Origin of the sequence: Virgibacillus halotolerans, from assembly GCF_016908515.1 — a bacterium.
Lineage (GTDB): Bacteria > Bacillota > Bacilli > Bacillales > Amphibacillaceae > Virgibacillus_M > Virgibacillus_M halotolerans.
Map to the genome: position 1 here is coordinate 1 of NZ_JAFBEA010000003.1, position 115343 is coordinate 115343.

The window sequence follows — 115343 nt, forward strand, 5'->3', positions numbered from 1 at the left end:
GTCACACCTGTTCCCATACCGAACACAGCAGTTAAGCTCTTCAGCGCCGATGGTAGTTGGGGCTTTGCCCCTGCAAGAGTAGGACGTCGCCAGGCTGTTTTTTTGTTTATGCTTTTTTATTAGGAATAAATGTGGTATGATACATGTTCATACTGTTTTTTATTTGTATATTCCACAGTAGCTCAGTGGTAGAGCAATCGGCTGTTAACCGATCGGTCGTAGGTTCGAATCCTACCTGTGGAGCCATTTTTTTGCTTCCATAGCTCAGTCGGTAGAGTGCTTCCATGGTAAGGAAGAGGTCATCGGTTCGAATCCGATTGGAAGCTTAACCTGTAACCCTTGTACATCAACGTGTACAGGGTTTTTTGTTTGAAGTAATAAATCAGGTTAAAAGAGCAACTTCTAACAGACTTCTAACATGCGTTATTTTTAAGAATGTGCGTTCTTGAATTTCTGCATACTTTCACTAAATGTTTTTACAGCTTCCACTTGCATGGATGGTAATAATGAGCATACGTGTTTAAAGTTAATTCTACTTTCGCATGGTCCTAATCTTTCGGATACAATTTTAACTGGCGTACCGATTGAGAGCATCAATGTGGCATGCGTATGTCTTAGATCGTGGAATCGAATACGTTTCATTTCAAGATTTTCAATCAGCTTATCCAGCCGTTTATTGACGTTCTTTACATCAATCGGTTCTCCGGTTGGTCTACAGATGACCATATCCTGATTATCATAATCCTTCCCCATCTTAAAACGATCCTCTTTTACCTTTAACTCACGTTTTTTCAGTTCAGCAACAGCATCATCATCAATATCAATTACACGTCTTGCTTTATTCGTCTTTCCTTTTGAAAATCCAGTCCTGCTGTAATACTGCTAAAAAGTGTTGGTATAGCTCATAGAAAGTATTCACCGATGCCTTCAGCTGCAATTATTTGAGAGAGAACAATCGTTAAAATGGTAACTACTAATAGTATGAAGACCCTGTGTCATTATTGATCTGATCTCCAACCAATTAGAAAACCAAGAGTTAGAATATAGCACTTTATATGATATTTGTTATAAAACATGCTGTAAATTTAGACAATAATTGACCTGGAATAGGGAAGTGTTAAAAGGTCTTTCGCTGTTTTGTTAATGTATTCTCTTCTAAATATCCAGCTTGTAATAAACCAAAAGATGAATTCCACCTACTGCAATCATTTGAGCATGTAAATCTAAAAATGGTATATGTTTGTGCGAATGTGAATTTAAGCTAATACCGCAATAAGGAGAACTCCATTATATGAGCTCTCCCTTGCTGTTAGCTGCTATTCTTTTTGTTCTAAGTCCTCAATCGAATCAATATCCATATAAGCTGGGACAGCTAATCCAACCTTGGCACCATCTAAGTTGGGACCTAGATCTTCAAAATGGCCTTCATATTGATCATACAGTGCAGCATGTGTAGATGGCATCCATACTGCTAGAGATGCATCAGCGTCTCCTGTTGCTATTGACTCAAACATAATAGCTGGATCAACTGGTGTAAGTGTGACATTAAAACCTTGTTGTTCCAGTACAATTTTAGCTACATTTGCTGTAAAAATTGCATCATCCCAAGGAAGTAAAACTAATTCGATTGAAGTCCCATCTACCGACTCTACTCCTTCCGTCCAATCTGCAACCGTCTCTTGGTTTTCATCTACCCAATCTTGGGCTACTACCTCAAAATCTTTTTCTAGGGTCTCTAATAAGGCTTCCTCTACGTCTTGTAGCTCCCATTGGAATCGATCAATAATTGTATAAGCTTCAGGCATTTCATCTTTTAAACCTTTTCTTGCAATTGTTGTGATGGCTTCTTCTTCTCCATAGATACCTTTAGGATCTTCTAAGTACTTTAAATCCCACTTGGCAAACTTATAGTGAGGAGACCATGCGCTAAAAACAATGGCTTCTTCATTATCAATCGCATCACTTAGTTGTGTTAACATTGCCCCCGCCGAAGACATTTCCTGTTCCCAACCATCAAGATTATCATAGGCATCTATAGCTTCTTCATTTTTCTCGGTTTGTCCAGCACCAGGTTCGGTACCAGTAATCGTATACTCTAATTCTTTACTAACATTATCTTTAGTCTGTAAATTTCCAGCAGTAGATCCACAACCTGCAGTTATAAGGCTTAAGGATAAACCTGCAATTATTCCTATCTTTTTCCATTTAAAGTTAAACACGCTGTATAATACTCCTTCATTTTCACATATTGCCATTTTCCCTTTTTCATGAGTGGTGCACACCAAATTCGTCATGAACAGCTTATTTAATGTTATATCTTTTATTTTTATTAATCAAACGTTGAATATAATTGAAACTGTACAAATTGTTTGTACATATCTAAGAAATGGTGATTTATATAAACAATGAGTCCATTTTGTCTGTTTTTCTCCATATTACACCATATTTTGTCTCTTCTATCTTCACAATCCCTTTACTAACCAGGGTATCAAGTTCATTTGTTACAGCACCAAAAAACCTTTCATCATCAACTAAATCCTGAAGCAACACCTTATTAGGATGCTCTTCATAAAGACGGACCAGTATACTGATTTCTAAAAGGTTAAGCTTGTGTCGTTTTTTGATTTCCTGTATATCCCTCATTTGATCACTTCACTTATAGGTAATTATGCTTATATTATCAAAATTGGGTGAAAATTACTAGTGGGTCACAATGAAGATCTAAAACTTTCCATAAAGGTGACGTAAAAAGGATTTTTATTTTTTATGTCGAATAAGTTTAAGGGAGAGGTTCATGGTTGGATAATTTTATTCTTGTTCAGCAATAGGGCCATATTGTTGAAAAGGGTAATCTATTTTAGGTTGCCCTTTTTATTTTTGACCTCATCATTGTTAACTGGTAAACTAAAATTATTAACTGGTTAACAAATATATGAGAAGGAGGGTCATTCTTGGGAAGTTTATCAAAAGAAAATACATTGAAAGCTATTGAAAATTTTATTTTACAGCGTGAAAAAAAGACAAAACAGCAAAATGATGTTGCTGAAAGCTTATTAATACGTCATGGATTTTCTGAAGATAAGTGGTCTTTAACACAATTGCATATTGTGGCTTTAATAAATGAAAAACCAAGTGAAGCAAATAACACATTTCTAGCAAATCAATTAGGGATTTCAAAACCTGCGGTTACCAAAGCTATTAATGCTTTAACCAAAAAAGATATGATTACTGCTCAGAAAAAGGAAAGTAATCAAAAGACCATTTTTTATGGCTTAACAAATTCAGGGGAAAAACTTGCTCTGATTCATGAACAAATGCACCAAAAAGCGAGAGAGCGATATGATCAACTGTTAAATCAATTTTCCGATGAGGAATTACAGCTTATTACTAAATTTTTAAATACCTGGTCAAAGCAATTGTAAAAAAATAAGGAGAGTGTATGTTATGAACAGAAAGCAAGCTTATGACTTTTTAACGGAAGTCTATCAAGAAATTTTAGTAGCTATGAGAATAGAAAAAATACCTTATTATTTTAGTAAAAATTATATTCAAACAACTGATGGGGTTAGTTCTAATATAACCGAGTTTACGAATCATATTTCAGCACTGAATGAGGTTGTAAATTCAATATCTATATCTCCATTTTATGATTTTCTATTTGATGAAAAAAAGCAAACTGTGACACTTAGATATACTGTAGCTGTAGATAAAATAGATGGAAATACTGGAGAGATAGAAGTTATAGCAATATTTGAATTAAGCGATAATCTAATTTTGCGTTGTAATGAGCAATCTTGCCCTTTAAACCAAGATGAAGAACTTAAGCAGTTAGCAAAAATTAATTACTGAATATAATTTTTGTGGCTCTCAGCAAACGGGCGCGTTAATTAAATAGATACAAAAAAAGGACCACACGTTTTGATATGTCTAATACGGGTGGTCTTTTAATGTCAGCCGTTTTTTAGGCTAAATCATGCGTGGTATCCACATCTTTCCAAACCCTATTCTGCAATTCAAAATCCACCATCTTATCTCCACAGAAATAACGTTGCGCTAACTTAATAGTCATTTTCTTCAATTCATCCGGAGTAAATTTGATTATCTCCCCATTTACGCTATACACACATTGATCAACGCACCTTATATCCAGGTGATGCTTAGATATAATATCTTTTTTAAGCGCATAGAAGTCCTTTTTCATTTGTTCGATTGTAGCATCCAGTTTATCCTCAAACAAGTTACCAAACTTTAACGCTCCAAACGTTTTCCGATCCTGCCTAAATATCGTTATGGCCATAGGTAAAGTTATATAATAATTGATTAATTCTTTATTCATGTGATCACCTCTAAAGAACGTTTGTTCTTATTATATGCAGTAATGATTTAATTATCAATGGAAATTAAATACATACGATAATTAAGCAATAAAAAAAGACCGCCGAAGCGATCTAATGATTCCTGTTTCATCTATTATATAGTGAACTTATTTTATGCCGGCACCTGCCGACATTTTGATGGCAGAAAATTTAATTCGTGTTAGTTCTACTTAGTTCATAACAAATGGTTAGTGATAACAGCCAACTATTTTACTTCATATAAATTCGCCCTAACGCATGCAATCACACCATGGTAAGGAAGAGGTCATCGGTTCGAATCCGATTGGAAGCTCTATATAAAAACGCTGTAAGCCTTATATAACAAGGTTTACAGCGTTTTTATATTAGTACCGTTTTACCTTTTTTGCTAATACAGTGGAAAATGAATTTAGCAAAAGAAAAAACATTATATTATTATAACGTGTTCGGTTTTGGAGGAGAAAAGTATAAAAAAGTACACCTAAGATTAACCGTTTTTTTAGACTCTCCTTAATTTCAATTCTTGTTGTAATAATGCAGTCAAGTACTGCTCTGTATTCTCAAAAGTTATTTTCTTATTCTAGCGGTTACACCACTCAGCTCTTTCTTTCATACATTAAGATAGGGAGGGATCTTGAACATGGTAGGAGACTTTTTACAGGAGATGTTAATGCTATATTGTATTGGAGCAATAGGTTTTATAGTAAGAAAAACAGGGGTTTTGAATGAACATACAAATGATGTGTTAACTCAACTGATCCTCTACATCACATTACCAGCACTTATTTTATTTTCATTAGATATTCCATTTTCTTTTACTATAATAAAGGATTTCCTTTGGCTTTTTTCCATGTCTGTTTATGTACTTCTATTATCCATCTTTCTGGCTGTTTGGATGAGGAGACGCGCTCAACTTCCAGAAAAACAACAAAGTGTATATGAAAGCCTTATTATCTTTGGAAACCAAGGATTTATTGGCTATGCTGTATGCTTTATCCTTTTTAATGAACAAGGAATTATTTATTTAACCATGTTTAATTTATTTTACTTACTACTCATATGGTCCTATGGTATTCATTTATTTATTAAAGGCAGAAATGCAATAAGCTGGAAAGTTATCCTCTTGAATCCGGGGATCCTGTCGACCTTTTTGGGATTAATAGTTTTATTCTCTCCTGTTCATTTTCCTGAAACTGTATCAAACGCATTAAGAAGTGTTGGAGAAATAACCATCCCACTTTCCATGATATTAATTGGAAGTTTGATGGCAAACACAAAGTATAAGGACATTCCTTTAATGTTGAAAAACCCCCATCTATGGAAAGCTGCAATGGCCAAGCTTCTTTTAATTCCTTCGTTACTACTTCCATTTGCACTGTTATCTGTCCCCTTTTCATTACTGGTAATTGCAATCTTGGTTTCCGGAATGCCCTCTGCGCCAACAACTTCATTATATGCGCAAAAATTTGATGCGGACACTAATTTTGCAACTTCAGGTGTATTATTAACTACTGCATTATGTATCATTAGCATCCCATTCATTTATACGATCTTGCATATACTTTGAACATAATTGAATAAATAGGCTGTTCTTTATATAAAAAATTATAACTTTTTATATAAAGAACAGCTATTCGATCATAGAAAAATTCCAACAAACAGCTACGTCATATAACGAATTATTTTTTCAAGGTTATGTTCAACAGTTGATAAATGGAGAGGAAAGCAATTTTCCAAAGATAAATGTTGATAATGGAGCAGTAAGGTTAACTGTATAAGGTCTATTTTCCTTCATCTGATGAAATTACAAGATTGCAACGTGTCCTATTTGTTTAAGGAAGTCAATAAAGTCGTAATTAGTTGTTACCTGTTATTCCATTTATGACCGTAAATATTTTATAATTAAATGCTTCAGAATGAATGTATATCTTTTCTCCTATTGAGTTAATACTACAATCAAAGGAGTGGGTAATATTGCTAAAGCTGCATACAGATATAGAAGGAAAACAAGCATATTTTGGTGACGTAAAAAAAATATTTAAGTCTAATGGATTTACCTTTTGTAGTAATTTTGAATATCATAAAGGAAAATTTGATATGGTATTATGCCGAGAAGGCGGAGAAACAATTTACATAAGAATCCCTTTTGATGTTTTGAAAGGTGAACTGGATCGTCCCAAAGCATTTATTCAATTTGGACAGCCATATGTCATCAAACATGTTGTAAATACAGGACTGGATTGGGATGGAAATTCCTTGTTGACGACAACAGGGTTTAATCAGTTTCAGGAGCCTCTTGATAAAGATGGTAACATATTGGATAAAAGTAGGTGGGAAGAAGCTGGTGAACAGCAGGTGCATCATGTTATGAGTGTGATGAAAAACTTGAAAATTTCCTGACATTGCTTTTATGAATTATGGACTACCTTTAGAGAAGTAGTAAGAAAAAATCGACCTTTCATCATCAGTTAGGTCGATTTACTTTTTACCTGCCGTTATTGCATAAGCTGGTTTAATTGTTCAATATGTGCCTTATCTTCATCTGAATTATTTTTAATGACTTGAATACTTTCGTGATCTAAGTCACCTTTGATGATTTCTGTTGCTTGGTTCATACCCATTTCTTGTCCTTTTAGGACTTCTTTAATAATTCCTTCATTGTTATCAGGGAAATTTTTCATGTTCATCATCGTTTCTGATATAGATAACTTCATCCCATTGTCATCAACTGCTTTACCACCAAGATTTTGAATACGTTCGGCCGTTTTTGCAGCATGCTGTTTATGTTCCTGCTGAATACGCTGAAGTTCACTCTTCAAATTTGGATCGTGGGTGTGTTTAATGTAATGCTCATAAGCATGGATGCCCATGTACTCGCCTTTTAAATAGGCATTTAACTCCTTTACAACATCCTCTTCATTCATTGAGGTAAGCCTCCTTTTAATTATTTGGGACCACTGAGCTAAAAAAGGTCATGTCTTATTTTAGGTTGATAAAGGATAAATATACACATGGAATAATCCATTGTGGGAGAATTATTATTATCGAGGAAAGTCATAATAGGAGGGGCTTTGTTTCTATCAACAGCAGATTGTGCGTGAAAGTACCATTGATAAAAAAACGCCAACTCTGATTGGAAAGAGACTGGCGATTTTTTTATCAAACAATAAAGCATTGCTCGATGAATTGCTCCGTATGAAAGGATAAAGCTTTTATTTTTTGGATAGACTTTTATTTCTAGTCCACTGTTCATACCAACTTTTGATAGGAGCACTCATCTCCAATCCCAATTCCTGAAGGGCATCATTTAGCCGGGCATATTGATGGTTGACGAGCAATCCATATCCCAATTCTGCATATAACTTCATTAAATAAAAGTGCGCATCCTCTTCCTCGGGTCTGAGGTCACTTATTTTCACATACCATGCTTCCATCATCTCCATATTTCTCTGTTTAAGATAGAAACCGGCCATTTTATAAGCAGTATTGATCCATAATTGCTCCAGGCGATACCGCTCTGTTTCCGCCCAAACATAATCATATACCTCTAAGTAAGGACCTGTGTACATAACCATCATGGTTTCATAGTATTCTATTGTTTCCGTATGGATAGGCGGGGCGGTCTTTACACTATTTTCCCATTCTAAAATATCAATGAAGACATTTTCAACAAATAACGTATAGCCATGCTGCACGTTTTTGAGCGTAAAATGATTTCCGAATTGATCCAACGCTTTTCGGATATGGTAAATCGCTGTATATAATTGCGAGTATGTCCTGTTTTGTTCGATCGGCCAAATCAATTCAATTAGTTCAGCTTTTCGAATGGTTTTACCGATGTTATGTAGTAAATATAAAAATACTTCCTGTGCTTTTGCCGTTCGCCATTGAATATTATAAAATTTCCCTTTTGCTAACTCAAAAGTTAATTCTCTGCATACATTTATCTGTAGATAATTATTTGTTGTTACCGGTTTGCTTTGCTGTTTAGTTGCGTTCATCTCAACCCGTTCCAATGTTCTCTGCAGTCTATCCAGTTGGATAGGCTTCAAAACGTAATCAACTACATTTAAGTCAAAAGCCTGGATGGCATATTCATTAAAGGCCGTAACAAAAACAATCGATAAACTTGAATCAAATTCAAGAAGTTGTTCCGCTAACTCTAGTCCATTTATTTCAGGCATCTCTATATCCAAAAATACAACATCTGCTTCCTCTAATAAGGGAGACCTATTTCTAATATCCAAGTTTACAAATTTACCTATGACATCAATGTTACCAAGTTTGTTTAGTTGATGTTCAAGAAAATCCAGTGCTAGTGGCTCATCATCAACGAGAATTGCTTTCATTTCAATCCCCCATTTAATTAGTAATGTCTGTATATCTAAGATGTAGGTTATATGTGCCAGTGTATATAGTCTATTTTACCCCTCTTTAATGATCCTGCAAGTTAGTTGATTAAATCATATTTATATTTAATAAATTGACATGGGGCACTGTTTTGACATTACTGTCACAATTTTTATATAGACTTATACGGATTTTTACTTAATAGGTATTTAGACTTATTAAAAGATCCGGTATTGTGCTTGTTTTCGTGGTTTGTTCAGTATTTGTAGAGCAAGGCTCATTATAGTAAGTAATTGGACTCATCAATACAAAAATATGTAGATAGGAAGCGCATAATTGGGAGGGATGAAATTGAGGAGAAGAGTAAGTGTATTATTTATCTTTATGTTGGTTTTCCAAATGATATCCAGCAGCTTTGTTCTACCTGCACAAATCAAGGCGGAGGGATCTGAGCAAAGTATCTTCACTGGTATATCGACAACAGATGAAGATGATAACAAAGTGAATGTAGAAGAACTGGATGGCGGGACAGCAATCAATGTAGGTGTGGACTGGTCTGTGGAAAATATAGAAGTTAAGGCAGAAAGTACAGATTCGCTTGTACTGCCTGAAGAATTGGATATTAAAAAAGAGCAGGATGGTACTTTAGTAGCCAACGAAACAGAAATTGGAACGTTTCAGGCTACAACGGACGGCGCTGTAGAGGTAACGTTTAATAAAGAAGTCGAAGAACACGCGGAAGCTGAAGGCAGATTTATACTAGAAGCGGTTGTTGCTCATACCGATCAGGAAGAAGAAAAGACTGAAGCAGAATCAAAAGAAGAAACAGAAAAAGAACTGGATAAAGAGCCTGTAGAGGACAATAATGAAACGGATTCATCAGCGATAGAAGAAGTTGAAGAAGATTCAGCAGAGGTAGAAAGTACAGATTCTGAAAAAAATCTAGGAACTGAGGTAGAAGAGGAAACAAATACGGAAGAAGCGTCTGAAGCTGAAGTAACTGAAGAAAATAGTGAAGATGCAACTGAGGAAAACACAGATTTAAACAAAGCAGATGTTGAAAGTGCAGTTTCGGAAGAAGATAAAAGAATAGCGGAAGAAAAGCATGGATTTAATTTGAATTTAGGCAGCGTTACTGATTTAGAAGATAAGCCATATGATGAAGAAAATCTACTGGATCCGGCAGAGGAATTCAAGCTGAAACTCGACTGGAGTCTAGAAGATGAGCATCATTATGTGGCAGGTGACATAGAAACATTTGATTTACCAAAAGGCATTAAAATAGCGGAAGAGATGTCTGGTGAATTAAAAGACGACTCTGGTGCAGTTGTCGCCACTTATATAATTTCGACAGATAGAAAAGTAGAATTGACATTTACAGATTTTGTTGAAACACATAGTAACGTAAAAGGCTGGTTAGAAATTATTTCAACATTGGATGAAACAAATGTTGAGGTTGAAGATGGGGAAGCGATTCTTGATCCAATTGGTGAAGAAGGCGAAATCAGAATCCCAATTGACCAAGGCAACAAAGAGAAAACAATCGAGAAAAAGGGAACACCAAATAAAGGTTACAATGCCGATGAAATTAATTGGGAAGTCATTATTAATAAAAATAAAGCATCTTTAACAGATGCAAAGGTCACAGATCTACTTCCTGAAGGTACGGAATATAAAGAAGGCAGTTTAATAGTTACAAAATTAAAAGTAGATCTGTACGGTAATATTTTAGGTGATGATGAAGTAATTGACGTAACTGATGAAGCCGTTGTTGACGGTGAATTAACCATCCCGCTCGGTGATATTAAGGATGCTTACCGCGTTGAATACGTCACTACGGTTACTGATGATGAGAAAACGCAATTTAAGAATAATGCTATACTTTTAGATGAAGATTTGGAAGATGTTTCAGCGGACGCAACGATAACGATTAATCGTGGTGAAGCAATCAAGAAAAAAGCTGCCAAAGGCTATGATCCTAAAACAGGGATTATTGAATGGGAAATTGAATTTAACTACAATGAAAAAGATTTAACAGATGTTACTTTAACAGATGCATGGACACCAGAGGGTAAAATGGATTTAGTTGAGGATAGTCTGGTATTCACTGAGGTGGAAATTGATGAAAATGGTCAGGCAAAGGAGACAGGTAATGTAGGTCTGCCTGACGGTGCGGAACTTGTAAAAGGTGACGATGGATTTGAAGTAACAGGTATTACTACAGATACGCCCTATAAAGTAACGTACCGAACAAAAGTGAAAGATCGTGTGCTGGATGGTTTTAAGGTTGCAAACACAGCCGGATTTGGTGCTGAGTCAGATGGTTCTGGATCTGGCGTCGGTACGTATTACGGATCGAAATCAGCTGGATCAATTGATTATGCAGCTAAAACAATCGATTGGAAAATCGAAGTTAACCATGATGAATATCCGATGGAAAGGATTAGCATTGAGGACACATTGGGTGAAGGATTAACTTTACTTGGTGAAACAATTGCAATTACAGTAGATGGTCAGCCTTACGACAAGGAAGAACATGGTGATTATACAGTTTCGGGTGATAATCCATTTACAATTACGTTTCCAGATGACTATACAACAGATAAAAAGATCGAAATTAGCTATAAAACTGAATTTGACGCAGACAATGTGCCAGATTATAAGCCGACAAATAAAGCGGCCATTACGTGGACACCAGGAGATGGTGGTGACCCGATTACAAAAGAAGTCGAAGCAGGAACAGAATTAAACAAGGAGACAAAAGATAGTTCGTGGAAAAATGGATCGTATAATCCAGAAACAAAAGAAATCACATGGACGATCATTACAAACTATCGGCAAAATTCAATTGACGACTTAAAAATTGTAGATGCGCCTCAAGGTAACCAGCAAATTGTACCGAAATCTGTTAAAATTCATGAACTTACAATAGATAGTAATGGTAATCACAGACCAGGTGACGATGTAACAGGTAACGTAGATGTTTCTTATAATGAAGATAATACTATTTCGGTAGGAATTGGAAAAACAACCAAAGCGTATAAAATCGAATACAAAACATCACTCGCTGATTTAAGTGATATTCAAAACGAATATGTGAACGAAGCAGAAGTGTTAAATGGAATAGAAAAATTGTCTGACTTAGAAGCTAAAGTGGGCATTGCTAAATCAGATACGTATGGAGAGAAATCAGGCTATCAAGAAGGTAAACAAGTTCATTGGTCAGTCAAAGTGAACCTCGGACAGCAAAAGGTCAGTAATTTAAAACTTGAAGATACAATTTCTGATAATCAAGAGTTTTTAGTGGATACATTTAAAGTGTATCATGCAACAGTTGATGGAAACGGAAATGCAACCAAAGGCGAAGAAGTTTCTGAAGACCAATATGAGTTAACACATACGCTAGGAGAACCAGTCTTCACTGTTGAGTGGAAAGAGGATGTTGATCGGGCGTTTATCGTTGAGTATTCAACATTGTTCTTTGAGAAACATAATGGTGAAGTAACAAATACGTATAACGTGACTGGCGATAACATCATCAAGGATGGTACGACTGGTGGTGATGGTACAGTAACCATCAAACAATTATCATCAGGTGGCGGTTCGGGTGAAGCAGGCTATCTTGTTATTGACAAAGTTGGTAAAAAAGATGGAGTGGAAGCCCCATTAGCCGGCGCCGAGTTTGACTTAATTGATTCAGATACAGGTAACGTATTAAAATCAGGTACGACTGACGAAAATGGTCAAATCGATTTCGGTCGTTTACTGTTTGGAGAGTATGAATTATACGAACGCGTTGTTCCGGAGGGTTATGTCACAAAAGACGAAAGACAAACGATTGTAATTGATAAGAAATATGAAAAAGGCGATGATAAAGAGACTTTTTCATATAAAGCTCTAAACTACGAACCTGTCTTTGCAATTGAACTATCAAAAACGGGTGAAGAAGGAAAAGCATTAGAAGGTGCTGAATTCACACTGTTTGATTCAAACGATAAAGAAATTGCAAAAGATACAACAGATAAAGACGGCAAGATATTATTTGAAAATCTAAAGAATGCTGGAACATATTATGTGCAAGAAACGAAAGCACCAGCAGGGTATGTACTTGATGAAACTAAACATCAAGTGATTATCGGAGATAAAGAGCAAGAGCCAGTAAAATTGTCAGTTGATAACACCCCACGTGGTGCGGTTAGATTAACAAAATTAGACACGGATACAAATGAACCTCTTCAAGGTGTTGAATTTGAATTACAAAAGTTAAACGAAGAAACAAAGGAGTTTGAAAAAGTTGAAACGGATGAGCCACTTATTACAGATGAAAATGGGAACATCAAAACTTCAAACACGCTTGAAGCAGGAACCTACCAATTCGTTGAAGTAAAAGCTTTAGACGGCTACCGTACAAACGAAGAGCCGAAACAGTTTGAAGTTAATGTAAATGATGTCGCTCTGCAGACATTATCAATGACGAACGAGAAGTATAAAGGTTCTGTCAAACTAATTAAATTAGACGCTGCAACCAAAGATCTACTTTCAGGAGCAGCATTTAAATTAGTAGATTCAGAAGGTGAAGTTGTTAAAGAAGAATTAGTCACAAATGACCAAGGTGAAATTGTTGTCGATAATTTACTTTTAGGTAACTATCAATTAATGGAAACAAAAGCGCCGACTGGTTACGAATTAGATGAAACACCGATTGATATAGAAATTACGGAAGACGAACAAGTCGTTGAAAAAACAATGACGAACATTAAAATTACAAATATATCAGTTGAGAAGAAGTGGAATAACGCGGATGGCGACACAACACCGGTCACGGTGAGACTTCTACCAACAGATCAAACAGTTGAATTAAACGAGGAAAATAATTGGAAAGCAACATTTAAAGACTTACATGTTTATGATGAGTCAGGAGAAAAAATCGATTATCAAGTTGAAGAAGCAGAGATTGATGGCTATAAGTCAACAGTAACAGGCGATTCAGCAGACGGCTTTATCGTGACGAACACAGAATTGACCAGCGTTTCGGGTACGAAAACGTGGCTAGATGATAAAGCAGCGGACCGTCCAGACTCCATTACAGTTGAACTTTCAGGAAATGGCGAGAAAATTGACGAGATTGAAGTCAACGCAGCATCTGATTGGAAATACGAATTCGGAGAGCTTGTGAAGTATGATGCTAAAGGTAAAGAAATCGTCTATACAGTTGATGAAGTAAAACTGAGTGGTTATGAGACATCAATTGAAGGTTTCAATATTACGAATCTACGTGTTGGTGAGACTGACGTAAAAGGAACGAAGACATGGTTAGATGATGACTCAGAAAATCGTCCAGACTCCATTACAGTCCAGTTACTGGCAAACGGTGAGAAAACGGATCAAACAGTTGAAGTCAACGCGGAATCAGACTGGTCATACGAATTTAAGAACCTTGATGAATATGATGACCAAGGTAAGAAAATCAGCTATACAGTTGATGAAGAAGCTGTCGAAGGCTATGAGAAATTAATTGAAGGTAACGATATTACGAATTTACGTGTCGGTACAACAGAAGTAGAAGTATCTAAGTTGTGGAAGGATGAAGATGAAACAGATCGTCCGGATACAATCAAGATGAACCTCCTTCAAAATGGTACGGTTTATAAAGAATATAAAGTGGCAAAAGAAAATGATTGGAAACTAACAATCACGGACCTGCCAAAGTATGATGAAGTTGGTAAAGCTTATAAGTACACTGTCACAGAACATGATGTGCCAGGTTATGCATCAGCTGTTGATGGATTTGAGATCACCAACACACGTGCAGACGTGAAAACAATTGAAATCAGCAAAAATTGGTTAGATGACGATTCCAAAGATCGTCCAGATTCAATTGAAGTTGAGTTATTTAGATCGGTAACAGATGGTGATAATGAGTTGGTTGATACCATCACATTAACCGAAGAAGATGTTTGGTCACTTGAAGTAAAAGACCTACCATCATTCGATACGGATGGAAAAGCTTACACGTACGAAATTAGGGAAAAAGAAGTTGCAGGCTATGAAACAAGCGTCAATGGATTTGAATTAACCAATTTACGTGTTGGCGACACTGAAGTATCAGGAACAAAGACATGGTTAGATGATGACTCAAAAGATCGACCAGAATCCATCACAGTCCAGTTACTGGCGAACGGTGAGGAAACTGATAAGACAATTGAAGTCGATGCATCGTCAGACTGGACATATGAATTTATGAACCTTGACAAGTATGATGAACAAGGAAAAGTAATTGCCTATACAGTTGATGAAGAAGCTGTTGACGGCTATGAGAAATCAATTGAAGGTAACGATATTACAAACGTACGTGTAGGTAAAAAGGAAGTTTCTGGAGAGAAGACGTGGGTTGAAGTCGATGACCAATATCGTCCAGACTCCATTACAGTAAACTTACTTGCAAACGGTGAGGAAGAAGATACAGTTGAAGTTTCTGTAGCGACAGATTGGTCATATGAATTCACCGGATTAGCCAAGTATGATGCAAAAGGAAAAGAAATAAACTATACAATTGAAGAAATTGAAGTTCCGGGTTATGAGTCGGAAGTAGAAGACTATAACATTACAAACACCCAAGCAACAACAAAAGTATCAGGAACGAAGACGTGGAAAGATAATGGTAAAGGTCATCCAGATTCCATTACTGTTCAAGTAATGAATGGAACTGACGTTGTTCAAGAACAAGAAGTAACAGCGGAAGATGAATGGGCTTATACATTCACAGACTTAGTGAAATATGATAAAGAAGGTAACGAGATAGGGTACACGATCAACGAACTACCTGTTCCAGGATATGCAACGGAAATAGATGGTTTTGATATTACAAATACAAGATCTGAAAAAGTTGATGTAGAAGGAACCAAAACATGGAAAGACGATAACGCAAAAGATCGTCCGGACATGATTAAAGTAAACCTCTTACAAAATGGTGTTGTGAAAGATACGAAAAAAGTTACGGCAGAAGTTGATTGGTCGTATAGCTTTGATGATTTAGATAAATATGATGAAAATGGTGTCGCGTATGTGTATACCGTGAAAGAGCAAGGTGTTCCAGGATATGAATCAGAAGTTGATGGATTTAATCTAACCAATACTAAATCTGACCAAATATCAGTATTAGTTACAAAAGGTTGGAAAGACGACGATTCCAAAGATCGTCCTAAATCAATCAAAGTAAACCTTTTACAAAATGGGAATCTGTTTAAAGATGTGGAAGTAACATCTGAAAATGATTGGAAACATGAGTTTAAAGATCTAGAAGCATATGATGAAAATGGTGTCGCATATGAATATACCATCGAAGAGGAAAAAGTAGAAGGCTATGAGACAACAATTGATGGTTTTGACATCACCAACGTTCGTGTAGGGGAAACATCCGTAGAAGGAACCAAAACATGGAAGGGCGATAACGCAAAAGATCGTCCAGAGATGATTAAGGTAAACCTCTTACAAGACGGTGTTATAGTCAAGACAGCCGAAGTAACGTCTGAAACGGATTGGACATATAACTTCACAGATCTGCCAGCGTTTGATGAGAACGGTGTTGCTTACATTTACACGGTTGAAGAAGAAGCGGTAGATGGTTACACATCCACTGTGAAAGGTTATGATATTACAAATACATTCATACCTTTTGAAAAGGATGAAGATTATAAAGAAGAAGTAACAGCGGGAGCGAACCAGGATTCTCCGAATAAGCCGAATAAACCAGGGGAACCAGACAGATCAGATAAATCAGATAAACTGGATAGCCCAGGTAAATCAGATAAAATTGGTGAAGAGAAGGAAGGATCACCAGACAACGAGCTTCCAAAAACAGCAACTAACATATTCAATTTGGTCTTACTTGGTTTTGGTTTGATACTCGTTGGGTTAATCACATGGTTTGTTAGAAGAAGAAAAACAGCATAATTACTATATTAAAAAGCTTTCACTTACTAACTATAGTAGGTGAAAGCTTTTTATTTAATCTTGACACGCTTCATGGGCGGATGACCTTTATGAAAGTTAATTTATTTAGCGGCTTGAACCATATTAATGTTTTGGAACCCCGAAAGCTCACTGTTGTTCCACAGTTCCCATTTGTTTTTTTACCCACCAATAATATGAAAACCCGAATCTACGTGCAATACTTCACCAGTTACGCCCCTGGAAAGCTCGCTCATGAAGAATAATGTTGCATCTCCAACTTGGTCCTGATCCACATTTCGGCGTAAAGGAGCAATTTCCTCAATAACGGAAGCTTTCTCGTTAAAGCCAGATACGCCCTTAGCGGATAACGTGCGTATTGGGCCTGCAGACACTGCATTTACCCGAATACCGTACTTACCGACATCTTCTGCTAGGTATCTCACACTTGCTTCTAATGAGGCTTTGGCAACCCCCATAACATTGTAGTTTTTAATAACACGTTCTGCACCTAGGTATGTTTGTGTTACAATGCTACCGCCCTCAGTCATCACTTCTTTAGCAGCTTTTGTAATGGCTACAAGTGAATAAGCACTGATCTCCTGGGCTAATAAAAATCCATCACGGGACGTATCCGCATATTCGCCTTTTAGTTCCTCTTTGTTTGCGAAAGCCACTGAATGAATTAAGCCATGAACAACGCCAACCTTTTCTTTGATCTCGCCAAATGCTTTCGCAATACTATCATCACTGGCAACATCACAAGAGACGATTAATTTTGGTTCTATCTCATTTGCTGCTAAGAGCTTTGTTAATTTATTGTAAGACCTTTCCTGTCTGTTTGTGAAAATTAAATTTGCTCCTGCATTATGTAATGACTTCGTTATTCCCCATGCAATACTACGTTCGTTTGCCACACCCATAATAATGATGTTTTTTCCTTGTAGTAGACCTGACATACGTGCACCTCCAAAATGATTTCTCTTATATTATAACCTATTATTACTGTTTAAAGAAATCAAATTAAAACACAAACGGTTCGTTGAAAGGGCGTGAAAATAATTTTCTATTACAAAAGTTTACTTTACCCTTTACAAAGGATCAAGAAGTAGATATAATGAAAATCGTCAGTTTGAGATAAATTGTCACTTCATGTAAAACAATGTCGTTTATACATAATAAAATTTAATAATTAAGGCCCGTTGGTCAAGCGGTTAAGACACCGCCCTTTCACGGCGGTATCACGGGTTCGAATCCCGTACGGGTCACTTTTTAATTTAACGGATAGCAATTAAAGCATGTTGAATTCGCGATGTTCTGGGACTGCGATTACGCTTCCCACCGAAACATTTGACGCAATACATGCACTAGCGCATCCTGTGCGATGGAGGATTAGCTCAGCTGGGAGAGCACCTGCCTTACAAGCAGGGGGTCGCAGGTTCGAGCCCTGCATCCTCCACCATTATTTTATGTTCAATTAAATTTGTAATAAGCCGGCCTAGCTCAATTGGCAGAGCAACTGACTTGTAATCAGTAGGTTGGGGGTTCGATTCCTCTGGCCGGCACCATGTACATTTAAATGTATAATTTTTGGATACGTGTTAACAATACTTTCGGAGGGGTAGCGAAGTGGCTAAACGCGGCGGACTGTAAATCCGCTCCCTCAGGGTTCGGCAGTTCGAATCTGCCCCCCTCCACCATTTACTCTATTGGGCTGTAGCCAAGCGGTAAGGCATCGGGTTTTGATCCCGTGTATCCTAGGTTCGAATCCTAGCAGCCCAGCTTTTTCTATTTGTGTATGAGGTACAGGTTTTCTAAAGATATGTAAATTCACTTGCCAAACGATGCGTATGTTTTTATGAGCCCATAGATCTACCGAACGATTTATTCAAGAGGAAATTAACATAGCATGAGCCATTAGCTCAGTCGGTAGAGCATCTGACTTTTAATCAGAGGGTCGGAGGTTCGAATCCTCCATGGCTCACCATTTTATTCAATTGAACATATAGGGTTATACATCATAAATATAGTAATTTTTAGTAAACAAGGTCGTTATGATTGTAGACAACCTTGTTTATTTGCATTTTAAGCTAACTTTTAACATAATAGATACAGTAATTTTATTATCATTAAGCAAATGCATGATGTATAAACATGTTATAATTATAGTGTGTAAGTAAAAAAACAAAATAAAAAAACAAAATAAATTTTACACTGATAGGGCGTTATCACTTTTATAGGAAACCAGTATAAGTGCAACCAAAGCGCATGGCTGAGGGTGGGCGATAGTCCAGGTTTTCTAATATAATTATGATATACAAAAGGATGAGATGGTATGAAGACTTCTAGGATCCCTGGTTTCTATAATAAAACAGTTGAAGAACGAAGAGCGCTATTAAATGAGGTACTTGACTTCTCAAATGGAGAAATAGCTGACTTGGCTGTAGAAGGGCCGTTATCCAACGATACTGCAGATAAAATGATTGAGAATGTAATCGGAACTTTTTCGCTTCCATTAGGGTTAGGATTGAATTTCCTTGTCAACGGGAAGGAATATGTAGTACCTATGGCTATTGAGGAGCCTTCCGTAGTTGCTTCAGCAAGTTATATTGCGAAAATCGTTAGAAGCGCCGGAGGATTTACTACAGAAGCGACGGATAGAGTGATGATCGGTCAAATACAGGTAGTCGGAAGTCCGGATATTCACGCTGCAAAAGATGCGCTATTAAATCAAAAGGAATCCTTGCTGAGAGCTGCCAATGATGCGTATCCCAGTTTAGTGAAAAGGGGCGGCGGTGCAGAAGATCTGGAAGTCAGGATCCTTAACGAAGCAGCTGATTCTAAATATGGTCAAATGCTCGTCCTTCATGTGTATGTAAATACGTGTGATGCAATGGGAGCGAATATCATTAACACAATGGTTGAATCATTAGCTCCTGTTGTGGAAGAACTAACAAAAGGGAAAGTGTATTTAAGAATATTGTCGAATTATGCAGATAAATGCTTAGCACGGGCACGTTGTGTGATACCACCGCATCTATTGGAATCAGATGGGTTTACTGGCGAAGCGGTTCGGGATGGCGTTATCCATGCATTTGAATTTGCAGCTTCTGATCCATATAGAGCTGTTACGCATAATAAAGGGATTATGAATGGGATCGATCCAATTGTCATTGCAACCGGCAATGACTGGAGAGCGGTCGAAGCTGGGGCGCATGCATATGCTGCACGTCATGGGAGTTACAGCTCGATGACAACGTGGTCCAAAGATAATGAAGGAAACCTTGTCGGTGAATTGGAATTACCGATGTCAGTAGGCACTGTCGGAGGTTCGATTCGTGTCCACCCAACAGCAAAGACTGTTCATCGTATTCTAGATGTAGAATCAGCGCAGGAATTGGCACAAGTTATTGTTGCGGTAGGCTTAGCTCAAAATCTTGGCGCATTAAAAGCATTGGTAACAGACGGTATTCAAAAAGGTCATATGGCCTTACATTCTCGCTCTGTTGCAATTGCAGCAGGGGCTACAGGGGAGATGGTTGATATCATAGCTCAACAATTAGTAGATAAAAAGGAAATCCGTGTCGGAAAAGCTAAAGAATTGGTGGAAGAGTATACAAAATGAGTGCAGAAAAAGTAACAACTTCAGAACAGACAGCTATTGGTATAGCTCATAGTAAATTAATTTTAATTGGAGAGCATGCAGTTGTACACGGACAGCCTGCAATTGCTATCCCATTTTCATTAGTCGGTGTTGAATCGGTCGTTGAATATGTTCCAGGATCGGTTAAACTAGATAGTACCTTTTACCATGGACCATTGGATCTCGCACCAGAATCATTGCACGGTATTGTAAACTGTATTGAAGAGACATTAAAATATCTTCAGATACCATGTCAAGATTTATTAATTCGAATTAAATCATCTATACCGCCTGGTAAGGGATTGGGATCCAGTGCATCAGTGGCTATTTCTGTGATCAGATCTTTATTTGCTTATTCGGATGAGGATTATACAGAAGAAGAATTATTAATGCTGGCAAATGTTGCGGAAACATTTGCACATGGGGCACCAAGTGGCATCGACACATTGACGATTACGTCACAGTGTCCTGTATGGTATGAAAAAAACCAATCGACAGATTTCATCAAATTAAATGATGACTTTCATTTCATTGTTGCAGACTCAGGTAGAGTTGGTGATACACGTTTGGCGGTTGAATCTGTTGCTAACTTGTTAAAAGCGGCTCCAGGGAAAATCCAAAGAAAACTAGATCGAATTGGGGAGCTCACCCACCAGGCAAAGCATGCACTGGAAAAGGCTGGCAAACATTTCCTTGGTCAAATGTTAAATGAAGCACAAAAGGAATTAGAAGCACTTGGCGTAAGCGATGCAGGTTTAAATAAACTCATTTATTTTGCTCGTCAGGAAGGTGCATTAGGTGCCAAATTAACAGGTGCTGGAAATGGTGGTTGCATTATCGCCCTTGCGCAAAACGAAGTTCACTCCAGACAACTTGCTGAAAAGCTACGAAAGTTTGGCGCACAAGCAGTATGGCCATTTGTTTTAAAAAAGCATGAGTAAACAAAAGTTCCATTCATTACTAGTGGTAGAATAGGGGAATTACGATGAGGGCTACAGCGAAAGCACATACAAACATTGCCTTAATTAAATATTGGGGAAAGCGTGATGAATCGTTAATCCTTCCAACAAACAATAGCCTATCTGTAACGTTGGATGGTTTTTATACAGAAACAACGGTAGCATTTAATGAAGCACTGAAACAGGATCAATTTACTTTAGATGGACAATCTATTTCAGGTGTGCAATATGATCGCGTAACAACATTTCTTGACTTGGTTCGCGATGTTGCAGGAAAAAAGAACTTATATGCAGCCGTCGATTCGGTTAATAAGGTCCCGACTGCTGCAGGGTTTGCATCTTCCGCCTCAGGGTTTGCCGCACTAGCAGCTGCATCGGCCCGGGCAATTGGCTTATCCCTTACAGATCAAGAGCTATCGCGTATTACACGTCAAGGGTCAGGATCTGCCTGCCGTTCGATTTATGGCGGCTTTGCTGAATGGGAAATGGGAAAGCGAGCAGATGGATCTGATTCTTATGCTGTTCCAATCGCGCCTGTTGATCACTGGGATATTCGCGTAGCTGCTGTTGTGTTAAATGCAACAAAGAAAAAGGTTTCGAGCCGTGAAGGCATGAAGCGGACAGTCGATACATCTCCATTCTTCGCTAGCTGGGTAGAAAGCAATCCTGTTGACCTAAACGGGATCAAGGCTGGTATTAAGCATCGCGATTTTGAAAAGGTTGGCGAAATTGCTGAAGCCAATTGTCTAAAAATGCATGCGACGACATTAGGTGCAAATCCTCCGTTTACGTATTTACAGGATACGACACTTACTGTCATGCAAGCTGTTCAAGCAATGAGAGCAAACGGTATTCCCGCATTTTTTACAATAGATGCAGGTCCGAATGTAAAGGTGCTTTATTTGCCGGAAAATGAAAGAACTGTCGAAAAAACACTCCGCGGGATACCTGGTGTAACAGATGTCATCTTAAGTAAATCAGGTCAGGGAGTAACCTATTTATAAAGGATGAAATGTTTTGCCTTATACATCAATGACCATAAAAGTACCAGGTAAATTAATGGTGGCTGGAGAATTTGCTGTACTAGTACCTTATCAGAATCTAGTTGTAATGGCGGTTGACCGGTTTGTTTACACAACTTGGCAGCCAAGTGATCAAAATCGGATAACATTTCAGGACTTTGACCTAAATGACCTTATATGGGATTATAAACGTGATAAAGTGAACATTCATTCAACTGATAAACGGGTGCATTTTGTTGAAAATGCAATGACAATCGCATTTCGTTATTTACAGGAAAATGGAATAACACCAAATCCGTTTGAACTATCCATAAAAAGTGAGCTTGATGATACATCAGGTATTAAGTATGGGTTAGGCTCGAGTGCTGCAGTCGTAACCTCTGTGATCACAGCTATTTTAAAAGGTCATTTGTCCGAAGCACCAACTGCGACTTTGATTTTTAAACTGGCAGCTATTACGCATGTAAATACACAAGGAAACGGATCAGGTGCTGATGTAGCAGCGTCTTCGTATGGCGGTATACTCCATTACTCCTCATTTCAAGCGGAATGGTTGAAGACTGCATTTGAAGAAGCAGAGACATTAACAGCACTATTGAAAGCGGATTGGACATATTTATCCATTAACCCCATTCAAATACCGGAAAATGTATACATATGTGTTGGATGGACGGGGAATCCGGCATCCACGGGTAAATTAGTTGATAGAATTTTGCACTTGAACAAAACAAATAGCATGCTTTTTGAGGAATTCCTCACGTCAAGTGAAGAAGCGGTCAAAAACATTTTAATGGGAATGGAATCAGAGAATATTCCCCTTCTTCTAGAAGGCGTCAAGCAAAATAGGCAGGCTTTAGCCAAAGTAGGTCGTCATGCAGATACACCAGTTGAAACACCCTTGTTAAGTACATTATGCGATCTTGCAGAGCAGTATGGTGGCGCAGGAAAACCATCAGGTGCTGGTGGAGGGGATTGTGGTATTGCATTCATGCCATCGAAGGAAAAAGCAGATGCCTTAATGGAAGCTTGGTCTAAGGCAGGAATCAAACCGTTAGACATTCAGCCCAATCCATTTGGAGCAAGTGCAAAAGAAGCGTAAAAAAAGTGGTGTATCTAAAGATACATCACTTTTTTTATGTATATATATGCATCTGGATGTCGAGTTGAGTCATTGTTTTCTTTTGGATAGAATAAAGCCAAGGGGGAATATTACAATGAAAAAGAACATTTCAATTATTGGCGTCCCAATGGATTTAGGGCAAAGCCGCCGCGGCGTGGACATGGGACCTAGCGCCATCCGATATGCTGGAGTTACTGAAACGCTTGAGCAATTAAAATTTACGATCAATGACTTAGGCGATATACCAATTACAAGACCAAATGAAACCGTTATCGATAAAGCAAGTAACTTAAAAAACCTGGATCAAATAACAGAAACTAATCAGCAACTAGCAAAAATGGTTGATCAGGAAATAGAGAAGGGTAATTTTCCTTTAATCCTAGGTGGTGATCACAGTATCGCGATTGGTAGCTTGGCTGGTATCTCCAAGTATTATGAGAATTTAGGTGTTATTTGGTATGATGCACATAGTGATATGAATTCAGGTGAGACGTCCCCTTCCGGAAATATTCACGGTATGCCGTTGGCGGTCAGTATGGGAATTGGCCATGAAAAGTTAACAAATATTTCGGATTATATGCCAAAAGTGAAACCGGAAAATATTGTATTGGTCGGTGCCCGCTCACTGGATCCGGGTGAAAAGGAGTTAATCCGTGAAAAGGGGATTAAAGTATTTACCATGCATGAGATCGATCGTTTAGGTATGCCAAAGGTGATGGAAGAAACAATTGCTTACTTAAACGAACGAACGGATGGTGTGCATCTTAGTCTAGATCTAGATGGGTTAGACCCATCAGAAGCACCTGGCGTTGGTACACCTGTACTTGGCGGAATGACCTATCGTGAAAGTCATTTAGCGATGGAGATGCTATTTGAATCCAGTCTGATTACATCCGCTGAGTTTGTTGAAGTCAACCCGATCCTTGATGATAAAAACAAAACAGCCACCGTAGCAGTCGCGTTAATGGGGTCGTTGTTTGGCGAGAAACTGAAATAGTATGGCATTAAAAAGACATAAAGCGTAACGCTTCATGTCTTTTTCGTTTGCAGTAAGAAAGTATAACTACTTTCTTACTGCCTTAGTTTTCTAATATCTATGGTTTAAGCATTTTTAGCGAGATGTTGATATTCGTTGATCAGTTTATCCAGCTTGGTGCTAGTGGAGACGACAATTTCAGAAGTTAATGGATGTGCATTACTTAAAGAAATCATTTCCTCACGACAAGCCTCGATTTTTTCTAATAATATTAATTTACCCACAAAATCGCCCTCCTATCTAGTATACTATAGTAAGAAATTACCCAAAAAATTGCAAAACTAAACCATGAATAAATTTGTTTAGTACATAATATGTGAACATTTAATGTATATTGTATTTTTTAAAATGAATAATGAAACCTTTTGCATTGGTATTCGTAATAAGAATACCCCGGGCGTTAGCGGAGGTACGTGTATGGATGAAATGATTCGAGAGAAAATAAAACAAGTAAAAAAGGGTGACCAATCTTCTTTCGAGGATATCGTCATCTACTTTCAGAATAGAATTTACCAGCATTGTTACCGCATGCTTGGTAATGCACATGAAGCTGAGGATGTTGCACAGGAAGCATTTATCCGTGCGTATACGAACATTGATTCATTTGACAACCGCAGAAAGTTTTCAACGTGGTTATATCGGATCGCGACGAATTTGACAATTGATCGGATCCGGAAACGTAAGCCGGATTATTTTCTGGATGCCGAAATGAAAGGAACAGATGGACTGGATATGTATACGCGTCTACCGAGTCAAGATCGTTCTCCTGGAGAAGAAGTGGAAGGTCTGGAGTTACAACGCTTTATACATCAGGAAATTGCTGAATTACCACCTAAGTACCGCAGTATTATCATGTTACGGTACTTGGAAGAATTTTCTTTAAAGGAAATTAGCGATATTTTGAATATCCCATTAGGAACGGTAAAAACGCGAATCCATCGCGGCAGAGAAGCATTAAGGAAGAAGCTTCGCCATGTGTAAAGGAGTGTGAGCGGCATGGATTGTAATAGGGAATATGCTCAATTGATGCACCAATATTTAGACGGAGACTTAAACCAGCGGGAAGAAGCAATACTTCGTTTACACTTGGAAGGGTGTGAAGTGTGTCAAAAACATTTCCATGAGTTGAAACGAACACTGACGTTTATCCAAAGTACCGAGCATATTTCGGTACCGGAAAGTCTTTCATCGAAGGTCATGCAAAATTTACCTACTGAAAAAAAACAGGTTAAGTATAAACGTTGGTTCAAAGCGCATCCTGTTTTGACCGCAGCAGCTATATTTTTTGTTCTTATGATTGGTAGTGTATTTTCATCATGGAGTCAGGACTCCCAGCTTGTTGTATCGAAGCAAGAGAACTTAGTCATTGAGGGCGATACTGTGATTGTGCCAGAGGGGATTACTGTGCCAGGTGATTTGCTTGTTAAAAATGGCGATTTAATGGTGAAAGGCACCATCGAGGGCGACGTAACGATTGTAAACGGAGAATTGCTGGAGGATGGTAATATGCTGGACGAGGAATCGTTCACGGCTTCTGTTGGTGAAGTAAACGGGGAATTCAATCATGTCGACCAATTTTTTGAATGGATATGGTACACATTTAAAAATTTATTCAAAGGAATCTTTACTTTTTAACAAGGAAAGAGCGTATAGAAATTTTTGCTAAAAAATGTTAACTATGGGGTTAGCCACGTCCAGCTCCAGCGCCTATCATCTCGAGATCTTAAGCAAGAACTCCCTGTGGCAAAGAAACGCCACTGTAATTTCTTGCTTAAGCTTGTCGGGGATGATCAAGGCGCTTGCGCTTTTGTTCCTGGAATAAAAGAAAACTCGAATATCAGTTGTACTGAATTCGGGTTTTCTTATGCCGATTTAAAAAACGCGGATATATAAACATATGTTTCTTGGCATAATATGTTATAATATATAGCACTACGGATATAAAGTAGACTTGGTTCAGATGGCGTTTTGACGCTATTTGTACTTAGTCGCACTTATTTCGAAGCATAGCGGTACTTATCACCGTTGCGAAGATAAAATTTATGCGCTAAAGGAAGTGTAATCATGCTTGATGGGGGAATTGATCTTTTACAAGTGCTAAGAATAGGCGTAGATATAGCTCTCGTCTGGTATGTATTATATAAATTAATTATGTTGATTAAGGGTACAAAGGCAATTCAGTTATTGAAAGGTATTGCCGTTGTCCTTGCCGTATGGGCATTTAGTATTTTATTTAATTTACAAACGGTTCAATGGTTAACCAACCAGGCTATTTCCTGGGGGGTCATTGTAATCATTATTTTATTCCAGCCGGAACTCAGAAGAGCACTGGAACAGATTGGACGGGGAAATATCTTCTCCAGAAGTGCAAGATCGGAAGAGGAAATAATCGAGAGTAGTATTGAAGCAATTATAGAATCATGTAAGTACATGGCAAAACGGCGTATCGGTGCACTTATATCCATTGAACGTGAAACTGGGATTGGTGAATACGCGGAAACAGGTATCCCAATTGGGGGTAACTTAACACACCAATTATTAACAAATATTTTCACGCCAAATACACCGCTTCATGACGGTGCTGTCATCATTAAGAATGAGGAAATTCTTGCCGCTGCGTGTTATCTGCCTTTGTCGGAAAGTCCTTTTATTTCAAAGGAGTTGGGAACAAGGCATAGAGCTGCAATGGGAATTAGTGAAGTAACAGATGCACTTACCATTGTTGTTTCAGAGGAAACGGGCAATATCTCCTGTGCAAAGAATGGAGAGCTACATAGAGAATTAGACGAGGGAAGCCTCCGGACCATTCTTCGGGAAAATTTATCAACTAATCTTAAGACCCCAGATAAGAAATCATGGAAATGGAGGGGGAAAAAGAATGGATAAATTATTTCGCAGTAAATGGTTTGTTCTCACTGTATCACTGGCTTTCGCCATAGCACTGTTTGTGTTTGTAAACGTAGAATCAGATAAAACTGATACTGAACCTTCTATCTTCCCGGGGAAGTCAGAGGAAATGCAAACATTGAGTGATGTTCCTGTAGGCATTCGCATTGATAACGAAAAGTACGTAGTGAGTGGTGTACCAGAGTTCGTTACAGTCTCATTTAAAGGTTCAACAGGCGTGCTGACTCCTACCATCAGACAGCGGAATTTCGATGTATTTGTTGACCTGGAAGGACTTGGCGAAGGAGAACATGAAGTGGAAGTGGAGTATGCCAATGTTCCAAAGGATCTATCTGCATTTATTGAACCAAAGACGGTTGAAGTAACGATTGAGGAAAAGGCAACAAAAGAATTCCCGGTCAATGTTGACTTTATTAATACAGAGAACATGGCCGCGGGTTATGAACTTGGTGATCATGAAGTCAACCCTGGAACAATAACGGTTACGAGTTCCAAGAGTGTGATTGAGCAAATCGGCGTCGTAAAAGTGTTTGTTGACGTAACGGACGTAAACGAAGCCATCAATAAGCGCGAGGTTCCAGTCAATGTTTATGATACGCAGGGAAATGAATTAAATGTAAACATAGAACCGGAGAATGTGTTAGTTTCGGCTGATGTGGACAATCCTAGTAAAACTGTATCTGTAAATGTGCCGACAAAAGGTGAGCTACCGGAAGGATATGAATTAACATCTATATCTGCTGACGTAGATGAAGTAGAAATTTTTGCGAAAAACAGCATCCTTGACGAGTTGAATGAAATATCCACCGAGGAAATTGATTTGTCAGAGATAAATAAATCAGGTGAAGTAGAAGCGAAATTGGATCTCCCTGAAGGAGTGAGCGTGCCAGACGGTGAAGAAGTAGGCGTTTCGTTTAAAGTAAAAAAAATTGAAGATAGCGGTGAAACTGAGGAAACTGGAAAAACCGAAGATAAAGAGCAAACCCAAGAGACGGGGAAAACCGAAGATAAAGAGCAATCTGAAGAAACCGAAGAAACCGCTGAAACCGCAGAAACAAGGGGAACCGCAACAATTAGCTTTGAGCAGGTACCTATAAAGGCTGAGAATCTGCCTGAGGATCAGGATATATCATTCATCGAACCAGGCGATTCTGCAATGGATATAACAGTGGACGGGGATGAGGCGGATATCGATCAATTGCGTGCGGAAGACTTTGAGATAGGAATTGATGTGGATTCTCTTGCTCCGGGTGAGCATACGGTTCCCGTCTCCATTAAAGGGCCAGATGATATCGATGTTAACGGTGAATTTGAAGAAGTTACGATTGGAATCAATTAAAGAGCAATGACTTGATTATCCTATTTTTCCTATTTATTTTTAAATAGGTCTGATGGATGTAAAGGAGAGGTATGAATGGGCAAGTATTTTGGAACAGATGGTGTAAGAGGGATAGCGAACAAGGAATTGACACCGGAGTTAGCATATAAATTAGGCCGCTTTGCTGGTTATGTTTTAACAAGGGATACGGATAAGCCAAAAGTATTAATAGGCCGGGATACACGTATTTCCGGTTATATGTTGGAAAGTGCTTTATTATCCGGACTATTATCAATAGGTGCAGAGGTCATGCGTCTTGGCGTTATTTCGACACCTGGTGTTGCTTATTTAACCACAGCAACCAGTTCACAGGCTGGTGTAATGATTTCAGCCTCTCATAATCCGGTAGAGGATAATGGTATTAAGTTTTTTGGCTCAGACGGTTTTAAACTAACCGATGAGCAGGAGAATGAGATTGAACAATTAATAGATGGTGATGATGATCACTTACCACGTCCGGTAGGTGCAGATGTAGGCATTGTTAATGACTACTTTGAGGGTGGTCAGAAGTATCTCTCCTTTTTAAAGGATACAGTAGATAATGATTTCGAAGGTATACAAGTTGCAATCGATTGTGCACATGGCTCTACATCTAGCCTGGCAACTCATTTATTTGCCGATTTAGAAGCGGAAATTAATTCTATGGGCTCATCGCCAAATGGTTTAAATATCAATGATGGTGTAGGTTCAACACATCCTGAAAGCTTACAGGCATTTGTATTAGAGAAGGAAGCAGATGTGGGGCTTGCATTCGATGGGGACGGAGATCGACTCATAGCTGTTGATGAGAAAGGCCATATCGTTGACGGAGATCAGATCCTCTTTATTTGCGCCAAATACTTAAATGAAAAAGGCTATCTTCGCCAAAACACAGTTGTATCCACCGTCATGAGCAATATTGGTTTTTATAAAGCACTTGAAGCACATGGCATGAGAAGTGATAAAACGGCGGTTGGTGATCGTTATGTGATGGAGGAAATGCGTCGGGGGAACTTTACGCTTGGTGGTGAGCAATCCGGCCATATTATTTTCCTCGATCACATTACAACAGGTGATGGTATGTTATCCGCACTTCAGCTCGTTAATGTCATGAAAGAAACGGGAAAGCCGTTGTCAGAACTAGCTGCGGAAATGACAATTTTCCCACAGGTATTGAAAAATATAAAAGTAATTGATAAAAATAAAGCATTGAACGATCCAAGGATTTTAGAAGCCGTTGAAGCAGTTGAGCGTGAATTAGGGGATCAGGGACGTGTACTTGTACGCCCATCGGGAACAGAACCTCTCGTTCGTGTCATGGTAGAAGCGCAAACCAAAGAATTGTGTGAGAAATATGTTGAACAGGTTGTAAAGGTAATCGATGATTTGTTAGGTATGAAGGAAGCGTAAAACGATAAAAGCTGTTCTCCACGATTGGAGAACAGCTTTTTATATTTATAAATCACTCAACTTTCGCACGAATATAATACGTTCAAAGAGTTTGGATGAGTTAAACTTAGAATAGTTCTAATAACTCCCTTGACAACCTTGTAAAATAAAGGGTTTTTACATAGAAGAGGTAAGCTGCGACATAAATTCTATGTTATATCTGTAGCGCTGATAATGAAAACAAGTTTCTTAGTCGGTCGCAGCCCGTATACACTCCGCTTTCCGCGGGCGGCTGTTGAGCCTCCTTGTGCTTACGCACGAGGTCACTGAAAAAGTTAAATATAGCACTATAATATGCGGATCTACCATCGCATCTTCGAATATACTTCGCTTTCCGCGGGCGAGTGTCGAGCCTCCTCGGACTACCGTCCTGCGGGGTCTCGCCGATCTCTTACTTCCCGCAGGAGTCTCCGTATATTCGAGACGCTAGATTAAGGTGAAAAGCAAGATTTTTAAAATCTACCATTTTTTCAGCGGCCTCCTTACGCACTGCGGGGTCTCACCGATGCCTTTTCGACGAACACGATGTTCTAGTGTCGGCATTGGTCACAGGACGTGACCGTTATTAGCCGACCTCCCGCTGGAGTCTTCGTATAGCCTTTGCCAATAAAAAGTACTGTAGTTGGATGAATGACCAAGTACCTTCCCGTGAATACATTATCAGTCGGGGTGAGAGACGGACGGTGACTCCAGCGGGAACAATGGTTTTCGGTGGGACGAGTAATCGCAGTCCCAGCACGTGTCCGAAGACCCCCGAGAGTGGGTATGAAGGTCGACTAAAACCGCCCTTTGCGGGCAACGTCGACATACCCCTTGCCGGGGCACCCGCGGAAAGCATCCGCCCGGATCGATCCCGGACGGCGAATAATACACTTCTTGGGAAATCAACATGCTCTTATGTCGCAGCTTATATAAATACGATAATAAAAAGCGACAAAATTAACGAAAAAGCTCTATCAAAAGTCAAGTTGAGTAAATCGAAAATCGTGTATCATACATCCCTATCACCGTTCTTCATGAATATGTTACGATAAAGAAAAAAGTAGATGGAGGAAATCCAATGATCACAACACTAATCGTTGATGATGATCCACATATCCGGGAATTACTACGGTTTTATTTACAAAGGGAAGGCTATAAAACCATCGAAGCGGTGGATGGAGAAGATGCATTACAACTTCTAGAGGAAGAACAAGCACATTTAGCTATTGTAGATATTATGATGCCAAATGTAGACGGATATCAGCTGTGTAAAGAGATTCGGGAATTATACGATATACCAATTCTTATGTTAACAGCAAAAGGAGAAATAATGGATAAAGAAAAAGCCTACCTTGCAGGAACAGATGATTATATTGTAAAGCCATTTGAACCAAAGGAAGTCTTATTTCGCATGAAGGCGCTACTGCGCAGGTTTCAAATGATTAATGAAGAACAGATCCATCTAGGAAACACGATTGTTAATCGGAAAAATTATGAGGTGGAAACCGATGGTAAAACGATTATCCTGCCATTAAAGGAATTCGAATTGCTTGCCCAACTAGCCAGCTATCCGGATCGTATATTTTCCCGTGAACAATTAATTGATCTCGTTTGGGGAAATGATTTCATCGGGAATGATCGTACTGTTGATGTACATATTAAGCGTTTGCGTGAGCGGTTCTCAACAGAACGCTTCCAATTCTCCATTCAAACAATTCGCGGGCTTGGATATAAATTAGTGATAGAGGAATAGAGCCGATTGTTACCTCTCGTTCATCAGCTGTTCATGAAACTGTTATATCCTTAAAGTAATAATGATACTTGAATTCGGAGGCAGGCAAACATGCGGACACTCTATGTAAGAATCATTGCTACAACGATGATGATAATGATCGCCAGTGCACTGATCGCATTTATTGGAACAAATATATATTATCAGCACTATTTAAAACCTGAAAATGATGAAAAGGTTACCCAGATTACCGAAAACATTGTAACCGTTTTTGAAAATAACAATTACCAGCGGGTTGCCCCTTATTTCAATTCCATGGCTGATCTGGGCTATAAGTTTTATCTAGTGGATCAAAAGGGAAACGAACAGACCTATGGGGAAGATTTTCGATTGCATAATCTTGCTCCTGAAAGTAAAGCAGCTGTTTTAAATGGGGAGACTTATCACGGGATTGCCGATTATCCGTGGCAGCTTTTTGTAACTGGTTTTTTTGATGATGAATTAAAAAATACAATTGGCGTGCCGATCGAGATAGATGGTGAAGTACAGGCACTGTTTGTACGTCCGAATACCCAGCAACAATTTGGAGAAATGCGCATTTTCCTTGCTGTATTATTAGTGTTGGCATTGGTATTTAGCTTTTTACTCGTACTAATTAGTACACGCTTTATTGTCAATCCCATCAAGAAATTAACAGACGCAACGAAGAAAATCGCAGCAGGCAACTACCATTTAAAATTAAAGGTAAACCGCCGGGATGAAATAGGCAGGCTGGCAAATGATTTTTCCAAAATGAGCGACAGCTTAGAACAAACAGAAGAAAAAAGACAAGAGTTCGTTTCCAGTGTTTCTCATGAGATTCAATCCCCATTAACATCGATTCAGGGTTTTTCACAAACATTAAGAGAAGAAAACTTATCAGAAGAAGAGCGGCACCATTATTTATCCATCATTGAAAAGGAAAGTAAGCGGCTCTCTGCTTTGAGTAAACAGTTATTAACATTGTCTTTTCTTGATAGCGAAGCAGATGCAGGCAATGTGGTGACTTTTGATTTGGCAGACCAATTGAAGGAAACGGTCTCCACGACGGAATGGCAATGGCGCGAGAAGGATATTGCTATTGAAATGGATATCGCTTCAGCAAACGTGGTAGGGGACCCGAGGCTATTGCAACAAGTCTGGATGAACCTGATAACAAATGCGATTCGTTATTCAGAACCTGGTGGTACAGTTACCATAAGTACTGCAGAAGAGAAGGATGATGTACAAGTAATGGTGAAAGATACCGGCATTGGAATTGATGAGCAGGATATCTCAAAGCTCTTCGATCGCTTTTATAAAGTAGACAAAGCCCGTACAAGGACAGAAAACAGCACTGGATTAGGATTAGCTATTGCGAAGAAAGTTATCGAACTGCATCGAGGAACAATTATGGTAGAAAGTGAAATTGGAGTAGGATCCCAATTTATTGTTAGTTTGCCAAAAAGTAACTCGTTTAGTGAAATGTAACTAAATGATATTTCAATACAGTTGTATCCATTATCGGACAGATATCTGTCGAAGCTAATCTTGATACCATTAGAAAAATTTCTTGGGAAAATAGGATAAATAAGGGAAACTTCTATTTCAACAGAAAGAAGTAAGCTATACTTAGGGGTATTAATTATAAAACAACAAAGACTTACATCCTGTTAAAAATACTGAGGAGGTTTACTATGATACAATTTCCAAAACCAACAGTTGAACAATTTTTCCGTACGTATGCGATTACTGATTTTGCAGTGAGCAAGGATGAACAGCGTCTTATTTTCAGTTCTAATTTAAACGGTAAGATGAACTTATGGGCGATGGATTTACCTGATACATTTCCATACTTGTTTGCTCATCAGAATGAATCGTGCAGTTTTATCCAAATCGATCCGGAAAATCGTTATGTATTAGCCGGATTCGATAAGGATGGCGATGAAAACCATCAAATTTATGCCGTTCCTTATGAAGGTGGATTGCCGCAGCCACTTATTACTGGTGATCCAGCCGACAAATTCTATTTTGCTCATTTAAGTGAAGACGGAAAACGTGTTTATTATATGACGTCAGAGGGAAATCCGTCCTTCCTGAATGCGCGTGTCCGTAATATAGCGGATAAAACCGATACTTTATTGAATGAGGGAGAAGGCTACCCAACGGAATTAGCGGCAGTATCAGAAGATGAAAAGGCGTTTGTGTATTTGCGTTCATCGGCAAATACATATGTAACGGGGGTTGTTAAATTAGGGGAAGAAACATATAGCCTAACCCCGGATCTGGAAAAGGTTCATGTTGTGTTTGATCCAGTATTTGTAGATGATCAAACGATTTACTTTATCACAGATTATGAAAGTGAATATAGCTATATTGCTAAATTTGATCTAAAATTGAAGGAATTTTCAGCGGTTGTAACGATAGAAAATGAGAGTATCGAAACGGTTAAATTCAATAAAGAGCTAGCCGTACTTTATCTTACTTCAGAAAAGGGCGTGAGTGATAGGTTATATCGCTACGATCTAACTAGTGAAAGATTAGAGGCATTAACTTTACCTGTCGACGTGATCGGTAAAATCCATGTGGCAGCATCCGGTGCAGTCTATTTATTGGGAATCAGCGGTACGAAGCCAGTGAATATTTATCATTCGAAAACGGGAGAAGCGTGGGAGCAATTAACAAACAACAATGTGTTGGGACTAAATAACAAGGATATGGTGGAGCCTGATGTTGTGTCCTATCCATCATTCGATGGCATGGAAATCGAAGCACTGCTATTTAAAGCGAGGCCTGAAAATGATAATGGACATACAATTTTCTGGGCACATGGCGGGCCTCAAGCGGCTGAACGCAAAACATTCCGGGCGATGTTCCAATGTTTCTTGAATCGCGGTTACACCATTTTTGCGCCAAACTTCCGGGGAAGCACGGGCTATGGCTCTTCGTTTGTTAAATTAGTTGAGCAAGACTGGGGAGAAGGACCACGTTTGGATTGTGTTGCAGGTATTGAATGGTTGTTTGACAATAAGATTACAGATCGGGAGAAATTGTTCTTAGTCGGCGGTAGTTATGGCGGATACATGGCGTTGTTATTGCATGGACGCCATGCGGAGTATTTTAAAGCTGTAGTTGATATTTTCGGTCCATCTGATTTATTTACGTTTGTTAACTCTGTCCCACCACATTGGAAACCAATTATGGAACGTTGGATAGGTGATCCAGAACGTGATAAAGAACGGTTTATCAAAGATTCACCAGTAACCTATTTGGATGGCATGACAAAACCAATGCTTGTTATTCAAGGTGCAAAAGATCCACGGGTTGTAAAAGAAGAATCCGATCAAATTGTTGCGAAGCTAGAGGAAGAAGGGCGCGATGTCGAATACTATGTCATGGAGGACGAAGGACACGGTTTTTCAAAGAAAGAAAATGAAATCAAAGTATACAGCATGATGCTCGATTTTATGGAAAAGCATCAATAATTGGGGACAGTCCCCCACCACGTTAAAGTGCTAAAGCAGTGGGGGGCTGTCGCAATTTAACGGACAGTAAAATGCTCTTGGGAATTAAGTTTTACTTTATAAAAGATAAAACCCAACGTTCACTTCAATATAAACGCTGGGTTACTATTGGTTATTCAAAAAGTGTCTTGTCTTCTACTTTATGTGTAACATACGTTAGTAAAAGTCCGAATAAAATCATTCCGGATGCAACTAAGGTGATGGTAGTAAAGCTTGCCCCTGCATGAAGTAATCCTGTCCCAAGCGTAGCTCCAATAGCGTTAGCTAAATTAAAGACTGATGCAGCAATGGTTCCGGATAAGGCGGGTGCCTCCCTTGCGCCAATAATAATCTTAGCATTTAAAATTGGTGTCGTACCAAAGGTCCCAATACCAAAAAGAAAGGCCATGATAAATGCTAGCACAGAGAATTGAATGAGCGTTGTAAACAGCGCCAGTACGATAGCAAGTCCAATTAAAACAAACATCAATCTTTCCGTTAGTTTATTTGGCACAATCCTGCCGGAGGCGAAATTGCCAATCACTGCTCCAATCCCAAAGAAGAGAAGAGAAAAGGTAATACCTGTAACACCGAACCCAGCAAAGTACCGAAGTATGGGTTCCAGAAAGGTATAGGCAGTAAATACCCCGGAAAAACCGAATACAATGATAGCAATGATAAGCATAACGCTTTTATTTTTGAAAATCTTCAGTTCATCTTTCAATTTAGGGACTTCTACCGGTCTTTCATTTGGCGTAACAATGATAAGTCCAATTAATGATAGTATCCCTATCCCAACAATAAACCAAAAAACATAGCGCCATTCGAAAATCCCTCCGATAAATGAACCGAATGGAACACCTAACATAACAGCGATGGTTAATCCGCCATTTACTGCAGCAATAGCTGCTGGGCGTTTATCTGGTGGAGATATATTCATGGCCATAGACATGCAAAGCCCGAAAAAAGGTGCATGCATAATTGCTGAACATAATCTAGATAAAATCATAATGTTAAAAGAGGGAGCCATTGCTGCCAATGTATTACTTAAAATAAATAACACCATCATTGCGATTAATAAAGGCTTTGGTGAAAATTTTAAAGTAACCACTCTTAAAAGAGGTCCAAAAACCGCCACACCAATTGCATATGCACTTAGTAATAATCCAGTTGTGGAGACAGGTACTTGAAAGTCATCTGCAAATTGTGTTAATAATCCCGTCACAACATATTCCGTCATGCCAATAGCGAAAGTGGACAACATAAAAAAGGTTAAAATAGTTCGACGTGAGTGTCGTGGTTGATCCATAAGAACATCCTTTACTTCATTAATAGAATATAAAATAGCAAGGCACCATGTTAATCCATAAAGGGGAAAGTGTCTAGTACTTTGTCTCACATCGAGTTTGAATTGCCCTGCAAAATTCATGCGCAGTCCCAACTACGTTAGCGAACAGTAAAGTAAGCACCTTAAAAGTAGACACAATACGAGTCGAAGCCCATCCGCTTTCCTACACAATTTTCTATATTCATGCATAAATTAATGAACACCACCCTTAAAAAATGATTGACCTATCAAGCTATTATCCGTTAAAATATACTGTACCCTTTTGAAAATGAGGGGGTGGAATGCGATTCAAACATAGAAAGGAGCACAGAAGTTACAAAGTATGAAAAGCGCCAGGACTATTTTCGAACGGTAAAAGAAAATAGTAAACGAGGTGGAGGTTAATCGAGTCATTCGGCGGGTTCCTCCCGATTGCATATCCCAATCGAAATGCTTTGTTCTGAAAACAATGAGGCGACTTATTGGCCAAGGAAAAGAGCAGGATGTAATACAATCACGAGAGAGGGGCAGTTAAACGCCCCCTGATATAGCTTATGTAAATAGAGGTCGTTTCTGCCCCTTATCCAAGGAGGAAGAATACGATGTGCGGAATTGTAGGATATATAGGACAGCATGATACGAAGGAAACTTTATTAAATGGACTGGAAAAATTAGAATATAGAGGCTATGACTCAGCTGGAATTGCGATGTTAAATGAAGATGGTATGCATTTATTTAAAGCAAAAGGACGTATTGCAGCATTAAGAAATCGAGTAGACAATGCCGTCCATGCAACAATGGGGATCGGCCATACCCGCTGGGCCACACATGGTGTGCCAAGCGAAGACAATGCACACCCACACCAAAGCGCGTCTGGCAGATTTACACTTGTTCATAATGGTGTTGTTGAAAATTACCAGGATTTAAAAAAGGCATATCTTCATGATGTGAATTTTGCTAGTGAAACAGACACAGAAGTCATTGTTCATCTAGTTGAGAAGCTTTTTAAAAAATATCAGGATACTGTGAAAGCATTTCGTCAAGCGGTCAGCCTGTTGAAAGGTTCCTATGCTATTGGAATGATTGATTCTGAAAATCCTGATACGCTATATGTAGCTAAAAATAAAAGTCCGTTATTAGTTGGTTTAGGGAATGACTTTAATGTCATTGCAAGTGATGCAATGGCTACATTAGATGTGACAGATCAGTACTTGGAAATTTTCGATCAGGAAATCGTTCTGCTCAATCGAAACTTTGTTGACATCCAAAATCTTGATGGCACAGCGGTTGAGCGTTCGGCATACACCGCACAAATGGATGCAAGTGATATAGAAAAAGGAACGTATCCACACTTTATGTTAAAGGAAATCGATGAGCAGCCATTTGTGATGCGCAGAATTATTCAGGAATACAAAAATGCAAACAATGAACTGAAGCTTGATATGAATATACGCAAGGCAATGAAAGCGACTGACCGTATTTACATCATCGCCTGTGGAACAAGTTATCATGCAGGATTGGTTGGAAAGCAGTTTATTGAAAAACTAGCAAATATCCCAGTTGAAGTTCATGTCGCAAGTGAATTTTCATACAACATGCCATTGTTATCGGAGAAGCCATTATTTGTGTTTCTCTCACAAAGTGGAGAAACAGCCGATAGCAGATCCGTATTAGTAAATATAAAGAAAAAAGGATACCCGGCATTAACCGTTACAAATGTGCCAGGATCCACCCTTTCTCGTGAAGCAGACCACACATTACATCTTTATGCAGGACCTGAAATTGCTGTAGCATCTACCAAAGCATACACTGCACAGATTGCTGTACTTGCAATCCTTGCTGTAGATACTGCACAAGCAAAAGGTTTTGAACTGGACTTTGATCCATTACAAGAGTTAGCGATCGTCGCAAATGCAATGGAGGTCCTTACAGATCAAAAAGAAGCAATTGAAGCTTTAGCAAGTGACTATTTAGCGACGACACGCAATGCCTTTTTCATCGGACGTGGCGCAGACTACTATGTTTGTTTAGAAGGTGCATTAAAGTTAAAAGAGATTTCCTATATCCAAGCTGAAGGTTTTGCAGGTGGAGAGTTAAAGCATGGTACGATTGCTTTAATTGAAGAAGGGACACCGGTTATCGCCCTTGCAACACAAGCAAATGTCAATTATGCCATTCGCAGTAATGTACAGGAAGTAGCGGCACGTGGCGCAAATACGATGATTTTTAGTTCTAAGGGATTGGAACTGGATACCGATGCATTTGTCTTACCACATGTGCACGAACTGCTGGCGCCTTTGGTAAGTGTTGTACCATTACAGATATTAGCGTATTATGCAGCACTTGATCGTGGATGTGACGTTGATAAGCCGAGGAACTTAGCGAAAAGTGTGACGGTGGAGTAAGTGAAAGCTTACCCCAATCCTTTTGTGTAGATTTGAAATAAAGTTGCGAAGCTTCACCCCTTTGTTTATGATAATTCAAAGGGGTGTTTTTTATGTCGAAAAGTAAAGAACATCTAAAATTGATAAGTGGATTAAAGAAGGTAGAGGTTAGGTATTGGTGCAGATTATAAACCATGGCTAAAAATTCAAGATGTATCTTCATTGGGTCGCTCAACTCGTTTGAAGGGAATTAAAACAAACAGACAGCATGAGTTTTTATCAGATTTGGAACGAAACTATTTTTACTTGACTGAACATTCAGTGTTGGTTGTTGATATTCGAGAGCAATTCCCTTTACTACCGTCGGAAGAAACAATAGTTATTGCAGATGAATTAGGCATTAAACGTCCTAGAACCCACGCTGGTGTAAAGTGGTAATCAGAACCCTTAGTCATTGGCAAGCCACTCAAATATTTTCGTTGACTTATAAATTTAAGTTTTATGCAATACAAGTGAAAGAACATACAAGTAAAAATAAATTCGTAAAAATAAATTTTTAAAATTTGCATTACAGTCATTGACAAATAGTATAACTTAGGGTAATTTAATATAAAAGGACAGATATTGGATCCAATTATCCAATTATCCAATGATACAATTATTTGTGCTTTTGTCGAAGGGGGGGGTCCTTTTTGTTACCACTTGAAGATATTACCGTTGTGTCGCTGGAACAGGCCGTAGCTGCTCCGTTTGCAACCAGGCAACTTGCAGATCTTGGTGCTCGGGTGATTAAGGTTGAAAGGCCCGAAGTCGGGGATTTTGCAAGAAATTACGATACTACGGTTAATGGGATGTCTAGCCATTTTGTTTGGTTGAATCGTTCCAAGGAATCGTTAGCCTTAGATTTGAAACAAGAAGAGTCAAAGAAAGTGTTGGAATCCCTGCTTTCCAATGCTGATGTCTTTATTCAAAATTTAGCTCCGGGGGCTGTGAATCGTTTAGGATTTAGTCCTGAGATTTTAAAAGAAAAATTTCCCCATTTAATCATTTGCAGTATTTCCGGTTACGGATCGTATGGTCCTTATCGGGATAAAAAGGCCTATGATTTGCTTGTCCAATGCGAAGCAGGGCTGGTTTCCATAACAGGAACAGAAGAACAGCCATCCAAAGCAGGTATTTCAATTGGAGATATTGCCGCGGGAATGTACACGTATTCTGGTATATTAACAGCGCTCATTGCCCGCAGTAAAACTGGTGAAGGCACAGTTCTTGAAGTATCCATGCTGGAGGCTTTAGGTGAATGGATGGGGTACCCGGTTTACTACTCGTATTCAGGTGAAGAGCCGAAACGTACAGGTGCAAGTCATGCCACCATATATCCTTACGGGCCCTTTGAAGCGGGTGATAATAAGCTGGTATTCTTGGGAATTCAAAACGATCGCGAATGGAAGCGCTTTTGTGAAACAGTACTAGATTACCCTAAACTTGCATCAGAACCGAAATTTGATTCTAACTCTAAGCGTGTCAACAGCAAGTCGTCGTTGGAATCGGAAATTCTATCTGTATTTCAGACACTTACAGCCGATGAAATCATTGATCGGTTAGAGCAAGCACAAATCGCAAATGCACATATGAATACGATTCAGGAGTTTGTTAATCATCCTCAGCTTCAGGTGCGTAATCGTTGGAAGGAAGTTAATTCGCCGGTTGGACTGATTAAAACATTGATCCCTCCTGTGACATTTGATGACATTGAGCATGTGATGGGCGACATTCCAAAAATTGGGGAACATAATAGGTCCATCTTAAAAGAATTAGGTGTTAAGTTGACGAACTTTTCTCAGTTAGACTCTTGAGAAGTCGGCACTTGCAGGGAGGTAAATATAGTTAATGCGCTCATGGTTATTTGTACCCGGATCCAATAAAAGGGCCCTAGAAAGGTCGCTGACATTAGAAGCTGATATGATAATTTATGATTTAGAGGATGCTATATCTATTAATGAAAAACAAAAGGCTAGAACTCTCGTAAAAGACATCTTGGAAAGAAGCAAGAAAGTGAATTACGTTAGAATCAATAGATTAAGTACTTTGGCTTATGAGGATGTAGAAGAGATTGTTCAGAAGGGAATCGCAGGTGTTGTCTTGCCAAAGGCGGAAACAAGGGAAGATATTCTAGTCCTTGATCACCAACTTTCTCATTGGGAACAAAAAAGACATATTCCAGCAGGCTCTGTTCGTATAGTCCCCCTGATTGAATCGGCACTCGGACTTTACCATTCAGTAGAAATTGCCCAAGCCAGCCCCCGAGTGAATCAATTAATGTTTGGGGCAGTAGATTTTACCTTGGATATCAATACACAGATGAGTGAGTCAGGTGAGGAGATAATTTATGCCCGCTCCCAGTTGGTTATTGCATCACGCGTAGCTGGCATAGAGGCTCCGATTGATACGGTTTATACCGATATTCACAATAGTGAAGGGTTGCTTGCCGATACCCAATTGGCAAAACAATTAGGATTTCAGGGAAAACTCATTATTCATCCAGGACAGATTTCAGATGTTAACCGCGTATTTACGCCTGATGAGAAAGAGATAGAGGAAGCACAGGGAATTTTGAATGCAAATGAACAAGCAGAAAGAGACGGATTGGGAGCATTCCAATTGAACGGAAAAATGATTGATTTTCCAGTCGTGGAAAGAGCCAGAAAAATAATAAAGAAATACAATAAATTCGTTATTGAACATAACACATGACGTCATCGATCTTAATGCGGAGCTAGCGATTATGATACCCCTAATATGAGTTGGCTCGACATTTTCCGAGATGCAATTTATAATGATTTTAAGAATAGGCAATTGGAAAGGAAAAGAGACGATGACGAATAACAGACTTGATTTACATTTAGATACAAGTAATGTCTACAGTCTTTCGGACAGGGTTTGTCAAGCTCTGCGCGAAGCAATTTTAAAAGGAACTTTTAAACCCGGGGAAAGATTAGTACAAGAAGAAATTGCAAATTCACTCGGTGTTAGCAGAATGCCTATTAGAGAGGCATTTCGAAAATTAGAGGCGGAAGAATTGGTTCATATGGAACCCAATCGTGGAGCTGTTGTGAAACCGCTCTTGGTGGAAGATATTGAGGAAATCTATCTCCTACGATCTGTGCTTGAAAAAATGGCAGTTGCAGAGAGTCTAAAAAAGATTCAAAGACAGGATATAATTGAGCTGGAAAGCTTAGTTACAATCATGGACCAGGCAGATGATGTTGAGCATTTTGTGAAAACAAATATTGAATTTCATCGTTTGCTTATGAAGCATTGCACAAAAAGAAGATTACTATCTTTTATCGAAACACTTTGGAACGGATTTCCACAGCATACTCCACACTTGCTTGACGAACAGGAAGAAATGTCGAACGAGGAGCACCATGAGATGCTTGCTGCAGTAAAGGAAAATGACGCAGATAAGGTTGCGGAAATCGTATCACATCATATCAAGAGGACCGGGGATGCGCTTGTTGAATATATAAAAAGTAATGCGAGCGAAGAAAAAAGGATTTAAGTCTTACGATATATAATAATCTATCATTTTTTCAGAGGGAAAGCTTGTATTGTTATCTATGTTAAAATTCGGGATCCAAATATCCAAAATTATAAAAAGATAGGCAGGTAAATCAAACTACTTAGCAAGCGCCTTGCTAGAAAATAAACTTACACAACTAAAATTGATTCAAATAGGAGGAATAAAAAATAGGTAACAGATATTCAAGCCAAATTATTGCCACAGGATAAGTTGGAGTACATCAAAAAAATGAAACCAGGTTATGGAAAGGTAGCCATGATCGGGGATGGTGTAAATGATGCTCCAGTTTTAAAATAGGGAGGAGAGTATGTATGATCCAAACGGAAAATCTCCTATACAGGTTCTTTCATTGGAGGAGAAGAGGTTATGCACATTGATCGTGATTTAGAAGTGTTTAATCCATATAATCAGGAGGTGATTGACAAGATATCTTGTGCAATGGTTGATGACGTTGAAAAAGCAGTTCAGCAGGCTGATGAAGTTTTTCAACGTACTATGAAGAAAATGCCGGCTTTATGGAGCACTCAATATTTTAATGGGACCGGGACAAGAGTTGGTAGAACCTCTCGTAACCCATTCCAAAGTTAAAAAAGTAACCTTTACAGGAAATGGCTCCTCGTAAGAAAGTAACGCTTGAACTAGGTTCAAATGCACCGAACATTATTTTTTCAGATGCAAATATCGAAGAGGCAGTGCGAGCAATCGCGATGGGTGGCTATACATTTGCCGGACAAGCCTGTGTGTCTGCGCAACGGGTTTATGTACAGGAAAACGTATATGATACTTTTGTTGAAAAACTCGTAAACGAATTAAGGAAATTAAAGACTGGAAATCCAATTGATGAAACAACTACCTTTGGTCCAATGATAACGGAAGAAGCAGCAATACGGGCAGAATCCTGGATTAAAGAAGCAGTCGGGCAAGGAGCTAAAATTGTAACGGGAGGAAATCGGCAAGGAACATTACTAGAGCCCACCGTCATCACGAATGCGACGGCTGATATGAAAGTCGTATGCGCAGAAGTATTTGCTCCGATAGTAACAATCCTTCCATTTCAAACAGAAGAAGAAGTAATAGATAATGCTAATGATACGGATTTTGGTCTACATGCAACTGTATTCACAAAGGATATTAATCGTGCGCTTAGAGTAGCTGATGCAATTGATACTGGAGGGGTTTGGATTAATGAGGTGTCTGTTCGGCGTTATGACCATATTCCATACGGTGGTGTAAAGGATAGTGGGTTTGGTAAAGAAGGAGTCAAGTATGCGATCGACGATATGACTGCAATTAAATTTATTGGAATCAAACTTCAGAATTAATAAGTAAATAAAAAAAATATCATATCTTTAACTTATAAATTAATTTAAAACATGTTCAGCTTCTATTACGTTAAACATATCCATTACCACCCTATATAACCTTTTTCTTAGTAATGAAAGCGCATTAAATAGGTGGATACAAAAAATTGAAAGAACATCAGGTTCTGCAAAGCCCAAAAGTTATGGAACTTAGTAGAATAGTATTTTTATGGTTAGTAGAAAACAAGATGAACATTGTTCGAGAAAATAAGGAGGTTTTATAAGTGGTTAATAATATTCAAGAGAGATTGTACACAGATCAACAATTGAAGAAAATGTTAGCTGATATGCTGTTGATTAGAAAGTTTGAAGAAGCTGTCGAAAAGCTATATCAAGAAGGGAAAATTCCTGGAACAATGCATTTATGTATCGGGCAGGAAGCGACGGCGGTAGGTGCGTGTGCTGCGCTTACAAATGAGGATAAGATTACGAGTACTCATCGCGGGCATGGTCATAGTATTGCAAAGGGAACGGAAATAAAGCCGATGATGGCTGAAATATTAGGTAAAGCAACAGGTTATTGTAAAGGGAAAGGCGGTTCCATGCACATTGCTGATTTAAATGTCGGTAACCTAGGGGCAAACGCAATTGTAGCTGCAGGTCTTTCAATCGGACCGGGTGCTGCACTTGCTTCTAAAATGAAAAATGAAGGGTATGTTGTTTTATGTTTCTTTGGTGATGGTGCAACAAATGAAGGTGCTTTTCATGAAGCTTTAAATCTAGCCTCCGTTTGGGATTTACCAGTCATATTTTTCTGCGAAAATAACTTATATGGTATGTCCGGCTCTATCAAAGAAATGATTAATGTTGAACATATCTCCGAACGGGCAAAAGCTTATGGTATTCCAGGCATAACGATAAATGGTAATGACGTAATGGAAGTTGCTAGATTTACTCAAGAAGCAGTTGATCGTGCACGAAACGGAAAAGGACCTACTTTAATTGAAGCTGAAACATATAGATGGCGCGGTCACTCAAGAAGTGATGCTAGAAAATATCGTTCAAGAGAAGAAGAAAAAGAGTGGAGAAAAAGTCGTGATCCCATTGCAAGTTTTAAAGAAAAATTATTAGAAGAAAATGTTCTCACGGAAGACGCATTTTTGGAACTAGAAAAGCGTATTGATGCGGAAATCATAGGAGCAGTTAAGTTTGCAGAAGAGAGTCCTGAACCTAGTTTAGATATATTAGAAACAGATATTTACGCTTAATGAGGAGGGAAAGTAATGAGAGAGATTACGTATGCGTCAGCTATAAAAGAGGCAATGGTTCAAGAAATGCGTATAGATAAAGATGTTTTTATCTTAGGAGAAGATATTGGAATATACGGCGGTTCTTTCGGAGTAACGAACGGTATGATAGAAGAGTTTGGCCCGGAAAGGGTCCGTAACACTCCAATATCTGAATCTGCAATTAGTGGATGTGCGGTTGGAGTTGCAATGATGGGAATGAGACCGATTCTAGAGATTCAATTCTCTGATTTTGTTATGATTGCGATGGATAATATTGTGAATCAAGCCGCAAAAATGCGTTATATGTTCGGTGGCAAGACTCAAGTTCCAATGGTTGTTCGTCTACCAAGCGGATCTGGATTAGGTTTTGCTGCACAACATTCACAAAGCCTAGAGGCGTGGATGGCTCATGTACCAGGATTAATTGTCGTCCAACCTTCTAACCCTTATGATGCAAAAGGATTGATGAAAACAGCAATTCATAATAATAATCCAGTCATTTTTTTTGAACAAAAAGGATTATACAATACAAAAGCAGATGTTCCAGAGGAAGAATATAAGATTCCACTAGGTGTTGCAGAAGTAAAAAAAGAGGGGACTGATCTTACTGTTGTTGCAACAGGAATTATGGTTAATCGTACGCTGGAAGCGGCTGAGGAATTGGAGAAAGACGGAAATAGTATTGAAGTAATTGATCCACGGACTTTAGTCCCGTTAGATATAAAAACGATTATTGAGTCTGTAAAGAAAACAAATCGCGCATTAGTTGTTTACGAGGCCGTTGAACGTGGTGGTTATGGTGCAGAAATTGCTAGTTTGATTGGAGAAAGTGAAGCATTTGATTTCTTGGATGAACCGGTTAGTCGTTTAGGAGGAATTGCAACACCGATTCCATATAATCCAAAATTAGAAAAAGCTGCTGTCCCACAAGTAGAAGATATAGTTAAAAAAGTAAAATCAATGATGAATAAGTAAGGGGGGCTCAGTGTTATGGCAGAAAAGTTATTGTTGCCCAAAATGGGTGCATCAATGGAAGAAGGAACGATTGACAACTGGTTGGTTGACGAAGGTGAAAAAGTCGAGGCGGGAGATCCCGTTGTTGAGGTTCAAACGGACAAAATTACAATAGAAGTTGAAGCTGAAAATGATGGTATTTTACTTAAGAAGTTGTACGATCCGGGAGATATTGTTCCTGTCCAACAAGTAATTGCTTTTATTGGTGAAGAGGGCGAAAATGTAGACGATATTATGGAGGATGTTGGAGAAGAAGTTTCCGGTGAAGAAAGTAAATCAGAAAATATTGAGTCCATATTTAATAAAAAGTTGGAAACTGGAGCTTCATCAGGTGATAAGGTAGATACCATCTCCATCCGGCGAACCCCAATTGCTCGTCGGTTAGCAGAAGAAAACGACGTGAGTTTAGAGGAAGTATCAGGCAGTGGACCACTAGGACGTATTCAAAAACGTGATATCGAAAATTATTTTAAAACATCCCAGAAAAAAATTACGCCACTTGCACAGAAAATGGCGACAGATTTTCAGGTTGACACTTCTACGATTGCAGGTTCCGGAACGCACGGAAAAATTATAAAAGATGATATTATTTCAACGAACAGACCGAATATTTCAGAACGTCTGACAGCTAAACGAGTTGATTTTAAAGGCATGCGAAAAATAATTGCACAGCGGATTTCTGATAGTTTTTATTCAGCCCCACATGTAACGTTAAATTCGGAAGTTGATATGACAGAATGTGTAACATTACGTAAAAAGTTGTTATCAGTTATTGAAGAATTAGAAAGTGTTCGTTTGTCATATAATGAAATTATTGTTAAAGCAACGGCTTTTGCATTGAGGAACAATCCAAACATCAATATTTCATTAAAGGATGAAAAAGAGATCGTATACCATCCGGATGTTAATATCGGAATTGCGGTTGCGGTACCAGATGGATTAGTTGTTCCTGTCTTGCGTAATGTAGATGAAAAAGGTCTGGGAACATTAGCAAAGGAAGCTAAGGCGATTGCTAAAAAGGCAATGGACGGTTCGTTAACATCAGATGAAATGCAAGGGAGCACGTTTTCAATTAGTAATTTAGGAATGTATGCAATTGACGGATTTACACCAATCATTAATCAGCCTAATGCTGCAATCTTAGGTGTTGGTCGTATCCAAAAAAAATCGGTTATTGTCGACGATGAAGTAGCAGTTCGCTCGATGATGGCACTTAGTTTATCTTTTGATCACCGTATTATTGATGGCGCACCAGCTGCACAGTTTTTAACTGATTTAAAAGACGTGCTGGAAAATCCATACAAATTAATGGTATAAGGAGTTAAATGTATGACTGTGTATGATGTAATTGTAGTAGGTGGAGGTCCAGGGGGATATGTTTCTGCCATTCGAGCAGCTAAACTTGGGAAAAAAACAGCTCTCGTAGAAGTCGATTTACTCGGTGGAACTTGTCTAAATCGAGGATGCATCCCTTCGAAGACTTTGTTGAAACATGCAGACGTTATCGAACAAATTGATAAAGCGAAGGACTGGGGAATTCAGACAGATTCTCTGACATTTGACTTTGGCAAAATGCTTGACAGAAAAGATAAAGTGATTCAGACACTTCGTAGCGGAATTGAAGGATTACTTCACACTGGTAAGATTGATGTCTACAAAGGATTTGCTAAAATTACCGCTGGGAAACGAGTGGTTGTTGAGGATAACACAGAGCTCAAAGGTGAAAAAATCATTATTGCTTCAGGAAGTAGTCCAAGTATTCCTCCGATAGCTGGACTAGACAGTGTAGACTATCATACAACAGATTCAATTTTCGAGATTGACCGTATTCCACAATCACTTGTTATTGTTGGTGGTGGCGTAATCGGGGTAGAAATTGCTAATATTTTTTCAAGTCTAGGAACAAAGGTAACGATTATCGAACTTAGTGAACGAATCGTACCTACTGAGGACGAAGAAGCTTCAAAACTATTGTTAAAAGTCTTGAAGAAAAAAGGCATAAAGGTATTGCTAAAGCACCAAGTGAATGAAGTACGTCAAGGAATTTCAAATAAAGAGATAATCGTAAAAGATGAAAAAGAATTGATGGTTACTGCCGATGAATTACTAATTGCCGTCGGACGTGTTCCAAATACAGATGTAGTAAAAGAACTTGCATTGGATATGAATGGTCCTTTTATTAAAACAAATGGGTACTTAGAAACAAGTGAAAAGGGGATTTTTGCAGTAGGAGATGTAATTGGAAACCTACAGTTAGCGCATGTAGCTAGTAGTGAAGGGTTGACTGCAGTTGCAAATCTCGATAGTCCCCAAGTTAAAATGAATTACTCAGTTATACCACGGTGTATTTATACGTCGCCACAAATAGCAAGTGTTGGAATGAATGAAGCAGAATTAATGAAAAAAGGTATAACTTACCGTGTGCATACCTTTAATTTTAGTGGAAACGGAATGGCTTTAGCAACAGGAGAGACGGAAGGGTTCTCAAAAGTAATGATAGATGAAAAATATGGAGAAATTCTCGGTGTTGTAATGGTGGGCGCACACGTTACAGAAATCATTAGTCAATCATCATCCTATATGTTTTTAGAAGGGACAATAGACGAATTTGCAACGATGGTTCAACCTCATCCATCAGTATCGGAAGTTTTAATGGAGTCAGCGAATAAATTATTAGGAAAAGGAATTCATTCGATTTAGAGGCTTTAGACTTACAAGAGTATTGTTCCGAGGAAGGCAAATAAGGTAATCAGATAAACCCTTAGTGACAATACCTCGATGAGTTCATGTAATCAATTTATTTGAAATTAAGAAGTAGTTTAATGGAAAATATATCACAAAGTGTTGTTTAGGATTATTTTTAAAAAAACAAATTGTAAACGATGTCAATAGAGAATTTTATTGGAGGTAATGGAATGGAATTACTAAGTAATACTGCAATTATTACTGGTGCGGGTCAAGGAATTGGAAAGGCAATAGCATTGAAATTAGCCTCGGAAGGGGCAGATATTGCAGTAGTAGATATAAACGATCATAATGTACAGCAAACCGTTGAGGAAATTAAAAGATTAGGAAGGCAAGGCATTGGCTACACTAGGGATCTTACAATTATTAAAGATATTGAGTTACTTTACAATGACGTTTCAGATGACTTTGGAAAAATTGATATTGTTGTCAATGGAGCTGGAGTAGTTAGGCCTAAGCCTATTCTTGAAAATATTGAAGATGATTGGAACTTTATTATGGATATTAATGCAAAAGCAACATTTTTCTCAATACAACATGCTGTGAAACATATGAAAAAAACTGGCGGCGGGAATATAGTTAATATTGCATCTATAGCTGGTAGACAGCCTTCAAAACCAGATATGGCTATATACGGCGCATCAAAAGCAGCTGTAATTAATATTACTAAATCCGCAGCAACAGCATTTGGCCCAGATAATATTAATGTTAATGCAATTTGCCCCGGAGTTGTACACACAAAAATGTGGGATCAAATTGACAGTGAAAGAGCAGATATATACGGTCTCAAAAAAGGGGATGCTATACATTCAATCACAACAACTAATCCAAAAGGTCGTGCAGGAAAATTGAGTGAAATTGCCGGATTAGTATTTTATTTAGTAAGTGAAGAAGGAAATTATGTGAACGGACAGTCGATTAATATTTGTGGTGGATTACAAATGGATTAAATTAAATGGGACAAAATGAATATTAATTTTCACGTGTGCTGATTATATTTAACTGATTTACCCAATTAGTAATAATTGTGGGACTAGTGTTAGTATGCGAAGTAACAGTTGGTGACACCCGCTTATTACATGTTTATAGAAAAAATACTAAATGTTAGATTCAGAAAGTCAACATATATCTAAAAAGTTTTGGGAGGGTATTTCAATGGCATTAATTAATACAGTTACGGGGAAAGTTGATAGTTCTAAGCTGGGCACCACTTTGGTTCATGAACATTTAAAAGTTCGTAGTGAAGCAATTTCAATGCAGTTTCCTCATCTTTACGGTGACGATGAAAGTGATTTTAAAAAGGTCATTAAGGAGCTCAAGGAAATTAAAGATCGTGGTGTACAAACAATATGTGATCCAACAGTGATGGAATTGGGACGTGATATCCGCTTTATGGAGCGAGCTGCTCGTGAAGTGAATATGAATGTGATTGCAGCTACGGGAATATATACGGTACACTATATAACTCCTTATTTACAAAACCGTAGTATTGATTTCTTAGCTGAGCTTTTTGTAAGGGATATAGAAGTGGGGATACAAAATACCTCAATTAAAGCGGGATTTCTTAAAGCCGCTACTGATGAGTTGGGATTCACACCAGATGTAATAAAAGTCCTTCGAGCCGTGGCGCGTGCTCACAAGAAGACGAACGTACCTATTATGGTTCATTCTCATCCAGATAGTCAAAATGGACTAAAACAACTTGAAATTTTTAAAGAAGAAGGCGTTGATCCAAGAGGTGTTTTAATCGCACATTGTGGAGATACAGATAATCTCGATTATCTCATCAAAATATTGGATCAAGGTGCCTTTATTGGAATGGATCGTTATGCTTCAGGTTTAGGTGTTAAGACTGAACAAAGGAATGCTACGGTTGCCGAATTAGCCAAAAGGGGTTATTCAGATCAAATGTTTTTGTCTCACGACTATAATATTGTGTTTGACTTTTTTACAGATGAAATGTTTCAAAACGCACCTGATTGGTCTTTGACATATATTTTTGACAAGGTTTTACCAGATTTACAAGAAAGAGGCGTTACCAAAGAACAGATCAAGACGATTATGGTCGATAACGTTCGTCGTTGGGTTGGTGAATGATAAGTATTCATAACTATGTCGGAACATTAATGCTACAAACTTTGAGGAACTTGGTCAGGCACTTCAAAAAAGGTACTTCAGTACTTTCTGGTACCCAACTTAGGGTGCAGAAGAGGATACATCAAATAAGTAGTCATGCTGCAAGCCACAGAGGAAGAGTCAAGTATACAAGAAAAAAGGGAGACAGGAACGATGATGTTGTTCAGATAGAAAACCTAAATATAAGAAGTGGGCTTTAAAGCCTGAATGGAAGTTTTTAGGTTATTATTACCCCCCTGCAAACTAAATGGAGAGGGGTTGATTACAAATTTATGTGAGGAGTAAATCCATGAATAAAAATGATCGCTATTTTGGTGTAATTCCAAAAGGTGCCAGTAGGTATAGCTGGCTTACCTTACTAAATACCTGGCTTACCTGGGCGTTAAATGGAGTTGTCTTTGCTATGGTATATCTCATAGGAGCCCCTGTGATAGAAGAATTCAACCTATCACCAGCAATTTGGGGATGGGTGATCTTTGGTTATTTGGGGATTCGGGTAATAGTTGACATTCCATTGAACATGCTTAGTGATCGCTTAGGATCCGGGTGGAAAAGAAAATATCTATGGTTTCCGATTATGATTCAATACTCTATAATCGGTACTTTGATAGCCTTTCCTAGTATAAGTGACTCACTGTGGTCTTTTATTATATTGCTTTTAGCTGTTTCCCTAGGAACCTCAGCTAGTGAATCCATCGGAGTAACTGCAACAGCTGAATGGTGGGCAAAAGAAGAACGAGGTTTTGCGGTTGGTTTACATCATACGGGTTATCCAATTGGTGCATTAGTTGGAGGTTTTTTTGCCTCATTTATTTTAAACCACTTTGGACCTGAGTCTTGGCGTTTAGTGTATTTTTCTGCACTTGCTACCTTACCATTTGCTATTTGGTACTGGTACTTATCTAGTAGTAAAAATGCTGAAGAAGTGTATAAAAATATTGATAAAAGAAACCTAACACGTCCAGTGGTTTTGGAGACAGGTCATAAACATTCATGGAGCGATTTTGTATCAGTATTAAAGATTCGCGAGGTGGTTATTACAGCCGTTTGTTTGTTTCTTTTTCAGGCTGTATACAATATGTTTCTTGTAACTTACTCGCAATATCTAATTTACGTTAAAAACTTTGCATATTCTGAGGGTGCACTCCTTACAGTAGTTTCAGCAATTACAGGAGCATTCTTCCAATTCGTGGTTCCATCCATTTCGGATCGTATTGGGAGGAAGTGGATTATAGTCGGTATAGCAGTTTGGCAAGCTGCAATTTTATCACTTTTGCCTATTGCGTCTTCTTTCTTCACTATAGCGCTGGTTCAGTTACTATTTGGGTTCTCTTTATTTTCAGCGTTTTCAACACTCCTAGCTACCGCGGCAGACACGGCTCCAAACAATAAGACTGGAGCGGTGATGGGGTTTGCTTTCGCTATGACGTGGTTAGGAGCTGCAAGTGGATCCCTATTATCAGGATATGTATTGGAGCTTTTTGGAGGGTTTCACTCTGCTACCGCTTATCATATTATATTCTATATTATGGTTGCCTTATGTATTTTTGCTGGTGTTTTAAGAATGTTTGGGCGAGAGACAATACCACGTAAGTACGACGCTAACAAAAATGAAACTATAACTAGTACGTACGAAACTGCTAGTACGTTCAAAGTTGAGGGATAGGGCATTACAAATGGAGCATTGGGACAAGGCATGGCAATGGCAGAGACACACTTGGCTGCAACATACAAAAAGAAAAGATGCGGAATAATTAACCATTTTATGTATTCAATTTGCGGAGATGGCGATTTAATGGGGGGGTTCGTCGGAGGAGGCATCCTTGACTGGACATTTAGGATTAGGAAAACTCATTGTTCTGTATGATTCCAATGGTATTTCTCTAGATGGTGACCTTAAGTTTGTCTTTAGCGAAAGTGTTACGAAACGCTTTGAATCTTATGGTTGGCAATATTTACATGTCGAGGATGGGACGCAGAGCTGCCCCTGTATACAACTGAATCACCTAAAATGGTGACGCGAGAATCCTCCGGAGCCGCCTTAATGCTATTGCTAAGAATTTACCTAACCTTTTTGGCGGTTAGGCAGATTTAGACTCCTCTAATAATACGACACTGAAAGGATTCCCTATTTTTGATCGTAACTGTTATGCTGGAAGGAACGTCTGGTTTGTAGTGCCGCTTTAAATGGACTTTCCTCCTGGAGGAGTAAAATATCTGTAGAATTGTTTTTTGTTTTCAAAAAAGTAAAGTGATAGAATTCGCATTCTCGTTATTTTTTTAAAAGGTATATATTGGGGTATTCAAGCAGCGATTCCACATATGAAAAATCAAAAATCATGTGTCATTTTAAATACAGCTTCTATCAAAGCAATTCGTCCACGTCCAGGTAATAGTATGTATTCAGCATCTAAAGCAGCGACTGTAAATTTGACGATATCACTTGCACTTGAATTAGCTGAGTATGGTATACGTGTAGTAGGTATTAATCCTGTAGCTACAGCTACACCAATGCTTAAAGAGTTCATAGGGAAAGATACAGAATTTAATACTGGAAAAGAAAAATATGAAGCTAGCATTCCTTTGGGGAAAGTAGCTAAGCCAGAGGATATCGCGAATGCTGCCTCATTTTTAGTTTCTAATGACGCTGCAATGGTAACAGGGAGCTTTATAGATGTAGTAGATGGAGGGAGAGGCATTTAAAAAATATTATAAATGTCGATATAATTCATGTGATTTTAACTATATCTTTATCGTCAATGAGATTATATCGACTTATTTCTTTTAAATACTATCAATACACTTAACTTAGGGGGAAACAATATGGATAATTATAAAATGTTAATTAACGGAAATTATGTTGATAGCTTTTCTAAAGAAACTATTTTTTCTGTAAACCCAGGTACAAAAAAATCTGTGGCCACAGTTCCAAGAGGCGTAAAGGAGGACATTAATGCAGCTGTTCAGGCTGCGAGAACGGCTTTTGAGACTAGTGGATGGAGGGAAATTCCACCTGCTGATCGATCACGTCTTCTTTATAAAATTTCTTCTTTAATTTTAGAGAACAAAGAGGAACTAGTTCGGTTAGAAACAAGTGATACAGGAAAGCCACTTACACAAGCTCAGGGTGATGTTGATGTTGCTGCTAGGTATTTTGAATATTATGCAGGCGTTGCTGATAAAATTCTAGGCGAAACAGTTCCTATACGTAATGATATTTTAAATTATACTGTTCGTGAACCTCTCGGTGTCACTGGACATATCGTGCCTTGGAATTATCCATTACAAATGACCGCACGCAGTCTTTCGGCTTCATTGGCTGCGGGGAATACAGCTGTTATCAAACCAGCTGAAGATACTCCTTTAAGCGCTTTAAAACTCGCTGAATTATGTGAACAATCTGGTATTCCGAAAGGAGTGGTAAATGTTGTGACGGGATACGGTAATGAAGCCGGTTCTAGTCTAGCTGGTCATTCTGATGTAAACCATATTACGTTTACAGGTTCAGTTGTTACTGGAACAGCAGTAATGCAATTGGCTGCTACTAATATTACTCCTGTAACCTTAGAATTAGGTGGAAAGTCACCTAATATCGTTTTTGCTGATGCTAACTTAGAAGATGCTGCACAATGGGTAGTGCGTTCAATTACTCAAAATGCAGGTCAAACATGTTCAGCTGGTTCAAGACTAATTGTAGAAGAGTCTATTCAAGATCAATTTTTAGAAATTTTAAAACAAAAAATGGAGCGATTAACTATTGGTTCAGAAAACGCGGATATTGGTCCAATTATCTCTGAAAAACAACTAGAACGAATTGAATATTATATGGAAATCGCTAATGAGGAAAATGCCAATATGCTTTGCGGAGGAAAAAGATACTTAAATAATAATGGTTTTTTCTTTGAACCGACAATTATTAACAATCTACCAAAAGAAAGTAGATTATTTTATGAAGAGATTTTTGGACCTGTACTTGTTGTTTTACCTTTTAAAACATCTTCAGAAGCACTGAGTATCGCCAACGGAACCGAGTATGGTCTTGTAACTGGTATATGGACTTCCGATATTAATAAAGCACATTGGTTAGCATCACGAGTAAACTCTGGACAAGTATTCATTAACAATTATGGAGCAGCTGGCGGTGTAGAAATGACCTTTGGAGGTTACAAAAAAAGTGGTTTTGGTAGAGAAAAAGGATTAGAAGCATTGAAATATTATACACAAGTTAAAAATGTTGCACTTAAATTTACTATAGATTAAGCAAATCTAGTTAATGCAATTTCCCCCGGAGTTGTACACACAAAAATGTGGGATCAAATTGACAGTGAAAGAGCAGATATATACGGTCTCAAAAAAGGGGATGCTATTCATTCAATCACACCAACTAACCCAAAAGGTCGTGCAGGAAAATTGAGTGAAATTGCTGGATTAGTATTTTATTTAGTAAGTGAAGGAAATTATGTGAACGGACAGTCGATTAATATTTGTGGAGGATTACAACTTAATTAAAGAAAAGAGGAGGTTATAAGTATGTAAGCGGCAAATAAAATACACATAGGAATAAAAGGTCATCCGTGCGATGATCTTCTTAGAAATTAATTCGGGAGGTTATGCGATGACTTTAAAAGACAAAAGGACTGGAATCAAATGATTGACGTTAATTTAACAGGTATGTTTTTAACGGTTCAATCTGTTTACCAGCATATGATAGAAAGACAGAGTGGAAAAATCGTTTGTATTGGTTCGGTTGCCGGGAAAATAGGCGGGGTTATAGCAGGTGCGGGCTATGTAGCTTCTAAAGGAGGAGTACATAGTTTTATAAAAGTCATTGCGAAGGAAGCAGCCCCAAGGGGATGTATATCAATAGAATTGCCCCTGGGCCAACTAATAGTGATATGTCAGATGGAATATCAATATCCTATCAGCGTGAAACGATACCTTTGCAGAGATTAGGAGGCCCAGATGATATCGCTGAAGCTGTTTTTTTCTATCATCGCAAGCTTCAAACTTTGTCACGGGACAAATTCTTAATGTTAACGGCGATATCTTAATGGAGTAATTTTCTTAGTGTTAACAGTTGATTTAACTTTTTATGAGGAAGGCTCAGGTAGTTCAGTGAGTCTGAATCACAATTATCAGCCTCGTGAGAATGTACTACTTAAAGGGGGGTATAAAACTATGTTGGGAATACTTTTAGGATTAATTGTCTTACTCATTTTATCATATAAAGGATGGTCTATTATATGGGTAGCTCCGATAGCGGCCGGGGTTGTAGCATTGACCGGTGGTTTAGATTTATTAGATACTTACAGAGATACCTATATGGGCGGATTTGTAGATTTTGCAGAACAATGGTTCCCGGTATTTATGCTAGGAGCGATTTTTGCAAAATTAATGGAAATAACAGGAATGGCAAGAACAGTAGCTGTGGCCCTTATTAACTTATTTGGCGCTAAAAGAGCCATTCTAGGTATTTTACTATCCACAGTTATCTTGACTTATGGCGGAGTCAGTTCATTTGTAGTTGTTTTTGCTGTGTACCCACTGGCATTAGAATTATTTCGTGAAGGTAATCTCCCTCGTCGGTTAATTCCCCCAACCATTGCGTTAGGGGCATTCACGTTTACAGCTGGAGCTCTACCTGGAAATCCGCAAATTAATAACCTGATCCCTATGGATTATTTTAATACAACTGCAATGGCGGCACCGCTAATGGGTTCTATTACTGGGCTTTTTATCGGTGGAACGGGATATTTTTACCTGTGCTGGAGAGAGAAATCACTTACCCAAAAAGGGGAAACTTTTACAGAACCTAAAGATAAAAAAATACTAAGTGATGAGGATGGAAAACCACCAAGTTTCATAGTCTCCATCATACCTATGTTAGTGGTGCTCATCATGCTTAATCTGCTAGGTCAGGATATTATAATTGCTTTAGTTTTAGGAATAACTTCTATAGTGCTGTTAAGTGTCTTCCATTGGAAAAAATTCATCTCCGCAATGAATGAGGGGGCTAGCGGGTCTGTTTTAGCTATTATAAATACCAGTGCAGCGGTAGGGTTTGGTGCAGTTGTTCAAGCCGTTCCATCATTTAGCCAAATAGTCGACTTTTTTACTGGAATGAAAGGAAACCCTTTAATTTCTGAGGCAATTTCTATTAATATTCTGACAGGTGTTACGGGATCTGGATCAGGAGGGCTAGAAATCGCACTAAATGCGCTAGGGGAAAACTTTTATCAAATTGCCTTAAATACAGGTATATCACCCGAAGCTTTTCACCGCGTAGCTTCCCTCTCTAGTACTGGAATGGACGCAATGCCTCATAACGGTGCTGTGATAACAGTACTGATTGTTACAGGGTTTACACATAAAGAAGCATATAAAGATATTTTTGTAGTTGCCGTAGTCATACCAATTTTGGGGATTGCCGTAGCTATTTTATTAGCTAGTATGGGGATTATTTAATGTACTGAAATAAATTTAATGCGACTTGAAAATAAACGAGAATTCATTGCTTTGAGGGTGCGATAATTATATGAATAAAAGATATGGAACAAAAAATGCAGAACTGAAAAAAAGATAATAGGAACAGAGGGTGATAATCAATGAAAGCTTTATTTAAAGTAAGTTCGGGTCCGGGAAACTTGGAACTGTTGGATGTTCCTGAACCAGAATGTAAAGCCGTTACAATAAAAATACAAGTCAGATACGCGGGAATTTGCGGGGCAGATCTTCATATTTCTCACGATACATTTCCGCATACTTCTCCTGTAATCCTTTGGCACGAATTTTCAGAAGTTGTTACAGAAGTAGGAAAACAAATAACAAAGGTAAAGCCAGAAGTCTTCCCAAATTTGTTCCATCAGAATCACTTCCAAGTCTGTTTTTACTAACAGTATGGTCAATACCGTCAGGACTTAATACTTTAATGGTTTGATCAAACTTTTTTATAAAGCTACACCTACTTTGCACCGACTAAGAGGTTGCTTTAGCAACGGTCTTAGCAGGATCGATGCCTGCTTTTTCCAGGAAATGGTGATCTCTTCACCATTTCCACCATGCGAAAAAAGATATAGTAAGAGCTGTATCTTCAATCATTTTCATTATTATTCTGGATATCCAGTGGTAAACATTTCAATATTGTTATTGCTCAATCTGGTATCTATTAGCGTTTCAGTAAATTCTTTTTCATTTTCAACATATAACCTATGAATTTCTTGTTCACCGAACTTATTTTCATAGGTTAATACATAACTGCCTACTCCGTAGAATTTATTGGATTTCATATCTTTAATAGTCATTATTTATATACCTCCTGAATTATTTAATTATCGTTTTACCTTTTACCAATTTTTGCTATACTTTTTTATATCACCATTTACTTTGAATATAAATCTCTAGTTTCCCCCTGCACGAATTACCTGTGGGTTTAAAATAAAGTTAAACCGTTTATAAAAAAGATCCACTGTTTAAAACAAGGTTGCACTGTTAAAAAGAAAAATGATCAAAATATATACGATTACTGTTGATATATCAATGATTCATTATAAAAAGTGATTATTTTTTGAAAAATGAATAGATTACCCTTATCTAATAAATGCGTTTTGATCAATCTTTTTTATAAGATGGAAATCAGTACATAGTGTAGAATCAATAGAGTTTCAGTTAAACTTTTTTATAAAAAATGTATACTAACTCACAAGAGGAGAATCCATTTTGATCAATCTTTTTTTCAAAACGGATTCTTTTTATTTTCCGTAAAATGGGTTTCAGCGGAATACTTTTGATCAAACTTTAGTTTAAAGCTACACTGTAACACCCCTTAAAATAATCTTATCTTAAGGGGTGTTTTTCGTGGCAAAAAGAAACGTGCATTTAAAATATAAAAATGGATTCAGGAGGGGTGAGGAAGTGGGAGAGGTTTGGAATATATACCTTGGTTAACCATTCAAAATGTCTCTTCTAAAGGACGCTCGACAAGATTAAAAGGCATTAAAATGACTAGACAGCATGAATTTTTATCTGGTATGGAACGGAATTACTTTTATGTGTTGGAATATTCCAATCGCGTTATTGATATAAGGGAGCACTTTCCTTTATTAGTGGATTTAAAATAATTTCAACCGTTAAAACAAAGTTGCACTGTTAAAAATGAAATTTGAGCAAAATATCAATGATTCATTATAAAAAGAAATGTGTCATGGCTTGTAAAATCAACTAGCGAGGTAAAAATATTGGAAACCAAACAATTGATTACTATTAATAAAAATCGGGAGACGAAGCTTTTTACTTTTTAAATGGATGGAAACAGGTTATGATAGACAATTCATAATAAAAGTACTTCTTTAATTATAGATAGAATGAGGTAGGTATGAATGACGGCTCAAACTTATAATAGAAATACAATTGTTGTCTTGTTATTGGCCGGGGCATTTATTGCTATCTTAAATCAGACGACAATGATTACAGCAATCCCGCCGATTATGAAAGAAATGAATATCAGTGCCAATACAGCCCAGTGGTTAACAACCGTTTTTATGCTTGTCAATGGCGTGATGATTCCCATTACAGCGTTCTTAATTGAACGCTTTTCAACACGGCAGCTCTATATCACCGCCATGAGCATTTTTGCCTTTGGCATATTGATTGCTGGGATTGCGCCAAATTTTAGTGTTCTTTTACTTGGCCGGGTTATTCAGTCAGTTGGCGCAGGAATCATGATGCCGCTGATGCAAACTGTCTTTTTATTAATTTACCCTGTTCATAAGCGAGGCGCGGCAATGGGGTTGGTGGGTCTAGTTATTCAATTTGCCCCAGCTATAGGGCCCGCCCTGTCCGGTTGGTTGATCAGTGCTTATTCCTGGCGTGTTATGTTTTTCGTTATTTTACCTATTGCCTTATTGCTTATTGGCATTGCAACAAGAGCCATGAAAAATGTTACAGAACTGACGCGTCCGAAAGTCGATATCTTATCTATTATTCTATCCTCGTTTGGTTTCGGAGGATTGCTGTATGGCTTCACCTGTGCAGGAAATTTAGGCTGGGGAAATTCCATAACCATTTTCACCTTAGCAATAGGTGTGATTGCTTTGGTTCTGTTTATTGTAAGGCAACTGAGACTTGACCATCCGATGCTAGAATTTAGAGTATTTAAATATTTCATTTTCACATTGACGACCGGCATTGGGATGCTCGCATTTGTTGGGCTTATTGGGATCGAAACATTGATCCCGCTTTATATGCAAAATATGCGGGGCTTTACGGCGATGGAGTCCGGATTGGCCATTTTACCTGGAGCGCTTGTCATGGGTTTGATGTCCCCGATTACAGGGCGTATTTTTGATAAAATTGGCGCCAAGTGGTTGGCGATTACAGGATTAATCATCATGGCGCTCACGACATTGCCATTTGTAAGCTTAACGAATTCTACTTCATTTGCTTATCTCGCCATCTATTATTCGATTCGGATGTTTGGACTGTCGATGGTGATGATGCCCGTGACAACGGCTGGATTAAATCAATTACCCAAACGGTTAATCGCGCATGGAACAGCGATGAATAATACCATGCGCCAGGTCTCTGCATCGATTGGGACGGCGATTCTTGTGACGGTCATGACCACAACGGGAGAGGGGGCGAAGCAAGACCCAACGATCTCAAACCCGATGATTCATGGCGTGAATGTCGCTTTTATAGTAATCACCGTGCTTTCCATTGTTGGGGTTATATTAGCCTTTTTTATAAAGAAAACGTACCCTCCAGAGGAAGCAGAAAAATCAGTGGGTACAAAAGAACCGATAAGAAGTTAAACTTTACTTTACTCGATTTTTTCAACAAGGTATTCTTCGCTGCTAATAGGAGTTGAATCAGTGCGATTTTTGAAGAACAACGGTTGGAACCGATAAAATCCTATTTTGAAGATTCCATAAGGAAAAGAATATCTAAAGTCGATAAGCAAATTAAAGAAGATTGCGGAACCGCAAGCATTGTTGATTTGAAATATAGTTTACTCGTTCGTAAAAAAATCAATCGTTTACCCCCTTTGATATTTTTGTCTAAAGGGGTGTTTTATGGTTTTGTTACATGTACAAACAAGTTTATTGTTGAGTCATTTATAGGTAGGTAAAAAATGAAGTATGCATAGTAGTTGTTTATTGAAAACTAGATCTGATGAAAATAGTCGAAATCTGAAGGTATAAATTTTATGGAATATTAACGCCGAGTTCTTACGTAGCCTTCTGCATAATCTTGAAAGGTTTTTTTGGTGTCTTTAATAACTTCTTTAATAAATCTTTTCATTTTCTTTTCCCTCCTTGTTTTCTGTATATATACATTATCTTATATAACGTGCTTTTCATCAATGTCAGTGAAAACGAAAACAATTGGTGTGAAAACGGGAACAAGAGGGAAGAAAGCGGTTATTTCTCTTACAGGCTTAAATGTTCGCTGTTTATCTTGAATTATCTTTATTTATAGGGGGAATCTAGTACTAAGGAAAAGTGTCCTTCGCTATACTCTCCCATATTGAAGGTGGGCAGTCATGGTGATATTTACTAAAAAGAATATACTATATTTTTTAAATTCTATTGTATTAATATACATTAAAAGTTATAATTATTATAATTCATTTAATTTTAGGAGAGAGTGCTATGGAAAGAAAAAATATTATTATTATAGGTGCGGCGGGAAGAGACTTTCACAACTTTAATACATATTATCGTGATAATGAAGCATATAAAGTTGTTGCTTTTACAGCAGCACAAATTCCAGATATCGATGGACGTAAATATCCAAGTGAATTAGCAGGTAAACTATATCCTGAGGGGATTCCCATTTATTCACAAGATCAATTACCAGGGTTGATTAAAGATTTACAGGTGGATGAATGTGTTTTTGCGTATAGTGATATTCGTTACGAAGATGTAATGGGAATAGGTGCGATCGTGAATGCAGCGGGGGCTAATTTCACATTGTTAGGTCCAAACAGTACGATGTTAGAAAGTAAGAAGCCCGTCATTTCTGTTTGTGCAGTAAGAACCGGGACTGGAAAAAGTCAAACGTCACGAAAAATTATCGAAACGCTGCTGGAGCACGATTTAAAAGTCATTGCAGTAAGACATCCGATGCCTTACGGTGATTTAAATGCACAACGTGTTCAACGCTTTGCGACAGTTGAGGATTTAAAGCAACATAATTGTACGATCGAAGAAATGGAAGAATATGAACCACATGTGGAACGAGGAAATATTGTGTATGCGGGCGTCGATTATGCAGCTATTTTGGAAGCAGCTGAAAATGACCCAGATGGCTGTGATGTTATATTATGGGATGGAGGGAACAATGATTTTTCTTTTTACGAGCCTGATTTAGCTGTTACTGTCTTGGACCCACATCGCCCAGGTCATGAGCTGAAATACTATCCTGGCGAAGTGTGTTTAAGAACAACTGATGTGGCTATCATTAACAAGGTCGATAGCGCAACAGAGGAAGCGATTCAAATCGTGGAAAATAATATAAGATTCGCAAGTCCAAATAGCACAATTATTAAAGCTGAATCAACGATTACAGTTGATCATCCAGAGCGAATTGTTGGAAAACGCGTGTTAGTCGTTGAAGATGGTCCGACATTGACACATGGAGAGATGAAACTTGGCGCAGGAACAGTTGCGGCGGAACGTTTGGGTGCGAAGGAAACCATTGATCCGCGTCCATTTGCAGTAGGTACACTAGTCGAAACGTTAAACAAATACCAACATATTGGGAATGTCCTGCCGGCGATGGGATACGGCGAACAGCAATTGAAAGATCTTGAAGAATCGATTAATAAGTCTGATTGTGATGCAGTGATTATTGGGACACCAATCGATTTAACCCGCGTCATTTCGATTAATAAACCATGTACACGTGTACACTATGATTTAGATGAAATTGGCGAACCGAACTTAAGCGATATATTAAAAGGCTTTATCCAAGAACATAAGCTTGTGTGATAAAGCTTTGGTACCACCAAAACTATCGCGACGCAGTTGAAAGACTGCAAATGATCAATTAACTGATTCCCTGTGTTCCCAAGATATTGTTCGAAACATAAAGCCAGTCTTATATATCATGGGTTCGATTTGCGTATTTTAACGGGGCGATCAAGGTATGGGATGCGATTCTCATATTTTTTCTATTTTTTTTGAGCACTCAGGGTTTGGTTTATTTAATCAATTATTATCAAATCATAACTTGTGTTTATTTACTCAGTATTTAGACGCTTTTGGCTCTCTTTTTTCACGTATAGCTCAATTCCTTAAATAATTATTTTAATATTGTTGAAATGGAAACAAAAATTCGATATAATATGATTGATGTACCAAAGCGTGGGAGGACAGGCCATGAACAAACAAGAACAGCTTATAATGAATGTCAGGGACTTATTTAACAAGATGGCTTGGATTAATAAGTTTAAGATGGAAGATAGTCTTAAGGGGTATAAGCCTTCTGAAGTACATTGTATCGAAACCATTGGAAAAAATGTCGATACCAATGTGACAAAACTTGCGGAGTCCCTTTATATGACTAGAGGTGCCATCAGTAAATTAACGAAAAAGCTTATAAAAAAGGAACTTATCGAAAGTTACCAGAAACCGGATAACAAGAAAGAAATTTATTTTAGGCTTACTGAGCAAGGGAAAGAAATTTTTAGAATTCATGAGGAACTGCACAAAGCGTTTCAAGAACGGGATAAAGTCGTATTTGAGCAAATAACCGAGGAACAATTTGATAATATGCTTAGCTTCGTCGAAAAGTATAGCAGGCATTTGGATGCAGAAATAAAAAAACAAGGTATCACTATTAATTAAATCAGAAAAGATTTGAATAATGAAATCACAGGCAGCCCAACTCATTATAAAGGGCTGCCTTTTTTATCATTATTATTTTGTTGACAGGGAACCAAAATAATGTTAAGTTTTGTTGACGAAGAAACAAAATGATAATTTCTAAGGGGAGAATAATATGTCAAAAGATAAAGTAAAAGAACCTGGATTACCAAGAGAAATTCTTGCGGCAGTCTGGAATCCAAGTGAAATCGACCAAAGTAAGATGCCCAATTCAAAAATGTTCTCTTATGAAAGGAGCTTGACCCATGTCTGAAAAAACAATACATGTTCCCATTCTGATTGTGGGAGGCGGTCTTGTCGGGCTATCCACTGCATTATTCTTATCACAACAGCATGTTCCCTACCAACTCATCGAACGCCATCAAAAAACATCCATTCATCCGAAAGCTAGTGGTTTTAATCTTCGTACGATGGAGCTATATCGTGGTCTTGGTTTAAATGAGAAAATTCGCGAAGCCGGTGCGCAATTAGCGAAAAGCTTCGGCTGGTACACTGCCAATACTTTAATGGAAGCTGATCTTGATCGGACAAAGATTGATATGCCGAAAGATCCGAAAGCAATGGCGAAAACAGCTTCGTTAAGCGAGAATTTAAGTCCGGTTGATTTTACTCGCTGTACACAGGATCAGGCTGAACCGATTTTGCTTGAAGCCGCTCGCGAGCGCGGTGGTGAATTGAATTTTCATACGGAACTTATTGATTTTGAGCAAAATGATCAAAACGTGATCGCGACTGTACGCAATCGCACAACCGGTATTGAAGAAAAGATCGTGGCTGAATACATGGTTGCGGCTGATGGCGTGAAAGGTCCCGTTCGACAAATGTTGGACATTCCGGTAACAACCAAGCAATTGTACGGTCATATCATCAATATTTATTTCGAAGCTGATCTCAGTGAATTTGTGAGCGGTCGCGAATTCATGGGCTGTAATATCACACATCCGGACGCGGCCGGTGCACTGTTGGCAATCAATAATCGTGATCGTTGGTGTTACCATGTTTCCTATGATCCCGAAGCGGGGGAAATGCCCGATGAATTTTCGCATGAGCGTTGTCACAACATCATTCAAAAGGCGATTGGCTTTCCTGATCTTGAGGTTCATATTATAAGCGTATTACCATGGGAAGCAGCGGGACGGGTTGCTGATCGCTTTCAAAAAGGGCGTGTCTTCCTGGCAGGAGACGCAGCACACGAAATGCCGCCCACCGGAGGTTACGGGGCAAATACAGGGGTGCAAGATGCCCATAATCTTGCCTGGAAACTGGCTGCAGTCGTAAACAAGCAAGCCGGGGCAGGACTGCCGGAAACCTATGATGCCGAACGCCGTCCTGTTGCGCATATGACCGTGGCACAAGCCGGACAAATCGCCGATACGGGGAAAGTCTCCCCTATCAAAAATAAAGGAGTGAAGGCCGCATCTGTCCATGAGCATCTTCATGCAACGGTTGGCTATTATTATGCTTCTCAAGCGGTTATTGAATCAGATACCAATCATCCACCGCTCGATCATTTTGAACTGAATGGGCGCCCAGGTACACGTGCTCCGCATGTATGGGGAGAACATCAGGGTAAACACTTGTCCACGCTTGATTTGTTCGGCTTAGGATTCGTATTATTAACAGGGCCAGAAGCAAAAGGTTGGTACGATGCGGCTAGAGAAATATCTGAACAATTTGGTGTGAAGGTCAATGTTTACCGTATCGGACCGGATGGTGATTTCATCGATAAAGAGAATAACTGGCAGAAAGCCTATCAAGCGACTTCGGAAAGCGTCATTCTTATTCGTCCGGATGGTTTTGTATGCTGGCGTACCGATAGGAGAGTCATACAACCTGAATTGATTTTACAGAAAGTTTTTTCCCAGATCCTTGACTTGGCATAAAGTGGGGGAATGCGTGAAACGAAGGGTGTACAAAAGGATTTTTTTGTACACCCTCTTTTTATGTTTGTCGTTCTTATCGCGTATTATCCATCACGATTCCAATTTTTTCATAAGGCATAAACGTAATATGTGCAGAATAGCCGTCAATGTTTCCTCGATGGTGTAGCATATCATAACCACGGTATGGTTCTATAAACCACCCAAGACCGTAAGTTTATAAAATAACTATTGACCTGTAAGGTAAAACAAATTATAATAAAATTGACCTTAAAGGTAAATAAAATATAAATAAAGGTGATTACTGTGCTTCCAAAAATTTTGAACCTAGAACCCAAAAGAAAAGATGTTATTTTAAATGCAGCATTAAAGGAATTTGCAACGAAGGGCTTTGACGATGCATCGACAAATGTTATTGCAAAAGAGTCTGGGATTTCAAAGGGGTTATTGTTCCACTATGTAAATAGCAAAAAAGATCTTTTTCTTTTCCTTTATGATTACTGCGCTGACCTGATTAACAAAGAATATCTTGAATTAATGAATTTTAACGAACGAGATATTTTTGAAAAATTGCGTCAATCGTACCTTCTTCAAATTGATCTACTGAAAAAGCATTCTTGGATTTTTGAATTTATTAAACTTACTGCTACTACAAAGTCTGATGAGATCAATAAGGAGCTGGAAGGAAGGATTAATGAGAAGCTATTATTATGTCACGAGACTATGTTTGATAAGGTTGATGAATCTAAATTCAAAAAAGAACTGGACATTGAAAAAGGCAAGCAACTTATTTTTTGGTCGAATACTGGTTTTACCAATCAGATACTAGAGGATATTAGAAACTTAGAAAATACTGAATTGGATTATGACCATATTCTTGCAGAACTTGATGGTTACCTTAATGAACTCAAGAAAGTATTTTATAAATAGAGGTTTTTTGGGGTACTATCCACTCTGATGCCAGCGCATAAGAAAAATAACGAATGGAGGTTTATTCGAACAAATGTTTAAAAAGTGGCCAGATTCGATACGTGAACCGTTGCTTGACTATCATCTCAGGGCATTATCGAAAATGATTACGGAAAAGAAAAACTTGAACACCGAACTCTATAATGAAGTCCGTAAAGGAGGAGACATACCGGATATCCCATTGATCGTGTTTACAGCGATGGGGGTCGACCCATTTACTACGCTGATCACGAGTCAATTATTTCTGCGCGAGACTACTGACCCATTCAATAATATTAAAAAAACAATTTATACAAAATTAGCCAATTCAGTTCCGCGTGGGGAGCATCGCATACTCAAAAATGCTGGGCATGCCACGATCCACACGGATTGTCCAGACGAAGTGGTCGAAGCAATCTGGAACTTAATCGACTTGCATAAAAAGTAAGAGGAAATTTTTAAAAAGAAAATGGAAATCCTCAACTAAAACGGACAGGAGATCGTGGAATGATATGGATCGACAATTATTAGTTCGTAAGTTTGATAAGCAGGCAAAAAAATACAAGAAAAGACAAGAAAACGGTCATGCTAATAAGTTCCGTCAACGAATTTTCCATGAAGCAAAGGGAAAGGTTTTGGAAGTTGCCATTGGTTCTGGACTTAATTTCCCCTTCTACAGTAGAGATATTGAATTGACAGGATTGGATTTTAGTCATGAAATGTTGAAAGCAGCACAAAATGCAGCAAAAGATTATCCTTTTAAAACGACACTTATACAAGAAGATGTTGAAACGGTTGAATTTAACGAAAACAGCTTTGATACGATCGTCTCTTCTGCCAGTTTATGCGCCTATCAAGAACCTGTCACCGTTCTAAATAGCTTTCAAAAGTGGTGTAAACCAGAAGGAAAGATACTTATGATGGAGCACGGCATTAGTACAAATAAACTTTTGGCAGGGATGCAAAAATCCTTGGATCCTTTGGCACTGAAAGTTGTAGGATGTCATCAGAACAGAGATATCTCTGATATTGTTAAAAGGTCTGATTTAACACTTGTTAGGGAGGAGCGTTACTTGGCAGGTTATTTATATTTGATATGGGCTAAATCATAAGCTTTCCCTTAATCTTAAAAACACCTATATAATCATGAAAAGTTGCTGCTTTAAATTGTGGTTTGTTCTATTAACTGGCGGGATAGTCGAACAAGGGTATGCCAGAATAGGACCAGATTGTGGAGGAAATACCCTTTACCTTACTTCCTTCTTTAAGTAAAGTATAACAAATATATTTAGATCCTTTAGGAGGTTGAAATGAGTGAGTAGTTCCCAAAATAACATGAAACTTATCAATCCAAATGGATGTGATAATGCTCCAAGGAAACAAGTAGTCATTGATTTTACAGTAGCTATATTAAAGTTACAAAATGAAATCATTAAGGAATATGCAGATGAATCAATTATATTTTATCAATTAAAAGATAATACAAAAATAGAAGGTCTATCTTCATTAATTACTACCTTGCAGGATGAAAATAAAAACATTATTGACTGCCTTGAAATTTACCAAGTGATAACTCACGGGAAATTCGCTTCAATAAATGGTGTGATTTCATTAGCAAATGATACAAAAATAGACTTCTACGATGTATATACGTTTACTAATAATTCAAGGTCTGGAAAAGTAAAGGAAATAAAATCATATAGACTATAGCCTTAAAATTAAAAGTTCCAATGTTCCACAATACGATTGGTCAGATTATTAAGGATATGGGTCTGAATTAATAGTGGGAACCGTACCATAAGTAAATGATGTTTTGTTATTTGAATGCCAGATGTACATGTTGCATGAATACTTGTTTTTCACGCTTGCAATGGATTATTTTTTTGTTCAAACATTCCCATGCCGCCATTTAGCTCTTTATTTTCTAACAACAGGAATCCACATTTCACCAAAAACGAAACCGTCCCGCTGCCCCATCTCAACTGTTGTATTTGGCCCGCCAACATAGGCAAAATCCTTTGCTTCTGGCAAGACTTGACCAAAGGCGACGCCAGTAAGCTTATTACTCAACTCCCCAGCCGTCGTGTCTTCCCCTTTAACAACGAGGTATTCCCCCTTAGGAAATTGGATAACCCTGGATTCTTCTGGTACCGATTCCTCTGTCATGACGCCAGCATAATGCATCATCTTGTTATTCACCGCTTCGTTCACGGCAAAAATGTAGCCGTTTGTGGCGATGGCTTTTAAATTGTCAAGCCTTCCATCTTCTTCAACAGCCTTCCAAAAGTCTGCCTTTTCCTTGTTTATGCCAGCAAAGTCTGTGTAATCGCTCTTAAGCTCAGTTCCTATACCTAAAACGGTAAAGCTTTCTTTTTCTTCTAGCATATAATGTGCCATATGCAAAACCTTCCTTCGTTTTAATTTAATCAAATGATTTGTCTTTTCACTTGCTAGGTTTATAATAACCTTAAATCATGTCAAAAAATGATACTGTTTAGGAGGTCCCCATGAAAAAGGTTGAACGGATTAATACCATCATGCGTTATATCAACAACCGCGCCCACTTTACAATTTCTGAACTCATGCGAGAATTTAACATATCTCGTTCAACAGCTATTAGAGATATTAGAGAAATTGAAGCGATGGGGATGCCACTTGTCGCTGAAGTTGGACGGGATGGAGGCTATTTTGTCATGAATAACGCTGTCCTGCCCACTGTTCGTTTTACCGATAATGAGATTAAAGCGCTTTTTATTGCTTTTATGGCCACAAAAAATCAACAACTTCCCTATTTAAAAAGTCGTCAGTCTTTAGGTGAAAAATTACTTAGCCTCATCTCAGAAAATCAGCAAGATGACCTAGTTCTTTTAAATCAAATCTTGCTTTTTGAAGGGACCAACCCCAATAATCCCGACCTACTGGAGCTTTCAGACCTCCCCCATCCCATGTTAGAAAAACTTATCCAAATCCTGATTTTGGATCGCTATTTATTGATTACCATCAAAGAAGAGAAGGTAATAAATTCTTATCCAATTTACCTCTTACACCTTTATCATGAAAAAAGCTTTTGGCTGATTGAAGGCTTTGACTTAAAGGAAGAAAAGAAGAAGACTTTTCCTGTCGACCATCTCATTAATGTAAAACTTTACCCGACGAAAAAAAGATTAAGTAGGAAAAAGATCTTAGAAAAAGGTAGTAAGCAGGAAGAAGTAATCAACCTTGTCCTTGAACTTGGTCCAAAAGCGATTGCCCAGTTCAAAAAATACCACCCTTTAAAAGTTTCAATATCCTATACTAATCCCTACCAAACCACAGCTATTCTAAAGACTTTTATCAATGTTAATAAGTCAGAAGAATTGACTGAATTAACAAATTGGCTACTTTTTTTAGGTGAGGATATCAGGGTCAGGGAAGTGCCGGAAGAAGTCTTAGAAGGTTTACAAGGGAGATTATACTTATACTTTCCATAGTAAGCCCGAATTATAAAAATAAGTACAACCCTTTCCGATACACATTACAAATAGTCTAATAAAAGGTTTTTATCAACTAATAACGTAAATAGAAATGATCAAACTTTTTTATGAAAATCCAACTTAAATCTGCTGGAAAGGAATGCGTTTTGACCAATCTTTATTTCAAACTTACAATTGTTGTGGCTTTGAAATAAAGTTTAACTGTTTGTAAGAAAAGTTGTACCGTTTTACCCCTTTGGATACTTGTGTCTAAAGGGGTATTTTTCCCTTTGGTTAGTAATAAAGGTAAGTACAACTATTCTATAACTGTTTAATCTTGACACACATATTAAAAAATATTAATATGATAACAGTATAACATATTAGAAATACCTAATGTGATTAACAGGAGGACAATGCATGTTAAAAGTTGATATGGACACAAAGGTAAAGTTCCTACATGGATTTTCACATAAAACACGAATTCAAATACTCGAATGTATAAAAAACAATGAAAAAACTGTAACACAAATAATTGAGGATATAAGATCCAGCCAATCGAGCATTTCACAACACCTAGCTTGTTTAAAGGGCTGTGGCCTTGTTGTGGGAAGACAAGAAGGGAAATATGTGTATTACAGCTTGCGGAATCAAAAAGTACGCGAATTATTGACAATGTTTGATGATGTCCTTGAAGATGTGGAAAACGATGTTGCATGTTGTGAAAATCATATAAGTTAGGGTGTTGTTATTATGTCAGATAAATGTTGCAGTTCAAATGAAAATGGGCATTTAAATACCCAAGATAATAAAGGCTGTTGCAGTAATCAACCAGAAAAGGTAGAATCCCCAAATAGGAAAGAAACCGATAGTTGTTGTAGCAGTAATGTTGAAAAACCTTCAAGTAGCAACAATACTTCTGCTATTGGTGAAAAGATAGAATATCGAGTACATGGAATGGATTGTCCTTCTTGTGCTTTAACCATAGAAAAAGGATTAAGTAGGTTAAAAGATATTCAAGAGGCAAAAGTAAATTACAATACTGCAAAACTGCAAGTGGTCGGTAAAGGTAGTTCTTCGTTTGAGCAAGTAGAAAATGAAGTTCAAAAGCTTGGGTTTAAGGCTGAACCAATCCAACAAAACAACAGTGTCAGGACATATGATGTTGAAGGAATGGACTGTGGCAGTTGTGCCATAAGTATTGAAAATCATTTAAATACCATTCCGGCTGTTAATAACGTCAGTGTAAACTTTTCAACTGGAAAAATGAAAGTGGAACACGAAAATAGTGTGGATGAAATTGTTTCAGAAGTGTCTAAAATAGGTTACAAAGCTTCTTTGCATACAAACAGTAAATCTGAGGAAACGAAAAAAAACAAAGAGGGCTATGGATTAATTACCCTCTCAGGTATTTTAATTGCGCTTGGTTTTATAGGTTCTTATAATGGGATTTCGCCATTAATGACAATCATTTTGTATGCCATTGCTCTCGTTATAAGTGGCTATAAGCCTGTAAAGAGTGCTTATTATGCTATCAAAAGTCGTTCGCTGGATATGAATGTTCTAATGTCAGCCGCAGCAATCGGGGCAGCAGTAATTGGAGAATGGTTTGAAGGTGCAACAGTAGTATGGCTATTTGCCTTAGGCACTGCACTTCAGAATAGGTCGATGGAACAAACAAGGAAATCCATCCGAAATCTAATAGACTTAGCGCCATCAGAAGCTTGGATTAAAGTTGGGTTAGAATTAGTTAAAAAGCCGGTAGATAACGTTTCGGTTGGTGAAATTGTAGTTATTAAACCCGGTGATCGAATCCCATTAGACGGTGAAATCATCCAAGGTGATACGAGTGTTAATCAGGCACCTATAACTGGCGAATCAATTCCTGTCGATAAGATAATCGGAGACACAGTGTATGCAGGAACAATTAATGAAAGTGGTTCAATTGAAATCAGAGTAACAAAGTTAGTCGAGGATACGAGCCTTTCAAAAATTATTCATTTGGTTGAAGAAGCACAGGAACAAAAGGCACCTACACAAGCGTTTATCGATAAGTTTGCAAGTATTTATACGCCTATCGTATTTGTTTTAGCTCTGGTTGTCATTGTTTTGCCACCACTTTTGGGTTTTGGAACATGGGGAGAATGGGCTTATAAAGGACTTGCGTTATTAGTTGTTGCTTGTCCTTGTGCATTGGTTATTTCTACTCCTGTTGCGATTGTATCTGCTATCGGAAATGCTGCAAAAAATGGCATTTTAATAAAAGGTGGTACGTTCCTAGAGAGAGCAGGTGCTATCAAAGCTATTGCATTTGATAAAACAGGTACATTAACGGAAGGAAAGCCAAAGGTTTCCGATATCAAGGCATTAACCACCTCAGAAGAAGCATTAATTTCTATCGCATTAACATTAGAAGATTATTCAACACATCCGATAGCTAAAACAATTGTTGCATATGCAAAAGAAAAGGGAGCTCCGGCTAAAAACGGAGAGTTATTCAAAAATATAGTCGGTAAAGGTGTTCAGGCAACGATCGGTGGAGAAATTCATTATGCTGGTAATGTAAAATTGTTTGAAGAAATGAATATAACTTTGGGTAATGTTAAGACCGAAGTAGATGAGATACAAAGTCAAGGAAAAACGGTAGTGATCATAGGTACACATCAAGAAATAATGGGTATTATCTCTGTTTCTGATACCATTCGAACAACTACTGTGAAGGCATTGAATGGATTGAAACAAGTGGGTGTAGAACAACTTGTCATGTTAACTGGTGATAATGAAGGTACCGCAAAAATGATTTCAAACGAAACAAATGTGAATCGATATTTTGCTGAACTATTGCCGGAAGATAAAGTAGATGCGGTTAAACAATTACAAAAAGAGGGACACAAAGTAGCCATGGTTGGTGATGGTATAAATGATGCCCCAGCACTTGCCACATCTGATTTAGGGATTGCTATGGGTGGCGCAGGAACAGATACAGCAATGGAAACTGCAGATATCGTTTTAATGGCAGATAACCTAGAAAAGTTGCCACATACAATTAAACTAAGCAGAAAAGCATTAGCAATTATCAAACAAAATATCTGGTTTTCCTTGATTGTAAAGTTTATTGCGTTAGTTCTTATATTCCCAGGGTGGCTTACCCTTTGGATGGCTGTATTGAGTGATACAGGGGCCGCTATCATCGTAATTTTGAATGCACTACGACTTTTAAAAGTCAAAGGTTAATTCTAAACATAATGTTCAATCAACCTGATTGAACATTATGTTTACCGAGTTTCTCTAGGTCGCAGGAATACTATAGATATTTCCTTGCTTGGAAAAGAAATTACTTCATTTCCTTTTAGATTTTAACTTACACACTTTATTTATAAGGAACGTATTTTAGTTGAGTGCAACCATGAATAGCAAAGGTTGCACTTAGTTTGCCATCCTAGATTTTGATGAAGCCGATTTTTACATGTTATTTTCTATTCCAAAAACGTTGCTGGGCAATGGCGGAGACAAATTCTTCCCCAAAGTTAGGATTGTTTGAGCTGAAAATGACCCCGGGTGAATTACTTACACCTAGCGCTTGGAAATAAGGCCGTGCAGTTGTTGCAACACCAATTGGTTTGTAATGTTCGTATGCCACTCTTATGAATGTATTGATGTCAGACTTGAATTTTGCTTCGTTTTTAGGGTTCCCGCCAACTACATAAAGGGAATCAAGTAGATAAGGACTTGTTGTAAGAAATGTTTCGTCAACTTTGAGTTCTGTGCCATCCGTACCAGTGACAGTACCAAGCGTTTCACTTACGATAACAACAAAAACGCCATATTGTTGTAATAAGTTAAGCACCTTGGTTACCTCATTACCATTAAAACCATCACCAATCAGTATACCTACTTTTTGTGTATAAGCATACTTAGGTGTATTGGACTGGCTAAGAGAAGGGTAACTTGTAGAAACAGGAACATTGGAACCACTTGGGCGATCAACACCAACATTATCAGCCACAATATTAGCCATTTCTTTATCAACATTGACAAGTATATCAACAACTTGCTGACGAACAGATTCGCTCTTTACACTACCAACTTGATAGCTTAATCCCTCGATAGTATGCTGCTTTTCCACAGGGGTCAAACTATTCCAAAATATCCTCGGTTGCGAAAAGTAATCCTTAAACGATTCGCTCCTAGCTCTAATTTTGTAGCCATCTACTTTGCCAGGATAATCTTTGTACCCGCCTTCTTCTGGTGGGACCGTGTATGGCGTGTTATCTCCTAGCGAGTTTTTATGATAGTTTACTTTGTCAACATCGATTCGTTGTCGCATAGCCCCTCGTCGTTGGTTATTATGAAAAGGGCATATTGGCTGATTAATTGGTAACTCAGTGTAATTCGAGCTACCGAGTCGATGTTGTTGTGTATCTCGATACGCCAGTAATCTTCCCTGCAAAACAGGGTCATTAGAAAAATCAATTCCTGGAACGACATTTGCGGGATTAAATGCAACCTGTTCAGACTCCGTAAAGTAATTATCAATATTTCTATTTAATGTCAACTTACCAATCATTTCAACTGGAACGAGCTCTTCTGGCCAAAACTTTGCAGGATCTAGCACATCAAAGTCGTATTTAAATTCATCCTCCATCGAAATCAGCTGGACGCCTAGCTCGTATTCGGGAAAAGCACCTTTATCAATGGCCTCCCTTAGATCCCTTCTGTGAAAGTCGGGATCGAGTCCCCCGATTTTTAGTGACTCATCCTGCATTAGTGAATGGACACCAAGAACAGGCTTCCAAACATACCTCACAAAGGTTGCTACATCTTGATCGTTAACAAATAGATACGTATTAATGGACCATGATTCCATCATTCGATAGCTTCTTAAAATACCACGATCAGACATGATCCACAGTACCATATGGAGTGCTTCATCGTTATTGGCCACATAATCCCAAAAGCGGTCGTGTGCCCCGGAAGCTGTTGGTATATCATCTGCTTGCTTCGCTTGGTACGCATGCATCGCATCCGGAAACTTCATCGCGTCTTGATTAATTAACACAGGCATTGCAATCGTTGTTAAATCAACATTTCCTTCTTCTGTATAAAGCTTAACCCCCTTACACCGTAAATCTCTTGCTGTATCATAGGATCCTTTAGCTCCCTGTACAGTAGAAAAACGAACAGTTATTGGCGTCTTTTTACCCGCTTCCTGTAAGAATCCAGCTTTTGTCACCTGTTTCATGGACTGATAACATTCAAACTCACCATATGCACTGTATCCCCTTGCATGAACCACTCTTTCTGGTATCTCCTCATGGACAAAATGTGACATCTTTTCTAAAAACTCATAGTCTTGACGTAATGAAGGACCACGCACACCCGCTTTTAATTGATCCTGATCTTGTGATCTTTTTTTTCCTTCCTGCGTTGTCATTGGTTTTCCGAAGTCCGATATACGGTGACGATCCAATTGCTCTTGTTTCTTATTTTTATTATCTGGATTTTGGTTTCTTGATGACTTCTCATCCATGATGTATGCACCCACCCTATGATATAAGATTTTAATTCCATTTATATGTTTATGCAGTTTTTCTAAACCTAGAACAGACCTTATTTAGGATGTCAGCTTTGAACTAGGAAAGGCCACAAACTGATAAGAAAGGTTACATAGTTTGTACGATAGTCCTAATAATAAAGATGTCAAAGTTAACTGTTGTAAGTGTTGCTGAACTACGGCTAACAAAATCAAAATATGGAAAGTGGTGAATCCAATGGAAGAAAATAAACATCATGGTATGAAAGACGCAATGGAGGGCCAATTTCTGCCAATGTTCTCTTTTTCAAGTGGTATGGGACAAGAGGTACTTCCTGACCTTTACTGTTACACGAACCAAATTGTGAATGTGTGTTTAGTGGGGGACCCAGAAAAAACAGATGAGTGGGTTTTAATTGACACTGGTATGCCTGAATCGGTCAACAGTATTATTAAGGTAGTAGAAGACCGTTTCGGAGAAAATAGTAAACCAAAAGCGATCATACAGACACACGGTCATTTTGACCATGTAGGTTCCGTAGTAGATTTGGTAGAAAAATGGGGCATTCCAGTATATGCACACGAGGCGGAGTTGCCTTTTTTAACTGGAAAACAAAGTTACCCAGAGCCAGATGGATCGGTTGAAGGCGGACTTGTGGCCAAAATGTCCCCGATGTTTCCGAATGAACCAGTTGATTTAGGAACCAACATAGAAGCGCTACCTTCTGACGGAAGTATCCCCCATATGCCTGGTTGGAGATGGCTCCATACACCAGGACATGCACCAGGACACATATCCTTATTCAGAGATGAAGACCGTGCACTCATTGCGGGTGACGCATTTGTTACGGTGAAACAAGAATCGCTTTATAAGGTGGTGACGCAAGAAGAGGAGATCAATGGTCCTCCGAGATATTTAACCACGGATTGGGATGCGGCTAGAAAGTCTGTTGAGAAACTAGAAGCTTTAAAGCCTGCAGTTGCGGTGACTGGACACGGGCATCCAATGTCCGGCGATGAGCTTTTAGATGGTTTGGAAAGATTGGTAAGGGAATTTGATCATATTGCTATTCCGGATTACGGACGCTTTGTAAATCGCAAACAATGATTTTACTATAATAAGAAATATGAGGGTGGCTCAAAATATCCATAAACAAATTTTGAGTCATTTTGTTTTGAAGAATAAGAGAAGGTTCTTTTAGTTTGATTCTATATTAATGGAATTGGATATGGGGGCATCGTATGGGTAACCTTTTAATAAAAACTACCTACAGAAAATAAATTTGTTTATAATCCCCTGCATTTTCCCATCGTACAATCGCATCCTGCTTTCAGCCTAACATCATGTACTAAGCACTTCAGAAAGGAAAAAGAAAAAGGCGGATAGACTCCAATGTAAATATAATTTTCACCCTTTTTTTGCTATTTTTATTATATGAAAGTAACTTCTTTGATCCTCTGTTTTATGTTATAATCCAATTTGCCATTAAAAAGTTTATAGTTTTCACTCATATAATCGCAGGGATATGGCCTGCAAGTTTCTACCGAGCCCCGTAAAGGTTTCGACTATGAGTAGCGATATATTTGTGTTCTACAATTTTATTGGGGACCCAGGAAATATTGTTTACTCATCTAGATGGGGACATTTCCTGGGTTTTTGTTCTGCGTAAATGTTAGAAGATTGAAGTGAAAATAATGGTGGCTAAATGGTTATGCTTTACAACTTAGAATTACAGAAGGAGTAAAAAATGATGTATTTTATTATTAATGTTATTGGGATTTTAACCGTACTAGGCTTAAGCTTTCTTTTATCGTTCAATAAAAAGCAAATAGCCATAAAGCCAATTATTATTTTGTTTGTATTACAATTAGCTACCACTTGGTTCATGTTATCAACTGATATTGGCGGTAAAGTGATTACATTAATTGCGGACTTCTTCCTTTGGTTAATTAGTAGTGGTATGTCTGGTGTGAATTTTATATTTGGAGACTTTGCACCGCTTGATGGCTCCACATTTACATTTTTCATGAATGTATTAATGCCAATCATTTTTATTGTAGTATTCTTTGATATTTTAACTTACTTTGGTATCCTACCTGCTATGATTAATGGAATTGGGTGGCTGTTTTCTAAAATTGCGAAGACGAATCGGTTTGAGAGCTTTTATGCGATACAAGTTATGTTTTTGGGAAACAATGAGGCATTGGCGGTAACGCGCAGCCAATTAAATAAAATGAGTGACAAGCGGCTCTTAACGATTGCTATGATTAGTATGTCTTGTGTGAGCGCAGGAATGATAGGGGGCTATTTACAAGTATTGGGACCGAAATATGTTTTAACGGCGATTCCACTCAATGCAATAGGGGCATTAATCATTACCTCTTTAATTAATCCCTATGAAGTAACCAAGGAAGAGGATATTGATTACGCTCCATCGAAATCTGAAAAGGATAACTTTTTTAATATGATTTCAAACAGTATGTTAACGGGTGGTAAACTGGCAATAATCATTGCGGTCATGCTTATTGGCTTTGTATCACTCATTACAGCCTTGAACACCTTTTTAGGATTGATTAATAATCAACTTTCACTTGAAAATATTTTTGGGATAATCTTTTCACCAATTAGCTTCTTGATGGGGGTGGAAGTATCACAAGTATTTGCAGTTGGGCAGTTGATGGGTGTAAAAATTGTTACAAATGAGTTTGTGGCTATGCAGAGCTTAAGTGAAATAATTTCCACCTTAAATCCACATACCGAGGCAGTTATCTCTACGTTTCTTGTTTCTTTCTGTAACTTTACAACAATCGGAATTATTCTAGGAAGTATGCAAGCATTATTTGGAGAAGGAAAATCTAAATTTATTGCAAAATATACAGGGTTATTATTAGTAAGCGGGATTCTAGTATCTAGTTTAACTGCGATGGTTGTAGGATTGTTCGTTTGGTAAAAAAACATTAATTGGAGGTAGTTTGCTATGGATAGACACAACCCGCAATATTATATATCCAATCTTGGATTAGTTCCACATCCGGAGGGTGGATATTATAAGAGGACATTTGAATCTGAGGAGCGGACTTCTGATCAAGAATTGACAGTGAATTTTGAAGGGAAGCGGAAGATGTATACAAGCATTTATTTCCTATTAACTTCTAATGACGTATCCCATTTTCACCGTTTGAAATCCGATGAATTATGGTATTATCACGCTGGAAGTCCGTTAACGATTCATATAATTGATGAAAATGGAGATTATAAAGAGATTCAGTTAGGGTTAAACATGGAGAGGGGAGAGGTGCCTCAAGCGTTAGTGCCAAAAAACGCTATCTTTGGATCGTCTGTTATGCATGAGGATGCATTTTCTTTAGTTGGTTGTATGGTTTCCCCAGGTTTTGAATTTCAAGACTTTGAATTATTCTCACAGGAAAATCTTTTATCAAAGTATCCGGAATACAAGGATATAATAATGAAGTTAGCATATGAAAAAATTCCGGAATAAACGAGCGACAATTTGTGGCTTCATAAAGAAAAGCTTTGCCAGTTTATAAGGGTTTAACCGGGAGAAAAACGATGTATTCGGATGGTTTTTCAATCATCACCCAATAGGTTTTCATCAATCCAAAATCAATACAAATGCTGGCTGGATCCAATACGGATCCGGCCCTTCTTTATGAAACGAGCTTCAGAGAACTTTTGTCTGTTTTTGTGGGCGTAAAACACTTGCATAAAATATTTAAGTCAGTTACTATGTAATTGATCAATCAATAAATAAAAACTATAAGGAGATGGAGTAATGGCTAGATCAAAAAGTGGAACTCGTAAAGAAGATATTCTAGAGGCAGGTTTAGAAGTATTTGCGGAAAGGGGTTATTATAATACAACAACCGCACTTATTGCTGAAAAAGCAGGCATATCTCAGCCTTATGTTTTTAGATTCTTTAAAACTAAAGAGGAATTGTTTGTAGCAGCTTTAGATCGGGCATTTGAAAGGATTCTTCAAACTTTTAAACAAGTGGAGTCTAGCCCTGATCAACTAGTTACCAAAATGATTGAGGCATATGAGGAGTTGTCTGTATCCAACCCTAATGAAATTGCGTTGCAAGTTATTGGACTTTCTGTGCCAGAAGTATCAATAAAAAATTCTACGAGGAAGGGCTTTTCAAACCTTAGAAGTTATACATTGGAAAGGTTTCGATCTGCAGGAATTACAAATGCAGATAGAGAGGTCACGACCTTCTTGGCTAGAGGAATACTCTGCAATATCTCCTTTTTTATAGATTTACCTGAGCTTATTGACGGCAAAAAAACCATGACCGATTAGGCTCGGGTTTTTATTTCAACATTAGTTATTGATTGATCACTAAATAATTAAAGGAGGAATTATTTAATGGATACAGCGATTGTATTAGGAGCAACCGGTGGGACTGGGCAGGTCATTGTTTCGGAATTACTGACAAGAGATGTAAAGGTCATTGCTTTTGGGCGTTCTGAAAATAAATTGAAATCATTAATGGAGGAACACGATTTTAATCAACGGCTATCATATAAGCTAGGTGATATATTTGATTATCGAACCATTGTAGAAGCGGCGAAAAATACGGAAGTGATATTTCAATGTGCCAATGTGAAATATCAAGAGATGGAGGAACAACTGCATTTGCTTGGAAAAAGTGTGATGAAAGCAGCAAATGTTTTAGGTAAGAAGATTGTTATTGTAGATGGAATATATGTTTACGGACATCAAGTTGCAAAAGGCGATGAAAGTCATCCAAAAAAACCACATACGAAGAAGGGTAAAATAAGGGTGGAATTTGAGCATTTAATATTTAGTAGCAAATGGGAGAATGCAAAAGCATTAATTGTTAGACTGCCGGATTATTATGGTGTAACTTCACAGAATTCCTACCTACAGCCTACGATGGATGGAATGATTTCTCATAAAACGCCTATTTTTATTGGAAATTTGAAAACCCCCCGGGAATATGTCTATCTACCAGACGCAGCTAAGATGATTGTGAATATAGCGGAAAAAGACGATGCATATGGAGAAAACTGGAATATACCCGGAGCGGGATTGATTTCAGGTAAAGAAATCGTTCAGATCGCCCGTGAGGTAACTGGAAATCAAAAGTGGGTCATTCCTTTAAATAAAAGTGCTATACGTTTCATTGGGTTGTTTGATCCGTTTATGAGAGAAGTTGTTGAGATCATGTACCTAACTAAAGAAGGATTTGTTCTGAATAGCGAAAAATATGAAAGGCGTATCGGAGCCATTTCAACAACTCCCTTTAGAGCTGGCCTAGAAGAAACATTGCGACTTTTAATGCGTAAAGGGAATTAGGCTTTGCTTGTTGCATCAAAATAATTTTCATTCGTCGACCACCACTTCATGAATTAAACCCAACCGTTTTTCGAAAAGCAAGCCTTTAATGAAGAATGCCTTAGTTGCACTTAGGCAGTAGGAAATTTTTATATTTTCCTATTTGCAAATAAAGGTTGATCAAAACGGGAAAACCGAATCCGATTTTGATCAAACCTTTTCACAGATATATAGAAATTTAAAGAAGATGATCCCTGTTCAATACAGAAATCATCTTCTAAATTTAGGCATAGGTATTTTTAAAAGGTCCTTTACAAGGGGCGGCGGACTTTATTTTTCGACAGGACTTCCTCTAAATATTCATTTACCATATCAATATCAGTTCCCACTTTAATTTCTCGGTCTTCATCTTTCTTTAAACGTGTTTTGGCTTTTTCGAGTATAAGCGCTGCATTACTTTTAGGTACTACGACTACTCCATCCGCATCTCCAACTATAATATCCCCTGATGATACGTAAACCCCACCACATTTTATTGGAACATTTAATTGTCCTATTTTATTTTTTCTACCGGCCGCAGTTGTGGTTCCTTTACAGAAAACTGGATAATTTAGCTCCTTAGTACCTCTTATATCACGAACTACTCCATCGGCAATAATACCATTTAAGCCTTTTGTTTTTGCGAGACCAACAATAAAGTCACCCGCAAATGCATGATTAGTCCATCCTTTACCATCAATGACTAGAACATCACCTGGATTGGCTTTGTAGATTGCTTCAAGTACAGATATATTTTCACCAGCCTCAATATTGACAGTGAAGGCTGGTCCAGATACATGCCAATCTTCAATTAAAGGCTTAATGGTTCCATCCATATAATTAGTACTGTCCAAAGCATCCGTTATGCAAGTAGTAGGAATGTTATCAAACGCATGATCATTGGTCACTTTAATCTCTCCATTCAAGTTTATTTATCGTAGTTTGGCGGGCGATATATAGAGAGCCGAAAATATTAAGTGGGGTAACCCTTCGCACAACCACTGCTAGCAGGGCACAAAGATTAATTCGGGCATTCCGTCATTCATACGAGAAAGCATTACTTAATTAATTCTACAAAACCAGTTTAATTCCTTTATTATTTAAAATGATTTATTGGCAAATCGCGCATCTAACTTTAAAACCCAATAACTTTCAGATTTGACGGTAGTTGGTTTTCTCTCTTAAATAAATAATTCATCCTAGGTTTGAGCGAATTCCTGTGGCATTTGTACATAACCTAAATGGTAACCAACAATTAAATGAATTGGTAGGCTAGCTCCTAGATGGTGTTTATTTGATCGCATCCTTTTCTCTTGCTTTCACTAAATAATATGCATTAATCCAAGCGGTGATCGGAATAATCAAAGCGACACCAATTCCGGCACATAGTATCGTGATCACTTCGGCACTAAACACTTTGGAATTGACGATTTCTCCAAAAGAATACGATAAATCTTTAAACCAGATAAGCAATCCCAGGTAGCTCCCGAAGAAGGCGAAAAATAGCGTATTCGTATCTGTTCCTAAGACATCTCTTCCGATACTTAATCCGAAGCGGAATAAATCTTTCTTACTGATGGATGGGTGATGATGAAATACTTCGCGCATAGGAGAGGCAATCGAGATGGCAATGTCTGTAATCGAACCGATTGTACTCATAATAATCACCGCAGCTCCGATTTTAACAAAATCGACGCCGATATTAAGAGAAAATACACTGAGTTCCTCGATTTCTTCTTCTCCAAATCCCTGAATCATCGCTTTTTTGGTTACGATGACGATGAAAAAGAGCAAAATAGCAATCGTTATCATCGAAGAAAGGAAGGCTGTTTTGGTTTTACTGTTCACGCCATTAATGTAAAACAAATTAATGGAGCTAATTGCTGTACAGGCGATCAGGGTTAAGATCACCGGATTGATAGTAGGAATTGTCATCACAATAATGATAATGAGAAACACACCAAAGTTCATGAATAAAGTAAAAAAAGATCGTGCACCTTTTTTTCCACCAATCAGTACCATCAACAGGAATAGAATACCTGCTAGTAACACTTGTACAGTCATGATTTTGCCTTCTTTCTAGTAGCAAAAAATATAGAAGTATATAGGCTGATCGGGATGGCTAACACGATTCCGATCCCACCAGCCAAGGCCCGAGCCAATTCCAGTGAAAGGTTCATGGTAAAGGAGAAGACCAGTGGCGACCCATTGTTTAAATATAAAATCAGTACCGGAATCGATCCGCTGATATATACGAAAAACAAAATATTTGTCATCGTTCCCATAATATCTTTGCCAATCTCCATTCCGGATGTTCGAAGTGCCTTTTTTGATATGTTATTATCTTTTTCATATAGTCCGAATATAGAAGAAGACATGGTAATTGCTATATCCATGACCCCTCCTAAAGACCCGAGAAATAAACCAGCCATAAATACTACTTTATAGGGGCGGGTTAGAAATTGCATTTCTTCATATCGTAGACCATTTTCAGAAGTGGCCTGTATCACATAATAAGCTATGAGTAGCGAAATAAAAGTCCCTATAAGTGTAGCTGCAATTGCGGCAAGTGTTTTTTTATTCAAGCCGTTAACGAGTAATAAAGAAATGACAGTAAATAAAATAGCAGCTATACTACATATCCATAACAAACGGGTACTTTCATAATTTACATAAATATCCAATGCGTAAGATAATATGGCAGCATTGACTGCCAAACTTATAATAGAAAACAGCCCTTGTCTTTTACCGACAATAAGTAAGGTAAAGATAAAAACCCATCCCACGAACATAATGTATTTATCACGTTTTACATCTTTTATGGTTCCAGTTAAATCTGTATTTTCTTCTATATTTTTCTTATCAATCGAAACAAATAATTCATTTCCAGCATGGTATTCCTGATCATATGCTCCTGAAGATGAATATTCATTGGTTAAATGGATTTGCTTACCCTTTTCTTTTCCGTTTTTTAATTCAGCTACGATGCGTTGCGTGAATAGACGGTCCTTATTATGATGGACGTCGGTCACATTCGTTGTATCTTCCAAATGGGTTTTGACGACCTTAGCGATTGGGCGTTCATAGAATGAATAATTGTGATTTACAAAAATAATAGAGGCGACAAAACAAAGACCTATTATGGTGTACAAAATAATTTGTTTGTAAGTCATTTTTTTCAATTTGTTTATGATAATATTCAAGAGATACCTCCAACTATCGGGATGGAATCCAGTGTATATTCAGCAAAGGAGCCTCATCTAACGACGGTGTGCTGTGAACGATGGACTTAGAATAACAATAATAGTTACTACGGTCAATAAAACCTCTCTAATACATCAAAGGAAGCAGGAGAACCTTCTCCTGCTTCCTTTATGATGCCACTTCTTCTTTTACCCCGTTTAATTGATCTACCTTCCGTATCTTGAAATTCTTGAAAATAATGGATCCAATATAGCCTGAGATAGCACCAACCAATGCGCAAAGTGTTGCAATAATGGTTACCTTAATGGGATCATTAAATCCGTACATAACAGCCAAACCAGCAATGGGTGTGGCTGTTCCTGGTGCATTGTTAATTAATCCAGACAGGGAAATAATGATTCCGGCAGTAGCTCCTCCAATGAAGTTAGTTATATATACCGGGATAGGATTTGCTGAAATAATATCGGCTTGTGTTAATGGTTCAATCGCTACGGATATCGTTGTCCTGATATCACCAAATTTCATGCGGTGGAACAAAACAAAATTTAGAAATGATGATCCAAATACTGCCAACGCTCCGATGGCCATCGGTAGACCAGTCAATCCCAGCATTGCAGTTAATGCCATTGAACTTAAGGGAGCAGTTGCTACAACCGTTATAACCCCACCAAGCACAATTCCCATATAAATTGGGTTAGCATTGGCCGTTTCTGTAATAATTCCACCAATATGAAGTAATGTGGCATCAACAATAGGATCAGCGTACACGGCAAGTAATCGAACAAGCGGTGTTGCTATAAGAATGATAACGATCAGATCCAGACCTGCGGGAATTTTTTTCTCCATTATATTTACGATAAACGATACCAAATAAGCTGCGATAAATCCTGGCAATAGTCCTAGGCCAGCGCAGGATACCCCTAGCATTAATGCATAAACGGGGGAGACGCCCATTGCAAGGGCAACGAGTGCTGCCGCTGCTACTCCTCCCATGCTTCCGGCAGCATCACCTACTTGACCAAGTAGTTCAATATGTAATATGTCTCCTCCAACATATTTTTGAAATGCCTCAACTAGAAAAGAAGCAACTGCAGCACTTGCTAGCGCCCCCATTGCTTTCATTCCATTCGGAGCTTTATAGCTAAATAATGAAAAAAATGCTAAAACGATTAGTAGTAATGCAGTTCCTTTTATAATTTCCATGATGTTTTTCTCCTCTTGGTGTAATCGGTTTCAAGTGCGGGCAAAAAAATATTTTTTTATGTCTCTTACGCTATCTCAGGATATCAAAACACAAAACGATTTACAACACGATTTATAATGACATAATATTTCTGAAATAGTTTGGAATAAAGTCTCATGTTCAAACATGAAATTATAATGGATAAAAAAACGTTTTTAATCATAATATTAAACGAATGGACGTGCTTCCAAAAGGGTGATTAAGGGAGGATTTATCAGTGAATTTAATTGAAAATACCAAGCAAATTCTTATTCGCTTTTTTGCAGAGCGGTTTTATGACCAATCGGCACAAATGGCTTATTACCTTATGTTATCATTTTTTCCTTTTTTAATTTTCCTTTTTTCCCTGATGGGGTTTCTGCAGCTAAATCCAAATAACATTCTTGAAATGATCGAGCCATTTGCACCTCAAGAGACATATATCATAGTCCGAAACACGTTGGATAACATATTGGATAAAGGACGGGGGGAGCTCTTGTCCTTTAGTCTTGTAGCGGCATTTTGGCTGGCATCGATGGCTATCCAATCCCTGGTTCGGTCGTTAAATAAAGCTTATAAAATCAGGCGGAAACAGTCGTTCTTTTTGCAGGGGATTATAAGTGATTTACTACTTACCTTGGGATTTATGATTATCTTGTCCTTATCCTTGCTGGTTCCAATTATAGAAGATATTGTTCGTACCTTTGTTCTAACGCAAGTTAAAGTCGGTGAATTATGGTACTATTTATGGTTTTTAACGAGGTGGGGCCTCGGTACGTTGTTCTTATATCTATTCTTTACAGCCTTATATAAGGTTGTACCCAGTATTAGGATACCCTGGAGAGGGGTTTTACCAGGGGCATTGTTTGCAACGATTGGCTGGCAAGTTGTATCAATTGGCTTTTCAAAGTATGTCGGTGTTACTAACTACTCTGAATTCTATGGACAACTAGGCAGTATCATTGTATTAATGGTTTGGTTTTATCTTACGGCTGTTGTCTTATTAATAGGAGGTTTAATTAATGCCTTGGTTTATAAAAAATAAATAAGGTGATAAAAAGTATCACAAAATCAGTCAGACTGCTTTTTTACTAAATTTAATCTTTTTTCTGAGCGGCTTTCTTTCCTGATAGAAACCACCCAATTACAGCGATACCAATAAGTACACCCCAGAAAGTAATTGTCCAACCAATGCTATGTGGAAATGATTCAGGTAATATATTCACTTTTTTATGAGAAAGTGTAATCACAGCAAGTTTTACGCCAATCCATGCAACGATTAGGAAAGCAACGGTTTCTAAACCAGGGCGTTTATCCAGCAGTTGAACAAACCAGTTTGCTGCGAATTTAATTAAAATCAATCCTGCGATCGTACCGGCAACAATAATTGCAAACTTTCCACCATCTAATCCCCCAAAGTTAGGAAGCGTTGTTTCTGGTAATGTGACTGCAAGTGCAACAGCTGCAAGAACTGAGTCAATTGCGAAGGCGATGTCAGCCACACCAATTTTTGCTACTGTAGGCCAAAATCCAGGTCCTTCTTTAACTGCATTATCATCGTAATCTTTTTTCGAACGAAAGAATGTACGATAAACATGTTTACTACCTATGTAAATGAGATAGGCCGCACCGATAGCCTGAACCTGCCAAACATTTGCCATATATGATATGAGGAAGATAGAAATAAAACGGAAAACAAATGCTCCCAAAATACCATAATTAATGGCACGCTTTTTTTCATCTTCAGGCAAGTGCTTAGCTATAACTGCGATTACGAGTGCGTTATCAGCGGACAGTATTCCTTCTAGACCGATTAATATTAACAATGTCCATGCATACTCTATCCAAATAGACTCCATATTTACTTACTACCCCTTTCAAATATAAATCCTATCGTATAGTATGGTGAAATTCGCTTAAAAAATGCAGAAGGTCTTTTCATTAAAATTTTAAGTCTTTCTGGAATTGGGACATGAAAGGATAAAAGTAAAGGATCAATTTTACAGATATTTTCAATGCCTATTCGCTTTCTTATAATAAAGATGTTATTTTTATTATAAATATTTATTATTTATAGACCTAGACTTAGGTTGTAGATGTTAGTTGAATTACAATTAAAAGAACATGAAAATAGAGGGAATGTGTAGTATGAATGAAGCGTTAATAAAAAAAGCAGATGCATGCTATCAACTTGCTGAGCAGAAGGCAGAAGATTATTTCCAGTTACTTTCTCAACAACTGATGGAAAAGACCTATGTATTTACCCTAACAAAAGATATACAATCCTGGAAGCAGAACCATATTCACCATCATTCATTAGTATCCTTCTTTTTACGTGGAAAGAGGAAACACAGTCCTAAGGGATATTACAATTATATCCAATGGCTGGATTATACAGGCAAACTAGATAATTATCTGGATCGTAGCATTTCGTATATCTTTATGCGGGATCTGGGAAAGGCCTTGGACGCTCCTAATACACAGAACAGGATTCGACAAGTTGTTGACAGTTTAAAAAATCATTTGACGCATTCCGCCGCGATAAAGCGAAATGATAAAGTAGAAACGTATAACATGGCTGGGTTATACCGATTGGCCCAGAAGGAAGGCATTGAATCCACCATGATCTGGCTGATAAAAAAATTAAAAACTGTATCCTCTAATATTCCAAGGGGGATGCATGTTGAAGAAGCCCAGCGAAAGCTTATTAAAATTATTGCTGGTACACTCATGCATGAAATTGAAGAGATAGGCGATGGGGTATCACCTGAAAAACGTGCAAAAAAACTAGGCGAAGCAATAAGACTAGGTTATTCCTATGGGTTAAGCTATCCATTCATTGACGATCTTCTGGATTCAGAAGTCTTATCTGTTAAAGAGAAAAAACAATATACTAAGTTAATACGTACCACCCTTATTACAGGGTCTGTGCCGGAACTGGGTGATTGGACTGGAAAAAACAAAGATCTGATACAATATATTCATTTGGAACTTCGTGATGCCTTTGCGTATATTAAGGGCCGTCTGCGACGAGAGTCAACAGGAAATTTCTTTGAGCAATCCTATGTGTTTTTCCAATCCCAGGAAATGGACCGCACCAAGGATCTATCAAAGGCAACTTACACCAATGAAGAACTTTACATACCAATTATCCTAAAATCCGCTTCTTCACGATTGATTGTCCGTTCAGTAATCAGTGCTCCTGAGGATGTGGGCTTTGACAATCGGACGTTTTTTTATGGCATTTACAACCAGCTGGCTGATGATTTTGCAGATATGTTTGATGACATGGAGGCTGGCGCAGTTACACCCTATACCTATTATATGAAATATCATAATGAACGTCCGGATCTTATTAATCCTTATGAATTATATTGGACGGTTATCGCCAATTTAATTCATAATGTTTACCACTCAGATACCAAAACATGTGAGGTGATATTGGACCGTGCGATAAACGGTCTGAAAAGGTTTAAAGAACGAATGGGAAGCAGAAAATATAATGAAGTGATGGAACTATTTGCTTCCGGAAATCCGAAATTCAATCGCCTCATACAAAATATGGTTCTTAAAGCGGATGATGTGGATTTCTTTGATAAATTGCTTCGAGATCATATAATTATGAATTTTAAAAATGAACGAGTGGAGCAGGAAGTATTTCTAAATACGGTTGAAACCGTACGCAATGAGATTAACAATATATTGCTTATTCCTAAAAGTAATCATGATGTAATCATGAAAGCGCCAATCATTGACGCTGCGAATTACAGTCTGAAGGGCGATGGTAAGCGACTCCGGCCAATAGTGACTTGGGTTATGGGTGTCAATGAATATGGTTTAGGTAAAACGGCAATCGTGCCACTTCTGAGATCATTGGAATATATGCATACTGCGTCTCTCATTTTCGATGATCTGCCTTCCCAGGATAATGCTTCCATACGTCGGGGACGTCCAACGTTACATCAGAGGTATGATATTGCTATAGCAGAATTAACTGGTCTATTTTTGACACAGAAAGCCGTTGAAGAACAAGCGTCTCTTAAAACGTTCAATTCGAAAATTGTGCTTCACTTAATTCAATATTCGGCCCAAAAAACATTAGATATGTGTAAGGGACAGGCGTTAGATTTGGATTCTAAAGGGAAACAATTAACGCTGGAACAATTAAATATGATTTGTTTTTATAAAACTGGAATAGCATTTGAAGCTTCCCTCGTAATGCCTGCAATACTTGCAGATAAAAAGGAATTAGAAATAAAGGTTTTGAAAAAAATTGCCTATCATGCCGGCATTGCTTTTCAGATTAAGGATGACTTGCTTGATGTTGAAGGAGACCTGGTATTACTCGGAAAACCAATTGGGAACGACGCTAAAAACAACAGTTCGACTTTTGTGTCAATCCTAGGTGCTGATGGTGCCCAAAAAGCGATGTGGGAGCATTATTGTCTTGCTATGGAAGCTTTGCAAGAAATGCCGAGTAATACTACTTTTTTGAAGCATTTATTGAATTATATTGTGAATAGGGATAATTGAGCGCTTGTTATACTTAAAATAAATTGTGAGGTAATTAAAAAGGTGTCAGTCTTTCACTTATGTATTCATTCAATTTCAAACCTAATAGGAAGGTACAAAATTGAAGCGAAATCTATTAATGATTAATGAATTTCGTACAACATATTATAAAGTAGAAGAAAAAAGACACCTATTTTATTTATTCATGGTCCAGGTTTCATCTCTTCCTTCCTTGAGAACACCATCTTGCAGGCCTTTCGTGTTTCACTCCATTTTTCTAAGTGTTTATTTGTTCAATACTAGTAAATCTACCATGAATACTCATCAAATAGAAATTTTGAAGTGATGGATGGAAATATTTGGATAATAGCTGATATAGGAATATAATTAATAAGGTAAAATACAAAATAGATGGAGGGATACGAATGCTCAGTCCAGATTTATTGATAACAAATGCAGTTGTATTAACATTGGATTCACAAAACAGAATAGCTGGTTCCATAGCGGTGAAAGATGGCTATATTACTGGCATTTGGGAGCAATCAGAACCACCAAAAGGTGAAATAGAGGCAATGTCAAAAGCGAAGATTATGAACCTAAAGGGGGCTACGCTAATCCCTGGTTTTATTGATACACATAATCACATTCTTGGATATTCACAAATTATAGATTTTGTTAATTGTGGTACACCACCTAATCATCAAATGAAAGATATTCTAGAGCAAGTTCGATTGAAAGCGGATGCATATGCAGAGGGAGAATGGATTCGAGGATTTGGTTATGATGACACTGCACTGGAAGAAAAGCGCCATCTGACAAGAACAGAATTGGATAGTGTGGCGCCAAACCATCCTGTATTTATTTCTCATGTTACAGGACACTTGGCTGTGGCTAATTCTGCAGCGCTAAGATTGGCTGGTATTAAGGAGGATGTGGCTGAGCCGCAAGACGGAAAATTTGGTAGAGATCATAATGGACGCTTAAATGGTGTATTATATGAAAAAACAGCTATGGCACCTATTGCGAAAGTGATACCCCAAAACTCGGGAACGGAGATGGTTGACCAGTTAGGAAGAGCAGCACAGGATTATTTAGCTCAAGGCATTACCATGAACACGGATGCTGCTGTAGGAATGTTTGATAATTCAAAGGCAGAACTGGATGTACATTTTGCAGCAGCAAGAAACGGCGTAAATCCAATGCGGACACAATTAATGCTCATGCATAATTTTCTGCAAGAAAATGAAGCGTATGGAGCATATACTGCCGAAGCGTTAGATCAGGAGTTTCAGGCTGCGTCCAATGGTCTTGTGCATCTAGATAGTGCCAAAATGTTTCAGGACGGATCCATACAAGCATTAACTGGTGCGCTCAGAGAACCTTATTATTGTGATAAAAATGAACGCGGTAAACTCTTTCACGATCAGGATGATTTTAATGCGGAAGTATTGGATTTGCATCGACGTGGCTTCCGCGTAACGACACACGGTAATGGTGACCGTGCAATTGGATCAATATTGGAGGCGTATGCGCATGCTTTGGAAGCTGAGCCAAGGACGCGTCATCAACATCGAATTGAACATGTTCAGACGGGTACTTCAGAAGACTTAGCGAAAATGGCGGAACTGGATGTTGCTGGGTCGTTTTTCATTAACCATGTATATTATTGGGGAAAGAGACATGAGGAATTATTTTTAGGCCCTGAAAGAGCAAGGAGAATCAGCCCCTTGGCAGAAGCTGTTGAACATGACTTGCTGTTCACATTACATTCGGATTGCCCAGTAACACCTATTTCACCATTGTTTTCGGTTTGGGCTGCTGTAAATCGTCTAACCAAGGAAGGCGAGGTCTTGGGAGTAGAGCAACGTATTGATGTCATTACTGCCTTAAAATCCATGACGATTTATGGTGCGAAGTTAAACTTCGCGGAAGAGGAATTAGGAAGTATAGAAACAGGAAAAAGAGCAGATTTCGCTGTGCTTGACGCTGACCCTACTGCAGTTGATCCAGTAGATATAAAAGATATAGCGATTTTGACAACAATGATAGACGGAAAGATAGTTTATGAGAAAGAGAATTCGATTTAATATCGATCTTGAATGAGCAACCGGATCTGATAGCTTATCAGATCCGGTTGCTCATTTTATGTTATGACTCTATTTTTACTAACTGAAATGCATCGACATCAAAATCCTTCAATAACTTTTTTGGATCTTTATCAAATTGGATGATTCCCATTGTTTTTTCTTCTTCATCAATTTTTTCCCAATTAGATTTGTCAACGATTAAAAATATATCTCCATAAGTCCTTCCATCGCCAATGATCGTATTTCCTCCATAAGATATATCAATGGGGTGGTCATTTATTTCTAATTTATCCATATTTTCCTTTGCGAATAAAATGGCTTCTCCTTTTGAAGTTTTAGGAAGTTTCTTCATTGCTTCAGTTTCAGAGTCCTTTAATACTTCCTTAAGAAGTCCTTTTTCAATCAGCACACTTGCGGTTTTTTTCTCGAGAATAATAACTGTTTGATCGCCCGTCTCGGTAGTTTTATAGGGATAGCTGTCTTTTTCTTTGATGTGTTTTTTATGTTCTTTAAAACCATTTTTAACCGCATTATCATCTCCGTATATAATGACACCATTTCCTTTTTCGAATATGTCTTTGATTTGGCCGCATCCTGACATGAGGGATCCAGCTACAATGATTGTTAAACATAAACCAATTATTTTTTTCATTTGTTATTTCTCCCTTGAGGTTATGATTTATTTTCTATATTGAGTATAAGCATAAACACGATTTACTCCTATGTGATTAGGTGACACAGACCTTTCAAAATTGTAAGGCTGCATATAAAGATTTATAAAAATATCGTCATATCCAATTACACACATTTGAAGTCTTTTCAAGTATAGAGATATAGCATATAGTAGTTGAAGGGATAGAGAGAATTCAGAGGGGGAAAGAGCAGTCCGACTTTCCAAAGCATTATTATGATAGAGAACACATCATAAGAGGAGATGGTTTGAATGAAACGAATTCCACTGAAAATGATAAGAAAAGATTTGTTGCATATACCTGAGTATTCGCTTCCGAATGGATTTCGAATGAGGTTGTTTGAAAAAAGTGATGAACATAACTGGGCTAAGATTGAAACAAGTGTAGATGAATTTGAAAATGAGGAAGCTGCACTAGAACGTTTCAATAAAGAATTCGGAGCCTATTTGGATGAAATGACCAGGCGTTGTATTTTCATTGAGAATAGTAACGGGGAAGCGATTGGAACCACAACAGCATGGTACGGAGATTTAAAGGGCGATGGGGAAATATCAGGTAGAATACATTGGGTCGGTGTTGCTCCCGAGTATCAAGGGAAGAAACTTGCTAAACCATTACTTAGTGCAGCGATGAATATTTTGGCTAATTACCATTCAAAAGCCTATCTTACATCCCAAACTACTAGTTATCAAGCGGTTAATATGTATCTAAATTATGGATTTGAGCCTTTCATTACAGGACCAACCTGTAATGAGGCATGGTCATTGTTAGAGGAAATTTTAAACCGAAAAATATTAGTGTAACTTTAGAAGAGAGCGTAATATTCAAATTCATGAAAAAGTACAGATGTCCCCTTAAAAAGGGACATCGAATGCAGGAATCAAATCAATCTTGTTCCATTTGTACTGTGTTTTCATTTAAAAGTCATATTTCGCTTCTTTTTCCGCTCGTATTTTTGTATACGTTTCTGTTAACGAGATGGTATCCTCAACTAAACGTTCAATGCGGAAGACCACATCATCATTTACAATTTCCTTTTGGTGAAAGTCTTTTTCCTCGATAAATACATACGTCTGAACAATTTGTGCTTTCATATAAGCCAAAATCGGCTTTAATTGTTGCTCAGCAATTAAGAAATGTTTCGGTGAGCCGGCTGTTACAAGGACGCTCACCACTTTGTCCCGAAAAGCGTTGACCGGTAGCAAATCAAAAATGTTTTTTAATGTTGCGGGAATGGACGCCTGGAAAATCGGTGTTCCAATCATAATGGCATCTGCTTCCATGATCGTCTTTGCAACATACCCCGTATCGCCTTCATAATCCATATAAATGCGTCCATCACTAAATTGAATGTCATATGCCGCTAAATCGATGAATGTCACCTCGGCATTTGGATATTTACTGGTGACTTCTTTATGCGTATAGTTCATTGCAGTTCGTGTTTTCGTCCCTACGTTTGAACCAGATAAAATAACGATCTTCACCTTATATGCCTCCTATTTCTTTGCTGTATATTTTTTAATGGCAGGTAATATTTCTGTACCGATGAGCTCAATGTTTTTCGCTAACTTATCAAATGGCACACCACCAAAATCCATTTGTGCGATATAACGTTGATGACCGAATAGCTCATGCTGATAAAGAATCTTCTCGATAATTTGCTGCGGACTGCCGATATTCATTACGTCTCGTTTATCTGCCCCTTGTGCAAATTGCTGTTTCGGATAGCCTTGTCCATTCGTTCGCTTCATTCCTTCATTAATATGCGGATAATACTCTTTTTGTGCTTGTTGTGTTGTTTCTGCAGTATAGAAAAAACCAGCTGTTGAAATTGGCAGTTCTGATGGATCGAAGCCACTACGTTCTGCTGCCTCGCGATAAGCGTCAATGGAAAACTTAAAGCTTGTGGCAGGCCCACCCAAAGTAGCCAGGAACATTGGAACGCCAGCGTAGCCTGCCTTAATTGCACTGGCAGGTGGTCCACCAACCGCCCGCCAAATTGGCATCGAACCGTTTTTAGGGCGCGGGATAACTTTTGCATTGTTTAATGGCTCGCGAAACTGCCCACTCCAATTGACAATTTCCTCTTGGTTAATCTTTAATAGTAATTCAAACTTTTCCTCATATAACGCTTCATAATCCCGAAGGTTATAGCCTAGTAAGTCAAATAATCCGACTCTCGATGCACGACCAGCAATAATTTCTGCGCGTCCTTTCGAAATCAGATCAAGGGTTGCAAAATTCTCGTATACACGCACGGGATCTGATGTGCTAATAATCGTGGAGGAGCTTGAAATTTTAATTTTACTTGTTGCCTGTGCAATCGCTGCTAATACAATGGCGTGTGCTTGCGTTGCAAAATACTCCTGATGACTTTCCCCAACACTGAAAAAGTCAATCCCAGCTTGCTCCGCCAGTTTTGCTAATTCAATGATTTCATGAATGCGCTGTTCTGCGGAAATGCGTTCTCCTGTAATAGGGTCTGGGAGATGATCGCCCAGTGTATAAATCCCGAATTCCAAACCTTTACTTTGATCAATCCGATATTTTTCCATTTTATCAATCCTTCTATCCTTATAGTATGTGTCGATTATTTCATGATTGCTTTACGAACGGCTGGTACGACTTCTGTAGTAAGCATTTCAAGTATTTCCTGAACTTTGCGAAAGGGAATCCCTGAAGAGTCAATCTGGGCAATGAATCGATTATGTCCGAATAGCTCATGCTGATAAAGGATTTTTTCAATGATTTGCTGTGGACTACCTACCATTATAGCATTTTTAATACTTGTTCCTTCCGCATAGTGGTCCTTTGGAAATGGGGTGCCTCGTGTTTTGATGAATGTGTTATTAATATATGGGAAAAAGTCTTTCATTGCTGTCTGTGAATCTTTATCAATATATACCAATGTTGCTGCTGCAACTGGTAGCTTTTTCACATCATGACCATATTCTGTTGCAGCTCGACGATAAGCATCTACCCTTCTTGCAAATACGCTTGATGCGCCATAAAGTGCTGCCAAGTGCATGGGTATGCCCATTCTTCCGGCCTTAATCGCACTGGAAAAATGTTGTCCTACAGCACGCCAAATAGGAATATGCCCCTTCATTGGCTGTGGAAAAAGCGATGCATTTTGGAGAGGGGGACGGAATTGGCCATTCCAAGTCACTTGTTGCTCTTTATTTAGTCGCATTAATAAATCAAATTTCTCATCAAATAATTCATCATAATCTTCTAAATCATAGCCAAATAATTTATATGCACCATAACGTGAACCGCGTCCTGCAACAATTTCAGCTCTCCCCTCAGAGAGTAGATCCACGGTGGAGAAATCTTCATACACTCGAACTGGATCAGAGGTGCTCAACACAGTGGATGTACTTAATAATTTTATTTTTTTAGTTACACTAGCTATGGCACCAAGTATAACCGGTGTAGAAGTGGCTACGAAAAATTCCTGATGACTTTCCCCGACACCAAAAACATCTAAACCAGCATCTTCTGCAAGCTTTGCTAAGTCTACCAATTCCTTCAATCGCTGTTGCTCACTTATATGGTGGCCTGTTACAGGGTTCTCTATATGGTCACCTAAAGTATATAGTCCAAATTCCATATCCTTAATCACATCCGTACGAAATACTTCCATGCTCCTCCCCCCTTTCAAGTTTTCCTGTATAATGTTATTATATACTGCAACGATAATTAATGTAAGTACGCACTTTTAAGTGGTATAGTATACAAAAAGATACTAATGAGGTGAATGTGATGGAAATGCAGCCAGAACTATGCCGTGTGGAAGATGCACTTGGGGTTTTAGTGGGGAAATGGAAACCCATTATATTATTAACCTTACTTCAAGAAGGTACGAAAAGATTTAGCGATTTAAAACGGAGTGTACCAGGAATCACGCAGAAAATGTTAACCAAACAACTACGTGAATTGGAAGAAGAGGATATTATCTCGCGTAAAGTATATCCCCAGGTACCACCAAAGGTAGAGTATTCTATTACTGAATATGGAAAAGGCTTGGAACCTATTTTAGTGGCGATGCATGAATGGGGAACAGCACATACCATGCGTAAAATGGAAAAGATGCGTGTACAAAACTAAATTCGTTTATCAATTTCACTGTGTATAGAAAACAAAGTGGTAGATTCAATCTATTCTTTGTTTTTTTTTGATATATATTAACTTGATAAATATAGATATAAAAAGTATATTAGGTTATATAAAGTAACTTTGTTATATAAAGAAACTGACACCTGATTAGGATTAAGTTAATATGGAGAGGGAAGATTGATTTTATGGAAAAGAAATTCTTTGAAAAACCTGTAGTATATGTAGGAGACATAAGTATAAATGTAACTGAATTGGAGCGTTCCCTTGCTTTTTATCAAGATATATTTGGCTTTATCATATTGGAACAAACGGATCAAAAAGCGGTGCTATCAGCAGATGGTAAAATGCCTCTTTTAACATTAACACAGCCTGATCATGTGCTGCCTAAAGAAAGAAGAACAACTGGTTTATATCATTTTGCAATCCTTTTACCAACACGTGCAGCACTTGCGAACTTCTTGAAGCATCTTGTGCAGGTAGGTGGTTCCCAATTTCATCTAGGTGCGTCAGATCATGGTGTAAGTGAAGCACTTTATTTCAGTGATCCAGACGGGAATGGCATTGAAGTGGCGCATGATCGCCCGTCTTCCGAATGGAACTGGTCAAAGGGCGAGGGAGAAATGGTAACAGAAGTATTGGACGGCGATAACCTGGTTGCTGAGCGTGATCAACAATGGGATGGGCTGCCAAAGGATACGGTAATGGGGCATATCCATCTACATGTTACTGAATTGGATAAGATAGAATCGTTTTACACAAAAGGTCTTGGATTTAACGTTGTGACGAGATATCCGGGTGCAATATTTACATCTACAGGTGATTATCACCACCATATCGCGTTAAATGTATGGAATGGGGAAGGTGCTAGAACACCAGCAAAAAACAGTGTAGGTTTAAACTGGTATACACTTGTATTCCCTAATGAAACGAGTAGGGAAAAGGTAATTGATCAACTGCAACAGGTTGGGGCTAGTGTAGTTAGCGAGGGAGACTACTATACAACGGAGGACCCTTCTGGAAATACGATACACTTGAGGTTGGGTAACAATTAATATTGTAGTATTATCTCTTATATTACAGGAATTTTGTTGATGCTTAGTACACGATATTTAATGATTATGTTTATATCCACATCTGGCCATCATAAGCAACGACTGAGGTGGATGTAAACATTGCAAATGCTTTACACCTTTTGGATAGGGGATGGCTTTCGTGCTAAGCTTTAGAAAGATAGGAGGTCTCTTTCCCGAGTTGGAGACCCTCTATCTATTTATTCCAAATTTCATAATGTGGGCTGTTCCATAACGCTGTAAAGCTGTTTGTCCATTCCTTCGCCAATTCCTTATTTTTTATCGTTAGAAGTTGTTCTTGGTTTTCATATGCGGATGCTTCAGTATAATTATAAGATCCGGTTGTGACAAGCGTTTTATCGACGATCGTCATTTTAAGATGCATTTTTTGCGATGGATTTGTTTTCACGGCTATTCCGTTTCTAGTGAATATTTTTAGGATAGCTGACCGCTCACTCTTCTCCGCTTTCTTTGCATCTGTAATCAGCCTCACGGACACACCGCGTTTTTTGGCTTTCAATATAGCTTCAGCAATCTCTTTATCCTGCAAGTTATATATCGCAATATCTAATGTCTGGTTAGCACCTTTGATTGCATGAAGAAGCAATACTTTCGGATCATTAACAAGGTTACTAAAAGCGCTGGTAATGACTGTATTAGACTTAACTAATGCTTGATGAGATTTGTTATTCAAAAAATATTTAGTGATGAACAAGGTGTTTACAAGCAGTGAAATGATAAGTATGGTGTATAGTAAAGTCTGCATATTCAATTTCAATGTCGTTCCTCCATAAAAAGTTATCTTTCATACTAACATGGGCTAGTTAAAATAATACTAAACCCTATCAACTAAAATGTGTTAGATAATTGATTTGTCTAACAAGTGGGTGTACAAATTAACTGTTCGTGGTATACTATATGTAGAAAATCATATACTATGAAAAACCGTCCCATGCTGTTACATGGAACGGTTACAATAAGACCAAACCCCATCAAGAGGGGCTAGGCACAATAGGAAAAATAATCCCTCAGTTACCTTGCTAAGATTACATGAGGGGTTATTTTTTGTTTTGATCGGACATGATGAACGCAATTAACATGCCGAATGAAATCATCAGCGTCAGTGCAATTTCCACATCCATTGGCAAACACCTCCCTTCACGGGAAGTATCCCGGAAGGTAAATCGGTGTGCCTAACCCCTCATGTGTAGCCAGTCTATTGTCTGTTTATTATAACACAAGCGATCATTAGTTCCTACAAATATTCATCCCTTAAAAGAATGGAAGAGTAAAAATCATGTCAAATATACCAAATTGTCCAAAGTGCAATTCGACATATACATACGATATCAGCTGTGAAATTGCTGTTTTTGGTTAATGGAATTAAAGTCCGAATTCGTTAAAGATAAGAGCTGGTATTTATCTCTTCAAATGATTTTAGTTGACATATATGAAAAAGTAGTGTAAATCATCTGTTTGTGGTATACTATATGTAGAAAATCATATACTATGAAAAACCGTTCCATGCTGTTACATGGAACGGTTACAATAAGACCAAACCCCATCAAGAGGGGCTAGGCACAGTAAAGAATAATCCCTCACTGTCCTGTTAAGATCACATGAGGGGTTATTTGTTTTGATCGGACATGATGAAAGCAATTAACATGCCGAATGAAATCATCAGCGTCAGTGCAATTTCCACATCCATTGGCAAACACCTCCCTTCACGGGAAGTATCCCGGAAGGTAAATCGGTGTGCCTAACCCCTCATGTGTAGCCAGTCTATTGTCTGTTTATTATAACACAGACGATCATTAGTTCCTAAAAAATTATCATTTGTCAGTTTACCAATGCATGTTACTCCCATGTTATGATATTTGAAAAGGAGGGATTGTGATGATCTATATAGGATTGACAGGATGGGGAGATCATCATTCTTTATATCCTGCACATATGAAAGCAAAAGATAAATTAGCCGAATATAGCAGTCATTTCCCAGTAGTAGAAGTGGATGCATCCTTTTATGCCGTACAATCTGTACGCAATGCTGCGAAGTGGGTAAGTGAAACACCAAAAAACTTTCGCTTTGTTGTGAAAGCTTATCAAGGGATGACGGGACATCAACGCGGCGATATTCCATTTGAATCAAAAAAAGAAATGTTTCAAGCGTTTAAGGATTCTTTAGAGCCTTATCAAGATGCAAATAAGTTAGCGATGGTTTTATTTCAATTCCCGCCATGGTTTAATTGCAAGAAAGTGAATGTGGATTATTTAAGATATTGCAAGAAAATGATGGGGGATATCCCGATTGCGCTTGAATTTCGAAACCAATCCTGGTTCAGTGAAAGCTATCGTGATAATACACTCTCTTTTATGAAAGAAGAGGGTTGGATTCACTCCATTGTTGATGAACCACAAGCAGGGGACGGATCTATTCCAACAGTGCCAATTGCAACGGACCCTAACATCACACTTATTCGTATGCATGGCAGAAATGTACATGGATGGAATAAACCAAATGGCGCCAACACGAACTGGCGGGAAGTTCGCTATTTGTATAAATATAACCAAGCGGAATTATCCGAATGGAAAGATAGAATCAATATGCTTACAAAGGGTACCAAAGATATGATTGTTCTATTTAACAACAATTCCGGTGGCGATGCAGCGGACAATGCAAAACAATTTCAAACGATGCTGGGTATCGAATACGAAGGACTTGCCCCAAAACAATTAGGATTATTTTAACGGGGACGGTCCCCCATTACGCTAAAGTGCTAAAGCGGTAGGGGGAGTTCAATTGTAGTATCTAAAAACGTAAAGGTCGCAAGAATCTAGCGTGGTTAGATAGGGGGGAGATCAATGAGCTATCAATGGTTAGAATGGGCTAAACAAATTCAATCCACAGCACAAGCAGGTTTAACTTTCTCAAAAGACAAATATGATCATGAAAGATATAAAGAGCTTCTCAAACTAAGTGCAGAAATTTTATCGACATACACAGGAACAGACATGGAAGAAATTCAAGATTTATTCTCTAAAGAAAAAGGTTATCAAACACCTAAAATAGATGTCCGGGCTGCGGTTTTTCACGATGAAAAAATACTTCTGGTACGGGAAAAGATTGATAATCGATGGGCTTTGCCTGGTGGATTTGCAGATGTAGGCTCTTCTCTCGTTGAAAATGTCGTAAGGGAAGTGGAGGAGGAAACTGGATTTCAAGCATTCTATAAGCAATTACTAGCTGTGCTTGATTATCAAAAACACCCACATCCACCTCAGCCGTTTCATTATTATAAGTGCTTTATTGAATGTGGTATCACCGGTAATGCAGCAAATGAGACGCTAGAAACAAGCGGGGTTCAATTTTTCTCACTTGATCATCTACCTAATCTTTCAACAGCACGAAATACGGAATCCCAAATAGCTATGTTATTTGAATTCCTAAAAGACCCTAATAAACATCCAATAGTAGATTAAACAGTGAAGTTCGGGGACAGTCCCCCACTACGCTAAAGTGCTAAAGCAGTGGGGGACTGTCCCCGAAAACTAGGCTGGATAATATAAGATCATATTTAATCGAATCAATGTATTCCCTGCATTGTGGTAGACATGTGGTCTATCTGCTTTGAAGCGAATAGAATCACCATTCTTTACAATATATTCATCATCGTTGACACGTATCGTTAGTTCCCCTGAGAAAACGGTTATCAGTTCTTCGGTTCCTGCAGTATGCGCATTTGCACTTAGTAAACCGCCTTCGTCTATCTCCACAGAATAAACTTCAAAGCGCTTATCATCCTCAAAAGGAAAAAGGGGGTGGACCCGATACTTTCCATTGTCTTCTGATAAGGTTTGGACGTCATTTTTTAAAACAACTATTGTATCCGGTTGCGGGTTATTGATTAGTGAAGTAAAAGAGATTTTTAATCCATTGGCGATTTTCCAAATGGTTGTAATGGTAGGAACAGAATCACCACGCTCGATTTGCCCGATCATCGTTTTGCTTACCCCCGTTAAATCTGCAACCTTTTCGAGACTTAAATGCTTATCTTCCCTAAAGGCTTTTAAATTTTTTGCAATGATAAGATGTATTTCTTCCATAAACACACTCCTGTTCATCTGTACAATATAACATTCACATTGTACAATAAAACGTAATCGTTATCATGATTATATTGGTCATGATAACATACTTCTTTCAAGCGGGGGCTCTGGAATGTCTTTACTACCAATGTTGTTATATGCTTTTGTTACCAGCTTTACACCAGGCCCAAATAACATTATGGCGCTGGTGTTTGCTAATAAATCCGGATTTAAAAGAACATTTCGATTCTGTGTAGGCGTCGGTGTAGGATTCTTTACGCTCATCGTATTGAGTTGTTATTTCAACCTTTTACTACAAAATATCATTCCAAAAATTGAATTTGTGATGACGATCATTGGTGTTGTTTATATGTTGTATTTAGCTACAAAGATTATTACCAGCAATATAGATGATGACGATGATAGTGAAGATACCCATAATCGTTTTTTAACCGGTGTGCTTTTACAGTTTATAAACCCGAAAGCCATTTTATATGCGCTAACGGTCATATCAACCTTTGTGCTTCCCTACCACACTTCAAATTCCAGCTTGCTATTTTATACGGTGATTTTGGCCTTGATTGGTTTTATGGGAACATTCAGCTGGAGTGTGTTCGGTTCTGTTTTTAAAAAGTTGTTATCAAAGTACAGAAGGCCGTTCAATGTTGTGATGGCTTTGTTATTGGTGTATAGTGCCATTTCAATTCTATTGGGATAAACTTTTTATGGAGTGATTTGGTGGACAGTTTAACAAAAAAATAAGGAAACAGCGTTGTTGATCGAAATGGAGCGGGTAGCAAGTATCACAGAAAAGACAAGTCCGTCTGGAAATAAAGAAATGAATGAACTTGTAAATTTTCTGGATATGGAACAGAAGATAAAAAGGGTTTAAAGCATCTTTAAACCCCTATATCCTGCCTTTTAGCGGTGATTCATTTCACTAGGGACACCATTATTTCGTTCGTTGCGGTCCAAAGTAGCAATCTTATCCATATCTGCTTCATTAAGTTCGAAATCAAATATGTTTAGATTTTCTTCCATGCGTGAAGGTGTTATCGTTTTAGGAATCACAATGACATCTGTCTGCAGCTGCCAACGAAGAATGATTTGGGCAGGTGTTTTGCTATATTGATCAGCGAGTGCTTGAATTAGTTCATGTTGCATCACATTGGTTCCGTTCATTAATGGACTATATGCTTCCACTTGTATGTCATGATCTTTACAAAATTGCTTTAGCTCTATTTGTTGTAAAAAGGGATGACACTCGACCTGGTTAACAGCTGGCTTCACTTCACACTCATCCATGATTCGCTGTAAATGTTCAATATCAAAATTACAGACTCCGATTGCTTTTGTACGTCCATCTTTATAGAGCTTTTCTAGGGCCTTGTATGTTTCAACATACGTATCATACTTCGGTGTTGGCCAGTGAATTAAATAAAGGTCAACATAATCGAGACCTAATTTTTCAAGGCTTGTATCAAATGCTTTTAATGTATTTTCATAGCCTTGGTCAGCATTCCATACTTTTGTCGTAATGAATAGATCTTCGCGTGATACCTTGCTATTAGCGAGTGCTTTTCCTACACCACGTTCATTTCCATAGACCTTCGCAGTATCTATCAAACGATAGTTAGCTTCCAAGGCCTGTTCTACTGCAGTTGTTGCTTCTTCATTAGGTACTTTCCATACACCATAGCCAAGCTGTGGCATACGAAGTCCATTGTTTAACGTTTTATATTGCATGAAATCGCTTCCTTTCGAGGTGCTGTTTTTAGTTTATCATAAGAATGGAAGAAATTAAATTTTTAGATAGCAGAGAGTTACGACTTTGAGTGATCTAGGTAGGATTGATAGGAAAGCTAATTCATACGTCATGTATATAGCAACTATTTCTGGATAGTAGTGTATGAACGATTCCGTTGAACAGATCGCGTGCTCCGAATAAGCATATCCTACATGTAAATGGGGACACTAAACGTGAATTATTAGGAAAGGAGCTTGCAGTATGAATGAATCGTTAACACAGACAGAAGTGGAAAATTTACGCAGAATAATTGGTGAACATGGGATGATTGCAAACAAATTAGAAGCTTATTCTCAAGCAGCAATGGACCCAGAGTTAAAGTCCATTCTACAAAGAGATGCACAAGCTGCTAAACAATCCCAGCAGCAATTATTATCATTTTTACAATAAGGAGGGAAGCATATGTTACAGGATAAAGACATTGCTAATGATTATTTAAATGGACTAAATGCCAGCTTAAAAGGCTATGCAGGTTATATCAGTGATGCAAATAACATGGAGCTTAGACAAACGTTAATAAACTTAAGAAACGGGGATGAATCTCGTCAACGAACTGTTTATAGTTATGCACTTCAGCACGGACATTATAAGCCAGCTCAAGCCGCATCCCAACAGGAAATTCAACAGATTAAATCGGAATTAACTGCAGGTCAATAACAAAAAAGAGTACAGTAGATCTTTCGACCGGCTACATGAACGCTTTTTGATTTGCCTATAGCTATTCAGTTCTTTTGGATAAAGCAAATGCCATCCTTCTTCCGGGGATGGCATTTCTATTAATTATTTTCATAGGTCCAAACACGATCATGATTCGAGTTTTGCGGAAATTTCTCGCCTGCCGCTAGTTTGACTATTTTAGGGTCTTTTACGTTATTACCTGTTTCGCCAATTTCTCGATATACGCCGTTATTCGGTGCTTTTTGGCCAAAACGAAAATGACTATATTCGCCCAATGTGTGATCACTCCTTATGTTTGTTCTCCCTTATTATGGCTGATTTACAAGCCATTCATTCAGAATCAGTGCGAAGTTTTGTGGGAAAGGGCTTTAAAATGTGTCTATTCATTATTGGTGGAACCTGTATAATGTAAAATGAAATGGCATAATTTTTAAAAAGTAAGGTGGTATACATATGAAGCAATTATTTATGGTTTTATTAGTAGCTATTTTTATCAGTGCGTGCAGTCAGACGGAAGATAATTCGAAAAAAACAGTCGAGGAAGGCGCAGTGGCTGAAGCGCAAGATAATGATACAGAAAAAAACGCCGCGGAAAATGAACAGGAAGAGGATGAAGCATTTCCAGACCTTGGTGATCTTGAAGTGAAATTAAGTGGAGAGGCTACCGTGGAAGAAGATAAAATAATAATCGAAGGGGAAAGTAATCTTTTACCCGGCACAAGGATCTGGTCGAGCGGTGTGACTGATGCTGGATTTGGCTCTGCAACATTTACCGATACTGCGGAAGTACAGGATGATGGATCGTTTTTATTTGAATTTAAAGAAGTAAAAAACAGTACCTATGTTACCCTTAAATTGTATAATAACAACGATGAAACGGCAGCGCATTACGGGGAACATTTGGAAAAGGTAGAAGGTCCGCAAGTGTATGTAACAGATACCCATGGCGAATTTGAAGCGAAAGCAGATTTTCACATTGATATAAACAAAGAAAAGCCTTATACCATTCCGATAGAAATTCCTGAATGGGAGGAGGAAGCGGATGATTATGGTGACCCCGATATTCGGATGGAAGCGAAAGTAGACAGTGATCATCAGTACCTCTATTTTTACGGAAAAAGTAATTTGATGGAGGGAGCGCAAGTGGGTGGGAATTTAATGAGAGCGTCAGGAATTATTGACGCGTTCTCATCCGGATTTACGAGAATAAATCCGGATGGATCGTTTACATTACGTGTGCCTTATCACAAATTGGAGAAGGGTATGTATATGCCGATCAGCTATCAACCCAAAAGGAACACTTGGGAAGATGTTGTTGCTGCATATGGGGAACATGGCGAGAAGCTAAAGGGGGATCTTGTGGAAAAGGATGGCAAAGATCAATACGCGGAATTAATTGTCGAGCTGGATGGACCAGATTTTGACTTACCAGAAGATGCCGGACTTACTGTAGATGAAGATGAAATTAAAATACAAATGCCAGATGATTTATTATTTGATTTTGATGAAAGCAAATTAAAATCAGATGCCAAAGGGACGCTGGATGATGTGATCGGTGATCTGAAAAAATTAGACGATGATACAAGAATTGATATTAATGGACATACCGATAATACAGGTGATGCAGATTACAATATGGATCTATCAAAAAAACGCGCAAATGCTGTATGGGATTACTTGGAGAAACATGGTGAAGTAGACAAACTCGATGTACAGATTGAAGGTTATGGAGATACAAAACCAATTGCATCAAATGAAGATGAAGAAGGTCAAGAAAGGAATCGCCGGGTCGAGATTGTTATTAATCCGAAGTAAAAGAGTTAATCTAAAAATAGTAACGAACCCTGTTCTGATTGAATGGGGTTTTACCTATTTGTATCATGGAACGAATAACTTTGGTTATAATACCATGTAGCTATCTTTAATCCTTTTATAGAGAAAACGATTAGAAAACTGAAACCAAATTCAACGAAACTTCGTATGGAAGTAGAGAAGGAGGTGAATATAATGGCACTACAAGATCGTCCCATTATAAAAATAAAAAAACCGCGATTTGAAATAATGCTCGATATCTTTGGAATTCTATCCTTTTTAAGTATAGGTGCATATTGTATTTACATTTGGCCATCTCTACCAGACAGGGTGCCAATGCATTATGACATGAGTGGGAATATTGACGGCTGGGGTGGGAAGGGATCCATTCTTATTATGCCGATTATCGGGGGGCTGATGTGGATATTACTTACGATCTTAGAGCGTTTTCCACATATACATAATTATAGCGGTTTAACAGAAGAAAATGTAGAACGACTATATAAAAATTCTAGATTGCTGGTCAACGTAATGAAGAATGAAATGATGATTGCTTTTGCTTATTTTACATGGAAGACCATCCAGGATGCGTTCGGGAATTCTATCAATAACGGGGTATGGGATTTGCCCATATTTCTAGTTGTTATTTTAGGCTCTTTGGCGTTCTTTATTGTTCGTTCGTTTCGATTGCGGTAGGTGAACGTAATGAGGGTGGTTAACCGATGAAAAGAAAAATAGCAGTCACCTCCTTTAACCATTCCCCAAAATAGGATATCGTTACGGTGGGTATGAAATAAAAGCATTTCCGCTATCATTAGAAATGCTTTTATTCCCACGTTTTTGGCTATGTTCTATAATTCCTTGGACGAAATCGGCAGAAATAGCTTAACCCCTCGTTTATTGAACGGCAGTAGTTTACTATCTGCGATTAAATGACTAATGTATCCGGCAAGGCAGGTATAAAAAACGCCATCGATTGCAAGAGACACTTCTAATTTAGAAGCGATCAGACCAAAGTAAAGCACCCCTAATATGGAATGGGTGTAACTGCGGTGTGAAACAAAAGAAGCGATTAAAATATAAACGCCGAGCAGCATCAACCAAGTTTCTTCCAGAAAGAAACCTCCTGCGATTACACCAATCCCTGTGAGGGTTAGCATATGTTTTTGCTTAATAGACGAAGAGATGACGATCATCCCAATACCAATTCCACCTCCAATATATTTCTCTGTATCCATCCCTTCGTAAAAACTATAAAAGACCATCAGAATTCCGATCAATTGAGCAACTGTACGAATCATTTTATGGGATAAAGTGATTTTTCCACGAAGTTTCCCATCAATATCGAGATCTGGGATTAGTCCTGAAACGCCTCCTAATCCGACTAAAAAGAGGGTTGTAGAAGGCGAACTCTGAAAACTGTTTGCGACGATAAACCCTGTTGCTGCCCCAATTGCTGCGTGTGCTGTACCATTCACCTTTCATTTCACCTCTTTTATGGGGACAGTCCCCTTTATGTACCACGCTTTATTGTACAACAAAATGTATGTTCTGTTTAGGGGTTAATCACATTTCGGATCATAATTATAGCTATTAGAAGATAGGAGCAGGTTTTGCATTCAACTAGGCTTTTAGATCGATACCTTAACCATACTGATACTGAAAGGAATATGACCGTCCTTTTGTTTAGATACCATGGGGATTTCTTCATGAGGCACTATGATGAGGAAATTTACAAAAATGGCATAAAAGTAGTCGATATGATGTGTATATCTCAGGATTTATAAAACGGGGTCAGTCCCCCAGCGCAATAATGCGTTGGGGGACTGACCCCGTAAATAGGCTTGACGAATCAAAAACATCTGTATATACTGTTAATATACTATATATACAGAAATGACAGATGTAACAGGTAGATCACATAGAAAAGAGTGATTTTTAGTGAAAATTATTATCTCAAACACGAACTCATCGCCAATATATGAACAGATTGCCTCGCAAATCCGTAATCAAGTTATTAATGGAAAAATTGAAAGTGGATATAGCCTACCGTCAATTAGGGCTTTGGCAAAGGAGTTGCAAGTAAGTGTGATTACCACGAAGCGGGCATATGACACTTTGGAGCAGGAAGGCTTTATTAACACGGTCGCTGGTAAAGGCAGTTTTATCGCTACACAGGATACACAGTTAATAAAGGAACGTAAACTAAACAAACTAGAAACAACAATTATTGAGGTTTTGCAGATGGCGGAAGAGTTAGAAATGCCTAAAGAAGAGCTTTTTGGGTTAATCAATTTCTTGAATGAGGAGGAAAAGTAATGACACATGTATTGGAGTTAAAAAATGTAAGTAAACGTTATGAGGATTTTTCTTTGGATAACATATCATTTATCTTACCGAAAGGATTTATTATGGGGCTGATTGGTGTGAATGGTGCAGGGAAAAGCACCTTGTTAAAAATTATGATGGATATTGTGAAACGTGATGATGGTGAAATTTATATTTTTGGTAAAGACACAAGGAAACAAATGGTCGAAATTAAGCAGGATATTGGTTTTGTGTTTGATGATAGCCATTATTATGGTCATTTAAATTGTGATCAAATGAAGCAGATTATTGCACCCTTTTACCATAATTGGGATGAAGAAACGTATCAATCGTACATGAAACGATTTGGTCTCCCAACAAACAAAAAGTTAAGGACATTTTCTAAAGGGATGAAAATGCAGTATAACATCGCAGTTGCCCTAAGTCATCAGGCGAAGCTAATTATGATGGATGAACCAACCGCTGGTTTGGATCCGATTGTACGTCGGGATTTATTGCATGTGTTGCAAGAAGTTGTCATGAATGAAGAGGTTTCCGTTCTATTCTCCACCCATGTAACTACAGATTTGGAAAAGATAGCAGATTATATTACATATATCCACGATGGAAATGTAAACTTCAGTGAGGAAAAGGATTTGATTTCCGAAACATACTTTATTGTAAAAGGTGATACTGCGTTACTGAATGAACAAAATAGCGCGCCATTCGTTCACATTGAAAAAAGTCGTCTTGGCTTTCAAGGTCTTTCTAAAGACAAAGCGGAAATCCGGTTGCAATTTGGGGACGAGGTTGTATTGGAACCGGCGAATCTTGAAGATATTATGTACTTTACTTCGCAGGGGCATAAGGATCTCAATTGAAAGGGTGAATTAATTTGATGCAGTTAGTAAGAAAAGACTTTATCTTAATTACAAAAAGCTATTTATTATTTATTGCATGTATGCTTTTTATTAGCGTGCTTTGCCTTAATTTGGATGTTGATGCTGGCGGTATCTATATATTTAGTGCGCTTTTGGCATTTTTTATTATGGGGATTGGCAATCTTGTGAGTGACCATGAGCAGGATGCGGCTTATTTCTTGCTTACACTACCTGTCAGTAGGAATGGATTTGTTTTATCGAAATACATGAGTGGATTAATTGTAGCTATTCTAAGTTGGTTTACAACAAGTTTGGTATTGCTGATTTGTTTATTATTGCCTATTTCATTTCGATTTACAGGTCTAAGTATTTTTCTTGGCTTGAGTTGGTCTGTTGGGATAATAGTTATAGTATTGAGTATTATATTGCCAGTTTATTATGCGTTTGGCAATAAAGCAATCCGCTGGTTAATTATTATCCCCTTACTCCTTGCCAGCTTTAGTTCGCAGTTCGTTCACTCTAGTTTATTTGCAAGTATAGTTTCGGGGCTGTCACATTATTCGACTGAATACGTGTTAAGTGTGTTCCTTATTATCAGTTTAGTTATCTATGCATTGTCCTGCATCATTTCGTTAGTGGTGGTAAGTATCAAGGACTTTTAAAGAACGGAGAAGAGATAAAATGAAACAGTTAATGATGAAAGATTTCATAATGCAAAAAAGCCAGGTTTTTTTAACAATCGCATTGGTGATTGGACTTATTATCATTTGGTATGCCTCCGGAACACAACTTGAATTAATTTATCTTTTTAGTGGTCTGGTTATTTCGCTGTCCCTGATTACTGGAGGGATAAGTTATGATGATGGAAATGGTGCAACTTTGTTTTTACTTACATTGCCTGTAGAACGAAAGACAATTGTTATTTCGAAGTATATGACAGGGTTTTTGACAGTTATTTTAGGAACGTTCCTGACGTTAATATTAGTAGGGATACTGAATATTGTAATAGGTTCAATATCCTCGCCGCCTTGGACAGTGATATTGGGAAGCTTAATGGGAAACTTGATTGCTACAGCTTTGATATTTGCGATATATTTTAAATTTGGCTATGAAAATATTAAATATATGATTGTTGGTTTTATTCTCCTAGCAGTAATTGGCAGTGTACTATATACACAAACAAACATGCTGGACACGATCCTAAAATCGGCCTATCACTTTAGTGAATCAACATTGGTGTTGATTGCTGCAATTGTTACGCTTCTCATCTATATAGGCTCCTTATTGTTTTCTGCTCAGGTGATGAAACGAAAAGAATATTAAATACTAGAATCCGCTACATTGTCAGGCGGATTTTTTGTGCGCTAAAAAACTAACTATCAGCAATAATGGATAATTGTATTGACATCTGTTCAATTGTAAATTAGAGTAATAGTTAAAATTAAATACAAGTAAATACGTAGGAATAGTGTATTTTGTGGGAGGTATAAGTGAATGGAAGATACATATCCATTGATTGACATAAACAAAATAGATAAAAGCTTTGTGACGCAAGAACAGGATAACTTGGTTTTATCTGATATCTCTCTATCTATTAGAAAAGGCGAATTTGTTACCATTCTAGGCCAAAGCGGTTGTGGTAAAAGCACTTTATTAAATATTATAGGTGGATTTGAAATACCAACAAAAGGCCAGATATTACTGGACGGGAAACAGGTCATCGAACCGGGTAGACACTGTGTGATGCTTTTCCAGGATTATGGTTTACTGCCATGGCGATCTGTTTTGAAAAATGTAGAACTTGGTTTAGAACCGGAGAAGTTAGGGTCCAAGGAGAAGCATGAGCGGGCAATGGAATATATAAGACTGGTCGGGCTTGAGGATAATATAGGTCAATTCCCACATCAACTATCCGGTGGAATGAAACAAAGGGTTGCGATTGCTAGGGCACTTGCAATGAAGCCAGAATTAATTTTAATGGATGAACCGTTTGCTGCGCTGGACACATTTAATCGGTATAATCTCCAAGATGAACTAGTACGTCTACAACAAAAGGAAGGGATTACGATTGTTCTCGTAACACACGACATTGATGAAGCCGTCTATTTATCAGACCGTATTTTCATTATGGATCCACATCCTGGGCGTATCCGAAGAGAGTTAACGATTGATATATCTAAACCACGTGATCGAAGTAACAGTGACTTTCAATATTTTCGTAAACTTATTTTTGAGGAATTTCATATCGACTCTCGACAAGAGCCTTTGGAATTCAATATTTAGGGGGTGGAAAAGTGAAGAAACTCTCCACGATAGGATTGATGCTGATCATTTTATTTACATCAGCTTGCGGAAGTAATGAAGTTGTAAGCGAAAAAGAGACCCTAAAAATAGGTTATTTACCAATCACACATGCTGCACCACTCTATTTTGAAAAGGAGTTTGCTTCCACCTATATGGACGGCGTAGAAATAGAACTCGTTAAATTCGGAAGCTGGATTGATCTGATGGATGCATTAAACACTGGGAGGATAGATGGGGCATCGGTATTAATTGAACTTGCGATGAAAGCAAAAGAAAAAGGGGTTGATCTGAAGGCAGTTGCTTTAGGTCATAAAGACGGTAATGCTGCCATTGTAGCGCCTGAAATTGAAAGTGTGACAGATTTAAAAGGGGAGACAGTCGCCATACCACATACTTTATCGTCACAAAATATTTTGCTGCACGACATGTTAAAAGAAGGTGATATGACGTATAACGATATTAACGTTGTAGAAATGACACCACCTGAGATGCCTTCTGCGCTAGCCGCGGGCACAATCTCCAGTTACATTGTGGCAGAACCCTTCGGCGCACTTGGCGTAACGCTAAATCAAGGGAAAGTGCTGTATCAGTCAGAAGACCTATGGCCCAATTCGCTCTGCTGTGCACTTGTCCTGCGTAACGATGTAATTAAACATAACCGTGAAGTGGCACAACAACTTGTGACAGGTTATGTTAAAGCAGGGGAGAAAGCTGAGAAATTAGATGAGGATGCTTATGATGTGCACAAAAAGTATTTAAGTGTTGATGAACAGGCGTTGGATCTATCCTTAGAGTGGATATCTTACGATGATCTCCGGTTGGAGAAAGAAGATTATGATGTATTACGGGAAAGTCTACTAGAAATGGGGTTGTCGGAAGGGCCTCCATCTTATGAAGCATTTGTAGACAACTCACTGATTGACCAAGTGAAGGTGGAGTAAACCTTATGAAAAAATGGCGTAAGTTATTATATGTAGTGGCGAGTGCAGTTCTATTAATCAGTGTTTGGCAGCTTGTTATCATTATAGGTGATTATGAGGAAGCATTACTCCCATCTCCACTCACTGTTGGAAAGGGAATGATTACGGTTATTAGTGACGGTACAATTTTAACCCATATGCGAATTAGTCTTATGCGCTTTTTTATCGGTTATTTCGCAGCAGTGAGTACGGCGATTATTTTAGGTCTGATTTTAGGACGGACAAATTGGCTGTGGGAACTTATTGATCCGATTGTTCAAGTGATCAGACCGGTTGCGCCGATCGCATGGGCACCATTTATTGTGCTTTGGTTTGGGATTGGAAGTATACCCGCTATTGTTATTATTTATATCGCAGCATTTTTCCCTGTATTATTATCGACGGTGTCTGCGGTGAAGAAAGTGGATACGACCTATTTAAAGGTGGCGCAAAATCTTGAGATTAAACAGCCACAACTCATGTATAAAATTATTTTTCCTGCTGCATTTCCTTCCATCGCGAATAGTTTACATATTGCGCTTGGCACTGCCTGGATATTTCTCGTTTCAGGGGAAATGGTTGGTGCGCAATCTGGCCTAGGTTATTTTATTATTGATTCCAGAAATGCACTGGATTTAGATTTAGTGCTTGCGGGTATTATTTTTATCGGTGTTTTAGGTCTACTTCTGGACAAAGCAATCAGCTTATTTGAACGTTGGGTAGAAAGGTTATGGGGAGTACAAACAAATTAAGATATATCTAAAAATAATTTCAATGGTTGCATTAATGAGTGAATTATCGTATTATTAATACCAATTAAACCTACTTATTTTATAGGAATAATTAAATATTGGGGAGGAATTTTAAAATGGCATTACATTTAGTAGAAGCAACATTTAAAAATACAGTAATTGATACAAAAGAAGCATTTGAACAAAAAGTGTCAGCACTAAAGGATGCGGTTCAAGAAGATAACATAAATTTAATTGAAGTTCAGGTTGCAAAGGACTTTTCAAGATCTTTCTTTATTTTTGAAAGTGAAGATGAGGCTGTACTCACTTCTAGTTTGGAGAATAAGGACCTGTCTGTTGAGCTTGTTAAGGCAGTTCGTATTGTAGGTAAAGATCTAGAAGAAGTGAAAAAGCAATCAGAGGAAGTCAATTACCTTGTTGAATGGAATATTCCTGAGAATATAACAATGGATCAATATTTAGACCGCAAAAAGAAAAACTCTGTTCACTATGCAGAAGTACCTGAAGTTTCATTTTCTCGAACTTATGTCTGTGAGGATATGTCGAAGTGTCTGTGTTTCTATGATGCTCCAGATGAAGATGCAGTTAAACGTGCACGTGAGGCAGTGAATACGCCAATCGATTCGATCACGGAAATAGCATCTGATAAATAAGCTGATAAGGAGTTAAAGGAGGAGACTTCCCTATGATCCTGGAAAAGGAAACAGAGACAAATACAAATACGTTAAAAGAACTCATTCAAAGTGAGTTAAGACCTTTGGTACAGTCAATTGATATAGACAATCATTATCCGGAAGCATTTTTACGGTTATTAGGTGAAAAAGGCTATTTTAATTCGGATGTCTTTTCCGATAGGGAGGTATTACTCCGTGAATTTCATTTGGTGGAAGAGGTTTCTAAAACTTGTATGACGACGGGTTTTACCCTGTGGTGCCAGTTAGCGGCACAGACCTATTTACGCCAGAGTGAGAATAATTACTTGAAGTCGAACCTATTACCGGATCTTGAGAACGGGACCATTTTAGGCGGGACGGGATTATCTAATCCAATGAAGTTTTATGGGGATATGGAAAAGTTACATCTACAGGCTGAGCGAAGAGAAGATGGGTATGTTATTTCCGGTCACCTTCCATCTGTCTCCAATCTTGGTGAAGGACATTGGTTTGGCATCGTTGCTGGCTTAAACAATAACCAGCGGATTATGGCGTTTATTCCATGTGACCTTGTAGGACTTTCAATGAAAGGTAAAAGTGATTACCTTGGTATCAATGGAAGTGCGACGTACGTTTGCCGTTTTGATCATTGCTTTGTGCCTGATCACCTTATTGTATCAGCAGATGCAGATGCATTTGTTGAAAAAGTACGTCCGACTTTTTTACTGTATCAAATTCCACTTGGTTTGGGAGTTACAGATGCATCTATTGAATCTATAAAACGTGGACGTAGCAAACAAAGGGGTAGTAATCATTACTTACAAGTTCAACCTGAAGAACTAGAAGCTATTTATCAGCAACAAAGGGAGTCAATTTATGATTATCTAGAAACATACGAAGACACTTTGGACTGGAAGGAAATTGTGCAAATGAGATTGGATATAGCACACCTTACACTTCGATCGGTTGAAGCGAA

At 38.1% G+C, this 115343-nt stretch carries 100 protein-coding genes, 8 tRNA genes, 1 rRNA gene, 6 pseudogenes and 1 riboswitch (1 of these 116 running past the window's edge); of the genes and pseudogenes, 89 read left to right on the forward strand and 26 right to left on the reverse strand.

Translation table 11 applies throughout. The features are described 5' to 3' along the window. From rrf to JOC34_RS08690, 3 genes are all read left to right on the forward strand, one after another. Positions 1-95, forward strand: a 5S ribosomal RNA gene (gene rrf, locus JOC34_RS08680); the annotation flags it as partial. 76 nt (positions 96-171) lie between these two features. Beyond that, positions 172-246: transfer RNA gene (locus JOC34_RS08685), tRNA-Asn, on the forward strand. Positions 247-253: 7 nt separating this feature from the next. Beyond that, a tRNA-Thr gene (locus tag JOC34_RS08690) sits at positions 254-326 on the forward strand. A gap of 103 nt (positions 327-429) precedes the next feature. Here JOC34_RS08690 and JOC34_RS08695 read toward each other — a convergent pair. The 3 genes and pseudogenes from JOC34_RS08695 to JOC34_RS08705 all read right to left on the reverse strand — a co-directional run. Then, positions 430-843 (reverse strand): annotated as a pseudogene (locus JOC34_RS08695) (tyrosine-type recombinase/integrase); the annotation flags it as partial. A 473-nt stretch (positions 844-1316) separates the two neighbouring features. Continuing rightward, complete coding sequence (locus tag JOC34_RS08700) at positions 1317-2219, reverse strand: glycine betaine ABC transporter substrate-binding protein (RefSeq protein ID WP_338062658.1); 903 nt, start codon at positions 2217-2219, stop codon at positions 1317-1319. A 175-nt stretch (positions 2220-2394) separates the two neighbouring features. Next, entirely contained in the window at positions 2395-2643 is a 249-nt protein-coding gene (locus tag JOC34_RS08705) for a hypothetical protein (RefSeq protein WP_205136384.1), read from the reverse strand. A 308-nt stretch (positions 2644-2951) separates the two neighbouring features. Between JOC34_RS08705 and JOC34_RS08710 the strand changes: the two genes are divergently transcribed. Further along, a complete protein-coding gene (locus JOC34_RS08710; protein WP_205136385.1) occupies positions 2952-3422 on the forward strand; it encodes a MarR family transcriptional regulator in 471 nt (156 codons plus the stop codon). 22 nt (positions 3423-3444) lie between these two features. Continuing rightward, a complete protein-coding gene (locus tag JOC34_RS08715) occupies positions 3445-3849 on the forward strand; it encodes a nuclear transport factor 2 family protein (protein WP_205136386.1) in 405 nt (134 codons plus the stop codon). 112 nt (positions 3850-3961) lie between these two features. Here the strand turns inward: JOC34_RS08715 and JOC34_RS08720 are convergent, their stop codons facing one another. Further along, positions 3962-4336, reverse strand: a complete 375-nt coding sequence (locus JOC34_RS08720; protein ID WP_205136387.1) for a YhjD family protein — start codon at positions 4334-4336, stop codon at positions 3962-3964. A 659-nt stretch (positions 4337-4995) separates the two neighbouring features. Here JOC34_RS08720 and JOC34_RS08725 point away from each other — a divergent pair. Further along, the gene (locus JOC34_RS08725) at positions 4996-5922 is read left to right on the forward strand and encodes an AEC family transporter (RefSeq protein ID WP_205136388.1); all 927 of its coding nucleotides are present in this window, start codon (positions 4996-4998) and stop codon (positions 5920-5922) included. A gap of 407 nt (positions 5923-6329) precedes the next feature. Then, on the forward strand, positions 6330-6755 hold the full coding sequence (locus tag JOC34_RS08730; RefSeq protein ID WP_205136389.1) for a YugN family protein: 426 nt from the start codon (positions 6330-6332) through the stop codon (positions 6753-6755). A 95-nt stretch (positions 6756-6850) separates the two neighbouring features. Here the strand turns inward: JOC34_RS08730 and JOC34_RS08735 are convergent, their stop codons facing one another. Further along, positions 6851-7279: a DUF2383 domain-containing protein gene (locus JOC34_RS08735; RefSeq protein WP_205136390.1), complete on the reverse strand. Its 429-nt coding sequence runs from the start codon at positions 7277-7279 to the stop codon at positions 6851-6853. Between the two features lie 288 nt (positions 7280-7567). Next, positions 7568-8704, reverse strand: a complete 1137-nt coding sequence (locus JOC34_RS08740; RefSeq protein ID WP_205136391.1) for a response regulator — start codon at positions 8702-8704, stop codon at positions 7568-7570. Between the two features lie 352 nt (positions 8705-9056). Between JOC34_RS08740 and JOC34_RS08745 the strand changes: the two genes are divergently transcribed. Continuing rightward, entirely contained in the window at positions 9057-16658 is a 7602-nt protein-coding gene (locus JOC34_RS08745) for a Cna B-type domain-containing protein (protein ID WP_205136392.1), read from the forward strand. Positions 16659-16837: 179 nt separating this feature from the next. Here the strand turns inward: JOC34_RS08745 and fabI are convergent, their stop codons facing one another. Next, on the reverse strand, positions 16838-17614 hold the full coding sequence (gene fabI, locus JOC34_RS08750) for an enoyl-ACP reductase FabI (RefSeq protein ID WP_205136393.1): 777 nt from the start codon (positions 17612-17614) through the stop codon (positions 16838-16840). A 237-nt stretch (positions 17615-17851) separates the two neighbouring features. Here fabI and JOC34_RS08755 point away from each other — a divergent pair. The 11 genes from JOC34_RS08755 to rocF all read left to right on the forward strand — a co-directional run bounded on the left by JOC34_RS08755 (position 17852) and on the right by rocF (position 24396). Beyond that, a tRNA-Glu gene (locus JOC34_RS08755) sits at positions 17852-17923 on the forward strand. Positions 17924-18041: 118 nt separating this feature from the next. Beyond that, positions 18042-18117 (forward strand) — tRNA-Val (locus tag JOC34_RS08760). A 30-nt stretch (positions 18118-18147) separates the two neighbouring features. Continuing rightward, positions 18148-18223: transfer RNA gene (locus tag JOC34_RS08765), tRNA-Thr, on the forward strand. A 47-nt stretch (positions 18224-18270) separates the two neighbouring features. Then, positions 18271-18355: transfer RNA gene (locus JOC34_RS08770), tRNA-Tyr, on the forward strand. 10 nt (positions 18356-18365) lie between these two features. After that, positions 18366-18437 (forward strand) — tRNA-Gln (locus tag JOC34_RS08775). A gap of 129 nt (positions 18438-18566) precedes the next feature. Beyond that, positions 18567-18642: transfer RNA gene (locus JOC34_RS08780), tRNA-Lys, on the forward strand. Positions 18643-18990: 348 nt separating this feature from the next. After that, positions 18991-20280 carry a hydroxymethylglutaryl-CoA reductase, degradative gene (locus JOC34_RS08785; protein WP_205136394.1) on the forward strand — a complete coding sequence of 430 codons (1290 nt, stop codon included), beginning with the start codon at positions 18991-18993 and terminating at the stop codon, positions 20278-20280. After that, positions 20277-21239, forward strand: coding sequence for a mevalonate kinase (gene mvk / locus JOC34_RS08790; protein ID WP_205136395.1), 963 nt, complete (start codon positions 20277-20279; stop codon positions 21237-21239). The genes JOC34_RS08785 and mvk overlap by 4 nt, the downstream gene beginning before the upstream one ends. 44 nt (positions 21240-21283) lie before the next feature. Continuing rightward, complete coding sequence (gene mvaD, locus JOC34_RS08795) at positions 21284-22261, forward strand: diphosphomevalonate decarboxylase (RefSeq protein ID WP_205136396.1); 978 nt, start codon at positions 21284-21286, stop codon at positions 22259-22261. A 13-nt stretch (positions 22262-22274) separates the two neighbouring features. After that, positions 22275-23378, forward strand: a complete 1104-nt coding sequence (locus tag JOC34_RS08800) for a phosphomevalonate kinase (RefSeq protein WP_239544224.1) — start codon at positions 22275-22277, stop codon at positions 23376-23378. A gap of 115 nt (positions 23379-23493) precedes the next feature. Then, positions 23494-24396: an arginase gene (gene rocF / locus JOC34_RS08805; protein ID WP_205136397.1), complete on the forward strand. Its 903-nt coding sequence runs from the start codon at positions 23494-23496 to the stop codon at positions 24394-24396. A 104-nt stretch (positions 24397-24500) separates the two neighbouring features. Here rocF and JOC34_RS08810 read toward each other — a convergent pair whose 3' ends face one another. Next, positions 24501-24659, reverse strand: a complete 159-nt coding sequence (locus JOC34_RS08810; RefSeq protein WP_205136398.1) for a Spo0E family sporulation regulatory protein-aspartic acid phosphatase — start codon at positions 24657-24659, stop codon at positions 24501-24503. Positions 24660-24852: 193 nt separating this feature from the next. On the opposite strand from JOC34_RS08810, the gene sigW reads away from it, so the two are divergent. The 8 genes from sigW (at position 24853) to JOC34_RS08850 (ending at position 35365) form a co-directional block, all read left to right on the forward strand. After that, positions 24853-25416, forward strand: coding sequence for an RNA polymerase sigma factor SigW (gene sigW / locus JOC34_RS08815; protein WP_205136399.1), 564 nt, complete (start codon positions 24853-24855; stop codon positions 25414-25416). A 15-nt stretch (positions 25417-25431) separates the two neighbouring features. After that, a complete protein-coding gene (locus JOC34_RS08820; RefSeq protein WP_205136400.1) occupies positions 25432-26070 on the forward strand; it encodes a zf-HC2 domain-containing protein in 639 nt (212 codons plus the stop codon). A gap of 429 nt (positions 26071-26499) precedes the next feature. Beyond that, positions 26500-27321: a diadenylate cyclase CdaA gene (cdaA, locus tag JOC34_RS08825; protein WP_205136401.1), complete on the forward strand. Its 822-nt coding sequence runs from the start codon at positions 26500-26502 to the stop codon at positions 27319-27321. After that, positions 27314-28681, forward strand: a complete 1368-nt coding sequence (locus JOC34_RS08830; RefSeq protein WP_205136402.1) for a CdaR family protein — start codon at positions 27314-27316, stop codon at positions 28679-28681. The genes cdaA and JOC34_RS08830 overlap by 8 nt, the downstream gene beginning before the upstream one ends. 75 nt (positions 28682-28756) lie before the next feature. After that, the gene (glmM, locus tag JOC34_RS08835; protein WP_205136403.1) at positions 28757-30109 is read left to right on the forward strand and encodes a phosphoglucosamine mutase; all 1353 of its coding nucleotides are present in this window, start codon (positions 28757-28759) and stop codon (positions 30107-30109) included. A 1099-nt stretch (positions 30110-31208) separates the two neighbouring features. Continuing rightward, positions 31209-31883: a response regulator transcription factor gene (locus tag JOC34_RS08840; RefSeq protein ID WP_205136404.1), complete on the forward strand. Its 675-nt coding sequence runs from the start codon at positions 31209-31211 to the stop codon at positions 31881-31883. A 90-nt stretch (positions 31884-31973) separates the two neighbouring features. Next, entirely contained in the window at positions 31974-33371 is a 1398-nt protein-coding gene (locus JOC34_RS08845; protein WP_205136405.1) for a sensor histidine kinase, read from the forward strand. Between the two features lie 206 nt (positions 33372-33577). Continuing rightward, a complete protein-coding gene (locus JOC34_RS08850; RefSeq protein WP_205136406.1) occupies positions 33578-35365 on the forward strand; it encodes a S9 family peptidase in 1788 nt (595 codons plus the stop codon). A gap of 151 nt (positions 35366-35516) precedes the next feature. On the opposite strand, the gene JOC34_RS08855 is transcribed toward JOC34_RS08850, so the two are convergent. Beyond that, complete coding sequence (locus JOC34_RS08855; RefSeq protein ID WP_205136407.1) at positions 35517-36692, reverse strand: MFS transporter; 1176 nt, start codon at positions 36690-36692, stop codon at positions 35517-35519. Positions 36693-37312: 620 nt separating this feature from the next. On the opposite strand from JOC34_RS08855, the gene glmS reads away from it, so the two are divergent. From glmS to JOC34_RS08960, 22 genes and pseudogenes are all read left to right on the forward strand, one after another. Continuing rightward, positions 37313-39115 carry a glutamine--fructose-6-phosphate transaminase (isomerizing) gene (glmS, locus tag JOC34_RS08860; RefSeq protein WP_205136408.1) on the forward strand — a complete coding sequence of 601 codons (1803 nt, stop codon included), beginning with the start codon at positions 37313-37315 and terminating at the stop codon, positions 39113-39115. A gap of 118 nt (positions 39116-39233) precedes the next feature. Beyond that, positions 39234-39505, forward strand: a pseudogene (locus JOC34_RS21730) (heteromeric transposase endonuclease subunit TnsA); the annotation flags it as partial. A gap of 281 nt (positions 39506-39786) precedes the next feature. After that, on the forward strand, positions 39787-40950 hold the full coding sequence (locus tag JOC34_RS08870) for a CaiB/BaiF CoA transferase family protein (protein WP_205136409.1): 1164 nt from the start codon (positions 39787-39789) through the stop codon (positions 40948-40950). A gap of 34 nt (positions 40951-40984) precedes the next feature. Next, positions 40985-41848: an HpcH/HpaI aldolase/citrate lyase family protein gene (locus JOC34_RS08875; protein WP_205136410.1), complete on the forward strand. Its 864-nt coding sequence runs from the start codon at positions 40985-40987 to the stop codon at positions 41846-41848. Positions 41849-41969: 121 nt separating this feature from the next. Further along, positions 41970-42656: a GntR family transcriptional regulator gene (locus tag JOC34_RS08880; protein ID WP_205136411.1), complete on the forward strand. Its 687-nt coding sequence runs from the start codon at positions 41970-41972 to the stop codon at positions 42654-42656. Between the two features lie 192 nt (positions 42657-42848). After that, positions 42849-42968, forward strand: a pseudogene (locus JOC34_RS08885) (HAD family hydrolase); the annotation flags it as partial. Between the two features lie 244 nt (positions 42969-43212). Next, positions 43213-43299, forward strand: coding sequence for a hypothetical protein (locus tag JOC34_RS21985; protein WP_275577695.1), 87 nt, complete (start codon positions 43213-43215; stop codon positions 43297-43299). Continuing rightward, positions 43286-43999 carry an aldehyde dehydrogenase family protein gene (locus JOC34_RS08890; RefSeq protein WP_275577689.1) on the forward strand — a complete coding sequence of 238 codons (714 nt, stop codon included), beginning with the start codon at positions 43286-43288 and terminating at the stop codon, positions 43997-43999. The genes JOC34_RS21985 and JOC34_RS08890 overlap by 14 nt, the downstream gene beginning before the upstream one ends. 314 nt (positions 44000-44313) lie before the next feature. Further along, complete coding sequence (locus JOC34_RS08895) at positions 44314-45246, forward strand: thiamine pyrophosphate-dependent dehydrogenase E1 component subunit alpha (RefSeq protein ID WP_239544265.1); 933 nt, start codon at positions 44314-44316, stop codon at positions 45244-45246. A 15-nt stretch (positions 45247-45261) separates the two neighbouring features. Continuing rightward, complete coding sequence (locus tag JOC34_RS08900) at positions 45262-46242, forward strand: alpha-ketoacid dehydrogenase subunit beta (protein ID WP_205136412.1); 981 nt, start codon at positions 45262-45264, stop codon at positions 46240-46242. A gap of 15 nt (positions 46243-46257) precedes the next feature. After that, positions 46258-47598, forward strand: a complete 1341-nt coding sequence (locus tag JOC34_RS08905) for a dihydrolipoamide acetyltransferase family protein (RefSeq protein WP_205136413.1) — start codon at positions 46258-46260, stop codon at positions 47596-47598. A gap of 12 nt (positions 47599-47610) precedes the next feature. Next, on the forward strand, positions 47611-48981 hold the full coding sequence (gene lpdA, locus JOC34_RS08910; protein WP_205136414.1) for a dihydrolipoyl dehydrogenase: 1371 nt from the start codon (positions 47611-47613) through the stop codon (positions 48979-48981). Positions 48982-49196: 215 nt separating this feature from the next. Next, on the forward strand, positions 49197-49976 hold the full coding sequence (locus JOC34_RS08915) for an SDR family NAD(P)-dependent oxidoreductase (RefSeq protein ID WP_205136415.1): 780 nt from the start codon (positions 49197-49199) through the stop codon (positions 49974-49976). 205 nt (positions 49977-50181) lie between these two features. Beyond that, entirely contained in the window at positions 50182-51123 is a 942-nt protein-coding gene (locus tag JOC34_RS08920; RefSeq protein ID WP_205136416.1) for a phosphotriesterase family protein, read from the forward strand. Positions 51124-51451: 328 nt separating this feature from the next. Continuing rightward, a complete protein-coding gene (locus tag JOC34_RS08925) occupies positions 51452-52828 on the forward strand; it encodes an MFS transporter (protein WP_205136417.1) in 1377 nt (458 codons plus the stop codon). A 6-nt stretch (positions 52829-52834) separates the two neighbouring features. Then, positions 52835-53135 (forward strand): annotated as a pseudogene (locus JOC34_RS22230) (transketolase); the annotation flags it as partial. A gap of 301 nt (positions 53136-53436) precedes the next feature. After that, the gene (locus JOC34_RS08935; RefSeq protein WP_338062664.1) at positions 53437-53865 is read left to right on the forward strand and encodes an SDR family oxidoreductase; all 429 of its coding nucleotides are present in this window, start codon (positions 53437-53439) and stop codon (positions 53863-53865) included. Between the two features lie 120 nt (positions 53866-53985). Next, entirely contained in the window at positions 53986-55422 is a 1437-nt protein-coding gene (locus JOC34_RS08940; protein ID WP_205136418.1) for an aldehyde dehydrogenase family protein, read from the forward strand. A gap of 18 nt (positions 55423-55440) precedes the next feature. Continuing rightward, on the forward strand, positions 55441-55671 hold the full coding sequence (locus tag JOC34_RS08945; RefSeq protein WP_338062665.1) for a Rossmann-fold NAD(P)-binding domain-containing protein: 231 nt from the start codon (positions 55441-55443) through the stop codon (positions 55669-55671). Positions 55672-55803: 132 nt separating this feature from the next. Next, positions 55804-56115: pseudogene (locus JOC34_RS08950) on the forward strand (SDR family NAD(P)-dependent oxidoreductase); the annotation flags it as partial. Positions 56116-56340: 225 nt separating this feature from the next. Further along, a complete protein-coding gene (locus JOC34_RS08955; protein WP_205136819.1) occupies positions 56341-57627 on the forward strand; it encodes a GntP family permease in 1287 nt (428 codons plus the stop codon). Between the two features lie 140 nt (positions 57628-57767). Further along, positions 57768-58055 carry an alcohol dehydrogenase catalytic domain-containing protein gene (locus JOC34_RS08960; protein ID WP_205136421.1) on the forward strand — a complete coding sequence of 96 codons (288 nt, stop codon included), beginning with the start codon at positions 57768-57770 and terminating at the stop codon, positions 58053-58055. 213 nt (positions 58056-58268) lie between these two features. On the opposite strand, the gene JOC34_RS08965 is transcribed toward JOC34_RS08960, so the two are convergent. Further along, the gene (locus JOC34_RS08965; RefSeq protein WP_205136422.1) at positions 58269-58463 is read right to left on the reverse strand and encodes a hypothetical protein; all 195 of its coding nucleotides are present in this window, start codon (positions 58461-58463) and stop codon (positions 58269-58271) included. 591 nt (positions 58464-59054) lie between these two features. Between JOC34_RS08965 and JOC34_RS08970 the strand changes: the two are divergent. The 10 genes and pseudogenes from JOC34_RS08970 to JOC34_RS09015 form a co-directional block, all read left to right on the forward strand. Then, a pseudogene (locus JOC34_RS08970) lies at positions 59055-59264 on the forward strand (TnsA endonuclease N-terminal domain-containing protein); the annotation flags it as partial. Between the two features lie 273 nt (positions 59265-59537). Beyond that, the gene (locus JOC34_RS08975; RefSeq protein WP_205136423.1) at positions 59538-60971 is read left to right on the forward strand and encodes a DHA2 family efflux MFS transporter permease subunit; all 1434 of its coding nucleotides are present in this window, start codon (positions 59538-59540) and stop codon (positions 60969-60971) included. 840 nt (positions 60972-61811) lie between these two features. Continuing rightward, on the forward strand, positions 61812-63152 hold the full coding sequence (locus tag JOC34_RS08980) for a cyclic 2,3-diphosphoglycerate synthase (protein WP_205136424.1): 1341 nt from the start codon (positions 61812-61814) through the stop codon (positions 63150-63152). A gap of 390 nt (positions 63153-63542) precedes the next feature. Next, entirely contained in the window at positions 63543-64010 is a 468-nt protein-coding gene (locus tag JOC34_RS08985; RefSeq protein WP_205136425.1) for a MarR family transcriptional regulator, read from the forward strand. A 154-nt stretch (positions 64011-64164) separates the two neighbouring features. Beyond that, a complete protein-coding gene (locus JOC34_RS08990) occupies positions 64165-64302 on the forward strand; it encodes a hypothetical protein (RefSeq protein ID WP_205136426.1) in 138 nt (45 codons plus the stop codon). Further along, a complete protein-coding gene (locus tag JOC34_RS08995; protein WP_205136427.1) occupies positions 64295-65932 on the forward strand; it encodes an FAD-dependent monooxygenase in 1638 nt (545 codons plus the stop codon). Before JOC34_RS08990 ends, JOC34_RS08995 begins: the two co-directional genes overlap by 8 nt. Before the next feature lie 303 nt (positions 65933-66235). Then, positions 66236-66859, forward strand: coding sequence for a TetR family transcriptional regulator (locus tag JOC34_RS09000; RefSeq protein WP_205136428.1), 624 nt, complete (start codon positions 66236-66238; stop codon positions 66857-66859). Positions 66860-66932: 73 nt separating this feature from the next. Continuing rightward, the gene (locus JOC34_RS09005) at positions 66933-67325 is read left to right on the forward strand and encodes a hypothetical protein (protein WP_205136429.1); all 393 of its coding nucleotides are present in this window, start codon (positions 66933-66935) and stop codon (positions 67323-67325) included. Between the two features lie 64 nt (positions 67326-67389). Then, positions 67390-67989: a class I SAM-dependent methyltransferase gene (locus tag JOC34_RS09010; RefSeq protein ID WP_205136430.1), complete on the forward strand. Its 600-nt coding sequence runs from the start codon at positions 67390-67392 to the stop codon at positions 67987-67989. Between the two features lie 202 nt (positions 67990-68191). Continuing rightward, the gene (locus JOC34_RS09015) at positions 68192-68587 is read left to right on the forward strand and encodes a hypothetical protein (RefSeq protein ID WP_205136431.1); all 396 of its coding nucleotides are present in this window, start codon (positions 68192-68194) and stop codon (positions 68585-68587) included. Between the two features lie 207 nt (positions 68588-68794). Here JOC34_RS09015 and JOC34_RS09020 read toward each other — a convergent pair whose 3' ends face one another. Further along, positions 68795-69274, reverse strand: a complete 480-nt coding sequence (locus JOC34_RS09020; protein WP_205136432.1) for a GyrI-like domain-containing protein — start codon at positions 69272-69274, stop codon at positions 68795-68797. 110 nt (positions 69275-69384) lie between these two features. Here JOC34_RS09020 and JOC34_RS09025 point away from each other — a divergent pair, with 110 nt between their 5' ends. The 3 genes from JOC34_RS09025 to JOC34_RS09035 all read left to right on the forward strand — a co-directional run bounded on the left by JOC34_RS09025 (position 69385) and on the right by JOC34_RS09035 (position 73563). Further along, a complete protein-coding gene (locus JOC34_RS09025; RefSeq protein WP_205136433.1) occupies positions 69385-70347 on the forward strand; it encodes a helix-turn-helix transcriptional regulator in 963 nt (320 codons plus the stop codon). 402 nt (positions 70348-70749) lie between these two features. After that, the gene (locus JOC34_RS09030) at positions 70750-71070 is read left to right on the forward strand and encodes an ArsR/SmtB family transcription factor (protein WP_205136434.1); all 321 of its coding nucleotides are present in this window, start codon (positions 70750-70752) and stop codon (positions 71068-71070) included. Between the two features lie 12 nt (positions 71071-71082). After that, entirely contained in the window at positions 71083-73563 is a 2481-nt protein-coding gene (locus tag JOC34_RS09035; protein ID WP_205136435.1) for a heavy metal translocating P-type ATPase, read from the forward strand. 235 nt (positions 73564-73798) lie between these two features. Here the strand turns inward: JOC34_RS09035 and JOC34_RS09040 are convergent, their stop codons facing one another. Then, positions 73799-75859, reverse strand: coding sequence for a catalase (locus JOC34_RS09040; RefSeq protein ID WP_205136436.1), 2061 nt, complete (start codon positions 75857-75859; stop codon positions 73799-73801). 241 nt (positions 75860-76100) lie between these two features. Here JOC34_RS09040 and JOC34_RS09045 point away from each other — a divergent pair, with 241 nt between their 5' ends. From JOC34_RS09045 to JOC34_RS09065, 5 genes are all read left to right on the forward strand, one after another. Next, positions 76101-76970 carry an MBL fold metallo-hydrolase gene (locus JOC34_RS09045; RefSeq protein WP_205136437.1) on the forward strand — a complete coding sequence of 290 codons (870 nt, stop codon included), beginning with the start codon at positions 76101-76103 and terminating at the stop codon, positions 76968-76970. Between the two features lie 380 nt (positions 76971-77350). Next, a riboswitch (purine riboswitch) is annotated at positions 77351-77451 on the forward strand. 162 nt (positions 77452-77613) lie between these two features. Continuing rightward, positions 77614-78813, forward strand: a complete 1200-nt coding sequence (locus JOC34_RS09050; protein ID WP_205136438.1) for a NupC/NupG family nucleoside CNT transporter — start codon at positions 77614-77616, stop codon at positions 78811-78813. A 27-nt stretch (positions 78814-78840) separates the two neighbouring features. Further along, positions 78841-79362, forward strand: a complete 522-nt coding sequence (locus JOC34_RS09055; RefSeq protein ID WP_205136439.1) for a cupin domain-containing protein — start codon at positions 78841-78843, stop codon at positions 79360-79362. A 294-nt stretch (positions 79363-79656) separates the two neighbouring features. Beyond that, complete coding sequence (locus JOC34_RS09060; RefSeq protein ID WP_205136440.1) at positions 79657-80184, forward strand: TetR/AcrR family transcriptional regulator; 528 nt, start codon at positions 79657-79659, stop codon at positions 80182-80184. A 66-nt stretch (positions 80185-80250) separates the two neighbouring features. Continuing rightward, entirely contained in the window at positions 80251-81204 is a 954-nt protein-coding gene (locus tag JOC34_RS09065; protein WP_205136441.1) for an NAD-dependent epimerase/dehydratase family protein, read from the forward strand. A 290-nt stretch (positions 81205-81494) separates the two neighbouring features. Here the strand turns inward: JOC34_RS09065 and JOC34_RS09070 are convergent, their stop codons facing one another. The 4 genes from JOC34_RS09070 to JOC34_RS09085 all read right to left on the reverse strand — a co-directional run bounded on the left by JOC34_RS09070 (position 81495) and on the right by JOC34_RS09085 (position 85629). Beyond that, a complete protein-coding gene (locus JOC34_RS09070; RefSeq protein WP_205136442.1) occupies positions 81495-82130 on the reverse strand; it encodes an RraA family protein in 636 nt (211 codons plus the stop codon). 382 nt (positions 82131-82512) lie between these two features. Then, on the reverse strand, positions 82513-83286 hold the full coding sequence (locus JOC34_RS09075) for a YibE/F family protein (protein ID WP_205136443.1): 774 nt from the start codon (positions 83284-83286) through the stop codon (positions 82513-82515). Beyond that, complete coding sequence (locus JOC34_RS09080) at positions 83283-84425, reverse strand: YibE/F family protein (protein WP_420856122.1); 1143 nt, start codon at positions 84423-84425, stop codon at positions 83283-83285. Before JOC34_RS09080 ends, JOC34_RS09075 begins: the two co-directional genes overlap by 4 nt. Before the next feature lie 169 nt (positions 84426-84594). Further along, complete coding sequence (locus tag JOC34_RS09085) at positions 84595-85629, reverse strand: PTS sugar transporter subunit IIC (RefSeq protein ID WP_205136444.1); 1035 nt, start codon at positions 85627-85629, stop codon at positions 84595-84597. Between the two features lie 257 nt (positions 85630-85886). Here JOC34_RS09085 and JOC34_RS09090 point away from each other — a divergent pair, with 257 nt between their 5' ends. Then, positions 85887-86693, forward strand: coding sequence for a YhjD/YihY/BrkB family envelope integrity protein (locus JOC34_RS09090; protein ID WP_205136445.1), 807 nt, complete (start codon positions 85887-85889; stop codon positions 86691-86693). A 52-nt stretch (positions 86694-86745) separates the two neighbouring features. On the opposite strand, the gene JOC34_RS09095 is transcribed toward JOC34_RS09090, so the two are convergent. Then, on the reverse strand, positions 86746-87507 hold the full coding sequence (locus tag JOC34_RS09095) for a TerC family protein (protein ID WP_205136446.1): 762 nt from the start codon (positions 87505-87507) through the stop codon (positions 86746-86748). 280 nt (positions 87508-87787) lie between these two features. On the opposite strand from JOC34_RS09095, the gene JOC34_RS09100 reads away from it, so the two are divergent. Continuing rightward, positions 87788-90181, forward strand: coding sequence for a polyprenyl synthetase family protein (locus tag JOC34_RS09100; RefSeq protein ID WP_420856123.1), 2394 nt, complete (start codon positions 87788-87790; stop codon positions 90179-90181). A 404-nt stretch (positions 90182-90585) separates the two neighbouring features. Then, on the forward strand, positions 90586-92247 hold the full coding sequence (locus JOC34_RS09105) for an amidohydrolase (RefSeq protein ID WP_205136448.1): 1662 nt from the start codon (positions 90586-90588) through the stop codon (positions 92245-92247). Between the two features lie 61 nt (positions 92248-92308). Here JOC34_RS09105 and JOC34_RS09110 read toward each other — a convergent pair whose 3' ends face one another. Further along, entirely contained in the window at positions 92309-92899 is a 591-nt protein-coding gene (locus JOC34_RS09110; protein WP_205136449.1) for a lipoprotein BA_5634 family protein, read from the reverse strand. 291 nt (positions 92900-93190) lie between these two features. On the opposite strand from JOC34_RS09110, the gene JOC34_RS09115 reads away from it, so the two are divergent. Then, on the forward strand, positions 93191-93742 hold the full coding sequence (locus JOC34_RS09115) for a GNAT family N-acetyltransferase (RefSeq protein ID WP_205136450.1): 552 nt from the start codon (positions 93191-93193) through the stop codon (positions 93740-93742). Positions 93743-93856: 114 nt separating this feature from the next. Here JOC34_RS09115 and JOC34_RS09120 read toward each other — a convergent pair whose 3' ends face one another. The 3 genes from JOC34_RS09120 to JOC34_RS09130 are packed head-to-tail and all read right to left on the reverse strand — an operon-like array spanning position 93857 to position 96585. Further along, positions 93857-94423, reverse strand: a complete 567-nt coding sequence (locus JOC34_RS09120) for an NAD(P)H-dependent oxidoreductase (protein ID WP_205136451.1) — start codon at positions 94421-94423, stop codon at positions 93857-93859. A 12-nt stretch (positions 94424-94435) separates the two neighbouring features. Then, positions 94436-95494, reverse strand: coding sequence for an LLM class flavin-dependent oxidoreductase (locus JOC34_RS09125; protein WP_205136452.1), 1059 nt, complete (start codon positions 95492-95494; stop codon positions 94436-94438). A gap of 35 nt (positions 95495-95529) precedes the next feature. After that, positions 95530-96585 carry an LLM class flavin-dependent oxidoreductase gene (locus tag JOC34_RS09130; RefSeq protein ID WP_205136453.1) on the reverse strand — a complete coding sequence of 352 codons (1056 nt, stop codon included), beginning with the start codon at positions 96583-96585 and terminating at the stop codon, positions 95530-95532. Between the two features lie 119 nt (positions 96586-96704). Between JOC34_RS09130 and JOC34_RS09135 the strand changes: the two genes are divergently transcribed. Together JOC34_RS09135 and JOC34_RS09140 are read left to right on the forward strand one after the other, a co-directional pair. Continuing rightward, positions 96705-97049: a winged helix-turn-helix transcriptional regulator gene (locus JOC34_RS09135; protein WP_205136454.1), complete on the forward strand. Its 345-nt coding sequence runs from the start codon at positions 96705-96707 to the stop codon at positions 97047-97049. Positions 97050-97243: 194 nt separating this feature from the next. Further along, positions 97244-98110 carry a VOC family protein gene (locus tag JOC34_RS09140; protein WP_205136455.1) on the forward strand — a complete coding sequence of 289 codons (867 nt, stop codon included), beginning with the start codon at positions 97244-97246 and terminating at the stop codon, positions 98108-98110. Positions 98111-98324: 214 nt separating this feature from the next. Here the strand turns inward: JOC34_RS09140 and JOC34_RS09145 are convergent, their stop codons facing one another. Beyond that, positions 98325-98906 (reverse strand): phospholipase D-like domain-containing protein, encoded by a 582-nt coding sequence (locus JOC34_RS09145; RefSeq protein ID WP_205136456.1) that lies wholly within the window; start codon positions 98904-98906, stop codon positions 98325-98327. A gap of 1118 nt (positions 98907-100024) precedes the next feature. Here JOC34_RS09145 and JOC34_RS09150 point away from each other — a divergent pair. After that, the gene (locus JOC34_RS09150) at positions 100025-100876 is read left to right on the forward strand and encodes a DUF72 domain-containing protein (RefSeq protein ID WP_205136457.1); all 852 of its coding nucleotides are present in this window, start codon (positions 100025-100027) and stop codon (positions 100874-100876) included. A 114-nt stretch (positions 100877-100990) separates the two neighbouring features. After that, a complete protein-coding gene (locus JOC34_RS09155; RefSeq protein ID WP_205136458.1) occupies positions 100991-101608 on the forward strand; it encodes an NUDIX hydrolase in 618 nt (205 codons plus the stop codon). 69 nt (positions 101609-101677) lie between these two features. Here JOC34_RS09155 and JOC34_RS09160 read toward each other — a convergent pair whose 3' ends face one another. Continuing rightward, positions 101678-102232 carry a helix-turn-helix domain-containing protein gene (locus tag JOC34_RS09160; RefSeq protein WP_205136459.1) on the reverse strand — a complete coding sequence of 185 codons (555 nt, stop codon included), beginning with the start codon at positions 102230-102232 and terminating at the stop codon, positions 101678-101680. 115 nt (positions 102233-102347) lie between these two features. On the opposite strand from JOC34_RS09160, the gene JOC34_RS09165 reads away from it, so the two are divergent. Next, positions 102348-102932 (forward strand): LysE family transporter, encoded by a 585-nt coding sequence (locus tag JOC34_RS09165; RefSeq protein WP_205136460.1) that lies wholly within the window; start codon positions 102348-102350, stop codon positions 102930-102932. Positions 102933-103135: 203 nt separating this feature from the next. Here the strand turns inward: JOC34_RS09165 and JOC34_RS09170 are convergent, their stop codons facing one another. Continuing rightward, on the reverse strand, positions 103136-103960 hold the full coding sequence (locus JOC34_RS09170; RefSeq protein WP_205136461.1) for an aldo/keto reductase: 825 nt from the start codon (positions 103958-103960) through the stop codon (positions 103136-103138). A 262-nt stretch (positions 103961-104222) separates the two neighbouring features. On the opposite strand from JOC34_RS09170, the gene JOC34_RS09175 reads away from it, so the two are divergent. Further along, positions 104223-104411 (forward strand): hypothetical protein, encoded by a 189-nt coding sequence (locus tag JOC34_RS09175; protein WP_205136462.1) that lies wholly within the window; start codon positions 104223-104225, stop codon positions 104409-104411. A gap of 12 nt (positions 104412-104423) precedes the next feature. Next, entirely contained in the window at positions 104424-104678 is a 255-nt protein-coding gene (locus tag JOC34_RS09180) for a spore coat protein (RefSeq protein ID WP_205136463.1), read from the forward strand. 119 nt (positions 104679-104797) lie between these two features. Here the strand turns inward: JOC34_RS09180 and JOC34_RS09185 are convergent, their stop codons facing one another. After that, the gene (locus tag JOC34_RS09185; protein ID WP_205136464.1) at positions 104798-104974 is read right to left on the reverse strand and encodes a YjzC family protein; all 177 of its coding nucleotides are present in this window, start codon (positions 104972-104974) and stop codon (positions 104798-104800) included. Between the two features lie 178 nt (positions 104975-105152). Here JOC34_RS09185 and JOC34_RS09190 point away from each other — a divergent pair, with 178 nt between their 5' ends. Further along, positions 105153-106514 carry an OmpA family protein gene (locus JOC34_RS09190; protein WP_205136465.1) on the forward strand — a complete coding sequence of 454 codons (1362 nt, stop codon included), beginning with the start codon at positions 105153-105155 and terminating at the stop codon, positions 106512-106514. Between the two features lie 192 nt (positions 106515-106706). Then, positions 106707-107207: a DUF1648 domain-containing protein gene (locus JOC34_RS09195; RefSeq protein WP_205136466.1), complete on the forward strand. Its 501-nt coding sequence runs from the start codon at positions 106707-106709 to the stop codon at positions 107205-107207. A gap of 155 nt (positions 107208-107362) precedes the next feature. Here the strand turns inward: JOC34_RS09195 and JOC34_RS09200 are convergent, their stop codons facing one another. Then, positions 107363-107989, reverse strand: coding sequence for a metal-dependent hydrolase (locus JOC34_RS09200; protein WP_205136467.1), 627 nt, complete (start codon positions 107987-107989; stop codon positions 107363-107365). Positions 107990-108452: 463 nt separating this feature from the next. Between JOC34_RS09200 and JOC34_RS09205 the strand changes: the two genes are divergently transcribed. The 9 genes from JOC34_RS09205 to JOC34_RS09245 form a co-directional block, all read left to right on the forward strand. After that, the gene (locus JOC34_RS09205; RefSeq protein WP_205136468.1) at positions 108453-108830 is read left to right on the forward strand and encodes a GntR family transcriptional regulator; all 378 of its coding nucleotides are present in this window, start codon (positions 108453-108455) and stop codon (positions 108828-108830) included. After that, positions 108830-109699 carry an ABC transporter ATP-binding protein gene (locus tag JOC34_RS09210; protein ID WP_205136469.1) on the forward strand — a complete coding sequence of 290 codons (870 nt, stop codon included), beginning with the start codon at positions 108830-108832 and terminating at the stop codon, positions 109697-109699. The genes JOC34_RS09205 and JOC34_RS09210 overlap by 1 nt, the downstream gene beginning before the upstream one ends. 17 nt (positions 109700-109716) lie before the next feature. After that, positions 109717-110361 carry an ABC-2 transporter permease gene (locus JOC34_RS09215; RefSeq protein WP_239544279.1) on the forward strand — a complete coding sequence of 215 codons (645 nt, stop codon included), beginning with the start codon at positions 109717-109719 and terminating at the stop codon, positions 110359-110361. Positions 110362-110380: 19 nt separating this feature from the next. Beyond that, a complete protein-coding gene (locus tag JOC34_RS09220; protein ID WP_205136471.1) occupies positions 110381-111022 on the forward strand; it encodes an ABC-2 transporter permease in 642 nt (213 codons plus the stop codon). Between the two features lie 171 nt (positions 111023-111193). Beyond that, positions 111194-111982: an ABC transporter ATP-binding protein gene (locus tag JOC34_RS09225; RefSeq protein WP_205136472.1), complete on the forward strand. Its 789-nt coding sequence runs from the start codon at positions 111194-111196 to the stop codon at positions 111980-111982. Between the two features lie 11 nt (positions 111983-111993). Next, positions 111994-112944 (forward strand): ABC transporter substrate-binding protein, encoded by a 951-nt coding sequence (locus JOC34_RS09230; protein WP_338062659.1) that lies wholly within the window; start codon positions 111994-111996, stop codon positions 112942-112944. A gap of 5 nt (positions 112945-112949) precedes the next feature. Next, positions 112950-113714 (forward strand): ABC transporter permease, encoded by a 765-nt coding sequence (locus JOC34_RS09235; RefSeq protein WP_205136473.1) that lies wholly within the window; start codon positions 112950-112952, stop codon positions 113712-113714. Positions 113715-113830: 116 nt separating this feature from the next. Next, a complete protein-coding gene (locus tag JOC34_RS09240) occupies positions 113831-114367 on the forward strand; it encodes a DUF4242 domain-containing protein (protein WP_205136474.1) in 537 nt (178 codons plus the stop codon). 32 nt (positions 114368-114399) lie between these two features. Further along, on the forward strand, positions 114400-115343 hold the 5' portion of the coding sequence (locus JOC34_RS09245) for an acyl-CoA dehydrogenase family protein (RefSeq protein WP_205136475.1). Its footprint extends 124 nt past the window's final position; only the first 944 of its 1068 coding nucleotides appear in the window; it begins with the start codon at positions 114400-114402; the stop codon falls past the right edge of the window.

What these genes read in the sequence shown, in the direction of transcription:
- JOC34_RS08705 (WP_205136384.1), bottom strand. Translation starts at nt 2,643, where the DNA reads ATGAGGGATATACAGGAAATCAAAAAACGACACAAGCTTAACCTTTTA.
- JOC34_RS08715 (WP_205136386.1), top strand. Translation starts at nt 3,445, where the DNA reads ATGAACAGAAAGCAAGCTTATGACTTTTTAACGGAAGTCTATCAAGAA.
- JOC34_RS08720 (WP_205136387.1), bottom strand. Translation starts at nt 4,336, where the DNA reads ATGAATAAAGAATTAATCAATTATTATATAACTTTACCTATGGCCATA.
- JOC34_RS08725 (WP_205136388.1), top strand. Translation starts at nt 4,996, where the DNA reads ATGGTAGGAGACTTTTTACAGGAGATGTTAATGCTATATTGTATTGGA.
- JOC34_RS08735 (WP_205136390.1), bottom strand. Translation starts at nt 7,279, where the DNA reads ATGAATGAAGAGGATGTTGTAAAGGAGTTAAATGCCTATTTAAAAGGC.
- JOC34_RS08740 (WP_205136391.1), bottom strand. Translation starts at nt 8,704, where the DNA reads ATGAAAGCAATTCTCGTTGATGATGAGCCACTAGCACTGGATTTTCTT.
- fabI (WP_205136393.1), bottom strand. Translation starts at nt 17,614, where the DNA reads ATGTCAGGTCTACTACAAGGAAAAAACATCATTATTATGGGTGTGGCA.
- JOC34_RS08785 (WP_205136394.1), top strand. Translation starts at nt 18,991, where the DNA reads ATGAAGACTTCTAGGATCCCTGGTTTCTATAATAAAACAGTTGAAGAA.
- mvk (WP_205136395.1), top strand. Translation starts at nt 20,277, where the DNA reads ATGAGTGCAGAAAAAGTAACAACTTCAGAACAGACAGCTATTGGTATA.
- mvaD (WP_205136396.1), top strand. Translation starts at nt 21,284, where the DNA reads ATGAGGGCTACAGCGAAAGCACATACAAACATTGCCTTAATTAAATAT.
- rocF (WP_205136397.1), top strand. Translation starts at nt 23,494, where the DNA reads ATGAAAAAGAACATTTCAATTATTGGCGTCCCAATGGATTTAGGGCAA.
- sigW (WP_205136399.1), top strand. Translation starts at nt 24,853, where the DNA reads ATGGATGAAATGATTCGAGAGAAAATAAAACAAGTAAAAAAGGGTGAC.
- JOC34_RS08820 (WP_205136400.1), top strand. Translation starts at nt 25,432, where the DNA reads ATGGATTGTAATAGGGAATATGCTCAATTGATGCACCAATATTTAGAC.
- cdaA (WP_205136401.1), top strand. Translation starts at nt 26,500, where the DNA reads ATGCTTGATGGGGGAATTGATCTTTTACAAGTGCTAAGAATAGGCGTA.
- JOC34_RS08830 (WP_205136402.1), top strand. Translation starts at nt 27,314, where the DNA reads ATGGATAAATTATTTCGCAGTAAATGGTTTGTTCTCACTGTATCACTG.
- glmM (WP_205136403.1), top strand. Translation starts at nt 28,757, where the DNA reads ATGGGCAAGTATTTTGGAACAGATGGTGTAAGAGGGATAGCGAACAAG.
- JOC34_RS08840 (WP_205136404.1), top strand. Translation starts at nt 31,209, where the DNA reads ATGATCACAACACTAATCGTTGATGATGATCCACATATCCGGGAATTA.
- JOC34_RS08845 (WP_205136405.1), top strand. Translation starts at nt 31,974, where the DNA reads ATGCGGACACTCTATGTAAGAATCATTGCTACAACGATGATGATAATG.
- JOC34_RS08850 (WP_205136406.1), top strand. Translation starts at nt 33,578, where the DNA reads ATGATACAATTTCCAAAACCAACAGTTGAACAATTTTTCCGTACGTAT.
- JOC34_RS08855 (WP_205136407.1), bottom strand. Translation starts at nt 36,692, where the DNA reads ATGGATCAACCACGACACTCACGTCGAACTATTTTAACCTTTTTTATG.
- glmS (WP_205136408.1), top strand. Translation starts at nt 37,313, where the DNA reads ATGTGCGGAATTGTAGGATATATAGGACAGCATGATACGAAGGAAACT.
- JOC34_RS08875 (WP_205136410.1), top strand. Translation starts at nt 40,985, where the DNA reads ATGCGCTCATGGTTATTTGTACCCGGATCCAATAAAAGGGCCCTAGAA.
- JOC34_RS08880 (WP_205136411.1), top strand. Translation starts at nt 41,970, where the DNA reads ATGACGAATAACAGACTTGATTTACATTTAGATACAAGTAATGTCTAC.
- JOC34_RS21985 (WP_275577695.1), top strand. Translation starts at nt 43,213, where the DNA reads ATGGGACCGGGACAAGAGTTGGTAGAACCTCTCGTAACCCATTCCAAA.
- JOC34_RS08890 (WP_275577689.1), top strand. Translation starts at nt 43,286, where the DNA reads ATGGCTCCTCGTAAGAAAGTAACGCTTGAACTAGGTTCAAATGCACCG.
- JOC34_RS08895 (WP_239544265.1), top strand. Translation starts at nt 44,314, where the DNA reads ATGTTAGCTGATATGCTGTTGATTAGAAAGTTTGAAGAAGCTGTCGAA.
- JOC34_RS08900 (WP_205136412.1), top strand. Translation starts at nt 45,262, where the DNA reads ATGAGAGAGATTACGTATGCGTCAGCTATAAAAGAGGCAATGGTTCAA.
- JOC34_RS08905 (WP_205136413.1), top strand. Translation starts at nt 46,258, where the DNA reads ATGGCAGAAAAGTTATTGTTGCCCAAAATGGGTGCATCAATGGAAGAA.
- lpdA (WP_205136414.1), top strand. Translation starts at nt 47,611, where the DNA reads ATGACTGTGTATGATGTAATTGTAGTAGGTGGAGGTCCAGGGGGATAT.
- JOC34_RS08915 (WP_205136415.1), top strand. Translation starts at nt 49,197, where the DNA reads ATGGAATTACTAAGTAATACTGCAATTATTACTGGTGCGGGTCAAGGA.
- JOC34_RS08920 (WP_205136416.1), top strand. Translation starts at nt 50,182, where the DNA reads ATGGCATTAATTAATACAGTTACGGGGAAAGTTGATAGTTCTAAGCTG.
- JOC34_RS08925 (WP_205136417.1), top strand. Translation starts at nt 51,452, where the DNA reads ATGAATAAAAATGATCGCTATTTTGGTGTAATTCCAAAAGGTGCCAGT.
- JOC34_RS08940 (WP_205136418.1), top strand. Translation starts at nt 53,986, where the DNA reads ATGGATAATTATAAAATGTTAATTAACGGAAATTATGTTGATAGCTTT.
- JOC34_RS08955 (WP_205136819.1), top strand. Translation starts at nt 56,341, where the DNA reads ATGTTGGGAATACTTTTAGGATTAATTGTCTTACTCATTTTATCATAT.
- JOC34_RS08960 (WP_205136421.1), top strand. Translation starts at nt 57,768, where the DNA reads ATGAAAGCTTTATTTAAAGTAAGTTCGGGTCCGGGAAACTTGGAACTG.
- JOC34_RS08965 (WP_205136422.1), bottom strand. Translation starts at nt 58,463, where the DNA reads ATGACTATTAAAGATATGAAATCCAATAAATTCTACGGAGTAGGCAGT.
- JOC34_RS08975 (WP_205136423.1), top strand. Translation starts at nt 59,538, where the DNA reads ATGACGGCTCAAACTTATAATAGAAATACAATTGTTGTCTTGTTATTG.
- JOC34_RS08980 (WP_205136424.1), top strand. Translation starts at nt 61,812, where the DNA reads ATGGAAAGAAAAAATATTATTATTATAGGTGCGGCGGGAAGAGACTTT.
- JOC34_RS08985 (WP_205136425.1), top strand. Translation starts at nt 63,543, where the DNA reads ATGAACAAACAAGAACAGCTTATAATGAATGTCAGGGACTTATTTAAC.
- JOC34_RS08990 (WP_205136426.1), top strand. Translation starts at nt 64,165, where the DNA reads ATGTCAAAAGATAAAGTAAAAGAACCTGGATTACCAAGAGAAATTCTT.
- JOC34_RS08995 (WP_205136427.1), top strand. Translation starts at nt 64,295, where the DNA reads ATGTCTGAAAAAACAATACATGTTCCCATTCTGATTGTGGGAGGCGGT.
- JOC34_RS09005 (WP_205136429.1), top strand. Translation starts at nt 66,933, where the DNA reads ATGTTTAAAAAGTGGCCAGATTCGATACGTGAACCGTTGCTTGACTAT.
- JOC34_RS09010 (WP_205136430.1), top strand. Translation starts at nt 67,390, where the DNA reads ATGGATCGACAATTATTAGTTCGTAAGTTTGATAAGCAGGCAAAAAAA.
- JOC34_RS09020 (WP_205136432.1), bottom strand. Translation starts at nt 69,274, where the DNA reads ATGGCACATTATATGCTAGAAGAAAAAGAAAGCTTTACCGTTTTAGGT.
- JOC34_RS09025 (WP_205136433.1), top strand. Translation starts at nt 69,385, where the DNA reads ATGAAAAAGGTTGAACGGATTAATACCATCATGCGTTATATCAACAAC.
- JOC34_RS09030 (WP_205136434.1), top strand. Translation starts at nt 70,750, where the DNA reads ATGTTAAAAGTTGATATGGACACAAAGGTAAAGTTCCTACATGGATTT.
- JOC34_RS09035 (WP_205136435.1), top strand. Translation starts at nt 71,083, where the DNA reads ATGTCAGATAAATGTTGCAGTTCAAATGAAAATGGGCATTTAAATACC.
- JOC34_RS09040 (WP_205136436.1), bottom strand. Translation starts at nt 75,859, where the DNA reads ATGGATGAGAAGTCATCAAGAAACCAAAATCCAGATAATAAAAATAAG.
- JOC34_RS09045 (WP_205136437.1), top strand. Translation starts at nt 76,101, where the DNA reads ATGGAAGAAAATAAACATCATGGTATGAAAGACGCAATGGAGGGCCAA.
- JOC34_RS09050 (WP_205136438.1), top strand. Translation starts at nt 77,614, where the DNA reads ATGTATTTTATTATTAATGTTATTGGGATTTTAACCGTACTAGGCTTA.
- JOC34_RS09055 (WP_205136439.1), top strand. Translation starts at nt 78,841, where the DNA reads ATGGATAGACACAACCCGCAATATTATATATCCAATCTTGGATTAGTT.
- JOC34_RS09060 (WP_205136440.1), top strand. Translation starts at nt 79,657, where the DNA reads ATGGCTAGATCAAAAAGTGGAACTCGTAAAGAAGATATTCTAGAGGCA.
- JOC34_RS09065 (WP_205136441.1), top strand. Translation starts at nt 80,251, where the DNA reads ATGGATACAGCGATTGTATTAGGAGCAACCGGTGGGACTGGGCAGGTC.
- JOC34_RS09075 (WP_205136443.1), bottom strand. Translation starts at nt 83,286, where the DNA reads ATGACTGTACAAGTGTTACTAGCAGGTATTCTATTCCTGTTGATGGTA.
- JOC34_RS09085 (WP_205136444.1), bottom strand. Translation starts at nt 85,629, where the DNA reads ATGGAAATTATAAAAGGAACTGCATTACTACTAATCGTTTTAGCATTT.
- JOC34_RS09095 (WP_205136446.1), bottom strand. Translation starts at nt 87,507, where the DNA reads ATGGAGTCTATTTGGATAGAGTATGCATGGACATTGTTAATATTAATC.
- JOC34_RS09100 (WP_420856123.1), top strand. Translation starts at nt 87,788, where the DNA reads ATGTGTAGTATGAATGAAGCGTTAATAAAAAAAGCAGATGCATGCTAT.
- JOC34_RS09105 (WP_205136448.1), top strand. Translation starts at nt 90,586, where the DNA reads ATGCTCAGTCCAGATTTATTGATAACAAATGCAGTTGTATTAACATTG.
- JOC34_RS09110 (WP_205136449.1), bottom strand. Translation starts at nt 92,899, where the DNA reads ATGAAAAAAATAATTGGTTTATGTTTAACAATCATTGTAGCTGGATCC.
- JOC34_RS09115 (WP_205136450.1), top strand. Translation starts at nt 93,191, where the DNA reads ATGAAACGAATTCCACTGAAAATGATAAGAAAAGATTTGTTGCATATA.
- JOC34_RS09125 (WP_205136452.1), bottom strand. Translation starts at nt 95,494, where the DNA reads ATGGAAAAATATCGGATTGATCAAAGTAAAGGTTTGGAATTCGGGATT.
- JOC34_RS09130 (WP_205136453.1), bottom strand. Translation starts at nt 96,585, where the DNA reads ATGGAAGTATTTCGTACGGATGTGATTAAGGATATGGAATTTGGACTA.
- JOC34_RS09135 (WP_205136454.1), top strand. Translation starts at nt 96,705, where the DNA reads ATGGAAATGCAGCCAGAACTATGCCGTGTGGAAGATGCACTTGGGGTT.
- JOC34_RS09140 (WP_205136455.1), top strand. Translation starts at nt 97,244, where the DNA reads ATGGAAAAGAAATTCTTTGAAAAACCTGTAGTATATGTAGGAGACATA.
- JOC34_RS09150 (WP_205136457.1), top strand. Translation starts at nt 100,025, where the DNA reads ATGATCTATATAGGATTGACAGGATGGGGAGATCATCATTCTTTATAT.
- JOC34_RS09155 (WP_205136458.1), top strand. Translation starts at nt 100,991, where the DNA reads ATGAGCTATCAATGGTTAGAATGGGCTAAACAAATTCAATCCACAGCA.
- JOC34_RS09160 (WP_205136459.1), bottom strand. Translation starts at nt 102,232, where the DNA reads ATGGAAGAAATACATCTTATCATTGCAAAAAATTTAAAAGCCTTTAGG.
- JOC34_RS09165 (WP_205136460.1), top strand. Translation starts at nt 102,348, where the DNA reads ATGTCTTTACTACCAATGTTGTTATATGCTTTTGTTACCAGCTTTACA.
- JOC34_RS09170 (WP_205136461.1), bottom strand. Translation starts at nt 103,960, where the DNA reads ATGCAATATAAAACGTTAAACAATGGACTTCGTATGCCACAGCTTGGC.
- JOC34_RS09175 (WP_205136462.1), top strand. Translation starts at nt 104,223, where the DNA reads ATGAATGAATCGTTAACACAGACAGAAGTGGAAAATTTACGCAGAATA.
- JOC34_RS09180 (WP_205136463.1), top strand. Translation starts at nt 104,424, where the DNA reads ATGTTACAGGATAAAGACATTGCTAATGATTATTTAAATGGACTAAAT.
- JOC34_RS09190 (WP_205136465.1), top strand. Translation starts at nt 105,153, where the DNA reads ATGAAGCAATTATTTATGGTTTTATTAGTAGCTATTTTTATCAGTGCG.
- JOC34_RS09195 (WP_205136466.1), top strand. Translation starts at nt 106,707, where the DNA reads ATGGCACTACAAGATCGTCCCATTATAAAAATAAAAAAACCGCGATTT.
- JOC34_RS09210 (WP_205136469.1), top strand. Translation starts at nt 108,830, where the DNA reads ATGACACATGTATTGGAGTTAAAAAATGTAAGTAAACGTTATGAGGAT.
- JOC34_RS09215 (WP_239544279.1), top strand. Translation starts at nt 109,717, where the DNA reads ATGCAGTTAGTAAGAAAAGACTTTATCTTAATTACAAAAAGCTATTTA.
- JOC34_RS09220 (WP_205136471.1), top strand. Translation starts at nt 110,381, where the DNA reads ATGAAACAGTTAATGATGAAAGATTTCATAATGCAAAAAAGCCAGGTT.
- JOC34_RS09225 (WP_205136472.1), top strand. Translation starts at nt 111,194, where the DNA reads ATGGAAGATACATATCCATTGATTGACATAAACAAAATAGATAAAAGC.
- JOC34_RS09235 (WP_205136473.1), top strand. Translation starts at nt 112,950, where the DNA reads ATGAAAAAATGGCGTAAGTTATTATATGTAGTGGCGAGTGCAGTTCTA.
- JOC34_RS09240 (WP_205136474.1), top strand. Translation starts at nt 113,831, where the DNA reads ATGGCATTACATTTAGTAGAAGCAACATTTAAAAATACAGTAATTGAT.